This is a genomic window from Burkholderia sp. MSMB1589WGS, from assembly GCF_001636105.1.
GTDB lineage: Bacteria > Pseudomonadota > Gammaproteobacteria > Burkholderiales > Burkholderiaceae > Burkholderia > Burkholderia humptydooensis.
The window spans coordinates 170883-286225 of the sequence record NZ_LNJT01000007.1 but is presented as its reverse complement, the minus strand read 5'-3'; the positions used below and the strand labels follow the sequence as shown (position 1 = coordinate 286225).

The window sequence follows — 115343 nt, the reverse complement described above, 5'->3', positions numbered from 1 at the left end:
GAGGGTTCAAACCCAGATGAAGCATCGACGCCATCCAGGATGACCGCGCGGCGCGCGCAAATGTTCCGGACAATTTGACGATTTTATGTAGGGGCGGATACGCAAAGCCTGCGATGCGCGCTCAGCGCGCGTTTGCGCGCGACAAAGCGCGCGGCGCGCAATCTTCGGCCATCCGTAGAGCGGGCGACGCGCGCAGCGCATCGACGCCCGCGTCGAGCATCGCTTCGGCGTCGCGCCAGCGATCTCCGCGCAGCCGCGTCGTCCAGATCATCGAGCCGAAGATGCCTTCGAGCAGCGACAGCAGATAGACGCCCGCCAGATGCACGTCGAGCGACGCGTCGAGTTCGCCCGCGGCGACCGCGCGGCGCAGCAGCGCCTTCGCGATGCGCAGCGTCTGCAATTCGTAGAGCGTGCGCCGGCGCATCAGCGGCGCGTTTTCCTCGCTCTGCTCACATTTCATGTAGAGGATCTCGAGCACGCGCTGCATCGAGCCGGGCTCGCCGCATTGGTGCAGATAGTGCGACGCGGCGAGCCGCAGCGTCGCGAGCGTGGGCCGCTCGTCGGACAGATCGAAGCCCTCGGCCGCGCGCGAGAACGCGCGATCGCACACCGCGACGCACACCTCGATCTTGCCGTTGAAGTGCCCGTAGACCGCGCCGCGCGACATGCCGGCCGCCTCCGCGATGTCCGCCATCGCGGTCTGGCCGACGCCCTTTTCCAGCAGCACGAGCTCGGCGGCGTCGAGGATCCGGTTCTTCGTGTTCAGCGATTCTTCGCGCGTCTTGCGGGCCATGTGGGTGTTGCTCCCTTTCGAATGTTTGTCGCTTTCTTACGACAATATGTCGGGCGACACTATTTAATCAATCGTGACTGATTATAATCGATCGCCCCGACCGGCCCCAAATTCGTCCCGGTCGAGCGACTTGCGAGGAAAAAATGAAATACGAATGGGCACGCGTGCGCCGCTTGTCGGCGGCGCTCGCGGTCGCGGCGTTCGTCGCGGCCGGCTGCGGCAAGCACGAAAGCGAGCACGACGCCGCCGCGCCGCGCGAGGCGAGCGTCGTCACGGTGAAGAAGACATCGGTGCCGCTGTCGGTTGAATTGCCGGGCCGGCTCGATGCCTACCGGCAGGCCGAGGTGCGCGCGCGGGTCGCGGGCATCGTGACCGCGCGCATCTACGAGGAAGGGCAGGAAGTCAAGCGCGGCGCGGTGCTGTTCAGGATCGATCCCGCGCCGTTCAAGGCGGCGCGCGATGCGGCCGCGGGCGCGCTCGAGAAGGCGCAGGCCGCGTATCTCGCGGCGCTCGACAAGCGCCACCGCTACGACGAACTCGTGCGCGACCGCGCGGTCAGCGAGCGCGACCACACCGAGGCGCTCGCCGACGAGCGGCAGGCGAAGGCGGCCGCCGCGTCGGCGCGCGCGGAGCTCGCGCGCGCGCAACTGCAGCTCGACTACGCAACCGTCACGTCGCCGATCGACGGCCGCGCGCGCCGCGCGCTCGTGACGGAAGGCGCGCTCGTCGGCCAGGATCAGGCGACGCCGCTCACGACCGTCGAGCAGCTCGATCCGATCTACGTGAACTTCTCGCAGCCCGCCGCCGAGGTGGAATCGCTGCGGCGCGCGGTGAAGAGCGGACGCGCGGCGGGCATCGCGCAGCAGGATATCGAGGTGACGCTCGTGCGTCCGGACGGCAGCACATACGCGCGCAAGGGCAAGCTGCTGTTCGCGGATCTCGCGGTCGATCCGTCGACCGACACGGTCGCGATGCGCGCGCTCTTTCCGAATCCGGAGCGCGAGCTGCTGCCGGGCGCGTACGTGCGGATCGCGCTCGATCGCGCGATCGCGCGCGACGCGATCCTCGTGCCGCGCGACGCGCTCCTGCGCACGGCCGACAGCGCGACCGTCAAGGTTGTCGGCCAGAACGGCAAGATACGCGACGTGACGGTCGAGGCCGCGCAGATGAAAGGCCGCGACTGGATCGTCACGCGCGGGCTCGCGGGCGGCGAGCGTGTCGTCGTCGACGACGCCGCGCAATTCGAAGCGGGCGCGACCGTGAAGGCGGTCGAGCGCGGCGGCGCCGCGCAACCGGCCTCCGGTTCCGCCGTGGCCGCCGCGCCCGACAAGCGCCAAACCTGACAAGCACAATTCGATCATGGCTCGTTTCTTCATCGATCGCCCCGTGTTCGCGTGGGTGATCTCTTTATTCATCATGCTGGGCGGCATCTTCGCGATCCGCGCGTTGCCCGTCGCGCAGTATCCGGACATCGCGCCGCCCGTCGTCAGCCTCTACGCGACGTATCCGGGCGCGTCCGCGCAGGTCGTCGAGGAATCGGTCACGGCCGTGATCGAGCGCGAGATGAACGGCGTGCCCGGCCTGCTGTATACGTCGGCGACGAGCAGCGCCGGCCAGGCGTCGCTGTCGCTCACGTTCAAGCAGGGCGTGAGCGCCGATCTCGCGGCCGTCGACGTGCAGAACCGCCTGAAGACCGTCGAGGCGCGGCTGCCCGAGCCCGTGCGGCGCGACGGCATCTCGATCGAGAAGGCGGCCGACAACGCGCAGATCATCGTGTCGCTCACGTCGGAGGACGGGCGGCTGTCGGGCGTGGAGCTCGGCGAATACGCGTCGGCGAACGTGCTGCAGGCGCTGCGGCGCGTCGAGGGCGTCGGCAAGGTGCAGTTCTGGGGCGCCGAGTATGCGATGCGGATCTGGCCGGACCCCGTCAAGATGGCGGCGCTCGGCCTGACGGCGTCCGACATCGCGTCGGCCGTGCGCGCGCACAACGCGCGCGTGACGATCGGCGACGTCGGCCGCAGCGCGGTGCCCGACAGCGCGCCGATCGCGGCGACCGTGCTCGCGGACGCGCCGCTCACGACGCCCGACGCGTTCGGCGCGATCGCGCTGCGCTCGCGCGCCGACGGCTCGACGCTCTTTTTGCGCGACGTCGCGAGAATCGAATTCGGCGGCAACGACTACAACTACCCGTCGCTCGTGAACGGCAAGACGGCGACCGGCATGGGCATCAAGCTCGCGCCCGGCTCCAACGCGGTCGCGACCGAGAAGCGCGTGCGCGCGACGATGGACGAGCTCGCGAAGTTCTTCCCACCGGGCGTGAAATACCAGATTCCGTACGAGACGGCGTCGTTCGTGCGCGTATCGATGAGCAAGGTCGTGACGACGCTCGTCGAGGCGGGCGTGCTCGTGTTCGCGGTGATGTTCCTCTTCATGCAGAACTTCCGCGCGACGCTGATTCCGACGCTCGTCGTGCCCGTGGCTCTCCTCGGCACGTTCGGCGCGATGCTCGCCGCGGGCTTCTCGATCAACGTGCTGACGATGTTCGGGATGGTGCTCGCGATCGGCATCCTCGTCGACGATGCGATCGTCGTCGTCGAGAACGTCGAGCGGCTGATGGTCGAGGAGAAGCTGCCGCCGTACGAGGCCACCGTGAAGGCGATGAAGCAGATCAGCGGCGCGATCGTCGGGATCACCGTCGTGCTCACGTCGGTGTTCGTGCCGATGGCGTTCTTCGGCGGCGCGGTCGGCAACATCTACCGGCAGTTCGCGTTCGCGCTCGCGGTGTCGATCGGCTTCTCGGCGTTCCTCGCACTGTCGCTCACGCCGGCGCTCTGCGCGACGCTGCTCAGGCCCGTCGCCGACGACCATCACGAGAAGGACGGCTTCTTCGGCTGGTTCAACCGCTTCGTCGCGCGCTCGACGCAGCGCTACACGCGGCGCGTCGGGCGGGTGCTCGCGCGCCCGCTGCGCTGGCTCGCCGTCTACGGCGCGCTGACGGCCGCCGCCGCGCTGCTGATCACGAAGCTGCCGGCCGCGTTCCTGCCCGACGAGGATCAGGGCAACTTCATGGTGATGGTGATCCGCCCGCAGGGCACGCCGCTCGCCGAGACGATGCAGAGCGTGCGGCGCGTGGAGGAATACGTGCGCACGCATTCGCCGAGCGCGTACACGTTCGCGCTCGGCGGCTACAACCTGTACGGCGAGGGGCCGAACGGGGGGATGATCTTCGTCACGATGAAGGACTGGAAGGCGCGCAAGCAGGCGCAGGATCAGGTGCAGGCGATCATCGCGGGGATCAACGCGCGTTTCGCGGGCACGCCGAACACGATGGTGTTCGCAATCAACATGCCGGCGCTGCCCGACCTCGGCTTGACGGGCGGCTTCGACTTCCGGCTGCAGGACCGCGGCGGGCTCGGCTACGGCGCGTTCGTCGCCGCGCGCGAGAAGCTGCTCGCCGACGGGCGCAAGGACCCCGTCCTCACCGATCTGATGTTCGCCGGCACGCAGGACGCGCCGCAACTGAAGCTCGACATCGATCGCGCGAAGGCGTCGGCGCTCGGCGTGCCGATGGAGGAGATCAACGCGACGCTCGCGGTGATGTTCGGCTCCGACTACATCGGCGATTTCATGCACGGCTCGCAGGTGCGCCGCGTGATCGTGCAGGCGGACGGGCTGCACCGGCTCGATCCGGGCGACGTGACGAAGCTGCGGGTGCGCAACGCGAAGGGCGAGATGGTGCCGCTCTCCGCGTTCGCGACGCTGCACTGGACGATGGGCCCGCCGCAGTTGACGCGCTACAACGGCTTCCCGTCGTTCACGATCAACGGCGCGGCGTCGGCCGGGCACAGCAGCGGCGAGGCGATGGCCGCGATCGAGCGGATCGCGTCTGCGCTGCCCGCGGGCATCGGCTACGCGTGGTCGGGCCAGTCGTACGAGGAGCGGCTCTCGGGCGCGCAGGCGCCGATGCTGTTCGCGCTGTCGGTGCTCGTCGTGTTTCTCGCGCTCGCGGCGCTGTACGAGAGCTGGTCGATTCCGTTCGCGGTGATGCTCGTCGTGCCGCTCGGCGTGATCGGCGCGGTGGCGGGCGTCACGCTGCGCGGGATGCCGAACGACATCTATTTCAAGGTGGGACTGATCGCGACGATCGGGCTGTCCGCGAAGAACGCGATCCTGATCGTCGAGGTCGCGAAGGATCTGGTCGCGCAGGGCATGTCGCTCGCCGATGCGGCGCTCGAGGCGGCGCGCCTGCGGCTGCGGCCGATCGTGATGACGTCGCTCGCGTTCGGCGTCGGCGTGCTGCCGCTCGCGTTCGCGACGGGCGCCGCGTCCGGCGCGCAGATCGCGATCGGCACGGGCGTGCTTGGCGGCGTGATCAGCGCGACGCTGTTCGCGATCTTCCTCGTCCCGCTCTTTTTCGTGTGCGTCGGCCGCGTGTTCGACGTCGTTCCGCGCCGCCGCGGCGGCGCGCACGCGGCACTGGAGATCAAGTGAAAGCGATGATGAAACCCCTGGCCCGGCGGCGCGGGCCGCGCGCATGGCCGGTCGCGCTCGCGGCGGCGCTCGTCGCGGGCTGCACGCTCGCGCCGCGCTACGAGCGGCCGGCCGCGCCCGTGCCGGTGAGCTATCCGTTGGCGGCGAGCGCGCCGCACGGAGCGAGCGCCGTGCGCCCGGCGGCGGTGGACGGCGGCTCGCGCGATGCCGCGAACGCGTCCGGCGGCGCGCACCAGGTGCGCGAGGCGTCCGAGGCGCACGACGTGCGCCTCGACGACTGGCGTGCGTACTTCACCGATCCGGCGCTGCGCGCGCTGATCGACGCGGCGCTCATGAACAATCGCGACCTGCGGATCGCGACGCTGCGCATCCAGGAAGCGCGCGGCCTTTACGGCGTCGCGCGCGCGGACCGGCTGCCGTCGATCGACGGCAGTCTCGGCTACGAGCGCACGCGGCTTTACGACCCGGTGCTGCGCGAGAGCGCGACGAGCTCGCTCTATCGCGCGAGCGTCGGCTTGAGCGCGTTCGAGATCGACCTGTTCGGCCGCGTGAAGAGCCTGTCGGACGCGGCGCTCGCCGAATACTTCGCGACCGCCGAAGCGCAGCGCGCGGCGCGCCTCAGCCTGATTGCCGAAGTCGCGTCCGCGTATGTGACCGAGCGCGCGCTCGTCGATCAAGTGAAGCTCGCGGAACGCACGCTCGCCGCGCGCGACGCGACTTACGCGCTCACGCAGCGCCGTTACGCGGCCGGCACGAGCACGGCGATCGAGCTGCGCACGGCCGAGATGCTCGTCGCGGCCGCGCGCGCGTCGAAGGCGGCGCTCGAGCGCGAGCACACGCAGGCCGCGAGCGCGCTGAAGCTGCTCGCGGGCGACTTCTCGGCGGCGCTGCCCGCCGATGCGCCCGCGCTCGACGAGCTCGCGGTCGCGCGGGTGTCGCCGGGGCTGTCGTCGGATCTGCTGGAGCAGCGGCCGGACATCCGGCAGGCCGAGCAGCGGCTCGTCGCGGCGAACGCGAACATCGGCGCCGCGCGCGCGGCATTCTTCCCGCGCATCGCGCTCACGACCGACGTCGGCGCGGTCAGCGACGCATTCTCGGGGCTCTTCTCGGCCGGCTCGAGCGTGTGGACGTTCGCGCCGCGGCTCACGCTGCCGATTTTCGCGGGCGGGCGCAATCGCGCGAATCTCGAGCTTGCCGACGCGCGCAAGCATATCGCGGTCGCCGAATACGAGAAGACGATTCAGACGGCGTTCCGCGAAGTCGCCGACGCGCTCGTCGCGCGCGATCAGATCGACGCGCAGCTCGCCGCGCAGCAGGCGGTCTACGGCGCGGACGCCGAGCGGCTGCGGCTCGCGGAGCGGCGCTACGGCAGCGGCGTCGCGAGCTATCTCGAACTGCTCGACGCGCAGCGCAGCACGTTCGAGTCCGGGCAGGAGCTGATTCGCCTGAAGCAGTTGCGGCTCACGAATGCGATCGCGCTGTATCGCGCGCTCGGCGGCGGCTGGTCGCGCGCCGCGTGCGGCGGCGAAGACGCGTGTGCGTGAACGCGTCGACGCGCGTGTTCATCGACGGCGATCGCCTGCCGGTCGTCCTGGTTCGCATGAAATGACGAAGCGGTCAGCCGGCGCCGCCGGATCGCGCGGACGGCCGCGCGTCATGCCTTCGCGTCGGCGTGCTCGGGCTGGCGGCGCCAGAACGTCCGGTATTCGTCGCACGTATCGATGAGGCGCCGGTGCGGGCCCGCCGCGACGAGCCGGCCTCCGGACAGGAACAGCACCTGGTCGGCCGCCTCGACGTTCGCGATCCGGTGGGTGATCAGCACGAGCGTCGTCCGCTTGCCGAGGCGCTCGCGCAGCATCGCGATGCCGAGCGTGTCGCTGTGCGGGTCGAGCCCCGACGTCGTTTCGTCGAGGACGATCGCGGGAACGTCGACGCCCATCAGCCGGACGAGCTCGACCTTCTGCACCTGGCCGCCCGACAGGCGCGCGCCGCCTTCGCCGACGTCGCCGTCGAGATCGACGCGCCGGCCGTCCTTGTGGAACGCGAGGCGCTCGAGCAGCCGGGTCGCGTCGACGTCGGTGAGCGTCGACGGGTGGTAGCGGACGTTTTCCCGCAGCGAGCGGTTCAGGAGCGCGACGTCCTGCGGGACGTACAGCGCGAAGCGGCGGCGCGCGTCGTCGCCGACGCTGTACAGGTCGACGCCGTCATACGCGACGGCGCCGTCGTCGGGCGGCAGCAGCCCGGCGACGATCTTCGCGAGCGTGGACTTGCCCGAGCCGTTGTGCCCGACGATCGCCGTGTAGCTGCCCGCCGGCAGATCGAACGACATCGGCTCGATCGAGAAGCGCCCCGCCCGGGCAAACGCGAGCCGGCGCACCGCGATGTGCGCGGCCGAGCCGCCCGGGTGCGCAAGCGCGCGCGCGCCGTCGCCGCCGTCGCCGCCCGCGCGCGGCGCGATCGCGAGCGCTTCGCGCACGTTCGCGAGCGCTGCGCCCGCCTGGCGAAGCACGAATCCGTACGCGCCGAGCGGCAGCGCGAACTGCAGCACGTACGTCTGCAGCAGCATGAAATCGCCGAGCGTGATCCGGTGGGCGGCGATGTCGCGCACGCACAGCACGAACATCGCCGCCATGCCGAGCGCGATGATGCCGTACTGACAGGCGGCCGCGCGCGTGAGCAGCCACGACCGGCGCCAGTCGACATCGAGGCGCGCGACGGCGCGCGTCGCGACGTAGTCGATTTCCTGCGGCACCGCGCCGTTGTAGACGACGCGCGGCGCATTCGCCAGCACGTCGCCGAGCGCGGCCGACAGCGCGCCCGCCGCCTCGTTCGTCGCCGCCGCGCTGTTCTCGTACTGCTCGGCCGACAAGTGAGAAAACACGAAGTAGGCGGCCAGCACGGCAAACAGGATCGCCGCGTACCGGAGCGGCACGAGCAGCGCGATCAGCACGATCGCGACGACGAGCTGGATCGCCACGGGCGCGATCTTCCACAGCACGCCTTCGATGATCACCTGCAGGCTGTACGGCAGGCGCTCGAGAAGGCCCTGCACGTAGCCGCTGTCGCACGACGCGCGGCTCGCGAGCGCCGGCAGTTGCGCATGCAGCGCGCGGCGCAGCAGCGTATTCGACGTGGCGTGGACGATCTTGCCGGTGTACGCGAGCAGCGCGACCGACGAGACCGCGGACGCGGACCAGAGCACGGCGAACAGCACGACATCGACGGAAGCCTTCGCCGCGTCGAACTGCGCGCGCGACATCTCGTCGACCGCGAGCTTCAGCGCAACCGGGCCGAGCAGCATGAAGGCCGATGTCAGCGCCTCGATCAGCACGCCGGCGACGATCAGCTTTCTCGCCTTCGTTTCCTTGTCGACCATCAGGCGGACGACGTCCGCCAACGAGCGTAGCGCAGCAAGCTTCATGTCGATTCGCGATCGGGCCGGCAAGCCGGCGTTTCGAATGGGGAGGGCCCGGTTCCGGCGCGCGGTGGGACCGGATGCGGCCGCACGCGCGCCGTCGGGAGGGCGGCGAGACGGTTCGTCAGCATACCGCGGCGCGCCGGTTCGTCACGAAATTCTGCCAGGACGCGCAAAAAATCTCCACGCATCCGACGAGCGCGAGACTGATCGCGGCCGCGTTCTGTCCGACGCGCACCGCCTTGAGCGCGCGCTCGAGCTCGGCTTCGTCGAGCTTGCCGCTTCGCATCAGCACGCCGTCGCGGATCAGCTCGCGGAATGCGTCGTAGTGCGACACGATGCCCTTCACGAAGCCGATGCCGAACGATCCCTTGGTCCTGCGCCACAGCACGTCGACGGGGGTGTGCGCCGACGCGATCTCGCGCAGCACGATCCGGTCGTTGCGGTGATCGAAGCTGTCGTAGCTGCGCAGGCCGAACGTCGCCTCGACGACCGGTTGCGCGAGATACGGATTGAGCCGGCGCGTGTACGCGGCGTCGGTGACGGGCGTCATGATCGACACGAACCGGTCGAGCACCGAGATCGACTCGTCGAGCGGCGCGCGCCGGCGCGGGATCTCGGCCGCCGCGCGCGGCGCGTGCGACGCGAACAGCCCGGACAGCGCCCGCTCCGACGCCGACGTGTCCTGTCCGAACAGCCGCCTTCTCAGCGCGATCTTCGCCGCCATCAGCAGGATGCGCGGAATCGAATCGTTGTGAAGCACCGCGAGCTTTTCCGCCGTGCGCAGCGCGAACGACCATCCCTTGGCGCGAAGCGCGTCGAGCACCGCGTTCGCGTCGGGCACCGCCTTGAACAGCAGATCGCCGCCCTGGCCCTCGAGCAGCACCGACGACGGACCGATCGCGTTCGACACCGCCCGGTCGATGCCGAGAAACAGCATGTCCTGGCTCAGCGCGGCGGGCGGAGTCTGCACGATCCGCTCGGAGAACGGCAAATGGCGATCGATGTCGATGCAGATGAGCGCCGCGCCGATCGAATCGGCGACGCGCGTCGCCATGTCCCGCTCGTAGCAGTCGGGCGACGACGTGGAGAACAGATGGACGGCGGCGAGCGGCGCGTTCGCGCCGAGTGCCTTGCGCAGGAAGATCGCGCCTGCGGACGAATCGACGCCGCCCGACAGCGCGGCGCACACGCTCGGGTGGCTGCGCGCGATGCTCGAATAGACGTCGTCGAGCGCCGCCGCGCACGATGCGCGGATGTCGTCCGCGGCCGGCGCGCGCGGCAGCCACGCGCGCTCGATCGCGCATCGTCCGTCGGCGTCGACGACAAGCGCGCATCCGGGCGGCACGACGCGGATCGACGCGAACGGCGTTTCGTCGAGCGGACCGAACTGCGTGCACGCGAATTCGATCAGGTAATCGAGGTTCCAGTCGATCGGCCCGCGATCGAGCAGGTTCGCCGCCTGCGGATCGACGTCGACGCGCCCGTGCTCGCCCGTCCGGTAATAGAGCCGGACCGAATGCAGCGGATCGGGCATGAACAGGCGGCGGCCGGTCGCCGCCTCGTCGAGCACGAGAAGGTACGCGCCCCAGACGGAGCGTGTGACGGCGTCGCGCGCGTCCGGCAACGTGCGCGCGCGCGCGAGCGAGCGCACGAGGCTCGAGTGCGCGTCGCGCAGGTACGCGCGGCCGGGGCCGTCGGCTTCGAGCAGCGTCACGCCGATCGGCCGGTCGGGGCCGGCCGCGCAGGACAGCCATTCGCGATACCCGTGCGCGTTCGTCCAAGCGCGCCGTTCAAGCCGCCAGCCCGAACGGGGCGGCGCGTTCGTCATGTCGAGGCGTCCGATAGATTTCGCCATAGCTCTTTTTCAGCTCCGGTTCGTCGCCGCACACGCGCCCGTCGACCTCGACCCATGCATGGGCGACGAACGGCATCGGCCTCACGCCGATCACCAGTTGAGCGGGCACGTTCTCCCGTCTCAGGTGTGTGGCGAGCGCGAACGACATTTGCAGGCACGTGATGCGAATGGGCGACCAGATCGACGCGCGCAGATAGCGCTCGATCGTGCGAGACGGGGCGTCGCCGGCACGCGCGCCTTGCCCGGCGCGTGCATCGAGCCGATCGAGCAACGAGAGCGCGTGAAAGCCGCGGATCTTGAGCGACACCGCGCTTCGCACGATGCGCCAGAACGGCAGCCACTCGAAGCCGGACGCGCTTCGCTCGCCGAGCGTGCGGCTTCCCCAGACGCCCGAATCGAACGTGTCGAACGCCCACCCGCGGTAATCGGCAATGCGGCCCGGGGCGGACGCCGGCGATTCGGCGGCGACGATCCGGTCGGATATCAACGGCTTCAATGCATGCGGCGCATCGATCGGCTTGAAATCCAGATAATGGTCGGCAAAAGCCTTCGCGCATGCCTCGTCATAAAGAAAATAACGCGACCGTTGCATATCGAGCGCGACGATCGCCTGATCGAATACTGCAATATGGCAATGGTTGGCTGGTGTCATGACTATTTATTCTGGTGGGGCAAAATGCCCCACCAGCTTCATGAAGCGCTACTCAGTCGGGCACGAGGCGCGACTTAATTGAACCCGAAACGCGAAATCACGCGGGCATCCGGGGTTTGGAAACCCGGGGTGCCGTGCGTCGAGGAAACCGCGTCCAGGCTGACGCCGTTGGAGCCGTGGATCGTCGAACGAAGCAGCTTCGCCAAAAGTCGAACCATTTTAATCTCCTAAAAAATATCGAGTGAGCCAACCGCCTTTCATGATAGTAAGGTAGCCGGCGTTAGGTTTATAGCATCGTCCGGAAAGAAATTCAATCGGAATATTCTTTTCTCGCCGTGGGTAATTTTATATCCCGGCATTACGGAATTTATCTTGAATGAACGATTTATCTTTATCGAAAAAGTGAAATCGTGATTTGTCGGCTTGAATCATGAATTTGGAAGCGGAATAAATCCCGCATTGCCCGCATCGGGTTCCGCGGATCGCGCCGCCGGATGCGCGCAGGACCTGCTGCTTCGCACCAAATTTGACGCATCCGGCCTCCGCATTCGTCCGGATTCAAAAAAATACCAGCCCGGTGTCTGATTTTTAGTGGCCGGCCGGATGGCCGGCGACTATCGTTCGCACTACACAAAACGAACGGCGGAGCGCGTTGTCGAGCGCCCCGCCGCATCGAAGGAGCGGCGCGCGCGCCGTGGTCTGGAGAACAGGAGGAGCGTGTGCAGCCCGATCTCGAAGTCGTCGACGTGCGCCGTGGCGAGTCGTTCAAGGCGTGGTCGCATGGCTACCCGTACCGCACCGTGCGGTGGCACTTCCATCCGGAGTTCGAAGTGCATCTGATCGTCGAGACGACGGGCCAGATGTTCGTCGGCGATTACGTCGGCGGCTTCGGCCCCGGCAACCTCGTGTTGATGGGACCGAACCTGCCGCACAACTGGGTGAGCGACGTGCCGGAAGGCAAGACGATCGCCGAGCGCAATCTCGTCGTGCAGTTCGACCAGGCGTTCGTGTCGCGCTGCGCGGACAGCTTCACCGAATGGCGGCACATCGAGGGGCTTCTCGCCGACGCGCGCCGCGGCGTGCAGTTCGGCGCGCGCACGAGCGAGGCGATCCGGCCGCTCTTCGCCGAGCTGATCCACGCACGCGGGCTGCGCCGCATCGTGCTGTTCCTGTCGATGCTGCAGATCCTCGTCGACGCGACCGACCGCGAGCTGCTCGCGAGCCCCGCGTATGAAGCCGATGCGTCGACCTTCGCGTCGACCCGCATCAACCACGTGCTTGCGTACATCGGCAAGAACCTCGCGAACGAATTGCGCGAGACCGATCTCGCGCGGCTCGCCGGGCAGAGCGTGAGCGCGTTCTCGCATTACTTCCGCCGGCACACCGGCTTGCCGTTCGTCCAGTACGTGAACCGGATGCGGATCAATCTCGCGTGCCAGTTGCTGATGGACGGCGACGCGAGCATCACCGACATCTGCTTCAGGAGCGGCTTCAACAATCTGTCGAACTTCAATCGCCAGTTCCTCGCGGTGAAGGGCATGTCGCCGTCGCGCTTTCGCCGCTATCAGGCGCTGAACGACGCGAGCCGCGATGCGTCGGAGGCGGCCGCGAAGCGCGGCGCGGGCATCGCCGGCGCGCCGGCGATCGTGCCCGCCGCGCAGGCGCGCGGCAAGGTTCGGCCGCCCCCCGAAATCCTGCTGTCCGGCTGAAGCCGGCCCGCGTTCCCGAGCAACCCAGCCCAAAACGCGTCGCCCCGCGCGCCGCTCTCGCGGCGCGCGGGGCGCGCTCATACCTAGAAAACGGAGACAACCATGATGGACACCGCTTTGTCGACGCCGGCTTCCGGCAACCGGGCCGCCCGCGCGCTGCGCGCCGCGGCGCTTTCGATCGCGCTCGGCGCCGCAGGCATCGCGCATGCGGCGCCGCTGAAGATCGGCATGACGTTCCAGGAGCTGAACAACCCGTACTTCGTGACGATGCAAAAGGCGCTCAACGAAGCGGCCGCGTCGATCGGCGCGCAGGTGATCGTCACCGACGCGCATCACGACGTCAGCAAGCAGGTGAGCGACGTCGAGGACATGCTGCAGAAGAAGATCGACATCCTGCTCGTGAATCCGACCGATTCGACGGGCATCCAGTCGGCCGTGGTGTCGGCGAAGAAGGCGGGCGCGGTCGTCGTCGCGGTGGACGCGAACGCGAACGGCCCGGTCGATGCGTTCGTCGGCTCGAAGAATTTCGACGCGGGCGCGATGTCGTGCGACTACCTCGCGAAGGCGATCGGCGGCAGCGGCGAAGTCGCGATCCTCGACGGCATTGCCGTCGTGCCGATTCTCGAGCGCGTGCGCGGCTGCCGCGCGGCGCTCGCGAAATTCCCGAACGTGAAGATCGTCGACGTGCAGAACGGCAAGCAGGAGCGCGCGAGCGCGCTCACCGTCACAGAGAACATGATCCAGGCGCATCCGTTGCTCAAGGGCGTCTTCAGCGTCAACGACGGCGGCTCGATGGGCGCGCTGTCCGCGATCGAGGCGTCGGGCAAGGACATCCGGCTCACGAGCGTCGACGGCGCGCCGGAGGCGATCGCCGCGATGCAGAAGCCGAACTCGAAGTTCATCGAAACGTCCGCGCAGTTCCCGCGCGACCAGATTCGCCTCGCGATCGGCATCGGGCTCGCGAAGAAGTGGGGCGCCAATGTGCCGAAGGCGATTCCGGTCGACGTGAAGCTGATCGACAAGAACAACGCGAAGACCTTCAGTTGGTGAGCCGGCGCGGCCACGAGGCCGACGGCATGAACGAGGCGGGCGACGCGCGCCGGGCCGCGATGGAGGCGGTGGCGGGCGCGGCGCGCGCGAGCGAGGAAGCAATGGACACGATACTGGCGCTCACCGGCATCACGAAGCGGTTTCCGGGCGTCGTCGCGCTGCAAGGGATCGATCTGCGCGTCGCGCGCGGCGAGATTCACGCGCTGCTCGGCGAGAACGGCGCGGGCAAGTCGACGCTGATGAAGATTCTCTGCGGCATCCATCAGCCCGACGAAGGCACGATCACGATCGACGGCGAGCCGCGGCGCTTCGCGAACTATCACGAAGCGATCGCGGCGGGCGTCGGCATCGTGTTTCAGGAGTTCAGCCTGATTCCGGACCTGAACGCGGTCGACAACCTGTTCCTCGGCCGCGAGTGGCGCGGCCGGCTCGGGCTGCGCGAGCGCGCGCGGATGCGCCGCGCCGCGGCGGACATCTTCGCGCGGCTTCGCGTGGCGATCGATCTGGCGGCGCCGGTGCGCGAGCTGTCGGTCGCGCAGCAGCAGTTCGTCGAGATCGGCAAGGCGCTGTCGCTCGACGCGCGGGTCCTGATCCTCGACGAGCCGACCGCGACGCTCACGCCCGCCGAGGCCGCGCACCTGTTCGGCGTGATGCGCGAGTTGAAGCGCCAGGGCGTCGCGATGATCTTCATCTCGCACCATCTCGACGAGATCTTCGAGGTGTGCGACCGGATCACCGTGCTGCGCGACGGGCAGTACGTCGGCGCGACCGACGTCGCGCGCACCGACGTCGGCGCGCTCGTCGAGATGATGGTGGGCCGGCGCATCGAGAACAGCTTTCCGCCGAAGCCGCGTCTCGCGCCCGATGCCGCGCCCGTGCTCGAAGTGGACGCGCTGCAGGTGCGCGAGAACGGGCCCGTGAACCGCTTCACGCTGCGCGAAGGCGAGATTCTCGGCTTCGCGGGCCTCGTCGGCTCCGGGCGCACGTCGAGCGCGCTCGCGCTGATCGGCGCGAAGCCCGCGCGCGTGCGGCGCATGCGCGTGCGCGGCCGCGCGGTGCGCTTCGCCGACCCCGCCGACGCGCTCGCCGCGGGCATCGGCCTCCTGCCGGAGAGCCGCAAGACGGAAGGGCTCATCACCGGGTTCTCGATCCGGCACAACGTCGCGATCAACAATCTCGGCAAGCACCGCAGCCTGCGCTGGCTCGTCGACGCGGCGGCCGAGACGCACACGACGCTCGAGCTGATGCGGCGGCTCGGCGTGAAGGCGCCGACGCCGCAGACGCGCGTCGACACGCTGTCGGGCGGCAACCAGCAGAAGGTCGTCATCGCGCGCTGGCTCAATCACCACACGCGGATCCTGATCTTCGACGAGCCGACGCGCGGCATCGACATCGGCGCGAAGGCGGAGATCTACCAATTGATGCGCGAGCTGACCGCGCGCGGCTATTCGATCGTGCTGATCTCGAGCGAGCTGCCGGAGATCGTCGGCATGTGCGACCGCGTCGCGGTGTTCCGGCAGGGGCGCATTGAGGCGGTGCTCGACGGCGACGCGATCGAGCCGAACACGGTGATGACTTATGCGACTTCAGACGTACGCGGAGCGAATCATGAACATGCATGACCGGACGGCGACGCCGTCGTCTTCCTCTCCCGCGCCCGCCGCCGCTGGCGCGCCGTTGCCCGTCGGCGCGCGCGCGCGGCACGCGTTCGCCGCGCTCAGGCGCACGACGACGTTCTATCCGCTCGTCGGGCTCGTCGCCGTGTGCGTTGCGATGATGTTCGCGAGCGACAGCTTCCTGAGCGCGGCGAACCTCGAGAACGTGCTGCGGCAGGTATCGATCAACGCGATCATCGGCGTCGGGATGACCTGCGTGATCCTGACGGGCGGCATCGACCTGTCGGTCGGCTCGGTGATGGCGCTGTCCGGCACGCTGACGGCGGGGCTTCTCGTCGCGGGCGCGAACGGCGCGGCGGCGCTTGCCGCGGGCGTCGGCGTCGGGGTCGCGCTCGGCGCGGCGAACGGCCTGTTCGTCGCGTTCGCCGGGATGCCGCCCATCATCGTCACGCTCGCGACGATGGGCATCGCGCGCGGCCTCGCGCTCATCTATACGGGCGGCTATCCGATCGACGGGCTGCCCGACTGGATCCGCTTCTTCGGCAGCGGCAAGGTGCTCGGCGTGCAGATGCCCGTGCTGACGATGCTCGCGGTCTACGCGCTCGCCTGGCTGATGCTCGAGCGCATGCCGTTCGGCCGCTACGTGTACGCGATCGGCGGCAACGAGCACGCGACGCGGCTCTCGGGCGTGCGCGTCTCGCGCGTGAAGCTCGCCGTCTACACGTTCGCGGGGCTCACGTCGGCGCTCGCCGCGATCGTGCTGACGGGCCGCCTGATGAGCGGGCAGCCGAACGCGGGCGTCGGCTTCGAGCTCGACGCGATCGCCGCCGTCGTGATGGGCGGCACGTCGATCGCGGGCGGCCGCGGCTCGATCGTCGGCACGCTCGTCGGCGCGCTGCTGCTCGGCGTGCTGAACAACGGCCTGAACATGATCGGCGTGAATCCCTACGTGCAGAACGTGATCAAGGGGGCAATCATCCTGCTCGCGATCTACATCGGCCGCGAGCGGCGCAAGTGAGCTGCGCGGCGCATGCGACGCCGATATGCGCGGCGTGTGTCGCGTGCGTCGGGCACTTCGGGCACATCGTGCCTATCGCGCACGCCGCGCACGGCGTCGCGGCGAGCGGCCGCACGGCCGGCATTCCACTTCTTCGAACCCAGCCAGGCAAACCGAAACCATGACGAATCGAAACGACGAAACGCAGCAGATGACGGCAGTCGTCTGCCACGCCCCCGAGGACTACCGCGTCGAGCGCGTCGCGAAGCCGCGCGCGAACGCGCGCGAGCTCGTGATCCGCATCGGCGCGTGCGGGATCTGCGCGAGCGACTGCAAGTGCCATTCCGGCGCGAAGATGTTCTGGGGGGGGCCGAGCCCGTGGGTCAAGGCGCCCGTGATTCCCGGCCACGAGTTCTTCGGCCATGTCGAGGAGCTGGGCGAGGGCGCGGCCGAGCACTTCGGCGTCGCGCTCGGCGATCGCGTGATCGCCGAGCAGATCGTGCCGTGCGGCAAGTGCCGCTACTGCAGGTCGGGCCAGTACTGGATGTGCGAGGTGCACAACATCTTCGGCTTTCAGCGCGAGGTCGCCGACGGCGGGATGGCCGAGTACATGCGCATTCCGCCCACCGCGATCGTCCACCGGATTCCGCTCGGCATCTCGCTCGAGGACGCGGCGATCATCGAGCCGCTCGCGTGCGCGATCCACACGGTCAATCGCGGCGACATCCAGCTCGACGACGTCGTCGTGATCGCGGGCGCGGGGCCGCTCGGCCTGATGATGACGCAGGTCGCGAAGCTGAAGACGCCGAAGCGGCTCGTCGTGATCGATCTCGTCGAGGAACGGCTCGCGCTCGCGCGCGAGTACGGCGCCGACGTGACGATCGACCCGACGCGCGAGGACGCGCCCGCGATCGTCCGGGCGCTGACGGGGGGCTACGGCTGCGACGTCTACATCGAGACGACCGGCGCGCCGGCGGGCGTCACGCAGGGGATGGACCTGATCCGCAAGCTCGGCCGCTTCGTCGAGTTCTCGGTGTTCGGCAAGGACACGACGCTCGACTGGTCGATCATCGGCGACCGCAAGGAGCTCGACGTGCGCGGCGCGCATCTCGGCCCGTATTGCTATCCAGTCGCGATCGATCTGCTCGCGCGCGGGCTCGTCACGTCGAAAGGCATCGTCACGCACGGCTTCTCGCTCGAGGAGTGGGACGAGGCGATCCAGGTCGCGAACTCGCTCGACTCGATCAAGGTGCTGATGAAGCCGCGCGGCTGACCGCGCGCCGCTCACCGAATCGCGGAGGCGACATGGAATGCGTGATTGGTGTCGACATCGGCACCCAGAGCACGAAGGCGGTTCTCGCCGGCATCGACGGCGCGATCGTCGCGCAGCACGCGGTGGCGTACCGGCCGGACACGCCAAAGCCGCTGTGGGCCGAGCAGTGGCCGCACGTGTGGTTCGACGCGGTGCGCGAATGCATCGCGCGCGTCGCGGCCGACGCGCGCGCGGCCGGCATCGGCGCGGCGTCGATCGGGGCGCTGTGCGTGAGCAGCCTGTACGGCGGCTCGGGGATTCCGGTCGATCGCGAGATGCGGCCGCTGCATCCGTGCCTCATCTGGATGGACCGGCGCGCGACCGACGAAGTCGACTGGGTGCGCGCGCACGTCGACGTCGCGCGGCTTCGCGCGATCACGGGCAACGGCGTCGACAGCTACTACGGCTACACGAAGATGCTGTGGCTGCGCGAGAAGCGCCCCGACGTGTGGGCGAACATCCGCTATTTCGTGCCGCCGAACGCGTATGTCGCGTATCGGCTGACGGGCGAGCTCGCGGTCGATCACAGCGCGGCGGGCAACATCGGCGGCGTCTACGATCTGAGCCGCCGCGACTGGTCCGACGAAGCGCTCGACATGCTCGGCATCCCGGCGACGATGATGCCCGAGCGGCTCGTCGATTCGGATGCGGTGGTGGGCGGGCTCCTCCCGCAATGGGCGGACGCGCTCGGCCTTGCGGCGGGCACGCCTGTCGTCGCGGGCGGCGTGGACGCGGCCGTCGCGACGTTCGCGGCGGGCGCGGCGCGCCGCGGCCAGCACGTCGCGATGATCGGCACGAGCATGTGCTGGGGCTACATCGCGGAGACGACCGACGCGCGGCACGGGCTCGTCAGCATGCCGCACGTGTTCGACGGCCGGCGCGACCTGTACGTGTTCGGCGGCGCGCTCACGGCGGGCGCGTCGGTAACGTGGTTCCGCGAGCAGTTCTGCCACGCGGAGCTCGAGGCCGCGCGCGCGAGCCCGGGCGGCGACGCGCACCGCCTGCTCGAAGCCGCCGCCGCGCAGGTGAGCGCGGGCAGCGACGGCGTGCTGTTCCTGCCGTACCTGATGGGCGAGCGCAGCCCCGTGTGGGACCCGAAGGCGAGCGGCGCGTTCGTCGGCCTGTCGCTGTATCACACGCGCGCGCATCTGTATCGCGCGGTGCTCGAAGGGCTCGCGTACGCGCTCAGGCACAACATCGCGGCGGGCGCGGCCGGCGCGCGCGCGCTCGACGACCGGCTCGTCGTGGTCGGCGGCGCCGCGCATTCGGATCTGTGGATGCAGAGCATCGCCGACATCACCGGCTACCCGGTGTGGACGATCGCCGAGGATGTCGAGGCGGCGATGGGCGCGGCGCTGCTCGCCGCGCTCGGCGCGGGGCTTGTGTCGCGCGAGGCCGCGCGGCGCGGCTGGGTCACGCTCGCCGAGCGCGCGCGCCCCGACGCGCGGCACGCGGCGCTGCACGACGCGCGCTTTGCGCTGTACGCCGGGCTCTATCCGGCGCTCCAACCCTTCATGCACGGATTGCAGACATCATGAGCGTCGCTTTCGATTTCAACGGCCGGTCGTTCCTCGTGACGGGCGCCTCGAGCGGGATCGGTCGCGCCACGGCCGTCGCGCTGCGCGGCTGCGGCGCGCGCGTCGTCGCGGCCGCGCGCAACGTGCGCGAGCTCGCGCGGCTTGCCGGCGAGACGGGCTGCGAGCCGCTCGAACTCGACGTCGGCGACGACGCATCGGTGAGCGCGGCGTTCTCCGGCGAGCGGATGCGCGGCGCGTTCGACGGGCTCGTCAACTGCGCGGGCGTGACGAGCCTCGCCGCGGCGACCGACACGACGGCCGCCGAGTTCGACCGCGTGATGGCCGTCAACGCGCGCGGCGCGATGCTGGTCGCGCGGCACGTCGCGCGCGCGATGATCGGCGCGGGGCGGGGCGGCAGCATCGTCAACGTGTCGAGCCAGGCGGCGCTCGTCGCGCTGCCGTCGCATCTCGCGTATTGCGCGTCGAAGGCCGCGCTCGACGCGATGACGCGCGTGCAGTGCGTCGAGCTCGGGCCGCACGGGATCCGCGTGAACAGCGTCAATCCGACCGTCACGCTCACGCCGATGGCCGAGCGCGCGTGGAGCGACCCGCAGGCGAGCGGGCCGATGCTCGCGGCGATTCCGCTCGGGCGCTTCGCGCGCGTCGCGGATGTCGTCGCGCCGATCCTGTTCCTGTTGAGCGACGCGGCCGCGATGGTGAGCGGCGTCGCGCTGCCCGTCGACGGCGGCTACACCGCGCGATAGCGCGCACGCGGTTCGCGGGCGTCGCGCTCGGGCCTCGGGCGCGCTCACGGCACGCCGTGGCCGCACCGGAGATCGCGAGCCGGCGATCGCGCTCGCCGCCCGCCCGCTCGCCCGCTCGCTCGCGTCACGCCCGCAAGAGGCGCGCGAGCGCGGCGCGGGGCACCGTGAGCGGCGGCGGCCCGAGCGTCACGTCGGGCGCGGCGATCGCCATCGACGTCTGCGCGAACGCGACGACATCGAAGCCTTGCGCATACGCGGCGTCGGCCGCCCGCGCGAGCCGCGCGCGATAGCCGGCCGCGTCGCCCGCATGGAATCGCGCCCACGCATCCGGAACGATCCGCACCTCCAGACGCGCGCCCGTCGCGCGCGCTTCCTCTTCGAACAACGCGCGGGTCGGCCGCTCGCTGCTCGGCGCCGCGCACAGCACGGCGATCCGCGCGCCGGCGTGCGCGCACGCACGGGCGAGCGCCGCGTCCGCGCGCACGACCGGCTTCGGTGGCGCGGCGAGCGCGTCGACGCTCGGCCCGAGCGTCGAGCACGTGAGGATCACCGCGTCGGCATCGCGCGCGAGCGCGACGAGCGCCGCGCGGGTTTGCTCGACGATCGGCTCGGGCAGCGCGAAAGCGGTGGCGCCGGCGGCCGCGGCCGCGCGCTCGGCGGCGGCGAGCAGGTCGGCACGCACGCCGTGCGCGAGCGAACCGGGGGCGAAACCGAGCGCGGCGGCGGCCTGTTCGAAGAGCGGCACGTTGCTGTCGGCGGTGTGCAGGCAGGCGATGACGGGCATCGGTCGAATGGCGATCAAAAGGTATTCAAAAAGGGCATTCGAAGGTCGCCGGAGCGGGGCGAACGCGGGATCGTACCGCCATCGTTGCGCCCCCGGCAACGATGGGCGAACGGGGGGTGAACGAAGCGCCGCCGAAGTGCCGCAAAACGGCAAATCCCGCGAGATGATTTGGGTATCAATAAATCATATTGAGAACGATTCGCGTTTACGTTAAATTGCCTGCCATTGGGCAAACATCTGGAGAATGCATGGCGGAAGCGCTCGCCCGGCCGGCGCCGGCAAAACCGTTACCGATCCTCGATCCGAACGCGGCGTTTGCGCCCGGCCCGCGCGCGCCGTCGCGCGCCGCGGCGCGCACGTCCGCGCACGGCGTGCTCGTCGACGTGCTGGTCGCGAACCGGCCGATGCTCGTCAAGCTCGCGCGCGGCTTCGTCGGCTGCGCGAGCCGCGCCGAGGACGTCGTGCACGACGTGTTCGTCAAGCTCGTCGATTTCCCGAACCAGGACGCGATCCGGCAGCCCGTCGCGTACGTGACGCGGATGGTCCGCAACGCGTCGATCGACGCGTGCCGCCGCCAGACGCTCGAGAACGCCTATCACGCGGACGAGGACGACGGCCTCGACGTGCCGTCGAACGAGCTGTCACCGGAAGCGGCGCTCGCCGTGCGCGACACGCTGCGCCATGTGTACGACGCGCTCGCGCAACTGCCCGCGCGCAGCCGCGCCGCGTTCGAGATGGTGCGGCTGCGCGAGGAGACGCTGCAGAGCGCCGCGCGCGCGCTGAACGTGTCGCAGACGCTCGTGCATTTCATGGTCCGCGACGCCGAGCGGCACTGCGCCGCGTGCGTCGACGCGTCCGAGCGCGGGCTCGCGTGCCCGGCGTTTTGCGGCGGCCGCGCGCGGCCGGTAAAAAAATGCGTGCGCGATTCGTCTATCGAGTAGACGCCCACGCGGCGCGCCCGGCGCGCCGTCCCTCGAACCTTTCCAGCGAGCTTTCACGATCATGACGCAAGCCCAGCAACCCGCGAGCGCGCCCGCCGAGGCCGACGACGTCGTCTACGCGGTCGTCGTCAACGACGAAGAGCAGTACTCGATCTGGCCGACGTTCCGCGCGCTGCCGGCCGGCTGGCGCGAAGCCGGCGTGCGCGGCCCGAAGGCCGACTGCCTCGCGCACATCGAGGCCGTGTGGACCGACATGCGCCCCGCGAGCCTGCGCCGCCATCTGGACGCGGCGAACGCGTCGTGATCAGGCGCGCGCCCCGTTCGCATCGTTCGTATCGCCAGAGCAAGAGGATTTCCGGATGACCCAGCTTTCGATGCCGGCCGCGGCGGCCCGCCCGACGCTCGGCGATCTGCGCGTCGAGCCCGGCCTGCCGACCGTCGTGTCGCCGCGCGCGGGCGCGGACATCGCGCTCCACGACGCCGCGCCGCTGTTGCGCGAGATCGCGAACGACGTCCTCGAGCGTGCGGGCGGCGTACTTTTCACCGGCTTTCGCGTCGCGTCGATCGAGACGTTCCAGCGCTTCGCCGCCGATTTCGGCGATCCGCTGATCGGCTACGAGTTCGCGTCGACGCCGCGCAGCCAGGTCGAGGGCGCCGTCTACACGTCGACCGAATACCCGCCGCACCGCTCGATCCCGCTGCACAACGAGCAGTCGTACACGCGCGAATGGCCGCTGCGGATCTGGTTCCACTGCGCGCTCGCCGCGCGCACGGGCGGCGCGACGCCGATTGCCGACAGCCGCGCCGTTTATCGCGCGCTCGATCCGGCGCTCGTCGCGCGCTTCGCCGAGCGCGAGCTGCTGTACGTGCGCAATTTCGGGCAGGGGCTCGATCTGCCGTGGCAGCAGGCGTTCGGCGCCGACGATCCGCGCGAAGTGGAGCGCATCTGCGCGGCGCGCGGGATCGACTGCGAATGGCGCGAGAGCGATGACGGCGAGCCGCTCTTGCGCACGCGCGAGCGCTGCCAGGCGGTGGCGCGCCATCCGCGCACGGGCGAGCTCGTATGGTTCAACCAGGCGAACCTCTTTCACCTGTCGGCGCTCGACGAGGACATGCAGGAGGCGCTCATCGACGCGGTCGGCATCGAGAACGTGCCGCGCAACGTTTATTACGGCGACGGCGCGCCGCTCGAGCCGGACGCGCTCGCCGAGATCCGCGCGGTGCTCGACGGCCAGCGGATCGTGTTCCCGTGGCGGACGGGCGACGTGCTGATGCTCGACAACATGCTGAGCGCGCACGCGCGCGATCCGTTCGAGGGGCCGCGCAAGGTGGTGGTGGCGATGGCGCGAAGCCACCGCGAAAGGAACGGCGCTTAGCGGATTAGGCGGATGACGAAACGATGAACAATAAAGCGGTGCCGGCGCTCGCGGCGCGCGCGTTGAGCGTCGGCTACCGGGATCACCGGGTGCTCGACGGCCTTGATCTGTCGATCGCGGCGGGGCGCGTGAGCGCGCTGTGCGGCCCGAACGGCTGCGGCAAGAGCACGCTGCTGCGCACGCTCGCGGGGCTGCAGCCCGCGCTGTCGGGCACGGTCGAAGTCAACGGCGCGCCGCTCGGTTTGTACCGGCGGCGCGCGCTCGCGCGCACGCTGACGATGCTCGCGCAGTTCAACCAGATTCCCGCGGGGCTCACGGTGCGCGAGCTCGTCGCGTACGGCCGCTACGCGCACGGCGGCTGGCTGCGCGGGCTGTCGCGCGCGGACCGCGACGCGATCGACGAGGCGCTCGCGGCGACGGGCCTCGAGCGCGACGCGGCGCGTGATGTCGCCGCGCTGTCGGGCGGCGAGCGGCAGCGCGCGTGGATCGCGATGGCGCTCGCGCAGCAGGCGCCCATCGTGCTGCTCGACGAGCCGACCACCTATCTCGACATCCATCACCAGCTCGACATCCTGCGCGAGCTGCGGCGGCTCAATCGCGAGCGCGGCCTCACGATCGTCTGGGTGCTGCACGACCTCAACCAGGCGGCCGCGTACAGCGACGAGATCGTGCTGATGCGCGCGGGGCGGATCGTCGCGCAGGGCACGCCCGATGCGATGCTCGAGCCGCATCACCTGCAGGCCGCGTTCGGCGTGACGATGCTCAAGACCGCGCATCCGCTCACGGGCGCGCCGATGTGCGTGCCGGCATACGAGGGCGTGCTCGATGCCGATCCGGCGGACGCGCGCGGCGCGTCATGTGCGTCCGGTACGTCCGACGCGGTATGCGGCGCGTCCGGCGAGCGCCGCGCCGGCGCCCGCACGCAACGGGATCTCGCCGCATGACGACGCTCGCGGTTCGCAAGCGGCTGCGCCGCGCCGCGCGCGCGCCGGACACGCCGCCGGCGTCGCGAGCCTCGCGCTCGCCGGCGTCCGGGCGCGTCGGCGCGATTGCCGGCGCGCTCGTCGCGCTCGTCGTCGTCACGGCCGCGATGCGGCTCGCGCCCGAGCTGCGCGCGTGGCTCGCCGCGCCGGCAGGCAGCGACGCCGCGCAGCTCGCGCACGTCATGCTGTTCGATCTCGCCGCGCCGCGCGCCGCGGCGGCGCTCGTCGCGGGCGGCTGCCTCGCCGTCGCGGGCGCGCTGTTCCAGTCGCTCACGCGCAATCCGCTCGCCGCGCCTGATCTGCTCGGCATCACGGGCGGCGCGCAGCTCGGCCTGATCGCCGCGATGCTCGTGCCGGCGCTCGCCGGTCAGGCGTCGGTGCCGCTGCTGTTCGCCTGCGGGCTCGCCGCGGCCGCCTGCGTGTCGGCCGCCGCGGGCGGCTGGCGCGCGACGCCGCTGCGCCTCATTCTCGCGGGCAGCGTCTGCATGCTGCTGTTCTCGGCGGTCACGACGCTGTTGCTCGCGTTCTTCGAGGAGACGGTGGTCGGCGCATCGCTGTGGGCGAGCGGCAGCCTGTATCAGCCGGGCGCGGCCGGGCTGCGCGACGCGCTGCTGTGGCTCGTCGCGCCGCTCGCCGCGCTGCCGCTCGTGATCCGGCCGCTCGATCCGCTCGCGCTCGGCGACGACGCGGCGGCCGCGGCCGGCGTGCGCGTCGACGCGACGCGGCTCGCGGCCACCGTCGTCGCGGTCGGCTTCGCGAGCGTCGCGGTCAGCATCGCGGGGCCGCTGTCGTACATCGGCCTGATCGCGCCGAACCTGATCCGGCCGATGCGCGGCGCGAGGGCGTCGAGGCTCGGCGCGCTCGTGCCGCTCGCCGCGCTCGCGGGCGGCGCGCTCGTGCTCGTCACCGACAGCGCGGTGCTCGCGCTCGGCCTCGATGCGACGCTGTCGACGGGCGTCGCGATCGCGTTCGTCGGCACGCCGCTGATGCTCGCGATGATCCGGCGCGGCGCGGCGTGGTCGGGCGCGGCGCAGCAGGCGGCGGCGCACGCGCAGCCGGGCATGCGCGGCTGCGCGCGCGTCGTCCGCGCGCTCGCCGCGCTGCCGTGGCCCGCCGTCGCGGCGCTGCTGTTGTCGGCCGCCGCCGTGCTGCTCGCGCTCGGCGTGTCGTTCGGCCCGGTGTGGATCGGCCCCGGACGCTGGCTCGCGGCGCTCGCGCAGCGCGACGACGTCGCGCGGATGGTGCTCGACCTGCGCGCGCCGCGGCTCCTGTGCGCGTTGCTCGCGGGCGCGCTGCTCGGCGCGTCCGGCGTGCTGATGCAGGGCATCGTGCGCAATCCGCTCGCCGGGCCCGAGGTGCTCGGCGTCACGCAGGGCGCGGGGCTCGCGACGCTTGCCACGCTCGTCGCATGGCCGCTCGCCGCGCACGGCGCGCTCGTCGCCGCGTCGCTCGCGGGCGGCGGCGCGACGCTTGCGCTCACGCTCGCGCTCAATCACCGGCATCGCTATGCGCCGCTCGCCGTCGCGCTGACGGGCATCGTGATCGGCACGCTGTGGACGACGCTCGCGCAATGGCTGATCACGCAGGAGAGCGTGCAGCCCGCGCGCTTCGTCGTCTGGCTCGTCGGCGGCACGTACGGGCGCAGTTGGGGCGAGGTCGTCGCGCTGCTGCCGTGGTGCGCGCTCGCGGCGCCGGCGCTCGTGCTGCTCGCGAAGCCGCTCGATCTGCTCGCGCTCGGCGACGATCAGGCGGCCGCGCTCGGCCTGCCGATCGCCGCGCTGCGCCCGCTCGTGCTGACGATCGCGACGCTCGCCGCATGCGCGGCGGTCGCGGCGGTCGGCCCGGTCGGCTTCATCGGGCTGATGGCGCCGCATCTCGCGGCGATGCTCGGCGCGCGCGCGCACGCGACGCGCCTGTGGGTGGCCGCCGCGTGCGGCGCGCTGGTGCTCGCCGCGGCGGACGTCGTCGCGCGCACGCTGCTCGCGCCGCGCGAGATTCCGGCGGGCGTGCTGACCGCGCTGATCGGCGCGCCGTACCTGCTCGCGCTGCTGATCGCCGAAGCGCGGCGCGAGCGGCGCGGCGGCCGATGAGCGCGAGCCTGCGCGCGACGCGCTTTTCGACGTTCGCGCCGGCCGCGATCGCGCATTATCTCGAGCACGTGTGGCTCGGCGCACCCGACGCGCGCGACGAGCCCGCGCTCGCGGCCGACGGCGGCGAGGCGCCGGACCTGATCCCGGCCGCGGCGCTCGCGCTCAGGCGCGATGCGCTCGTCGACGCGATGGCCGCGCTGTACGGCGGCGATCCGTGCACGCATGCGCGCGCGCTCTTGTCGCAATGGAGCAAGCACTACTTCAATCTGGCCGCGTCGGCGGGCTTCGCGGCCGCGCTGCTGCTCGGCCGGCCGCTCGACATGACGCCGTCGCGCATGCGCGTCGCGCTGCGCGCCGGGATGCCGGTCGCGCTGATCTTCGAGGCCGACGCGCTGCGGCCCGCGCAAGCCGAGCCGGCGTCGCGCTATGCGGCACTCGTCGACCATCTGCGGGCGACGATCGATGCGCTCGCCGCGCTCGCGAAGCTGTCGCCGCGCGTGCTGTGGGCGAACGCGGGCAACCTGCTCGACTACCTGTTCGAGCAATGCGCGGATGCGCCGCGCGCGGCGGCCGACGCCGCATGGCTGTTCGGCCCCGTCGACGCGCGCGGCGAAGCGAATCCGCTGCGGCTGCCGGTGCGCCGCGTGAAGCCGTGCTCGGCGCGGCTGCCCGATCCGTTCCGCGCGCGCCGCGTGTGCTGCCTGCGCAATGAAATTCCTGGGGAAGACCAACTGTGTGGAAGCTGTCCGCTATTGTTGACGATGTGCGACGAAGCGCTCGCGAAGCAGGACGCCGCGCATTGACGGCGCGAGTGGGGCAAGGGCGATGCGCGGCGGGGCGACTGTCCGTTGCGCGGGCGATCGTGTCTGCGGCGGCTGCGCAGGTGGCGCTGGCCGCGTGCGTCGCGCACGCGGCGCCGCTCGCGCAGGCGGGCGAGCCGCCCGGCGTCTGCCGGCCGCTCGCCGCCGATCCGACCGTGTCGCAGTTCAGCCGAGGGCTGCCCGCGCGGCCGATGCGCATCGTCGTGCTCGAATTCATGTTCGCCGAGGATCTCGTCGCGCTCGGCATCACGCCGGCCGGCATGGCCGATCCCGCGTACTACCCGGTCTGGATCGGCTACGAGGACGCGCGGCTCGCGCATGTGCAGGACGTCGGCACGCGGCAGGAGCCGAGCCTCGAGGCGATCGCGGCCGCGAAGCCGGACCTGATCCTCGGCGTCGGGCTGCGGCATGCGCCCGTCTTCGGCGCGCTGTCGCGGATCGCGCCAACCGTGCTGTTCAAGTACAGCCCGAACTACGTCGAGGACGGCCGGCAGGTCACGCAGTACGACTGGGCGCGCGCGATCCTGCGCACGATCGGCTGCCTGACGGGGCGCGAGCGCGACGCGCGCGCGGTTCAGGCGCGCGTCGACGCGGGGCTCGCGCGCGACGCGGGGCGGATCGCGGCGGCGGGGCGCGCCGGCGAGCGCGTTGCGTGGCTGCAGGAACTGGGCTTGCCGGATCGCTACTGGGCGTTCACGGGCAACAGCGCGCCGGCGGGCATCGCGCGCGCGCTCGGCCTCGAGCCTTGGCCGGGCGAGCCGACGCGCGAAGGCACCGCATACGTGACGTCGGAGGATCTGCTGAAGCAGCCGGGTCTCGCGGTGCTGTTCGTCAGCGCAACCGGGCCGGGCGTGCCGCTCGACGCGAAGCTCGATTCGAGAATCTGGCGGTTCGTGCCGGCGCGCAAGGCGGGCAGGGTCGCGCTCGTCGAGCGGAACATCTGGGGGTTCGGCGGGCCGATGTCGGCGTTGAGGCTCGCCGACGAGATGACGGAGCGGGTGCTGGCGTTGCCGAAGCCGGGGGCGGACGCGCCGCCGCGGTGACGCAGGCCGGCCGCGCCGCCGCCGATCGCCGCCGATCGCCCTTGGATTGTCCCCCGCGTTCGCCCGATGCGCCGCGCTATCGCTCCCGCGGCATCGTTGCGGGCCGAAGGTACGCGAACATGTGCGAGACGCAGTCCGGCTTGCCCAGTGCGACGCCGTGATTGCGCAGAATCGCATAGGCGGCGATCGCGTGAAAGTAGAACTGCGGCAGCGCCCAATCGCGGACGTATTGCTCGCCCGTCATGCCGAACACCGCGCCGTCGGGCAGTTCGAGCGCGATCGGCCGTTCGGCGCCTTCGTCGAGCGCGTGCGGTGCGAGCGCGCCGAGCGGCGGCGAGCCGTTTCGACAGCAAATCACCCGGTTCGCCGCGCCGATCACGCCGCGCGCCGCGCCATCACCCCTCGGTCCCGTTCGCGAGCGCCGCGCGCCGCGCGCCGTGCGTTTCGCTGACGATCTTCCCGTTATCGAGCTTCAGCACCCGGTCCGCGATCGGGAAGTAGCGGTCGTCGTGGCTGATCACGATCACCGTCTTGCCGCGCGCGCGCAGCTCCGGCAGCAGTTGCTCGTAGAACACCGCCTTGAACGCCGGGTCCTGGTCGGCCGCCCATTCGTCGAACAGATAGAGCGGCCGGTCCTCGAGATACGCGACGACGAGCGCGAGCCGCTTGCGCTGCCCGGTCGACAGCGCGCGCGTCGAGAACGCGCCGTCGACGACCTGCACCTTGTGGTCGAGCGAGAGCTTCGCGACGAGCGCGTTCGCGCGCGCGTCGGCCTGCGCGCGCGCCGCGTCGCTCGGGTCGACGATGCCGAGCAGCGCGTCGAACAGATGGAAATCGTTGAACACCGCCGAGAAGCGCTCGCGGTACGCGGCGCGCTCGGCGAGGCCGACCGGCTTGCCGTCGAGCTCGATCGTGCCGCCTTCGGGCTCGTACAGGCCCGTCAGCACCTTCGCGAGCGTCGTCTTGCCGCTGCCGTTGCCGCCGACGATGAACACGAGCTCGCCCGGCTTGAGCGTCAGGTCGATCGGCCCGACGCGGAACATCCGCTCGTCACGCTCGTGGAAATACGAATGCGTGACGCCGCGCAGCGCGAGCGTGTCGAACGGCACGTGCGACGCGGTCTCGTCGGGCGGCGGCGCGGTGCGCAGCGCGCCGAACTGCGCCATCAGCTTCTCGATCCGTTCGAGCGATACGCGCGCCGCGTTCAGCGTCGGCACGTTGTTGAGCAGGCCGTCGAGCGGCAGCAGCATGAACAGGAACACGACGACGTAGCCGGACGCCGCGGGCCCGTCGCCGCGCACGCCGAGCGCGGGCCAGAACGCCGCGACGCCCAGGAACACATAGAACAGGAACACGATCCAGCCCACGCCGATCGCGTACGCGCTGAACGCGCGGCGGCGATGGTCACGCACCTCGGCGATCGCCGCGCCGAGCTGCCCGTCGACGAACTGGCGCGAGCGCGCCTGATGCAGCTTCAACTCCTTCGCGCCCGAAAAGAGCGCGCCGAGATAGCCGAACAGCCTGTCCTGCGAGCGGCCCGCATCCTCGAGCCAGGCGATCGCGCGCTTGTCGCCCGCGTGATAGCCGAGCGAGCCGACGAGGATCGCCGCGACCGCGAGCAGGCACACGGGCCACGACAGCCACGCCAGATAGCCGAGGCAGCCGAACACGATCGAGCCGTGCATCACGAGATTGGGCAGCGCGAAGAACAGCATCGACACGTTGGTCGCGTCGTCGGTCAGCACCGACTGGACCGGCGCCGCGCCGATCCGCTCGACGTCCTGCAGCTCGGCCGCCGCGACGCGCCGCGCGACGTGCTCGCGCAACTGCGCCATCGTGTCTTGCGACAGCCGCGCGAACAGCACGCCGGTGACGATCCGGGTGACGAGCGCGATCACCGCGCACAGGCCGAAGCGCCATGCGAGCGACGCGTCGGCGGCTTGCGGCTCGGAGAGCGCGCGGCTCAGCGTCGCGACGAGCAGCACGCTCGACGCGCCGTTCATCACGCATGCGGCGAGCGCGATCGCGAACGCGCCGCGGGAGCGCTTGAGCAGCGCGACTATCAGGCGCCGCGCGTGCTTCACGGCGGAGCGGGAATCGGTCGAGGGCGGGGCGTCGAGACGCCCGGTGGCATCGGTCATCGGCGGAGCACGGGTCAGTGAAGGAAACGAATCGGCGCTTCGGCGGCGAAGCGAACGGCAAGGCGCGGGGCGCGCCTCTTCTGTCTGCTAGACGAATGGGCGCGCCGAATCTTTACCCGTGCTTCATTCGCGCGGTGCTTGCGCCGGTGCTTGTGCTTGACCCGCGCCGCGCATCTGCGCGTCGCCGGCGTCGCGCTGCGCTGCGCGACACGCCGTTCGTCGACGAAGGTAAAAACAGCCCGGTAAAAAATTTCGCGCGCGATTCGTCTCACTGTTGAAGCGGCCCGCTTGCGGCCGGCGACTTGAACGAAACGGCCGAGGCGGCCGGAATCAACGGACTTCACGCCCTATGACGAGCTTTCCGACTGCGCTGCATCATCGAATCCACGCGCTCGCGCGACTCGACCCCGACGCGCCCGCGCTCGCGTCGTTCACGCCCGACACCGTGCGCCTGTCGCGCGGCGAACTCGACGACCGCGCCGCGCGCCTGGCCGCGCAACTGCGCGCGGCGGGCGTGGCGGCGGAGGTGCCGGTCGGCGTGTGCGTCGCGCGCGCGTGCGACCTGTTCGTCGCGCTTTTCGCCGTGATGAAGGCGGGCGGCGTGTTCGTCGCGCTCGATCCGCGCCATCCGGCCGCGCGGCTCGACTGGGTCGCGCGCGACGCGGGGCTCGCGCACGGGATCGTCGATGCGTCGGCCGACGCCGCGATGCGCGCGCGCTTCGCGCAGTGCTTCGACGTCGCGAGCGTCGCGGCGGCGGACCCGGCCGCGCCGCGCGAGCACGGCGCGGCGGTGCATCCGCGCGCGGCCGCGTACATGATCTACACGTCCGGCTCGACGGGCACGCCGAAGGCGGTCGTCGTCGAGCACGGCCCGCTCGCCGCGCACGGCGACGCGCTCGCCGAGTCGCTGCCGATCGGGCCCGGCGATCGCGTGCTGCATTTCGCGTCGGTGAACTTCGACGTCGCGATCGAGGCGTGGCTCGTGCCGCTCGCGGTCGGCGGCAGCGTCGTGATCAGCGATCCGCCGCCGTTTCCGCCCGACGCCGCGCATGCGCTGATTTCGCGCGAGCGCGTGACGAACACGACGCTGCCGCCCGCGTACCTGCGCGAGTTCGCGGCCGTGTGCGCGCGCGAAGGCGTGCCGCCGTCGCTGCGCGTGCTGCTGTTCGGCGGCGAGGCGATGTCGCAGGACGCGTTCGACGAGATTCGCCGCGTGCTCCCGGCGATCCGCCTCGTCAACGGCTACGGGCCGACCGAAACCGTGATCTCGCCGATGCTCTGGCCGGTCGATCCGGGCACGGCGCCCGCGCTGGACGACGGCAACGGCTACGCGTCGTTGCCGATCGGCTGGCCGATCGGCTGGCGCGCCGCGCGCGTCGAGCATGCCGACGGCACGGTCGCGCGCGGCGACGCGGGCGAGCTGCTGCTCGGCGGCGCGTGCCTCGCGCGCGGCTATCACGGCCGCCCCGCGCTGACGGCCGAGCGCTTCCTGCCCGATCCGGCGGGCGAGCCCGGCGCGCGGATCTACCGGACGGGCGACCTCGCGCGCGAGCGCGCGGACGGCGCGTTCGACTATCTCGGCCGGATCGACGATCAGGTGCAGGTGCGCGGCGTGCGCGTCGAGCCGGGCGAGATCGCCGCGTGCCTGCTCACGCATCCGGGCGTGCGCGACGCGGGCGTGCTCGCCGAGACGGCGGGCGGGCGCACGCAACTGATCGCATGCGTCGCGCTCGCGGCGGCGCAGCGCGAAACGTCGGCCGGCGATGCGCGTTCCGATGCGCGGCCGGACGACGACGCGCTGCGCGCGCACGTCGCCGCGCATCTGCCGGCCGCGTGGCTGCCGCATCGGTTCGTGCGCTTCGACACGCTGCCGTACACGCTGAACGGCAAGCTCGACCGCGCCGCGCTGCGCGACGCGGTTGCGGCGCAGCCGGCCGGGGCCGCCGCGGACTTCGACGCGCCGCGCACCGACACCGAGCGCCGCGTCGCCGCGCTGTGGCAGCGGTTGCTGCACGACCCGGCGCCGATCGGCCGCGTCGACCGCTTCTTCGTGCGCGGCGGCGATTCGCTCGCCGCGATGCAACTGCAGGCGGCGATCCGGCTCGACTGGCGCGTCAACCTGCGGCTCGACGCGATTTTCGACGACGCGCCGCTCGCCGAGCTCGCCGCGCGCATCGATGCGGCCGAGCGCGAAGAGCAGCGGCCGGCCGCGATCGGGACGCCTGCGACGCGCGCGATCACGGCCGATGCAATCGACGCGGGCAACGTGGACAAGGTGGGCGGAGCGGACGAGGCGGGCGAGGCAATCGAAACGGCCGGCGCGTTCGAGCGTCCCGCCTCGTTCGAGCAGCAGCGCTTCTGGGTGCTCGCGCGCACGCAGGACGCGGGCGCCGCGTATCACGTGTCGTTCCACTGGGACGTCGACGGCGCACTCGACCCCGGCACGCTGCAGCGCGCGCTCGACACGCTGATTGCGCGTCACGAGGCATGGCGCACGACGCTCGTCGAGAACGACGACGGCGTCGTCGTGCAGCGCATTCACGCGGCGCTGCCGGTGCGGATCGCGGCCGTCGACCTGCGCGGCGAGGCCGGCGGGTCGCGCGCCGCGCGCCTGGCCGAGTTGACCGAGCGCCACGCGAGCGCGCCATTCGACCTGTCCGACGGCCCGCTCGTGCGCGCGCTGCTCGTCACGCTCGCCGACGGCGCGCAGCGCTTCCTGCTGACGACGCACCACGCGGTCAGCGACGGCTGGAGTTCGCGCTGTGCGTTCGCCGAGCTGACGGCCGCGTACGCGGCGCTCGCCGAGGGCCGGGCGCCCGAGCTGCCGGCGCTGCCGATCCAGTACGCCGACTACGCGCAATGGCAGCGCGACGCGCTCGACGCGAACGAGACGGCGCGCCAGCTCGCGTACTGGCGCGCCGCGCTCGCGAACGCGCCCGGGCCGCTCGCGCTGCCGCTCGACCGGCCGCGCGCGGCCGAGCGGGACTATCGCGGCGGCCGGCTCGCGCGGCGTCTTTCGCCTGCCGCGTCGGACGCGGTGCGCGATGCCGCGCGGCGGCTGCATGCGTCGCCGTTCACCGTGCTGCTCGCCGCGTTCGACGCGTGGCTCTTTCGCCTGACGGGCGAGCGCGATCTCGCCGTCGCCGCGCCGATCGCGCAGCGCGCGCGGCCGGAAACCGCGCCGCTCGTCGGCCTGTTCCTCAACACGCTCGCGCTGCGCGCGCGCGTGTCGCCCGCGCAGTCGTTCGAATCGCTCGTCGCTTCGGTGCGCGACGCCGCGTTCGGCGCGTTCGCGCATCAGGACGTGCCGTTCGACAAGGTGGTCGACGCGGTGAAGCCGCCCGTGCGGCGCGGCGACGAGTGGCTGCGCGTGAAGTTCGCGCAGCAGTTCGATCTGGCGCTCTCGGCGACGCTGCCGGGCGCGACCGTGCGGATGGCGCCGGGGCTCGATCCGGCCGCGCGCTTCGATTACGCGCTCGATTTCACCGACGATGCGCGCGGCATCGAATTCGTCGCCGCGTATGCACAGGACGGGATCGACGAGGCGACCGCGCAGGCGTGGCTCGACAGCTTCGCGGCGCTCGTCGAGGACGCGGTGCGCGATCCGCGCCGCACGATCGCCGAGCTCGCGGTCGCGCAGGGCGGCGCGCCGCGCGCGCTGCTCGCGGGCCGGCCGCTCGCGACCGCGCCCGACGTGCTGGCGCTCTTCGCGCGCGAGGCGGCCGAGCATCCGCATCGGATCGCGCTCGCGGACGCCGACACGCAGCTCACGTTCGCCGAGCTCGACGACGCGTCGAACCGCGTCGCGCTCGCGCTGCGGCGCGACGGCGCGCGCGTGAAAGCGTCCGGCGTGGCGACGCCCGGCATGGAGACGCCCGTCGCGATCTGCATCGAGCGTTCGGCGCGCTTCGTCGTCGCGTTCGTCGGCGTGCTGAAGTCGGGCGCGTATGCGGTGCCGCTCGATCCGGCGTCGCCGCGCGAGCGGATCGCCGCGGCGCTCGCCGCGTGCGGCGCGCGCCGGATGCTCGCGGCGGGCGATCCCGGCGCGCTCGGCGATTTCGACGGCGTGGCCGTGCAGGACGTCGACGCCTGCGCGCACGACGCGTCGCTCGCGCACGCCGCCGCGCCACGCGTGCCGCCGCAGCCCGAGCAGGCCGCGTATCTGATTTTCACGTCGGGCTCGACGGGTGCGCCGAAGGGCGTCGTCGTGTCGCACCGCTCGCTCGCCGATTACGTCGCCGGGATGCTCGACGAGCTCGCGTTCGCGCCGGACGCATCGATGGCGATGGTGTCGACGGTCGCAGCCGACCTCGGCCACACGACGCTGTTCGGCGCGCTGTGCTCGGGCCGCACGCTGCATCTGCTGCCCGCGCACGCGGCGTTCGATCCGGACCGCTTTGCGCAAGAAATGGCGGCGCGCGAGGTCGGCGTGCTGAAGATCGTGCCGAGCCATCTGCACGCGCTGCTCGACGCGCAGCGCGCGGCCGACGTGCTGCCCGCGCACGCGCTCGTCACGGGCGGCGAGGCGCTGCCGTGGTCGCTCGTCGAGCGGATCGCCGCGCTCAAGCCCGGCTGCCGCGTGATCAATCACTACGGGCCGACCGAGGCGACCGTCGGCGCGCTCGTGTGCGACACGTCCGCGCCCGCGCAGGCCGACTTGCGCGCGGGTGTGACGAGCGCGAGCGAAGCGGGCGGCGCGCCGGCGCGCGGCGTGCCGCTCGGCCGCCCGCTGCCGAACGCGCACGCGTGCGTGCTCGACGCGTACGGCGCGAGCGTGCCCGTCGGCGCGATCGGCGAGCTGTATCTGGGCGGGCCGGGCGTCGCGCGCGGCTACCTGGGCCGCGCGGCGGCGACCGCCGAGCGTTTCGTCCCGCATCCGCACGAGGCGCGCGCGCGCGTCTACCGGACGGGCGACCGCGTGCGGCTGCGCGCGGACGGCCGGCTCGATTTCCTCGGCCGACTCGACGATCAGGTGAAGATCCGCGGCTACCGCGTCGAGCCGGGCGAGGTGAGCGCCGCGCTGCGCGCGCTGCCGGGTGTCGCGCAAGGAGAGACGCTCGCGGTCGGGCACGAAGGACGGCTGCGCCTCGTCGCGTTCGCGACGCCCGCTGCCGGCGCGCGGATGTCGGGCGACGCGCTGCGCGATGCGCTCGCCGCGCGCCTGCCCGACTACATGGTGCCCGCCGCGCTCGTCGTGCTCGATGCGCTGCCCGTGACCGCGAACGGCAAGATCGATCGCGCGGCGCTGCGCGCGCTCGCCGAGACACCCGCGCCCGCGCCCGCCGCCGACGAGGACGCGCCGCAAGGCCCCGTCGAAGAGACGCTCGCGGCCGTCTGGCGCGACGTGCTGAAGGCGACGCGCATCGGCCGTCACGACAACTTCTTCGAGCTAGGCGGCGATTCGATCCTCGTGTTGCAGGTGATCGCGCGCTCGCGCAAGCGCGGCGTCAGGTTCACGCCGAAGCAGTTGTTCGACGGCCCGACGCTCGCCGAGCTCGCGCGCGTCGCGGCGGCGATCGAGGCCGCGGCGCCGAGGGAGGGCGCGGCCGCCGCCGCTGCGCGACCGGCGTCAGCCGCGCGACCGGACGAAGCGCGGCTCACGCCCGCGCAGCGGCGTTTCTTCGATCTTGACATCCCGCGCCGCGGCCACTGGAACCAGTCGATCGAGCTCGACGTTTCCGGCGTGTTCGATTTCGACGCATTCGCGCGCGCGTTCGACGCGCTGCTGACCCACCACCCCGTGTTCCGCGAGCGCTTCGCGCAAACGGGGGAAAACGGCGCATGGCAGATGTGCGCCGCGCCGCGCGCGTTCGACACGCTGCCGCTCGCGGCCGCCGCCGTGCGCGACGAGGCGGATGCGCTCGCGCAGTTCGACGCGCTGCAAGCCGCGCTCGACCTGACGCGCGGCCCGCTCGCGTGCGCGTTCGCGGCGGCGCTGCCGGCGGGCGCGACGAAGCTCTATCTGGCGATTCATCACGCGATCGTCGACGGCGTGTCATGGCGCGTGCTGCTCGACGATCTCGACGCCGCGTATCGCGCCGCGTGCGAGCGCCGCGCGGTGCGGCTCGGGCCGACGGGCGCGAGCGCGTCCGAATGGGCGGCACGTCTTGCGCGCGCGGCCCGCGATCCGGCCGGGCCATTCGCGGGCGAGCTGCCGTACTGGGCCGCGCTCGCCGCGCCGCACGACGATCTGCGGCTCGACCGTCCCGACGCGGCGGCGATCAACGCGGACGCCGACGTCGTGATCCAGACGCTCGACGCGTCGCTCACGCGCGACGTGCTGACCGACGCGAACGCCGCGTACCGCACGCACGCGGTCGAGCTGCTGATCGCGGCGCTCGTCGCCGCGCTCGGCCGCCACACGGGCGCGGCGGCGTGCCGGCTCGAGCTCGAGGGGCATGGCCGCGAGGCGCTCTTCGACGACATCGACGCGAGCCGCACGCTCGGCTGGCTGACGAGTCACTATCCGGTCGCGTTCGCGGTGGAGCCGACGCCCGCAGCGACACTCGCCGGCGTGAAGGACGCGCTGCGCGCGGTGCCGAACAAGGGGCTCGGCTTCGGCGTGCTGCGCCATGACGGCGACGACGCGACGCGCGCCGCGCTCGCGCAGGTCGCGCGTCCGCGCGTGACGTTCAACTACCTTGGCCAGTTCGATGCGCCGCGCGACGCCGCGCTCGTGCCGCGTTTCGGCGGCGCGGGCCGCGAGCGCGACCCGGCGGGGCCGCTCGGCAACGCGCTCGCGATTCACGTGTATGTCGACGAGAACGACGGCCGCGCGCTGAAAGTGCACTGGGTGTACGGCGCGACGCAGTTCGACCGCGCGACGATCGACGCGCTCGCCGCGCAGTTCGACGCCGCGCTGCGCACGCTCGCCGCCGCGTGCCGCGCGCGCGTAGCCGAGCGCGGCGCGGGCGCGACGCCCGGCGACTATCCGCTCGCGCGCGCGGCCGGCCTCACGCAGGCGGCGCTCGATCGGCTGCCGTTCGACGCGCGCGCGATCGACGACATTTATCCGCTGTCGCCGATGCAGCAGGGCATCCTGTTCCATTCGCTGTTCGCGCCGGAGCGCGCGACGTACGTGAACCAACTCGTCGCGACGCTCGTCGAGCCCGACGTCGAGCGGCTGCGCGCCGCGTTCGACGCGGCTGTCCCGCGCCACGACATCCTGCGCACCGGCTTCGCCGCGCACGAGGCGGCGCCGATGCAGATCGTCCACCGCCATGCGCGGATGCCGGTCGAGATCATCGACTGGCGCGGCGCGCACGCGTCGGCCGGGGAGCGCGACGCGGCGCTCGATGCGTGGCTCGCCGGCGACCGCGCGCGCGGCTTCGATCTCACAGCGCCGCCGCTGATGCGCGTGACGCTGATCCGCACGGGCGAGACCGACTGGCGGCTCGTCTGGACCCGTCACCATCTGCTGCTCGACGGCTGGAGCACCGCGCGCCTCTTCGCGGACGTGCTGCGCGACTACATCGAGCCGCCGCGCGCGAATCCGTTCGCCGCGCCGGCGCGCACGCGCTACCGCGATTTCATCGCGTGGCTCGCGCGGCGCGATGCCGACGCGGACCGCGCGTTCTGGCTCGAACGCGTCGCGCGGCTCGACGAGCCGACGCGCGTCGCCGAGCGCGAGCACGGCGCGATCGGCGCATCCGTCGCGGCACCGGACAGCGTACCGGGAGAAGTACCGGGAGAAGTACCGGGCGACGCATCGAGCGACGCATCGGACGACAGCGCGGCCGCGCGCGAGACGGCCGGCCGCGCGAACTGGCGCGCGACGCTGCCCGCCGCGGACACCGCGCGCCTCGCCGAGGCGGCGCGCCGGATGAAAGTGACCGTCAACACGATCGTGCAGGGCGCGTGGGCGCTTGCGCTGCAGCGAATGACGCATCGCACGGCGGTCGCATTCGGCGCGACGGTCGCGGGGCGCCCGGACGCGCTGCCCGACGTCGACACGGTGCTCGGTCTCTTCATCAATACGCTGCCGGTGATCGCCGCGCCGCTGCCGCAGCTCGCCGCGCGCGACTGGCTCGCGAGCCTGCAGCGCGACAACGCGGCGGCGCTCGAGCACGCGCACACGCCGCTCTACGAGATCCAGCAGTGGGCGGGCCTGGGCGGTGCGCTGTTCGACACGCTCGTCGTGTTCGAGAACTATCCGGTCGACGAAGCGTGGCAGGGGCGCGATGCGCGCGCGCTGCAAAAGCGCGACCTGCGCAACATCGAGGCGACCGATTTCGCGGTGACGCTCGTGATCGAAGCGGGCGACACGCTCGCGATCGACTACGGCTACGATCCCGCGCGAATCGGGCAGGCGCGCGTCGAGGCGCTGCACCGCGCGTTCGCCGCGTGCATCGCGGGCCTCGTCGGCGATCCCGACGCGCCGCTCGGCGCGATCTCGTGCGCGGGCGCCGACGATCTCGCGCTGATCGCGCGCAGCAACGCGACCGATGTCGACTGGCCCGCCGCGCAGCGCGCACCGCTTTTCGCGCAATTCGAGGCGGCCGCGCGCGCGCGGCCCGACGCGATCGCGCTTGAAATTGCCGATGCCGCCGGCGGCGGCACGGTCGCGCAGATGCGCTACGGCGAACTCGATGCGAAGGCCGGGCGCGTCGCGGCGGCGCTCGTCGCGTGCGGCGTGCGGCCCGATTCGGTCGTCGCGCTGTGCGTCGAGCGCTCGTTCGACATGGTCGTCGCGCTCGTCGGCGCGATGAAGGCGCGCGCCGCGTATCTGCCCGTCGATCCCGACTATCCGGCCGAGCGGGTCGCGTACCTGCTCGGCGACGCGAAGCCGCCCGTCGTGATCACGCAGGCGCATCTGCGCGCGCGCGTCGGCGCGGCGCTGGCGGGCGCGGATGCCGTCGTCGTCACCGTCGACGAATTGCTCGAACGCGCGCCGGCCGCTCGTCCGGGCAAAATCGCAACCGCAACCGCAACCGCAACCGAAAACGGAGCCGACCGCATCGCGGCGGCGGCCGACGTCGCGCCGGACCAGCTCGCGTACCTGATCTACACGTCCGGCTCGACCGGCCAGCCGAAGGGCGCGGGCAACACGCACGGCGCGCTCGCGAACCGGATCGCGTGGATGCAGCGCGCGTACCGCCTCACGCCCGGCGACGTCGTGCTGCACAAGACGCCGTTCGGCTTCGACGTGTCGGTGTGGGAGTTCGTGTGGCCGCTCGCCGTCGGCGCGACGCTCGCGATCGCGGCGCCCGGCGATCACCGCGATCCGGCGCGCCTCGTCGCCGCGATCGACGCGCATCGCGTGACGACGCTGCACTTCGTGCCGTCGATGCTCGCCGCGTTCGTCGCGTATCTCGACGATTTCGGCGCGGCTGCGCGCTGCGCGAGCGTGCGCACGATCGTCGCGAGCGGCGAGGCGCTCGCGCCCGAGCTGGTCGCGCGCGTGGCCGCGCTGCTGCCGCACGCGCGGTTCGACAACCTGTACGGCCCGACCGAGGCGGCGATCGACGTGTCGCACTGGCGCTGCACGGCCGACGACGCCGCGGCCGCCGCGGTGCCGATCGGCCGGCCGATCGCGAACGTGCGGTTGCACGTGCTCGACGCCGCGCTGCACGCGGTGCCCGTCGGCGCGACGGGCGAGCTGTATCTCGGCGGCGCCGGGCTCGCGCGCGGCTACCTCGGCCGCGCGGCGCTGACGGCCGAGCGCTTCGTGCCCGATCCGTTCGCACCCGGCGCGCGCCTGTACCGCACGGGCGACCTCGCGCGGCGGCGCGCCGACGGCGCGCTCGACTATCTCGGCCGGATCGACACGCAGGTGAAGCTGCGCGGCCAGCGCATCGAGCTGGGCGAGATCGAGGCGCTGCTGCGCGCGGCGCACGGCGTGCGCGACGCGGTCGTGATCGTGCGGGACGAGCGGCTCGTCGGCTACGTCGCGTGCGCGGCGCCCGCCGAATTTGACGCGGCCGCGCAGATCGAGCGGCTGCGCGCGCAACTGCCCGCGTACATGGTGCCCGCGCAGCTCGTCGCGCTCGAGGCGCTGCCCGTCACGCCGAACGGCAAGTGTGACCGCCGCGCGCTGCCGGCGCCCGTGTTCGACGCGCGCGTCATCGACGCGCCGCGAACCGACACCGAGCGCGCGCTCGCGGCGATCTGGCAGCGCGTGCTGAAGCTGCCCGACATCGGCCGCGACGACGATTTCTTCACGCTCGGCGGCCATTCGCTGCTCGCCGCGCAGGCGAACGCGCAGGCGAATCTGCAGTGGTCGCTCACGCTGCCGCTGCGCACGATCTTCGACGAACGCACGCTCGCGCGCTGCGCGGCGGCGATCGACCGCGCGCACGAAGCCGGCCGCGACCACGACGCCGCGAGCGCGATCGACGCGCTGCTCGGCGAGTTCGAAGCCCAGTAAGGCGCCCAATCAAGAGCACAGGAACCCGCATGAAGGAGCCCGCATGACCTCCCCCGATCTGCTGTCGCTCGCCGCGCGCTTCGCGCGGCTGCCCGACACGCAGCGCAAGCAGTTCCTCGCGAAGCTCGGCGACGCGGGGATCGATTTCCGGATGCTGCCGATCCCGCCGCGCGAGGACCGCGCGGCGAGCGTGCCGGCGTCGTTCGCGCAGACGCGCCTCTGGCTGCACGCGCGCCTGCTCGGCGAATCGGCCGCGTACCACATCACCGAGCGGCTGCGCCTCGACGGCGCGCTCGACGCGAACGCGCTGCGGCTGTCGTGCGACGCGCTGATCGCGCGCCACGAGGCGCTGCGCACGACGTTCGCCGAAGGCGCCGACGGCGTGCTGCAGACGGTGCACGCGCCGATGCGCTGCCCGTGGCGATTCACCGATCTCGCCGGCGCGAGCGCCGCGGCGCGCGACGCGCGCGCGGCGGCCGTCGCCGAGCGCGACGAGGCCGAGCCGTTCGATCTCGCGCACGGCCCGCTCGTGCGCGCGCATCTGATCCGGTTCGATGCGGCCACGCACTGGCTCGTGCTGACGACGCACCACATCGTGTCGGACGGCTGGTCGGCCGACGTGATGCTCGCCGAGCTGTCGTCGTTCTACCGGTCGTACACGACGGGCGACGCGGTGTCGCTCGCGCCGCTGCCGGTGCAGTACGCGGACTACGCGCTCTGGCAGCGCCGCTGGCTCGACGCGGGCGAGGGCGAGCGGCAGCTCGCGCACTGGCGCGCGACGCTCGACGCGAGCCGCGACGTGCTGCTGCTGCCGGGCGCCGCGACGCGGCCCGCGCGGCGCGGCGCGAGCGGCGCGCGCCATGCGTTCGACGTGCCCGCCGCGCTCGCGCAACGCACGCGTGCGCTCGCGCAGACGCGCCGCGCGACGCCGTTCGCGGTGCTGCTCGCCGCGCTCGCGACGCTGCTCGCGCGCGCGAGCGGCGAGCCCGAGATCCGGATCGGCGTGCCGTCGGCGAATCGCGAGCGCGGCGAGACCGTCGGGCTGATCGGCTTTTTCGTCAACACGCTGACGCTCGCGGCGAAAACGCCCGCGGCGCTCGCGTTCGACACGCTCGTCGACGCGACGCAGCGCGGCCTGATCGATGCGCAATCGCACCAGGACGTGCCGTTCGATCAGGTGGTCGACGCGCTCGGCGTCGCGCGCAGCGCGAGCCACCATCCGCTCTTTCAGGTGATGGCGGCTTACGGCGCGCGGCGCGTGCTGCCGTCGTTCGCCGACGTGCGCGCGACCGAGCTGCCGTCGGGCATGCCTTATGCGAAATTCGATCTCGCGCTCAGCTTCGACGAGCGCGACGACGGCGGGCTCGACGCGCGCTTCGTCTATGCGACCGACATTTTCGACGCCGACGCGATCGAGCGTTTCGCCGCGCGCTACGTCGAACTGCTCGCGCACGCGCTCGACGCGCCCGGCGCGGCGCTCGGCGACCTGCAATGGCTGCCTGAGGCTGAGCGCCGTCAGCTCGCCGCGTGGAACGGGCAGACGCATGATTTCATCGATTTCTCGGGTCACGAGGCGCGCCGGGCAGCGCCGGAGCGCGGCGTCGGCGCGAGGCTCGGCGAGCCATTCGGCGAGCCATTCGTCTCGGTCCACGACCGGATCGCCGCGCATGCGCGCCGCTGCCCGGACGCGCGCGGCGTTGCCGACGTCGAGCGCGCGCTCACGCGCGGCGAGGTCGACGCGCGCGCGGCGCGGCTCGCGAAGCGCCTCGTCGCGGCGGGCGTGCGCGCGGAGATGCGCGTGGGCGTCGCGCTGTCGCGCTCCGTCGATCTGCTCGTCGGGCTGATCGCCGCGCTCAAGTCGGGCGGCGCGTTTGTGCCGCTCGATCCGAGCCACCCGCGCGAGCGCCTCGCGCAGATGCTCGACGACGCGCAGATCGCGCACGTGATCACCGAGCGCGGCAGCGTCGACGCGCTGCCGCTCGCGGGCGCGACGCGCGCGTGGCTCGTCGACGATGCGATCGCCGACTCGGAGATCGACGGCGTCGCGCTGCCCGACGTCTCGCCGCATCAGGCCGCATACGTGATCTACACGTCGGGCTCGACCGGCAAGCCGAAGGGCGTCGTCGTCGATCACGGCGCGTTCGCGCGCCATTGCGAGGCGATCGCCGCGCGCTACGGCGTGACCGGGCGCGACGTGTTCATGCTGTTCCAGTCGGTCAATTTCGACGGCGCGCACGAAGGCTGGTTCTCGCAGTACCTGTCGGGCGCGGCCGTCGCGGTGACGGCCGACACGCTGTGGCCGCCCGCGCGTACCTGCGAGCTGATCGCGCGCGAGGGCGTGACGATGACTTACGTGCCGCCCGGCTGCGCGACGCAGCTCGCCGAATGGGCGCTCGAGCACGGCGCGCCGCCGTCGCTACGCTCGATCACGGTGGGCGGCGAGGCGACGTCGCGCGAGGCGTTCGCGCTGATGCGCCGCGCGTTTCCTAACGCGCGCGTCGTCAACGGCTACGGGCCGACCGAAACGGTGATCACGCCGATGCTGTGGATGTTCGCGCCGGGCGACGATCCGGCCAGGCTCGCGGACGCCGCGTATTTGCCGATCGGCACGCTCGTCGGCGCGCGCACCGCGCACGTGCTCGACGCGCGCCTGAATCCGCTGCCTGTCGGCGTGATCGGCGAGCTGTATCTGGGCGGCGAGGGCATCGGGCTCGCGCGCGGCTATCTGGGGCGCGCCGCGCTCACGGCCGAGCGCTTCGTGCCCGATCCGTACGGCGCGCCCGGCGCGCGGCTGTACCGCACGGGCGACCTCGTGCGCCGCCGCACGGACGGCGTGTTCGACTTCATCGGCCGCATCGACCATCAGGTGAAGCTGCGCGGGTTGCGGATCGAACTGGGCGAGATCGAGGCGCAGCTCGCCGCGCACGACGACGTGCGCGAGGCGGTGGCGGTGGTGTTCGGCAAGGGCGCGCAGGCGCGGCTCGTCGCGTTCGTCGAGCTGACGGGCGACGCGCGCGAGCGCGCGCGGCGCGCCGACGCGGCCGGGCTCGACGCGCATCTGCGCCGCACGCTGCCCGACTACATGGTGCCCGCGCACATCGTCGTGCTCGACGCGCTGCCGCGCAACGCGAACAGCAAGGTCGACCGCGCGGCGCTGCCCGAGCCCGCGCACGTCGCGCGCGCCTACGAGGCGCCCGAGGGCGACATCGAGACGGCGCTCGCGGAGATCTGGCGCGAAGTGCTCGGGCTCGAGCGGGTCGGCCGCGCCGATCATTTCTTCGAGCTGGGCGGCCATTCGCTCGCGGCGGTGCGCGTCGCGACGCGCGTCGCCGAGCGGCTCGCGCGCGACGTGCCGGTGCGCGCGCTGTTCGAGGCGCCGATTCTCGCGCCGTATGCGCAGTGCGTGGCCGCCGCCGCGCAGGCGCACGCGCCGCACGGCGCGCCCGGCGCGAGCATCGCAGCGCATGCGCCCGACGCCGACGGCGTGCTGCCGCTGTCCGCCGCGCAGCGCGGCCTGTGGTTCCTGTGGCGCGCGCAGCCGGACAGCGCCGCGTACAACATTCCGGTTGCGCTGCGGCTGCGCGGCGCGCTCGACATCGATGCGCTCGCCGATGCGTTCGCGCGCGCGGCCGCCCGGCATCCGGCGCTGCGCACGCGGATCGTCGCGCGGGCGGACGGCGCGCCGGGGCAGCGGATCGTGCCGGCGCGGCGCGTCGATTTGCCGATCGTCGACCTGCGCGCCGATTCGCGCGCCGCGGACGACGACGCGCGGCTCGCCGCCGCCGTCGCGCTGACCGACGACGACGCGCTCGCGCCGTTCGATCTTGCCGCCGATGCGCCGCTGTGGCGCGCGCGCGTGGTCCGGCTCGGCGCGCACGATCACGTGTTGTCGCTCGTCATCCATCACATCGTGTCGGACGGGCAATCGATCGATCTGTGGCTCGACGAGGTTCGCGCGGCATACGTCGCGCGGCGCGCGGGCGAATGGACGCCGGCGGCGCCGGATGCGCGGGCCGGGACGCGGGCGGATCGGCATCCGGATTCGCGCGACGCCCTGGTGCTGCCCGCCGCCGCGCCGCGCGCGCGCCTCGCGTTCTGGCGCGAGGCGCTCGCCGGCGTGCCGTCGCACGCGCTGCCGCCGCCGCGCACGGGCCGCGCGGCGGCGCCGCGCTGGGACGCGGGCCGTCTCGCGTTCGCGCTCGACGGCGCGCTCGTGCGCCGCGCGCGCACGATGGCGCTCGCCGCGCACGCGACGCTGCCGATGCTGCTGCACGCGGCGCTGAACGCGGCGTTCTACCGCGCGACGGGCTCGACCGATCAGCCGGTCGGCGTGCTCGCGTCGACGCGCGAGCTGACGGGCGACGCGGCCGAGCGCGCGCTCGGGCTCTTCATCAACGCGGTCGTCGTGCGCACGCGGCTGTCGGGCGCCGATACGCCGGCCACGCTCGTCGCCGCCGTGCGCGACGCGGCGCTCGCCGCGTATGCGCACGCGGACGCGCCGTTCTGCGACGTCGTCGCCGCGCTGCGCGCGCCGCGCGCGGTCAACGGCAATCCGCTGTTCCAGGTGATGTTCAACTACCTGCGGCCGGCGGGCGCCGCCGCGCGCGACTGGGCGGGGCTTGCGGTCGACGAATTCAACGACGTCCGGCACCGCGTCGTGTTCGAGCTGGAGCTCGACATCGTCGAGCATCCGGACGGCCGCGTGACGGGCGCGTTCTCGTATGCGACCGAGCGCGTCGACGGCGCATTCGTCGCCGCGCTCGCGGCCGACTATCTGGACGTCGTGCGCGGCTTCGTCGACGCGCCCGCGCGCGCGCTCGGCGCGTGCGCCGCGCGCTTTCCGCTCGATATGCACGATATGCACGATGGGCGCGCCGCGCGGTCGCCGTCGTCGCACGCGGCAAGCGAGGCCGAGGCCGAGCGCCGCGCGCACGCGCTCGCCGACGTGTGGCGCGCGGCGCTCGGCCTCGCCGCGCCCGCGCCGCACGACGACCTGTTCGAAGCGGGCGCGACATCGTTCGACGTCGTGCGCTTCGTCGACGCGGCGCGCGCGGCCGGCTTCGCGCTCGCAATCGCCGACGTGTTCGCCGCGCCGAGCCTCGCGGCGCTCGCCGAGCGCGCCGCGCACGCGGCGGGCCAGCCGGCCACGGAGGCGCGCGATGCCGATTGAGCGCCGCCCGCCGTATTCGCCGCGCCGGGAGCGGATCTGCCGCATCGGCGATGCGCTCGATCCGCATTGCGTTTTTGTCCGGCCGGCGCCGTCCGCGCGCCGGCCACACCGTTAAGGGAATCAGAGACATGCAGAGAGATACCGTATTCGACCTGATCGGCGTCGGCTTCGGACCGTCGAACCTCGCGCTCGCCGTGCGCCTCGCTGAAGCGGGCGACGCGGCCGCGTTCACGCATTGCTACGTCGAGCGCCAGCCGGCATTCGGCTGGCACCGCGGGATGCTGCTCGACGACTGCCGGATGCAGATCTCCTTCCTGAAGGATCTCGTCACGCTGCGCGATCCGAAGAGCCGCTTCACGTTCATCAACTACCTGTACGAGCACGGGCGCCTGAGCGAATTCGTCAACCTGAAGAACTTCTACCCGACGCGCGTCGAGTTCAACGATTACCTGAGCTGGGTCGCGAGCGCGTTCGGCGAGCGCGTCCACTACGGCGAGACGGTGACGGCGATCGAGCCCGTCGCGGCACCGGGCGCGCCCGGCGAGATCGACGCGCTGCGCGTGTTCTCGAAGGACGCCGACGGGCGCGAGCGGCACCGCGTCGCGCGCGCGCTGTCGATTGGCGTCGGCGGCGCGCCGAGCGTGCCGGACGCGTTCGCCGCGCTCGGGCCGGCGTGCGTCGCCCATTCGTCGAACTACCTGACGTCGATCGACCGCTTGGTCGGCGCGCCGGACGCCCGTGCGCCGAACGCCCACGTGAAAAAACGCGTCGCGGTGATCGGCGCGGGCCAAAGCGCGGCCGAGGTGTTCGTCGATCTCGCGCGGCGCTTCCCGCACGTCGACGCGAGCCTCGTGATCCGCTCGGGCGCGCTCAAGCCCGCGGACGACAGCCCGTTCGTCAACGAGATCTTCAATCCGGCGTTCACCGACGTCGTCTACGCACAGCCGGCGAGCGGCCGGCGCTCGCTCATCGAGCGCTTTCGCGACACGAACTACGCGGTGGTGGACCGGCCGCTCATCGAGCAGATCTACGAAATGCTCTATCTGCAGCGCGTGCCCGGCGCGTCGGACGGCGCGCCGCGCCACCGGCTGCTCGCGAACACCGCGATCGAATCGGCCGCGCGCACGGCGGATGGACAAGTCGAGCTCGCGTTGCGCGACCGCCTGACGGGCGACGCGCGCGCCGAGCGCTTCGACGCGCTCGTGCTCGCGACCGGCTATCGCCGCGACACGCATCTGCCGCTCCTCGACGCTCTCGCGCCGCATCTGGGCGACGCGCTCGCGGCGGGCGACGTCGCGCGCGACTACCGGCTCGCGACGCCCGCGCACTTCAAGCCGCGGATCTATCTGCAAGGCTGCTGCGAGGACAGCCACGGGCTGTCCGACACGCTGCTGTCGGTGCTCGCGCGCCGCGCGGACGAAATCGCCGCGTCGCTCGCCGACGGGGGCGACGCGGCCGAACACGACACAGCCGACCGGCGCGAAGACCGCGCGCGGCCACGACATGACAACAACGGGGTGAGCGACGGCCGGCTGGCCATCGCTCTTTGATGAAGGGGGCGGCCTCGCGGCCGCTTTGCAACTTGGAGCAAAGGAAGATGGAGTGGGCAACCAGCACGCGCGTGCGTGCGATCGCAGCCGCGGCAGGCGTGGCGTTCTACGCGGCGGCGGCGAGTCATGCGCAGGCACAGGCGACGCAGCCAGGAGGAGACCTGCGGCAGCCGGGCAGTCAGGTGAACGGGGGCACCGCGGCGGGCGGCACGTTGCCCGCGATCTCGGTGTCGGGGCAGACGGAGCGCGACGCGGCCGTCGGCCTCGTCGCGCGGCGCAGCACGACGGGCACGAAAACCGATACGCCGATCATCGAGATCCCGCAGACGATCAACATCGTCACCGCGCAGCAGATCGAGGCGACGGGCGCGACCGATATCAATCAGGCGTTCCGCTACATCCCGGGCTTCTCGAGCTACGGGTCGGACAACCGCTCGGACTGGTACGCGGCGCTGCGCGGCTTCACGCCGACCGTGTTCGTCGACGGGCTGCAGGTGCCGAACACGCTGAACCTGTCGAGCTGGCGCGTCGATCCGTACATGATCGACAGCATCGCCGTGCTGCGCGGCCCGACGTCGGTGCTGTACGGGCAGGGCGACCCCGGCGCGATCGTCGACGTGCAGAGCAAGCTCGCGAACGGCGAGCGCATCCGCGAGGTCGGCGTGCAGATCGGCAACTACGCGCGCAAGCAACTGATGTTCGACGTCGGCGACACGATCGACAAGGACGGCACGCTGTCGTACCGGATCGTCGGCGTGGGCCGCGACGGCAATGCGCAGACGGGGCCGCTCGCCGACCAGCGCGTGTCGTTCGCGCCGTCGCTCAAGTGGCAGCCGAACGCGGACACGTCGCTCACGCTCGCCGCGACGTACCTGCAGGACTGGGGCGACACGTCGACCAACTTCCTGCCGTCGCGCGGCACCGTGCTGCCGAATCCGAACGGCACGATCTCGAACGACCTGTACACGGCCGATGCGAATTTCGACCATTACCGCAAGAAGCAGTGGTCGCTCGGCTATCAGTTCGAGCACAGGCTGAACCCGGTATGGACGTTCCGGCAGAACGTGCGCTGGATGCACCTGTCGCTCGACGACGCGTCCGTGTACGGCGGCGGCCTCGACGACGCGGACCCGACGATGGCGACGATGACGCGCTACGCGGGCCTCTTCCAGTTCAACTACAGCCGCTTCGACGTCGACAACCAGGCGCAGGCGAAATTCGCGACGGGGCCGTTGAGCCACACGCTGCTGTTCGGCTTCGACTACAACCGGCAGACGACGACCGACAGCGAATGGCTCGCGAAGGGGCCGAGCCTGAATCTGTACCGGCCGGTCTACGCGCCGATTCCGGCCGACATCTTCAGCGGGCCGAACGCGTACCCGCGCACCGACACGAAGACGACGCTCAACGCGTTCGGCCTGTACGTGCAGGACCAGATCAAGTGGCAGCGCTGGGTGCTGACGCTCGGCGGCCGGCAGGACTGGACGCGCACGTCGCAGGACGACATCGCGAACTCGGCGAGCTTCAGGCAGAACGACCACGCGTTCAGCGGGCGCGTCGGCCTCACGTATCTCGGCGACTACGGCCTCGCGCCGTATCTCAGCTATTCGACGTCGTTCAATCCGCAGATCGGCCTGAAGCTCGCGGGCGGCGGGCTCGCGACGCCGACCAAGGGCCGCCAGATCGAGGCCGGCCTGCGCTGGCAGCCGCCGGCCAGGAACCTGATGCTGAACGCGGCCGTCTACCAGATCAACCAGACGAACGTCGCGATGAGCAATCCGAACGATTCGACGAGCAGCACGTTCGTGCAGGTCGGCGAGGTGCGCTCGCGCGGGATCGAGCTGAGCGCGGTGGGCAACCTGTCGCGCGAGCTGTCGGTGATCGCCGCCTACGTCTACCAGGACGTGAAGAACGTGCAGGCGAACGACGACACGCTGAACAAGTGGCCCGTCGACGTGCCGCGCCCGCGCCAGATCGCATCGCTGTGGGCCGACTGGACGTGGCGCAACGGGCCGCTCACGGGCTTCGGCGTCGGCGCGGGCGTGCGCTACATGAGCGCGTCGGCGGGCGCGGCCGACAACTCGCTGACGGTGCCGAGCTACACGCTGTTCGATGCGGCGCTGCACTACGAGCTGCGCAACTGGCGCTTCGCGCTCAACGCGACGAACCTGTTCAACCGCCGCTACGTGGCCGGCTGCCAGTCGGATTCGGTGTGCCTGTACGGCAACCAGCGCACCGTGATCGCGACGGCGAAATACAACTGGTAAGCGCGTTTCATCATCCCAAGGGCGGCGCGGCGGCGCGCCGCCCGAACGAGAGGACAACACTGCGATGGCAAGGAAGAAGCTCGTCTACATCTGGTCGCTGAGAAACGCCGCCGCCGACAGGGCGGGGCAGCAGATCGACTACAAGGGCGGCACGCGCTACATGAAGTCGGTGCTCGAATCGCTCGTCGACGCATTGAACGACACCGAGCTCGGCGACGCGTACTCGCTCGAGCGCGTGATCTACGACGACGATGCGGGTTCGCCGCTCGACCGCGAGAAGCTCGCCGAATACGGCTTTGCGCACGAGCCCGGCAAGCGCTGGTTCTATCCGCCGGAGCTGCGCGTGCAGGGCCGGCTCGTGAACGATCTGCTGCTCGCGATTCCGTCCGGATACCGGCGCGAGCCGCTCGGCTCGCCCGCGCGGCCGGCGGGCAAGCACGCGTTCGAAGCGCGCCTGCGCGAGACGCTCGACGCTCTCGGCGCCGATCTCGTCGTGCTCGACGGGCTGCTCGTGATCCTCGACGAGCTCGTGCGGCCGGGCGCGCCGTATTGCCGGCGGGTCGTCAACATCCATCCGGGCATCACGCGCGCGGAATCGCCATACGAGCGGCGCGGCGCGTATGCGACGCTCGACGCGCTGTTCGGTGCGCGCGGGCAGAAGGTCGTCGACTGGACGACAAAGCGGACCGTGCCGGTCGAGCCGCTGCGGATGACGGGCGCGTCGTTCCATTACGTCGACAACGGCGTCGATTCCGGCGAGGTGATCCACGACGTGCTGAACACCGAGATCGACCCGGACGACACGATCCTGGAGCTGCGCTGGAACAACTTCAACCGCAGCCTGTTTCCGGCGCTGCATGAGGGGCTCGCGATGATGGCGGGGCTCGACGCGCGCGTGGCGTGAGCGCGCGCGGGCGCGCCGCGGATGCGGCGCGCCCGCCTCGCGAGAATCCGTTCGGACGATACCGCGACGAGCGAGCGGATGACGGGTCAGGCGACGTTGACCGTCGGGTCCCACTTGACGTATCCGGCGAGCACCTGCTTTTCGCCGCTGTCGTCGAGCGTAAACAGCGCAGCCCACACGTAGAAGTTCTTGGCCTCTCCTTGCTGGGCCACCTTGGCGTCGCAACTGGAAAACGCCACCGGTCCGGTCGTGAACGGATAGCCGTCGGGCGGGGTCGGCTGCGCCGCGTTCTGGAGCTTGATCACGTTCACGTGGGACGGATCGAGTTGCGGATCGCCGCCCGTCAGCCTGTAGATGAAAGCGGCGTATTCGGAATTGCCGCTCGTGCTCGTGCAGTAGAACGACAGCGTGTCGGCGACATGGGCGTTGAGCGTGATGTTGCCGGGATCGTTGCCGACGCTCCAGCCGCGCGGGTCGTCCGACGACATGTAGATATACTTGTGGCCGATCGGCGTTGCCGTGTCCGGCGTTTGCCCCAGATTTTTCTCTTGCGCCCTGACCTCGTCGATGATCGCGGCGACGTCCATCACCGTCATGACGTTGATCGTGATGTGGCTCGACGCGCTCGCGCTGTCGATTCTCGAATTGACCGTGACCATGATCTACCTCGTTCTGATGTGAAATATCCGTTTTTTTGTCGAGCATTGCGTAGCGCGATCCGCGATCGCGATCCGGGCGAATGCCGCCCCGTGCCCGCTGTCGCCGGCGATGAGCGCCGACGATATGACCATGCTAGGAAGGCGCGAAGCAATGCGCCATTACACGGAATTACACCCGCATCTTCGAGGCGATCGCGCGACGGCTACAGCGCGTCGAGCGCGAACAGCGCCGCCGCCGCGCGCGGATTCGACGGCCAGTACGCGTGCAGATACGTCGCGACGATCGGCCCGTGCCGATAGACCGCTTCGCCCGCCGCGCCGTCGTCGGGCCGCGTCGCGCCGTGCCTCGGCGCAAGCGGCGTCGAAAACCGCGAGTAGTGGAACGTGTGCCCCGTCAGCACGCCGAAACGGGTCGCGAGCGTTTGCATGCCCAAGGCTGCGAAACGGCGCTGCATCGTCGCATGCCCCGGCACGAGGCCGAGCATCGGCGTCGTCACGCCGTCGGCGTCGGTGAGCGTTTCGCTCAGGTACAGCATCCCGCCGCATTCGGCGACGACCGGCTTGCCCGCCGCGACGTGCGCGGCGATCGAGCGCGCGGCCGTCGCGTTCGCCGCGAGCCGCGCCGCATGCAGCTCCGGATAGCCGCCCGGCAGGTAGAGCGCGTCGGAACCGTCGGGCACCGGCTCGTCGGCGAGCGGCGAGAAGAACGCGAGCCCGGCGCCGAGCGCTTCCAGTTGGTCGAGGTTCGCCGGATAGATGAACGAGAACGCCGCGTCGCGCGCGATCGCGATCCGCTTGCCGGCGAGGCTTGGCCCGGCGTCGGCGGCGCGGGCCGATGCGAAAGACGCGCCGCTGCCGTCTGCCGCGCGACTCGTCGCCGCATTCGCATCGCCGTCGAACGCGAACTCGACGACGGGCGGCAGCTCGGCGAGCGCCGTGTGCGCGATCGCGTCGGCCGCGCGGTCGAGCCGCGCGTCAAGATCGGCGACGTCGTCCGGCTGATGCAGCCCGAGGTGCCGCTCCGGCAGCGCGATCTGCGCATCGCGCGGCAGATGGCCGAGCCAGCGGATCGATTCGGGCAGCGCACTGCGCAGCAACTGCGCGTGGCGCCCGGAGCCGACGCGGTTCGCGAGCACCCCGTGAAACGGCACGCCGGGCCGGAAATGCGCAAGCCCGAACGCGAGCGCGGCGAACGTCTGCGCCATCGATTGCGCGGCGATCACCGCGGCGACGGGCACGCCGAACGCCTGCGCGAGATCGGCGCTCGACGGCGTGCCGTCGAAGAGCCCCATCGCGCCTTCGATCAGGATCACGTCCGCTTCGGCCGCGGCGCGCGCAAGCAGTGCGCGGCAGCCGCGCTCGCCGACCATCCCGAGATCGAGCGAATAGACGCTCGCGCCGCTCGCGCGCGCGAGCAGCATCGGATCGAGAAAATCCGGGCCGGTCTTGAACACGCGCACGCGCCGGCCGAGCCGCCGGTGATGGCGCGCGAGCGCCGCCGTCACCGATGTCTTGCCCTGGCCGGACGCGGCGGCGGCAACGAAGAGCGCGGGGCAGGCGGGCATCGCGTCAGAACTCCACGCCGCGCTGCGCCTTCACGCCTTGCTCCTTGTACGGATGCTTGACGAGCCGCATCTCGGTGACGAGGTCGGCCGCGTCGACGAGCGCGTCGGGCGCATGCCGGCCCGTCACGACGACGTGCAGCGCCGGATCGCGCGCGGCGAGCGTCGCGAGCACTTCGTCGAGCGGCAGGTAGTCGTACTTGAGCACCGTGTTCAATTCGTCGAGGATCACCATCCGGTAATCGCCGCTTTCGATCATCCGGCGCGCCTCGTCCCAGCCGCGGCGCGCGGTCGCGATGTCGGCGTCGCGGTTCTGCGTGTTCCACGTGTAGCCGTCGCCCATCGTGACGAAATCGCATTGCGCGTGCGCGCCGAGGAAATCGCGCTCGGACGTGTGCAGCGCGCCCTTGATGAACTGCACGACGCCCGTACGCATCCCGTGGCCGAGCATCCGCACGGCCATCCCGAACGCGGCCGTGCTCTTGCCCTTGCCGTTGCCGGTGTGGACGATCAAAAGCCCCTTCTCGACGGTCGCGGCGGCCTGTTTCTTCTCGTGGCCCGCGCGGCGGCGCTCGGTCATGCGTTGATGCGATTCGGAATCGGTTTTCATCGACTGGAGTCCTGTGAGTCGTTGGGTTCGGGGATCGGCGCGCGTCACAGCGGGCCGGCGAGCGCGACCGTCACGCCGTCGAGCGCGAGCTTGCGCACGATGAGCGCGCCGTTCGGCGCGGCGAGCAGCGCGCACGGCTCGCAAACGCCGTCGATGCCGAAGCGCGCGCGCACGGCCGCGGACGGCGGGGCGCTCGCCGCGAGCGACGCGTCGCGGCCGAGGTGCGCAACGTGCGCAAAGTGGGCGAGACGGGCGAGGTGCGCGGCGATCTCGTCGCGCGAGAACGCGGCGAGCGGCCAGCCGTGGCGCGCGCAGCATGCGACGAGGCCGGGCTCGCGCGCTTTCGCGTCGAGCGTCGCGACGACGCCGACATCGGCGAGCGACGCCTCCGGCAAACGGGCGAGCGCCGCGCGGATCGCCGCCTCGATCGCGTCGGCGGGCCGCCCCGCGCGGCAGCCGATGCCGAGCGCGACGCGCATCATCGGACGGCCGCGCGCGCATCGCGCTCGCGCGGGTTCCGGTGGCGTGAATCGGATCGGATCATGCGGTCTCGGCGATCGACGGCCGGCTTGCCGGCCGGGTGTCGGATCGCATGGGTTGCGTGGATGGCGCGCCCGCTTCCGTCCCCGCGGAACCGGGCGTTCGGCGAGCGCGGCTCGCCCCGTGCGTCGGCCGGTATCCGGGCCGAGCGCTTGCCATCCCGCCGCCTTTCCGTCCGTGAAGACAGTGGCGCGTGGGCGGGATGCGCGACGCGCGGCGGGCACCGAACGCGCGCATACGATAGCACAGCGCCGGCAGGGCGGCCCGCCGCACGATCGCGGCGGCGCCTTTTGTTCTCCTTTTTGTTTGCTCTTTTGTCGGCGCTTTTGTCCGCCTTGACGCACCGCGCCCGCACGGCCTACACTCGCTCGCGTTTCGGTGCTCGCGTGCGGCTTCTGTCGCACGCAGTCAAACGGGAAACAGGGAGCGTCGCCGCGTCGCGGCTCGCCAACCTGTGCTGCCCCCGCAACGGTAAGCGAAGGCATCGCGCAAGCGGTGCGACGCCGGCTTCTCCGCGTGCCTGACGGCATGCGCGACCAACCACTGGACGCATCGCGTCCGGGAAGGTGAAGCGGCGTTTTCGTCAGCCCGGATACCGGCCGAGACACGGGGCCCGTTCGCCGGTCGTGCGCATGCGCGGCCGCGGCGGCGAGCGGCCCCGAGGTTCAGCGCCGCGGGGATGCGGCGTATCGTCCACGGCTGCATCGCGCCGCTTGACGCGGCTTGCCTGCTTCATCCCCGTCCGCCGCCGCGCGCTTCGGCGCGCGCCGCGCATGTCGCGAACGCGACGCCGCAGACGCATACCGGCGCGCGGGCGATCGACGCAAGGAAGGAGCGGGGAGCGCGCGCATCGCGCGCGATGCCGCGCGTGTTGGCATTCATCGTGTTTGTCGACCGTTCGCAAAGGGAGCGCCATGCTCAAATCGTTTCTCCGTCTCTTCAACGACAGCCCCGTCGAGTTGCGCAGCAAGATCGTCGGAATCTACGCGATGCTGATCGCGTTCAACGTCGGCGCGTGGGTCTGGGCGTTCGCCGCATTCCACGGCCAGCCGGTGCTGCTCGGCACCGCGCTCCTCGCGTACACGTTCGGGCTGCGCCACGCGGTCGACGCCGACCACATCGCCGCGATCGACAACGTCACGCGCAAGCTGATGCACGAGAAAAAGAACCCGCTCGGCGCGGGGCTCTTCTTCTCGCTCGGGCATTCGAGCGTCGTGCTGCTGATGACGGTCGCCGTCGCGCTGACGGCCGCGACGCTCGCCGAGCGCTTCGAAGGAATGAAGGCGTGGGGCGGCACGATCGGCACGAGCGTATCGGCATTCTTCCTGCTCGTGCTCGCGTTCGCGAACCTGCTGATCCTGATCTCGGTGTACCGCACGTTTCGCGCGGTGCGGCGCGGCGAGCCGCTCGTCGAGCAGGATCTCGACCTCCTGCTCAACCAGCGCGGCTTCTTCGCGCGGATCTTCCGGCCGCTGTTCGCGATCGTGTCGCGTAGCTGGCACCTGTATCCGATCGGCTTCCTGTTCGGCCTCGGCTTCGACACCGCGACCGAGATCGCGCTCTTCGGCATCTCGGCGACGCAGGCGCACGGCGGGCTGTCGTTCTGGTCGGTGATGGCGCTGCCCGTGCTCTTCACCGCGGGCATGACGCTCGTCGACACGACGGACGGCATCATGATGATGGGCGCGTACCGCTGGGCGTTCGTGCGGCCAATCCGCAAGATCTACTACAACATGACGATCACGTTCGTGTCGGTGCTCGTCGCGGTCGTGATCGGCGGCATCGAGGCGCTCGCCCTCATCGGCGGCAAGCTCGCGCTCAAGGGCGGCCTGTGGGACTTCGCAGCGATGGCGGCCGAGCACTTCGGCGTTCTCGGCTACGTCGTGATCGGCCTGTTCGCTGCGAGCTGGATCGTCTCCGCGCTCGTCTACCGGATCAAGCGCTACGACGACATCGACGTGACGATCTCCGCATGAGATCCGCGCGTGAAATTGCCTCGTGAGCCGCGCGCGTTCGCGCACCGCCCCGACACTGACCCGATACCGACCAACGGAACCACCATGCAGATGCGCAAAATCCCCGTGACGATCGTCACGGGCTTTCTCGGCAGCGGCAAGACGACGCTCTTGCGCCACATCCTCCAGCACGCGGGCGGCCAACGGATCGTCGTGATCGTCAACGAGTTCGGCGAGCTCGGCATCGACGGCGAGATCCTGAAGGGCTGCGGCATCGGCTGCGACGAAACCGGCCGCGAAGCCGACGGCCGCCTCTACGAGCTCGCGAACGGGTGCCTGTGCTGCACCGTGCAGGAGGAGTTCTATCCGGTGATGGAAAAGCTCGTCGAGCGCCGCGCGGACATCGATCACGTACTGATCGAGACGTCCGGCCTCGCGCTGCCGAAGCCGCTCGTGCAGGCGTTCAACTGGCCGTCGATCAGGAACGGCTTCACGGTCGACGCGGTGCTGACCGTGGTCGACGCGCCCGCCGCCGCGCTCGGCCTGTTCGCCGAGAACCCGGTCGCCGTCGACGCGCAGCGCCGCGCCGATCCGAACCTCGATCACGAATCGCCGCTGCACGAGCTGTTCGCCGATCAGTTGTCGTGCGCCGATCTCGTGATCGTCAACAAGACCGATCTGCTCGACGACGCGGCGCTCGCGGCCGTCGAGACGACGATCCGCGACGAAGTTCCGCCGCAGGTGAAGCTCGTGCGCGCGCAGCGCGGCGAGCTCGATCTCGCGACGCTGCTCGGGCTGAACGCCGCGTCCGAGGAGACGATCCATCTGCGGCACGACCACCACGGCTCGGCCGACGATCCCGATCATCACCACGACGAATTCGATTCGGTCGTCGTCGAGGCGCGCGTGAGCTCGCGCGAGGCGGTGCTCGACGCGCTCGCGGCGCTCGTCGAGGCGCACACGATTTATCGCGTGAAGGGCTTCGCCGCGCTGCCGGGCACGCCGATGCGGCTCGTCGTGCAGGGCGTCGGCCGGCGCTTCGACAGCTATTTCGACCGCCGCTGGCGCGACGGCGAAGCGGATGCGAGCCGCTTCGTGCTGATCGGCGAGGATCTCGACGCGGCCGCGCTGCAGCGCGCGTTCGACGCGGCGCTCGCCGCGCGCGGGCAGGCCGCGTGACGCGGCGGCGGGCGAAGCGCGGCGCAGCCGGGCGCGATTGAAGCGGGAGTAGAGCGATGCATCTGTTGCGTACCACGCCGGGCGGTTTCGTCGACGATACGGCGGGCGTCGTCCGGATCGACCAGCGGCCGGCCGACATCGTGATCCTGAGCTCGGCCGACACCACGCTGTCGCTGCTCGCGAGCGTCGTGCCGACGCTCGGCGACGGCTTTCCGAGCGTGCGGCTCGCGAACGTGACGTTCCTCAGGCAACCGGCGTCGGTCGATTTCTACGTCGACGACGTGCTGCGGCATGCGCGCGTCGTCGTGATCGACCATCTCGGCGGCGAGACGTACTGGCCGTACGGGATCGAGCAGGCGGTCGCGCTCGCGGACCGCGCCGGGCAAAAGCTCGCGATGTTCTCGGGCGACCTGCAGGAAGATCCGAACCTGATCGCGAAGAGCACCGTCGCGCCCGGGCTGTGTCGGTTGTGGTGGCGCTATCTGCGCGAGGGCGGGCCGGCGAACGCGCAAGCGCTGTTGCGCAGCATCGCGCATCACGCGCTCGGCGTGGGCGGCGAGCCCGAGCCGCCGCGCCCATTGCCCGCCGCCGCGCTCTATCACCCGGCGCTCGCGAGCCCGAGCCTCGACGACTGGCGCGCACGCTGGCGCGAGCATGCGCCGGTGGTCGCGATCCTGTTCTACAAGGCGCACTGGCAGGCCGCGAACACCGCGGTATTCGACGCGCTCGCCGACGCGCTCGCGCGCGCCGGCCTGAATCCGCTGCCGATCGCGGTAACGTCGCTCAAGGACGCGATGAGCCGCGCGGTCGTCGACGCACTGTGCGCGGAAGCGAACGTGTCGCTCGTGCTGAACACGACCGCGTTCGCCGCGGGCGCGCTCGACGCCGCCGAGCCCGAGGCGCTGGCGGGCGATGCGCCCGTGCTGCAGGTGATCCTGTCGGGCGGCAACCGCGACGCGTGGCTTGCCGATCCGCACGGGCTGAACGCGCGCGACATCGCGATGCACGTCGCGCTGCCCGAGGTCGACGGCCGGATCGTCACGCGCGCGGTGAGCTTCAAGGGGCTTGCGTACCGTTGCCCGCACACCGAGGTCGACGTCGTGCGCTACCAGCCGGACGACGAGCGGATCGCGTTCGTCGCCGAGCTGAGCCGCCGCTGGTGCCGGCTGCGCACGCTCGAGAACGCCCGCAAGCGCGTCGCGCTCGTGCTCGCGAACTATCCGGCGAGCGAAGGGCGGATCGGCAACGGCGTCGGGCTCGACACGCCGGCGTCCGCGCTCGCGGTGCTCGCGATGCTGCGCGACGAAGGCTATCGGATCGACGCGCTCCCGGGCGACGGCGACGCGCTGCTCGCACGGATCACCGAGGGCGTGACGAACGATCCGTCGACGCGCGCGTTGCGCCCGGCGTTCCAGAGCTATCCGCTCGACGATTACCTGCGCCGCTTCGCGCAGTTGCCGGCCGCGGTGCGCGATGCGCTCGACGCGCGCTGGGGGCCGCCCGAAGCGGACCCGACGCTGCGGCAGCGGCGCTTTCCGATCGCCGGCTGGCGCGCGGGCCACGTGTTCGTCGGCGTGCAGCCGTCGCGTTCGCACGGCAACGACGATTACGCGAACTACCACGACGCCGATCTCGTGCCGCCGCACGCGTATCTCGCGTTCTACTTCTGGCTGCGCGACGCGTTTTGCATCGACGCGGTCGTCCACGTCGGCAAGCACGGCAATCTCGAATGGCTGCCGGGCAAGAGCGTCGCGCTGTCCGATGCGTGCTGGCCGGATCTGATCCTCGGGCCGATGCCGCATCTGTATCCGTTCATCGTCAACGATCCGGGCGAGGGCAGCCAGGCGAAGCGGCGCGCGCAGGCGGTGATCGTCGATCACCTGATGCCGCCGCTCACGCGCGCGGAGAACTACGGGCCGCTGCAGGATCTCGAGCGGCAGGTCGACGAATACTACGACGCGCTGATGGTCGACGCGCGCCGTGCGAAGGTGCTGCGCGAGACGATTCTCGCGACCATCGTCGAGCACAAGCTGCACGAGGAATTGAGCATCGCGCCGCCTGCCGGGCGCGACGCGGAGGATGCGCTGCTCACGCGCGTCGACGCGTGGCTCTGCGAGCTGAAGGAGGCGCAGATCCGCGACGGGCTGCACACGTTCGGCAGCTCGCCGCGCGGCCGGCAGCGGCGCGACACGCTCGCGGCGCTCGCGCGCTTTCCGTCGGGCGACGGGCGCGGCGAGCACGCGGGGCTGATCGGCGCGCTCGCGCACGATCTCGCGCTCGGCGAATCGTTCGATCCGCTCGCGTCCGACTGGGCCGCGCCGTGGACGGGGCCGCGGCCCGCCGCGCTGTGCGCGGTCGGCGACGAGCCGTGGCGGCACGCGGGCGACACGCGCGAGCGGCTCGAAGGGCTCGCGAGCCGGTTGATCGAGCGGATCAGCGCGGACGGCCGCGATGCGCACGGGCGTGGCGGCAAAGCGTTGCTTTGCGCGCATGCGTCGAGCGCCGCGCACGACCACGCCACCGAAAGCCTCATCGGCCCAAGCGACGCGTCACGCGACGCCGGGACGCCGAACGACGCGCCGCGCCCGAGCACAGCGGACTTCGCGGATCCCGCCTACGTCGCCGCGCACTGGCCGCGCACGCACGCGGTGCTCGAACGCATCGCGCGCGACGTGCTGCCGCGCCTCGACGCATGCGGCGACGAGGAACTGCGTCAACTGCGACGCGGCCTCGAAGGCCGCTTCGTGCCGCCGGGGCCGAGCGGCTCGCCGTCGCGCGGCCGGCCGGACGTGCTGCCGACGGGCCGCAACTTCTACTCGGTCGACACGCGCGCGGTGCCGACGCAGGCCGCGTGGACGATCGGCCTCAAATCGGCGCAGCAACTGATCGAGCGCCACCTGCAGGAGCACGGCGACTACCCGCGCGCGGTCGGCCTGTCGGTGTGGGGCACGGCGACGATGCGCACGGGCGGCGACGACGTCGCGCAGGCGCTCGCGCTCCTCGGCGTGCGGCCGAAGTGGGCGCCCGGCAGCCATCGCGTGACCGATTTCGAGATCCTGCCGATCGAGATCTTCGACCGGCCGCGCATCGACGTGACGCTGCGCGTGTCGGGCTTCTTTCGCGACGCGTTCGCGAACGTGATGCACCTGTTCGATGCGGCCGTGCAGGCGGTCGCCGAGCTTGATGAGCCCGAGCACCTGAATCCGGTGCGCGCGCGCGTGCGGCGCGAGGCCGACGCGCTCGTCGCGCGCGGCATGCCCGCCGACGAGGCGCGCCGGCGCGCCGGCTGGCGCGTGTTCGGCGCGCGCCCGGGCGGATACGGCGCGGGCTTGCAGGCGCTGATCGACGGCCGCCGCTGGCAGACCGACGCCGATCTCGCGCACGCGTACCGGAACTGGGGCGGCTACGCGTACGCGCAGAACAGCGCCGGCGAAGCCGCGCACGACGCGTTCGGCGCGCGCCTCGCGATGATCGACGCCGTCGTGCAGAACCAGGACAACCGCGAGCACGATCTCCTCGATTCGAACGACTACTACCAGTTCCAGGGCGGGATGGCGGCCGCGGTGCGCCACGCGTCGGGCCGGCAGCCGGGGCTCTATCACGGCGACCACAGCAATCCGGCCGCGCCGCGGATCAACACGCTGCGCGAGGAGATCGCGCGCGTGATCCGCTCGCGGGTCGTCAATCCGAAGTGGATCGACGGCGTGAAGCGGCACGGCTACAAGGGCGCGGCCGAGATCGCCGCGACCGTCGATTACCTGTACGGGTACGACGCGACCGCCCGCGTCGTCGCCGATCACCAGTACGCGCTCGTCGCCGACGCGTACCTGCACGACGCCGACACGCGCGCGTTCCTCGAGCGCTACAATCCGCACGCGCTGCACGGGATCTGCGAGCGGCTCGTCGAGGCGATGCAGCGCGGCCTGTGGCAGGCGCCGGGCGCGCACCGCGACGCGATCGAAGGCTATTTGCTCGCGAGCGAGCAGTGGCTCGAAGGCGGGCGGCGGTGAGCGGCGGGGCGATCGACGGCTGGGGTGTCGCGCGCGGCGCGAACGGCATGAACGACGTTGCAAGCGCGGCGCGCGTCGCGAAACGCGCGGTCGAGCCGACCGTCGCGCCCGGCATATCCGATGCATCCGGCGCAACCGTCACCATCACGGGAACTCAGGTGAACCAAACGAACGAAGCCGGCGCGGCTGCGGCCGCCGCCTCCGACGACCGCGCACTGCCGGCCGTCTATCCGTTTTCCGCGCTGATCGGCCAGGCTGCGCTGCAGCAGGCGCTGCTGCTCGTCGCCGTCGATCCGGGGCTGGGCGGCGTGCTCGTCAGCGGCCCGCGCGGCACCGCGAAGTCGACCGCCGCGCGCGCGCTCGCCGAGCTGCTGCCCGAAGGGCGCTTCGTCACGCTGCCGCTGTCGGCGACCGACGAGCAGGTCACGGGCTCGCTCGACCTCGCGAGCGCGCTCGCCGACAATGCGGTGCGCTTCTCGCCCGGCCTCATCGCGCGCGCGCATCTCGGCGTGCTGTACGTCGACGAGATCAATCTGCTGCCGGACGCGCTCGTCGACGCGCTGCTCGACGCGGCCGCGAGCGGCGTCAACACGGTCGAGCGCGACGGCGTCTCGCACAGCCACGCGGCGCGCTTCGCGCTCGTCGGCACGATGAACCCGGAAGAGGGCGAGCTGCGGCCGCAACTGCTCGATCGCTTCGGGCTGATGGTCGAGCTCGCGAACTGCTACGACGCGGCGACGCGGCAGCGGATCGTCAAGGCGCGGCTCGCGTTCGATCTCGATCCGCACGGCTTTCGCGCGCAGTACCGCGACGCGCAGGCGGCGCTCGCCGCGAAAATCCGTGCGGCGCGTGCAGCGCTGCCGGCGCTTGCGTTCGACGACGCCGCGCACGCGCGCGTCGCCGAGCTGTGCATCGACGCGGCCGTCGACGGCCTGCGCGGCGACCTCGTGATGCTGCGCGCCGCGCGGGCGCTCGCGGCGCTCGACGGGGCGGCGAGCGTCGATGTGGCGCACGTCGGGCGCGTCGCCGCCGACGTGCTGCGCCATCGGCGCACGCGGCCCGAGTCTCGGTCTGAATCGAAGCCCGAAGCGGCGACGGACGCCGCCGAGCGCGAAACCGCGACCGATCCGGCGCATCGCGATGCGCCGCCGCGCGATGCAGGCGGCGCGCGGCCGGCCGACGCGGCCGGATCGGCGCGTGAGCGGGGGCCCGCGCCGTCCGATGCGGACCGACAAGCGGCGGGCGAGCGCCGCGCAGCCGCCGACGACAGCGACTGGGGCTATCTGTCGCCCGAGCCGGTGGGCATCGCGTCCGTCAAAGGCGTGATCCCGCTGCCGCTAAAAAAACGCTGAGCCATCGGACGGATGCCGCCGCTGTCGCCGCGCACGCGCCGGACAGCGGGCTTCGATGGCTCGAACGAGGCATGCGCCGCGACGATGCGCGAGGCCGCCCCGGCACGCGCATCGCATGGCGCGCGACGCTCGCGGCGAAGCGTGGCGAGGCGCTGCGCGCCGACCATCTGCGCTATCGGCCGCAAGCCGGCTCGCCGGGCGCGCTGCATTGCTTCGTGCTCGACTGCTCGGCGTCGATGCTGACGGCCGAGCGGCTTGCGCGGGCGAAGGGGCTCGTCGTCGCGCTGTTCGATTCGCTCGCGCGCGAGCGCGCCGACGCGGCGCTCGTCTGCTTCGGCGGCGGCTCGGCCGACGTGCGCTTCGGGCCGGCCGTGCCGCGCTGGTGGAACGAGCGCTGGCTCGCGCCCGTCGGCGGCGGCGGCGGCACGCCGCTCGCGCAGGGCATCGGCGTTGCGACGCGGCTGCTCGCGCGCGCCGCGCGCCGCCGCCCGCGGCAGCAGCGCTGGCTGTGGCTGCTGTCGGACGGGCGAACGGCCGAATCGCCGGCGCGGCCGGCGCTCGCCGACCGGGTCGTCATCGTCGACTTCGACGACGCTGCCGTGAGGCTCGGCCGCTGCGAGCGGCTCGCGCAGGCGTGGGGCGCGACGTTCGTCGCGCCTCACGCGCTCGCGCGCGGGAGCGTGTGACGGGCCGGCGCGACGGCGGGACTCGGCTGCCCATTGCACGCGCCGCGCGCCGATCGCCATCTCGATATGCGATCATCGACGCACTGTCCCCGATCCATCCCATCCCACGGAGCCTCAGCATGCTCGACGACCCGCCGACGATCGAAATCGAAACCGGCCCCCATCCCGCATTCGCGGTGATCCTGATGCACGGCCTCGGCGCCGACGCGAACGACTTCGTGCCGCTCGTTCCCGAGCTGCGGATCGCGAACGGCCCGGCCGTGCGCTTCGTGTTCCCGAACGCGCCCGAGATCGCAGTCACCGCGAACAACGGCTATGTGATGCGCGCGTGGTACGACATCCTGTCGTTCGAAGGCGTGAACCGGCAAGTCGACGAAGCGGGGATCGACGCGTCGTGCGCGACCGTGCGGCGCCTGATCGCAGAGCAGAACCGCCACGGCATCCCGACGTCGCGGATCTTCGTCGCGGGCTTCTCGCAGGGCGGCGCGATGACGTACTCGGCGGGCCTCACGCATCCGGATGCGCTCGCGGGCCTGATCGTGCTGTCGGGCTACGTGCCGTCGCCGCGCTTCATCGACGAGCGGCTCGCCGACGCGAATCGCACGACGCCGATCTTCGCCGCGCACGGCACCGACGACGACATCCTGCCGATCCGTCTCGGCGAGGTCGCCCGCGATTTCGCGCGCGAGAAGGGCGCAAGCGTCGACTGGCACGCGTACCCGATGCCGCATTCGGTGTGCATCGAGGAACTCGACGCGCTGCGCCAGTGGCTGCACGCGCGGATCGCGGCGCTTCAGACGGCATGATCACGCCCGTTCGGGGCCGCCGCCCGCGCGTAAGTGCGCTTGCGCGATGCCCTCGAACGCGTGCGCCGCGGACGGCGTGCGCGTCGCGTATGTCACGCACGCATCAAGGATGCGAATAGAAGCTATCGCTCCGCACGCTGCGCGCGCGGCGGTGCGTCCGATGATGCTTGCTCCGGTGCACGGGATGCCGATGCGGTTTCGCCTGACGCGTGCGCGCCTGCGCGGACGCGGAAGCCGGCTGTGACGTGACGCCCGTCGGCGTCGTGCCGCCTTCGTCGAAATGGTAGGTCTGCTTTTGAGCCTGCGCGACGGATGCGACGAGTGCGACAGCCAGCGCGAGGCAGGGGAGGGTGACGCGTGACAGGAAGCGTTTCATGGCGGCTCCGGAAGGATCGATGCGCTCAGGATACTGCAGCCGCGCGGCGTTGCTCCATCGTCCGATCGTCATATTGCAGCCGCACCGACATCCGATCCGCCGGCGCGGCCCGCATCGCGATCCACGCGGGAGATGCCCGCCCGCGGCCGGTCCCGCCGCGACAGCCGGCTACTGCGCGCCGGCGCGCGGCCCGGCCGGCGCGCTCACGCTCTCGCCCACGGCCCGCCCGCGGTCGGCACGTCGCCCTGCGTCCACCATTTCGCGCAATACTTCGCGCCCTGATACATCACGCACGCGCCGCCCGGATACGCGGCCGTCGACGACCACGCCGGCACGTTGCCGCCGACGGGCTTCCACACCGCCGCCTGCCCCGGAATGTCGCCCTGCGTCCACCATTGCGCCTGGTAGGTCGTGCCCTGGTACGTGACCGTCGCGCCCGCCGTGTAGACCTGCGTCGCCGACCACGGCGCGCCCGGCTGCGGCGTGCCGCCGCCGTCCGAGCCGCCGCCGTAGTTCGGGTCCTGCGTGACGCCCGAGCCCCAGTGGCCGCCCAGTTGCTTGAAGACCGACGAGAACGCATACGGCTGCTGCGCGACGCCCGAGCAGATCGGCGACGCGTATTGCGAGCCGCCGTCGCACGCCTTGTCGCGCGTGATCGACCAGATGCCGACGACGCCGTAGCCGTTGTTCGCAGCCGTCGTCTGCACGCTCTGCGCGTTCGCGAGCGTGAAGACCTCGCCCGCCACGTCGTTGACGCCGATCATCGGCGTCACGCCGACGAGCTGCTTGAGCTGCGCGTCGGTCTGCGGCTTGCCCACCGACTTGTAGGCGGTGTCGAGCTGCGAGTAGAGGCCCTGCGCGGCGCTGATCGCGGCCGCGCCCATGTCGATGCCGGACGGGCCGTAATCCATCGTCATGATGTTCACCGCGTCGAGCGTCACGCTGTTCGCGAGCGCCGCGTTCAGCACGTTCAGGCCGTCCTGCACGAGGCCCGTGGGCATCGCCGGCAGCGTCAGCGTCACGTGCAGCGGCTTGCCTTTCGCCGCGTAGTCGGCCTGCAGTTGCGCGACCGCCTGGAAGTTGCGCGCGACGGCGGCCGAATCCTGCTGCGACGCGCCTTCGATGTCGAAATCGACGTGCGTGAGGCTGTACGTGTCGATCACGGTCTGGTACGCGCCCTTCAGCGCGGCGACGCTCGCGCACGCCTGCATCAGCGGCTGGCCGGCCGCGCCGCCGAACGACACCGCGACGTCGCCGCCTTTCGCGCGATAGGCCGCGACCGATGTCGCGATCTTGTCGAGCAGATCGCCCGTCGCGCCGTTGCCGATCGGCTGCACGCCGCCCCATGACGGCACGCACTGGTTGCCGCCCGACACGACGAACGCGAGCATGAATTGCTGGATGCCTTGCTGCACGCCGATCTGGTCGACGAGCGGCGTCGGATAGAGCGTCACGTCGACGTAGGGCGCGTAGACGCCCGCCGCCTGCGACGCGCCCGCCGCCGCGAACAGACAGCCCGCCGCGATCGCGCGCGGGACGATGCGGGACAACATGCTGAAGTTCATTGTTCTCTCCATGTTGATGGGTGGATATGCTGGCCTGCATATCGCCGTCGCGTCGCCGCGCTCGATGGGCGGTCGGCGCTTCGGCTTGCACATCATGGAGGAATCCACCGCATGATGGAATCGTTAGTCATTCTTTTTATTATTCGGATTCAAGGTTTGACGGACGCCTTGATTTGCTATCCGAAACGATTGGGCGTATTGGATTCACGGGTGAGATCGCGGTGCGTGCCGGGCGTCGCTGCGCCGCGGCGTCAGCGATACCAGCGCGGCGTGTACACCCAGTCGCGCGCGCCGTCGCGCACGATGCGCCGCGTCGTCGACGAGCCGACGATCACCATCGTGCGCATGTCGACCTGCTGCGCGGACAGCGCGGCGAGCGTCGTCGTCGCGAGCGTCGCGCCGGGGCGGCCGATGTCGCGGCCGAGCACGACGACCGTGTCCGGCGCGCGATGCCGGCGCACGATGTCGAGCGCGCGATCGAACTGCACGGGCCGCGCGCGCGACACCGGGTTGTAGAACGCGAGCGCGAAATCGGCGGCCGCCGCGTGGTCGATGCGCTTTTCGATGATCGCCCACGGCTTCAGGTTGTCCGACAGCGAGATGAGGCAGAAGTCGTGGCCGAGCGGCGCGCCGGCTTCGGCCGCCGTCGCGAGCGCGGCCGACACGCCGGGCACGACGTCGAGCTCGACGGCCGCCCAGCGCGCGTCGCCGGCGCCGTCGAGCGCTTCGAGCACGGCCGCCGCCATCGCGAATACGCCGGGGTCGCCCGACGATACGACCGCGACGCGCCGGCCCTGCGCGGCGAGCTCGAACGCGTGGCGCGCGCGCTGCAGTTCCTCGCGGTTGTCGGAGACGTGCAGTTGCTGGTCCGCGCGGAACGGGCCCGCCATGTTCACGTAGGTCGCGTAGCCGACGATGTCGGTCGCGTCGGCGAGCGCCGCGCGCGCGGCGGGCGTCATCAAGTCCGCGCGGCCGGGGCCGAGGCCGAGCACCGTCAGGCGGCCGCGCGCCGCGCCGAGCGCATCGGCGTCGACGGGCGCGCCGGCGATGGCGATCGCGATGTGGCGCGGCGTCGGCGACGGCCCCGCATCGGCGCGGCGCGCGAGCGTGGCGGGCAGCGCGGCATCGAGCACGCCCGAGGCGTCGTGCGCGTTCGTCTCGATGAAACGCAACGGCACGCGCAGCGCGCGCGCCGCATCGGTCAGCGCGCGATCGGCGATGCGTCGCGCCGGCGCGACGACGGCCGCGAGCGCGAGCGTCGCGAGATCGTGCGCGGCGAGCGTCGCGACGATGCGCGCGGCGAGCGGCGGCAAGCCGGGCGATGCGGCGTTCGCGTTCGCAGGGGTGCGTGCGATTGCATCGTGATCCGAAGCGTTGCTCGCAACGTCGCCGATGCCGTTGGCGTCGCCATCGCCATCGCCATCGCCATCGCCGTCACCGAGCGCGACGACGACGCTGCGCGGATGAATCAGCAATTCGCGCGCGTCGCCGCGCGACGCATGCGGCGTGACGCGGATCGCGTGCGGCGCGTGCGCGTCGCGCGGCAGCGCGACGTCGTCGAGCCACCGTGCGTCGCCTTCGATGCGCGTGCTTTCGCCCGCGAGCAGATCGGACACGAAGCGCTTGCCCGCGTCGAGATCGGCGAGCGCGTAGCCTTCGGGCGGATTCAGCATGCACGCGCCGAAGCGCAGCTCGCCGCTCGTCGTGATCGCGGCGGCGACGCCGAGCGCGTCGGCGATCTCGCGCGCGAGCACGTTCGCGCCCGCGAGGCCGCCCAACAGCGGCACGACCGCGCTGCCGTCCTCGGCCACGGCGAGCACGGGCGGCTCCGCGCCCTTGTCGGCGAGACACGGCGCGACGCAGCGGATCGCGATGCCGGCCGCGAACAGCGCGACGATCGGCGCGCCGCGCGCATACAGCTCGCGCAGGTGCGCGCCGAGCTCGGAAAACGCCACGTCGGCGTCGGCGCGCCCCGCGAGCGCGTGCACCTGCGCGCCGTCGAATCGCGCCTGGAGCCGGCGCGCGGTCGCGAGCGCGCCCGGCCCGAGTATCACGATCGCGGGCGCGATGGTCATCCTTGCCATTTTTCCCCCGGCACGACGAGCAGCGAAAAATACGGCGACGCCATCGGATCGACGTCCGCGAGCGGCACGATCCGCTGCGCGGCCATCGTCGCGCGCTCGACGTACAGCGCGCGCCGCGCGAGCCCGAGCTCGTCGAGCACGCGGCGCACCTTGTCGAAGTTGCGCCCGAGCTTCATCACGACGGCCGCGTCGGCCCGCGCGAGACGCTCGCGCAATTCGTCCTCGGGCAGCACGCCGGAGAGCACCGAGAGGCTCTGGTTCCGGTAGACGAGCGGCACGCCGAGCACCGCCGCGCCGCCCAGCATCGAGCACACGCCCGGCACGACCTGGGCGTCGTAGCGCGGCGCGAGCCGGTCGTGCAGGTACATGTACGAGCCGTAGAAGAACGGATCGCCTTCGCAGATCACCGCGACGTCGCGGCCCGCGTCGAGGTGCGCGGCGACGAGCGCGGCCGCCGTGTCGTAGAAATCGGCGATCACGGTTTCGTAGCACAGGGGCGGCGGCAGTGCCTCGGTCGTCACCGGGTAGACGAGCGGCAGGTGCGTCTGCGCGTCGCCCAGGTGCGCCTCGACGATGCTGAACGCGTTGCCTTTCTTGCCCTTCGCGACGAAGTACGCGACGACGGGCGCGGCCTGCAGCATCCGCAGCGCCTTGATCGTCAGCAGCTCGGGGTCGCCCGGCCCGACGCCGAGCCCGTAGAGGCGCCCAGTCCTGCGCGTCATTCGGCCTCCGAAGCGAGCGCGTTGACGGCGGCGGCGACCATCGCGCTGCCGCCGCGGCGGCCCGCGACCGCGACGAACGGCACGCCGCGGCTGTCGGCCGCGAGGAGCGCCTTCGATTCGGCCGCGCCGACGAAGCCGACCGGAAAGCCGAGGATGAGGGCGGGGCGGGGCGCGCCCGCGTCGATCATGTCGAGCAGATGGAAGAGCGCGGTCGGCGCGTTGCCGATCGCGACGACGCTGCCCGCGAGATGCGCGCGCCACAGTTCGAGCGCGGCCGCCGAGCGCGTGTTGCCGATCTCGCGCGCGAGCCGCGGCACGTCCGGATCGCCGAGCGTGCAGATTACCGGGTTGTTCGCGGGCAGCCGCGCGCGCGTGACTCCTTCGGCGACCATCCGCGCGTCGCAGAGGATCGGCGCGCCGGCCGCGAGCGCCGCGCGGCCCGCTTCGCCCGCGCCTTCGGAAAACCGCAGGTCGCGGACGACGTCGACCATGCCGCACGCGTGGATCACGCGCACCGCGAGTTTTTCGAGGTCGGGCGGCACGCCCGTCAGATCGGCTTCCGCGCGGATCGTCGCGAACGATTCGCGATAGATCGCGCCGCCGTCGCGAAGGTAGTCAAGCATCGAGGTCATCCTGAGTGGGCCGTGCGCCGCGCGCGAGCGCGGCGGCGGCCTGGTCGATCGTCAATTGGCGCGCGACGGCGCGGCCGAAGCCCGTCGCGCCGTCGCGCCGATAGAGGTCGTAGCGGCCCGCCGCGCTCGCGACGAGCGTGTGCGCGGCCGCATGCGGCAACGCGCACGAGCGCGCGCAGCCCGTGACGTGCACGTCGACGGGGGCGGCGAGGCGCGCGGCGAGCGCGAGCGCGTCGGCTTTCGTGTCGGCGGGCGCGCGCGCGCAGCCTGCCGAGCCCGCGCACGCGACGACGTGCGCGAGCGGAGCGGCCGCGTCGCACACGAAGCCGAGCGCGGCGAGGCGCGCGAGCGCGTCGGGCGCGGCCGCGCGCGCGACGGCGGGCAGCATCACGCCTTGCCACGGCGTGATGCGCAGCGTGCCGTCGCCGTGCGTGTCGGCAAGCGCCGCGAGCGCCGCGAGCGCGTTCGCGTCGAGCCGGCCGAGCGGCGGCTGCGCGCCGACGACGCAGCGCGCCGGGTCCCGTTCGGGCTGGATGCCGAAACGCAGCGCCGTGTCGACGCGCGCGCGCCGCCAGCCGGCGAGATCCGCGCGGCGCCGCAGCGCGAACGGCGGCTTCGATTCGGACAGCTTCGATTCGGCATGCGAAAGGAACGCGTCGGGCGCGCACGTCGCGAGCAGGTCGCGCATGCGCGTCGCGCCCGGCGGCGCGAGCTCGACGAAGCTCGTCACGAGCGCGCGCACGCACTCGACCGCGTGCGCCGGCGCGATGGCCGCGAGCGCGCCGGTAAACGTTGCGCCCGGTGCGACGCGCTCGCCGTCGACGGGCGGGCAGCCGGCGAGCCCGACCGCGAGCAGCGTGTCCCCGCGCGCGTCGCGCAGCGCGGACAGCCAGATGTCGTGCGGGTGGTCGAGCGCGGCGAGCCGTTCGCCGCCATCGAGCAGCACCGAGAATTTCGGCGACAGCGCGGCGCAGCGCGGCTCGGTCTGCAGCATCGCGAGGAGGCGGGCGGCGAGCGCGGCGCTGTCGACGAGCGCATCGGGGTCGCGCCCGGCCGTCGGGCTCAGCATCACGTTGCGCACGTCGTCGCGCGCGGCGACGCATGTGTCGGGCGACGCCGCGGGCAGGCCGTCCGTCAGCGGCCCGAGCCCCGCGTCGATCAGCGCGCGGCTCACGCAAGCCTCGCTGCCGGCCCGCACGCCGCGCAATTGCAGGTTCGCGCGATTGGTCGCCTCGATCACGCCCGAGCCGAACGCGCGCGCGACGGCCGCCACCGCGCGCGCCTGCGCGGCGGCAAGCGCGCCGCCCGGCAGCTTGATCCGGCACAGGCCGCCGTCGCGCGCGGCGACGATGCGCACGAGTCCCGGACACGCGCTCGCGGCGCGCGCGGCGTCGGATGAAAAAACAGCGGTGCAAGGATTCAACAGCGCTCCGGATCAAGCGTCGCGCGGCGGCCCGAGGCGGCCGTTCCCGCGCGGCAAGCGCGCGAGCGGCGGGCTACGGCATCGGTACACCCCGCCCGATGAAGGCTGGCACGAACGAAACGTCCCGGCAGGTCTCCTGGCTGGCAGGTCGTCATCCGCAGCGGGCCTTCCCGGCGGCCGCGAAAAGGGCGGCCTGGCCAGTGGCGTGGATCGGATGCGGACTCGCTGCTCACAGTTGCGGGGGCAGCCGCAGCGGCGCGGCGCGCCCTGCGTTCCCTCTTGGGCCCCGTGGGGCGCCGGTCGACGGACGCTGTATTATGCCTTTTTTCGCGACGCCCGAGCGCGCGATGCGCGAGGCGGACGACGCTTTCAGGATCGACAGGAACACGATGGAGCACGACGGATGAGCGCGTGGCTGACGGTGGTGGGCATCGGCGACGACGGATACGCGGGGCTCGGCAGGCCGGCGCGGCGCGCGCTCGCCGACGCGGCGGTGGTGATGGGCGGCGAGCGGCATCTCGCGATGCTGCCGGCGCGGCACGGCGCCGAGCGCGCGCCGTGGCCGAAGCCGTTCGATCTCGCGCCGCTCTTCGCGCGGGCTCCGGCGCGCGTGTGCGTGCTTGCGAGCGGCGATCCGATGCTGTTCGGCGTCGGCGCGACGCTCGCGCGCACGCTCGCGCCGCACGAGTGGCGCGTGCTGCCCGCGCCGTCGTCGCTGTCGCTCGCGGCCGCGCGCACCGGCTGGGCGCTGCAGGATGTCGACACGGTGTCGCTCGTCGGCCGGCCGCTCGCGTCTTTGCATCGGCATCTGTATCCGGGCCGGCGGCTGTTCGTGCTGAGCGCGGACGGCGCGACGCCCGCCGCGATTGCCGGCGCGCTCGCCGCGCGCGGCTTCGGGCCGAGCGCGATGACGGTGTTCGAGCATCTCGGCGGCCCGCTCGAACGGCGCATCGATGCGCGCGCCGACGCGTGGGGCGATGCGCGGGCGGCCGCGCTCAACGTCGTCGCGATCGAATGCCGCGCGTGCGGCGCCGCGCCGCGCCTGGCGCTCACGCCCGGCTTGCCGGACGACGCGTACCGCCACGACGGCCAACTGACGAAGCGCGATCTGCGCGCGCTCGCGCTCACGCGGCTCGCGCCCGCGCCGGGCGAATTGCTGTGGGACGTCGGCGCGGGCTCCGGGTCGATCGGCATCGAATGGATGCGCGCGCATCCGAGCTGCCGGACGATCGCGATCGAAGCGCATCCGGACCGGCAGCGCTTCATCGAGCACAACCGCGACGCGCTCGGCGTGCCGGCGCTCGAACTCGTCGCCGGCCGCGCGCCCGACGCGCTCGCGGGCCTTGCCGCCCCAGACGCGGTGTTCGTCGGCGGCGGCGTGAGCCGCGACGGCGTGCTCGACGCGTGCTGGGCGGGCCTGAAGCCGGGCGGCCGCTTCGTCGCGCATGCGGTGACGCTGCAGGGCGAGGCGGCGCTCGTCGCATGGCGCGAGCGGCATGGCGGCACGCTCACGCGCGTGTCGGTCGCGCACGCGCAGCCGCTCGGCGGCTTCGACGCCTGGCGGCAGGCGCTGCCCGTCACGCTGTACGACGCGCGCAAGCCGCGCGGCGCGCAGCCGGAGCACGGATGATGCGCGACGAAACCCCCGAGCAGCCGCGGCCGCTGCGCTTCGGCTACACGACGGGCAGTTGCGCGACCGCGACGTCGCTCGCGGCCGCGCGCCTGCTGCTGACGGGCCGCGCGAGCGACATGGCCGACATCGTGCTGCCGAAGGGGCAGCACGTCGCGATGCGTCTCGCGTTCTGCCGCGCGACGGACGCCGGCGGCGCGGAGGCGGGCACGATCAAGGACGCGGGCGACGACCCGGACGTGACGCACGGCGCGCTCGTGTTCGCGCGCGTGCGGCTCGTTCACGAGCCGGGCGTGCGCTTTCGCGCGGGGCCGGGCGTCGGCACGGTCACGCGCGCGGGGCTCGCGATTCCCGTCGGCGAACCCGCGATCAACCCGGTGCCGCGCCGGATGATGAGCGAGCATCTCGCGGCGCTCGCGGCCGAGCACGGCTATGCGGGCGGCTTCGACGTCGCGATCGGCGTCGAGAACGGCGAGGCGCTCGCGCAGAAGACGATGAATCCGCGCCTCGGCATCGTCGGCGGATTGTCGATCCTCGGCACGACGGGCATCGTGCGGCCGTTCTCGTGCTCCGCGTATATCGCGTCGATTCACCAGGGCATCGACGTCGCGCGCGCGAACGGCGTCACGCACATCGCCGCGTGCACGGGCAATGCGAGCGAGGACGCGGTGCGCGCGCGCTACGGCCTGCCCGACATCGCACTGATCGAGATGGGCGACTTCGCGGGCGCGGTGCTCAAGTACCTGCGCCGCGCGAGCGTCGCGCGGCTCACGCTGTGCGGCGGCTTCGGCAAGCTGAGCAAGCTCGCGGCGGGCCATCTCGATCTGCACAGCCGCCATTCGAGCATCGACTTGCCGCTGCTTGCCCAATGGGCGGGCGAAGCGGGCGCGAGCGCGGTGCTGCAGCACGAGATCCGCGCGGCGAACACGAGCCAGCAGGCGTTGGCGCTCGCGCTCGCGCATCACGTGCCGCTCGGCGACGTCGTCTGCGCGCACGCGCGCCGCGTCGCGCGCGACATCGTGCCGGACGAGGTCGACGTCGAGGCGCTCGCGATCGACCGCGAGGGCCGCATCGTCGGCGTCGCGCGATGAGCGCGCGCCGCGTGTTGCTGCTCGGCGGCACGGGCGACGCGTTGCGCGTCGCGCGCACGCTCGCGCCGCACGACGTGTACAGCCTCGCCGGCCTCGGCAAGGTGCCCGACGATCTCGCGTGCGACGTGCGGGTCGGCGGCTTCGGCGGCGCCGACGGGCTCGCGCGCCATCTGCGCGAGCACGCGGTCGCGCTCGTTATCGACGCGACCCATCCGTTCGCCGCGCGGATCAGCGCGAACGCGGCCGCCGCGTGCCGCGCGGCGGGCGTGCCGTATTGGGCGCTGCGCCGCGCGCCGTGGCGGCCGCGGCCGGGCGACGACTGGCGCGGCGTCGCGGACTGGGCGGGCGTTCTCGCCGCGATCGCGCCGTTCGCGCGGCCGCTTTTCACGCTCGGGCGCGAGCCGCTCGCGCATCTCGACGACATTGCGCCGCATCAGCACTGGCTCGTGCGCTGCCTCGACGCGCACGCAGGCAACGCGCGCGCGCACGTGCTCGCCGCGCGCGGGCCGTTCTCGGTCGAAGGCGAGCGCGCGCTCTTCGCGACGGCCGCAATCGACGTCGTCGTCAGCAAGAATAGCGGCGGCGCGGCGACGGAGGCGAAGCTCGACGTCGCGCGCGAGCGGCGCTTGCCGGTCGTGATGGTCGAGCGGCCGGCGCTGCCGGATGCGGATCGCGAATTCGGCGATATCGCGGCGCTCGTCGACGCGCTGCGCGCGTTTCGTGCGGTTCGTCCGTTTCGCGCCTTTCGCACGCCGTGACGGGCCGCGCGCGAGCGCGCGTCGGCGCATCCTCGAATCGAATCATCGAACGAATGACGGAGTATTTTGAATGACGGTGTACTTCATCGGCGCGGGTCCGGGCGACCCCGAGCTGATCACGGTGAGGGGCCAGCGCCTCGTGCGCAGTTGCCCGGTGATCCTGTACGCGGGCTCGCTCGTGCCGGCCGCGGTGCTCGACGGGCATCGCGCCGAACTCGTCGTGAACACGGCGGAGCTCGATCTCGACGCGATCGTCGCGCTGCTCGCGCAGGCGCACGGAAAAGGGCAGGACGTCGCGCGCGTGCATTCCGGCGATCCTTCGCTGTACGGCGCGATCGGCGAGCAGATCCGCCGGCTCGCCGCGCTCGGGATTCCTTACGAGATCGTGCCGGGCGTGACAGCGACGGCCGCGTGCGCGGCGGCGCTCGGCGTCGAGCTGACGCTGCCGGGCGTCGCGCAGACCGTGATCCTCACGCGCTACGCGGGCAAGACGGCGATGCCCGAAGGCGAATCGCTCGCGAGCCTCGCCGCGCACCGCGCGACGCTCGCGATCCATCTCGGCGTGCGGCATCTCGCGCGGATCGTCGACGACGTGCTGCCGCACTACGGCGCCGATTGCCCGATCGCCGTGATCTACCGAGCGAGCTGGCCGGACGAGGCGCGCGTGACGGGCACGCTCGCCGATATCGTCGGCAAGGTCGCGGGCGCGCGGATCGAGCGCACCGCGCTGATCCTGATCGGGCGCGTGCTCGACGCCGAGGGCTTCGACGAATCGACGCTCTACGCGAAGGCGTGAAGGCGTGAAGGCGTGAAGGCCGGGGCGCGTGGCGCGGATGCGCGGTCGGATCGTCAATACGGCTTCGCCGCGGGCATCACGACGTGGGCCGGCTCGCTCTCGTTCCAAAGACGATCGAGCGCCGTGACCGCGTAGCGGTAGCCGCGATCCGCGCGCGCGGTGATGTCGACGAATTCGGTTCCCCGAACCGTCGCGAGCAGATGGCGTGCATCGTGGTTGCCGCACATGTCCTGCCGCCCAAGCTCGTGACGATAGACCGCGTATGACGCCGTCGCCTTCGAGCGCGGCTTCCATCGCAGCCGCACGCCGTCGGGCGGGCGTTGCGCGCGCAGGTCCTTCACGGGCGGCGGCGCCGCTCCGTCGAGCGCGGGCATCGCCGGCACGAGCGCCGGCCGCGAATACCAGGTGCGATTGACGAGCGTCGTCGCGCCGAGCCGGTCCGCGCGCACGTCCTTCGCGGAGAAGTAGACGTCGCCCTTCACCTCGGGCGCCGTGCGATTGAACGCCAGGTGGTTGCTCAACTCGGCCGGATCGGACCAGCCCGGCGATTGATTCGACGTGCCGACCTTGTACGCCGCCTGCCCGATATACAGGTGCACGTCGCGGCCGCGCGCCTCGTTCGCCCACCACGACACGACCTTGTCATAGTCGGCGGGCGCGAAGCCGCGCGCCCAGTACGCCTGCGGCACGACGTAGTCGATCCAGCGCTCGCGCAGCCAGCGGCGCGTGTCCGCGTACAGATCGTCGTAGGTCTGCACCGAAGCCGACGTCTGCGAGCCCTGCGGATCGGTGGCCGCGTTGCGCCAGACCGCGAACGGCGAGATCCCGAACTTCACCCACGGCTTCGCGGCCTTGATGCGCCGCGCGAGCGACTCGACGAGACGATCGACGTTGTCGCGCCGCCAGTCGGCGTGCGTCGCGAAGCCCGCGCCGTATTGCGCGTATGCCGACGCATCGTCGAACGCCGCGCCCGCGACCGGGTACGGATAGAAGTAATCGTCGAGATGCACGGCGTCGATGTCGTAGCGGCCGACCGCGTCCATGATCGCATCGACGACGAACGCGCGCGCGGCCGGCACGCCCGGGTTGTAATACAGCTTGCCGCCGTAGCGGACGATCCAGTCCGGATGCAGGCGCGCCGGATGCGTGGCGGCGAGCGCGTCGACCCGGTCGTCCATCGCGACGCGATACGGATTGAACCACGCGTGCAGTTCGAGATTGCGCCGATGCGCCTCGGCGACGGCGAACGCGAGCGGATCGTAGCCCGGGTCGCCGCCTTGCGTGCCCGTCAGATACTTCGACCACGGCTCGAACGGCGACGGCCAGAAGGCGTCCGCGGTCGGTCGAACCTGCAGGATCACCGCGTTGCGGTTCATCCGCACCGCGTCGTCGAGCCACGCGCCCAGCTCGGCCTGCTGGTCCGCGACCGATAGGCCTGGGCGCGACGGCCAGTCGATGTTGGTCACCGATGCGATCCACGTGCCGCGGAACTGGCGCTTGGGCATCGTCTCGTCCGGTCGGCACGCGACTTCAGGCTCGGGCGCGGCGTCCGGCGCAGCGGCGCACGCGCCGGCCGACAGCACGAGCGCGGCTGTGGCGAGGTGACGGAATCGAGTCGACAGCATGGGCAGGTCCTTGAGCCGGATCAGCGCGTTGAGACGAGGAGATCCAGTAGGGACCGTCACGCCCGGAGCGAGTTCCGGAGCTGGCGGGACGGGGGCCGTTCACGCGCCGCTTCGCGCGGCGGCGAGCCGCGGCGGCGCGAAGCGTGCGGCCATCGCGGCCATCACGACGCACACCGCGGCCATGAAGCCCCAGGCCGGCGACAGATCGGCGACGTTCTGCCGGATCACGCCGGCGACGAACGGAAACAGGCCCGCGATCAGATAGCCGATGCCCTGGACGAAGCCGGTGAGCGCGCCGGCTTCGGCCGCGCTCGTCGCGTGGTCGAGCGTGACGATCAGCGACAGCGGAAACAGCGCGCCGATCCCGAGGCCGAGCAGCAGCGACGCGGGCAGCGCGGAGCCGAGCGGCGCGGCGATCAGCGCGATCAGGCCGACGAACAGCGACGCGATCGCCGCGAAGAGCGCGGGGCGGCGGTCCGGCAGCCGGTCGATGAACGCCGACACGGCGAGCCCCGCGACGACCTCGGCGAGCGTCACGCCGCCGAGCAGGCCGCCCGCCGCTTCGGGCGACCAGCCGAGCGACATGTAATAGGGCGGCAGCCACGCGAGCACGAGCGTATAGGCGCCCGTGCCGAGGCCGAAGAACGCAGCGAGCAGCCAGGCACGCGCGCCGTGCGTGCGGCGCGCGGCGGGGCGCGCTCGCGCGTCGCGGGCTGTCGCGCGGGTCGCGAGCGGCCACAGCAGCGCGGCCGCGACGGCGGGCAGCGCCCAGCCGGCGAGCGCGGAGGTCCATCCGATCGCGTGCGCGGCGAACGGCGTCGCGACGCTCGCGAATACAGCGCCGCCCATGATCGACGTCGAATAGAAGCCCATCACGCTGCCCGCGCGCGCGGCGAATTCGGCCTTGATGAACCCGGGCAACAGCGCCTGCACGGCCGCGATGCCGAGCCCCGCGCACAGCGCGGACGCGAGCAGCGCGGCGGGCGCGCTCGCCGCGCCGCGCGCCGCGCACGCGAGCCCGATCAGCGCGACGCCGAGCCAGACGCCCGCGCGCACGCCGGCGCGGCGCGCGAGCCACGGCGCGGCGAGCGCGCCCGCGCCCATCAGCAGGACCGGCACGGTGGTCAGCAGGCTCGCGGCGCTGTCGGACAAGCCGCTCGCGCGCTGGATCGTGTCGAGAAGCGGCCCGACCGATGCGAGCGCCGGCCGCAGGTTGAGGCCGACTAGTATGATGGCGGCGAGCCGCCATGCGGGAGAAAGGAGTCTGTGCATGAGCGCGGATGCGGCGCGCGTCCGGACGGTTGCCGGGCGTGCGCGTTGCGTATAATTGTCTCGACATCAAGATAGATTCGACTTGTCTCTACGTCAAGATAACTTGGACGAACAGGAGGGTTAATGGATCGCGCAGCCCATGCGATCGAGCAATGGCGCCGCGAGCGCCCGGATCTCGATCCGGCGTCGATGATCGTGCTCGGGCGGCTGCAGGAGGCGGCGCTCGTCATCGCGCGCGACAGGCTCAATCCGCTTTTCGCGCGCTACGGCCTGCAGCCGGGCGAATTCGACGTGCTCGCGACGCTGCGGCGCAGCGGCGCGCCTTACGCGCTGACGCCGACGGCGCTCTACGACGCGGCGATGATTTCGTCGGGCAGCATGACGAACCGGATCGATCGGCTCGAGAAGGCGGGGTGGGTCTTGCGGCGTCCGAACCCGGCGGACGGGCGCGGCACGCTCGTCGCGTTGACGCGCGCGGGGCTCGCGCTGATCGACGACGCCGTCGTCGCGCACGTCGACAATCAGCGGCGCGTGCTGTCCGCGCTCAGCGCCGCGGAACAGCGTCAGCTCGCGAAGCTGCTCGACAAGCTGTTGCAAGGGCAGGCGCAGGGCTGAAGCGCCGGGCCCGTGCCGCGACGATCGCGCGCCGGCGGCGCGTGTTTGACGGGACGCGCTCCCCGGATCGACAGCTCGATACCCGCCATGCGATCCGGGGAGCCGCTTCGCCGATGACTTCGGGATGCCGAACATCATCGCCGCCGCTCGTCCTGCCAACGACCTCATCGATTCGGTTGCAATTCCGAAGGGATCGTCTGCGCATCGAATGCTTGCGCGCTGCCCGGATCGACCGGCTGATACTCGAAGCTCGGCGCGGGGAGGGGCTTCGCCGCCGGATTCGGGATGCCGGACATCATCGCGGTGGCTTGCGCCTTCAACGACATCATCAGTCCGATGACAGCATTGAAGCGGTCGCCTGGGGTTTGTCCGTTGAACAGCGCATGCAATGTCTTCAGCAGGCTCGTATAGGTGTAGTTGAAGTTGTTGCAGGCACGCCGCTGCGCGGATCCGGAAGGATAGTCGGCGACCTTCGGGTTGCCCGGCACGTCATAGACGCCGCTCGGATCGAAGACGATGGAATCGCCTGAATACGAATAGCCGGACTGGTCTTTCACGAGCTTTCGCCCCTTCTTGATTTGCATGAGGCGGTAGTAATGCGCGTAGCGGTAACGCCCGACCACCTCGATCGGCGATTTCGACGTGCCTTCTCCTTCTTCGACGATCGTGCGGATTGCCTGCTGCGCGGTTGCGACGTTGGTGACGATGACGGCGTCCGGCATCAGAGCGGGGCCGATCTGATTGCGGGGCGGGTTGATGAATGCCTTGTCGCCGACTTCGCCGATCATGTTCGAGATGAGGCTGTAGAACTGGCCGATCGTCAATCCCCGCGCGGCGTCGATTTCGAGGAGCGCCGATGTCGGGTAGACCAGCGGGTCCTCGGGTTCCTCGATCTGAAGGAACGCGTCGAGCTGCTGCATCGAGAACGGTTGCAAGGAAACCGTCAAATCGTCCTGGATGCCTCCCGGCAAATGGCCCGGATACTTCTGGATGAAATCGGGCTTGTCGATGACGGGCGTGCCGCCGAGTGCGTTCAGCACGTTCGCGGCGAGTGTCATGTGCAGCATTTCCTCCACCACGACCGAGAAGATGATGTCGGCGATGGCGTCGTTTTTCTTCTGATCGAGCGAGTACATCGCATACAGGTAGAGCGGAATCGTCGCATGCTCGAATTCGATCGCTTGCTGCAGGTAGAGCTGTAGCGGAACGACGGCTGACGGGCCGGTAATCGTTCCTTTCGGCAACACGGGTTTGAGGTGGATCATGTCGGCTCTCCGAGGAATGGGTCGTCGCTTTCGCGGATGCTCAGCGCACGAGACGGCGCGCGCTCGCGGATGCCTTGCCGCCTGCCGTCATACCCCGTGCGGCGGCAGGGGTTGCCGGCGCGGCGAGCGTCCGCGCGGACTCGATGGTTTCCGGGGCGCTCCCGTATACCGGATCGCCGAGGAACTGGAGAATCGCCCGACGTTTGGCGGGCGAGAGGTCTCGCGTGACCGGCATCGAATTCGGATCGCTGTCGCGAAGGCCAAATGCGAGCTTCAGCAGCGCGGCGTTGGCGACGACCTGTTCGTAGCTGCCCATGTCGAGAAAGCGCGCCATGACCGGATAGAGATTGGCGTATTGCTGGAAGATGGGCTTGAGCGAGAGCCAGTCGACGGGGGCCTTGTGATCGAAACCGCTCCACAGCAGGATGCTGATGAAATTCCACGGGTTCATCGGGCCGGTGTACTGGTTCGTGTCGACGAAGCCGGGACGAATGCCGTATATCTGACCGTCGATTCCGTAATCCTGACCGTTGTTGAATTTGCGCGGCGTGCCGGGATCGCTCATTTGAAGCGTCAGGGTAGCGATGCCTTTCTCGTTGGTCTTGAGCGTGCCGTTAAAGCCGTAGTAGAGCGGCGTGGGCTTTTCCCTGTCATCGACGTAGGCTACAGCGAAAAGCGGCGTAGCAACGGGCGGGACATCGAATGGATTGACGATATTTGCCGGTTGCAGTTGGCTGGAATCGGGCACGATGCTGATCATTGCTTGGCTCAACCGCTTGCCCCATTGCGTCGCATAGATCGGAATCTGCACGCTGTCGCCGGGGCTGCAACGATAGACGAACGTATCGGCGCGCACGAACGTGCCGCTATTCCATTCGCTGATCAGGACGTTTGAGCCCACGCTTAGCGTAAGAGGAACGTTCAGACTCGCCGGCGTTACGTGGCCCGGCAACTTGATTTGCACGACGCCTGCTGTTTCGGCGTACCACGTGTCGCTCGTATAGCCGCCATTGCCTTGCGAGGAAATCGTTCCTAGGCTCGTCGAGCCGGCCCTCAGCTCCAGATTACCCAGGTCGTTCATCGGACCGCCCGGCTTGGCAGTGGTGATTGCATTCCCCAGATCAAGGAGAATCGTGCTCGAGGCGGCATCGACGCATGCCGCGAAGAAGTTGATCCCGCCCGTTGGCTTGAAGAACTGGCCGCCGGGCGCAGACTCTGCCATGAACTGTCTGCCGATGACCATATGCATCGGCTCGTCCGCGCTCGAAGGCCCGATCGTGCCGGCGATTCGCCCGCACATGAATTGATCGGACGTGTTGTCGCCATTGAAGCCGTCGACGTTGAATTTGATGGACAGCCGATCGCCGCTTTCCTTGAGCTGGGTCAGAAACGGCGAACGAGAGACGTCGGCCCATTTGAGGTTGGTCAGGACGGACTGATACATCGCGCCGGCGATTTCATCCTGACCAAAACCGTCGCCGGTCACGCGGTCCCAGATGTCGATGAACGGCGCCGGCTCGAAATCGCCGCGCAGCAGCGTGTTGCCCTGGCCGTCGGTGATCCGAACCTGCAAACCCCAGATTTCCGATACCAGTTGCTGTTCCGTATCGAGATCGACAAGCTTGGCGGCCACTCGGCCATCGGAATCGGCGATCATATACGCCAAGATCGGATCGCTTGAAGGAACCGCGCCGGACGGAAGCCAGGCCGACGTCACCTTGCAGTCGAGCAGCCGCCAGGACGCATCGCCCGTCGGATTGAACCAGCCGTTATCTGGAAAGCCATTCGGCGAAGACTGCAACAATTGATAATTCGGCTTGAACGCTGCGTTGTCGAAATGCCCGGGATCGTTATTGACCGTCGAAACATTCGCCTGAAACCTGCCCGAGAAATGCAGCCGCAATGGATTGAGGTAACTCATGAATTTCTCCTCGCAAGAGTAAAGCGCCGTCGTGACGGCGAGTTCAGAACGGCTTGACCAGTCCGATCGCATTGCCTTCCGGGTCCTTCACCATCGCAAACGTGTATCCATCGACGCTGGTCGGGCCGAGCAAAGAACTGCCGCCGTTCTCGACCACGCGGCCGATGGCGTCTTGCAGATCGGCTACACGCAGATAGAAGTTCGTCCCGGCGTTCGAGCCGGCCTGACCGGAAGCGGCTTGGCCGATGCCGCCGAGCAGCGCCACACGCTGCCTCGGAAACCGGATATAGGCAAAGTCGTTCGAGCCGCTGTTGTACCGCCACCCGAACACGTCGCTGTAGAACTGTTTGAGATTCGCCTGATCGCGGGCCATGATTTCGAACATCACGCTCGGATGAACATTGATCGTGTCGTCTTCCTGCATCGCATCGGTGACGGCTTCGGCGCTTCGCACGAATCCGGCGCGCGTTTGCAGGAAATCCACGAACGTAAACGGCTTGCCGTTCGACGCGACGAACAGTTCGCCATGCCGTTCGACGAAAGCGGTGAACACCGGCCCGTCGACATGCCGCAGAAATGCATCGGCGCTGCGATACGTCTCGAAGAACAGTACCGAGCGCGGTTCGGCGGGCGGCAGGGATTGCAGGCGGCCTTCGCCGCGGTATGGCGCGTGAACCAGATAGGTCAGCGTGTCCGATTCGTTCAGCTCGACATCATGTGCGAGCTGACGCAACGCGGCGTCGGCGGCCTCCTCGCAGCCGGGTCGAATGAACCAGCGGGAAGTAAGACTGACAAGTTGAGTGGAAGACAGACTCATGGCATTCCTCGGATCATCTCGATCGTTTTTCGTTACCGGCACGATTTCTCGGGGCGATCCGGACCGCCGTGCCGGCGGCGGCCTGGAACGTTTTCGCAGCCGTTCGCTTCGCGTCGCCGGCGTGTCAGTCACCGCGGTAGCGGCGCTGTCCGATGCGCGTCAGCGCCGAGCCGGCGGCGCCCGCGATCATCCATGCGGGATCGGCGAGCGCGGCGAGGATGACGCCGTCGAGCATCGGCATGGCGGCGATCATCCACGGGATCGCGGACCACGCATCGCGCGGCCTGCTGGTGCGGCTTTCGAACCGGGAGACGAGCGTCAATGCCGACACGTAGGCTGCCTGCGCGAGCGCCGCCCATGCGACCTCCGCCGGCACCGTATCCGTCAGCGCGAGCGCGGTGACGATATAAACGAGCAGGCGCGCGCCGGCCATGACGATCACCGCCGACGGATGACGCTTGTGAAAACGGTCGTAGATCCAGATGACCAGCAACAGCGCGATGCCGGCCGCGAATCCCGCGCGATGCGGCGCGAGCAACAGGAAAAGGAGCGCGGCGGCGAACAGGCCCAGTATGAGCGCGCGCGCCGCGCCAAGTGCGATGCGCCCCGCCGGAATCGTTCGAAATGGCTGGTGCACGCGGTCATGATCGACGTCGCAGACATCGTTGAGCGCCATGCCGCCGCAGTAGAAGCACGACATCGCGAAAGCGAGCAACGGCACGAGCGCGATGGCCTGTGCGCGATCCGGCAGACCGCTCAGCACGGCCGCCGTCAAGACGTTCATCCAGACCGTCGGCAGGTTGCTCACGCGGCATAGCGCCAACGCCGCATTCACGCGGTCATTGAAAGAGAGTGTGTTCATGGAATGAAAACGTGGTCGAGCAGCAGCGAGCAGACGTCCGTTGCCGCGAGCTTGTCGTGCCGGACGAGGCGGCGCTCGGAGCTCATCAGGATCGGCGAGTCTGCGCCGTCGCGCGTCCGGATGCCGTGGGAGCCGCGCACCAGCGACGCATCGAGCGGGATCACGTCCATCGTGTAGCGCATGCCGAGCGCTTTGCGTGCGAGCGCGGTCGCGACCGCCAGCCTGGGAAACCGGATGCCGGGATCGATGAACAGTTCGGCCGGGTCGTAGCCGGGCTTGTTGTGAATATCGACCGTGCGCGCATAGTCGGGCGCCGATTTGTCGTCGTGCCAGAAGTAGTAGGTGAACCAGCTATCGGGTTCGGCGAGCAACACGAGCTCGCCCGAACGCGGATGCGCGAGGCCATGATGGCGCTTGCCGGTTTCGTCGAGCACCTCGCCGATTCCGGGCAGCGTCTCGCATAGTCGTCCGACCGCGGCGAGATCGCGCGCATCGCGAACGTAGACGTGCGCAATCTGGTGATCGGCGACGGCGAACGCCCGCGAGGCGCCGGTGTCGAGATAGTCCTGGCCGAGATCGCGCTTGATCGCGACGAAGCCGGCGTCGCGCAATGCGCGATTGATGTGCACGGGCCGCGTGACGGGCATCACGCCGTATTCCGAGAGCACCACGACGCGCACGCCGCGCTGACGCAACTGGGCTATCAGGCCGCCGCACACGGCGTCGATCTCGCGCAGATCGGCGCAGATGTCGGCTTGTGGGCCGACGCGCTGGAGGCAGTAGTCGAGGTGCGGAAGGTAGACGAGATTCAGCGTCGGCCTGAACTGCGCCTCGACTGCGAGCGCTGCATCCGCGATCCACCGGCTCGATCGTATCGAGGTGCTCGGCCCCCAGAAGTGATAGAGCGGAAATGGGCCGAGCCGCTCGCGCAACGATTCGCGCAACGCGGCCGGCTGCGCGTAGAAATCCGGCAGCTTCAAGCCGTCGGCGCGATAGAGGGGCCGCGGCGTCAGCGTGACGTCGGCGTCGGTGGCCATCGCATACCACCAGAACGTGTTGGCGCACGTGAACGATGAATCGCGCTCGCGCGCGAGGTGCCAGATGCGCGGCGCCTGCACCAGCCGGTTGCTTTGCCGCCATAGCAGCACCTGATCGAGCTCGCGGAAATACCAGCCGTTGCCGACGATGCCGTGTTCGGCCGGCAGCTTGCCGGTCAGATAGGTCGTCTGCGCCGAGCACGTGAGCGCGGGCATCGTCGCATCGATGGCGACGATCTCGCCGCCGAATGCCGACAGATGCGGCGTATGCGGGCCGAGCAGGTTCTTCGTGAGCCCGACGACGTTAATGACGGCCGTGCGCTGCATCGAGCGTCTCCTTGACCCAGCTCAGCTCTCGTGCGACCGAGCGGCCGACGGAATCGAAACGCAACGCCTGCGGCAGGACGCCGAAGCTATAGGTTTCGACTTCGAGCGGCGTCGCGGGAGCAAGCTGCGGCAGACAGGCTTCGAGGAAGAAACGCGTCGTGTCGACGTCGTCGAGCGCGGCGAGAAACACCGGGACATGAAAATGCACTCGGCATTCGTCGACGGGCTCTCCACGTTCGAGCCATCGTGCGAGATCGGGCAGGTCGGCAAAGCGCAGCATCGCGCCATCGGGGCGGCGCGCCACGGCCTGGTGGAGATAGGTCGATTCATCGAACCGCAAGAGGTTGGCGATCCGCGGCCCCCGGGCTCGCAGCGCCGACGAAACCTGCACTTTGGCCACCGGGATGCCGGCGTTTGCGAGCCGCGCGAGACAGTCGCGCGGCGCTTCGAATTCGACCGCCTGATGGCAGCAATCGAAACAGAGGCCGACGTGTTCGCGAAGGGGCGCCGGGAAGGCCATGCGCTCGAAGAATTCGATGACGTCGTCGATTCGTTCGAGCACGCAGTGCGGCTCCGGCTCGAGCGCAAGGCGAATCAACGGCCCGCCGCGTTCGCGCGCACGGGCGAGATGCGCGAGCACCTCGATCAGTCGTGCCCTGACCAGCGGCCAGTGCTCGGCGGCGAAGCCGTGGCGGAAAGCGATCGGCACCGTGGAAATCGAAGTCTCGCGATCGCTCGGCGTCCATTGCGCGAGGATGTCGGCCAAGCGCATCGTATAAGCGGCCCGCCGCGGATCGCGCCAATCGGGCAGATAGACGGTCTCCTTGACTCGCGTGCCGTGAAACGAGCCGTACGGAAAACCGTTGAGCGTCAGCACATGGCAGTCGTGCTCGTCACACCAGTCGGCGAACAAGCGGATTTGCGCGTCATCCAGTTCGGAAGCGGCTTGCGCAGACAGGCGCAAGCCAAGTGGAAAACTGGATTCGGGCGAACAGACGCGCTTCACGTCCAACGCATGGCTTTCGAGATTGCGCAGCACGTCGCGCCAGGCGTCGCCGGGATGGATGTTCGTGCAGTACGTGAGCGGAAACGCGCCGTTCACGTCGACACCTCCTGCGCCGGATTCGCCGCCCGCACAAGTTGCCGCGACGCGCGCAGTTCGGTCACGCAAACGCGCATCGCCGCCACATCGATGCGGTCCACCTCGATGCCTTCCCCGATGCCGTTGAGCAGCGTGACGCACAAGCGGCCGCCGAGATGCTCGCGGAAATCGCCGAGCGCCTGCTCGACATCGAGCGCGTCGAGGGCGGCGTCGTCGAGTGCGAAGCCGATATCTCGCAATGTCGTGAGAACGATGTCCGCGGCGGCATCGTCAATGAGCCCGATTCGCCGCGAATAGAGCGTGTCGAGCGCGATGCCGATCGCGACCGCTTCGCCATGCAGCAGACGATGATTCGAGCGCTCTTCGAGCTTGTGCGCCGACCAGTGGCCGAAATCGAGCGGGCGCGCACTGCCGCGTTCGAACGGATCGCCGGAGTCGCGAATCTGCGCGAGATGGAGTTCCGCGCAGCGCACGATCATCGGTTCGATCGCATGCGCGGCGAGCGCGGCCAGATCGAAACGCCGCCGATGGATCTGCCGGAAAAACGCCTCGTCGCGGATCAGCGCGACCTTGACCGTTTCGGCGATTCCCGCGCGCCGAACGGCAGCGGGCGCGCTCGCGAGCAAGTCGAAATCGTTGACGACGGCAAAGGGTGGAGCGAACGTGCCGATGAAATTCTTGCGGCCGCGCCAGTTGACTGCGTTCTTGACGCCGACGCCCGCATCGTTCTGAGCCAGCACCGTCGACGGCATGCGGATCAGCCGAATGCCCCGATGCGCCGTCGCGCACGCGTACCCGACCGCATCGAGAACGGCGCCGCCGCCGATCGCCACGACGTAGCTATGGCGGCATAGCTGAAACTCGTGCACGAGGTCATGGATCGCTTCGACTTCCCGCACCCCGTGCTTCGCCGCTTCCCCGCCGCGCACGATGACGGGCGTGCTGACGAGCTCGAACTGATCCGCATGCGCGCGCGCGTATCGCAGAATCTGCTCGACGGGGTCCGCACGCGTTTGCGCCACGCCTGAATCGACCACGAACAATACGCGCGATTCCGAGCCGGCCGCCGACGTCCGCAGCAGTTCCGCCAGCAGCGGATTGCCCGGCCAAAGCGCTCGCCGCGTGAAGCATACGGAGTAGCTGTAGCGAACGTCGAATGTTTGATCGATACGATGCTCGAGCATGGAGGTTCCCGGGTGAAATGTCGCCGAAAAAGGCGGAAGCCCCGATCGGCCGTCGGATGCGCGGCGCGTCAGTTCGGAACGGGTTCGTCGACGCGGGGCGCCTGCCCGCGTAGTACCGAGTTGTCGGAAAACAGTTGCCGCTGGTCGAGGCGCGGCGTGCGGGCGAGTTCGGCGACGTCGATCTGCCGTGATTGCGCGTAGGCCTCGAGCGCGTTGCGCCACGTAACGGCCTCGACGTCGGCCATCGCGATGCCCTGCTCGAGCATCAGTCGCGCCGTCTTCGGCACCGCGAGCGGATCGCTTACGCCCCAGTCCGCCGAGCTGTCGACGATGATGCGTTCGGTTCCGTATCGCCGGACGATTTCCACCATGCGCGCCGAGCTCATCTTCGTGTTCGGGTAGATCGTGAATGCGGCCCAGGCGCCGGCATCGAGCACGTCGTGGACGGTTTCCTCGTTGTTGTGATCGACGACGAGTTTTGCCATCGGCACGCCGTGCTCGCGCGCGACTTCTATCGAGCGCCGTGTCCCGCGCTTCTTGTCGCGATGGGGGGTGTGCACCATGACCACCATGTCGTGCTCGCGCGCAAAATCAAGCTGCGCGCGATAAGCGAAATCTTCCGCCTCCGTGATCTCGTCGTAGCCGATCTCGCCAATCGCGACGACGCCTTCTTTCAGCGCGAACTGCGGGATCAATTCGAGAACCTCGCGCGCGAGCGCTTCGTTGTTCGCTTCCTTCGAATTCAATCCGATCGCGCAGTAGTGGGCGATGCCGAACTGCGCGCAACGAAAGCGCTCCCATCCGACGAGGCTCGAAAAATAATCAATGAAGCTTCCGGCGTTGGTGCGCGGCTGACCCAACCAGAATGCCGGCTCGATGATCGCGCGAATGCCCGCGGCAGCCATCGCCTGCAAGTCGTCGGTCGTGCGCGAGGTCATATGGATGTGGGGATCGAAGAATCTCACGGGAAATCCTCATTTGCGTGGGCTAGAGAAGGTGAAGCGCGCGCGCGTCGAAACCGTACTCGCGGGCCTGCACGATGAATGCGCGATGCTCGTCTTCCGCCGCGCGTATCCACGGGTCCGCTCTCGTCAGCGCGCCGGCCCGGGCGAGCGCGAGCAATGCGCCGCGCCTGCCTCGCCGGTTTTCGCTCCGGAGTTCCTTTCGAAGCATGTCGAGCCCGCGCGCGCCGGCGTGGGCGCCGAGGCAATGCCACAACTGCGGCGGCACGTCGCGGCCCGCGCTACGGCGTTCGTCCGCCAGATCGAGCGCCATGCGCGCGAGTTCGGGCGACAACCGCGCATCGAGGGAGTCGATGCGCGAAAGCGGCGCGTCGATGAAGACGGCCTTGATGACGAGCTGGCGCCACGACGGGTCGTCGAAGTGCGTGGCCGGATAGGGCGAGTCGCAGGCCACCGCTTCGAACACCGTGCGCATGTTGGTGCGGCAGCCTTCCTCGGCGCGCCGGACGAAGCGTTCTCCGCGCGGCAACAGCGGCAGTGCGCGATAGAGCGCGCATGATTCGCCGTGGTCGGCGAAGCGGAAGCAGTATTCGAACAGGGCAGGGAAGCTGTCTTCAACGAGCTCGGCCGAGGAGAGCAGCAAAACGATGCGGATTGTTTCGAGCAGGCTCCAATGCGCGGGATTGCAGTGTGGAAGATCGGCCTTCAGCACACGCATCTCGTCGCTGTCGAGATCGAGTGCGATGCTCGCGCGAACGTGCCGGCTGGCAAATGCAAGCAAGTGGGCAACGCGCTGCGCAGATGCGCCGCGTTTGATCTCGTTCGAGGCCGCCATCGAGAAGTCGTATGCCTCCCGACTCAGGCGCGACTCTAGAAATCGTGAAATAGAGCGGGCGGCATCGAAGTGTATTGGGGAATTCATGCTCGACTCATTGGAAATAGACCAGTTTCGAATTTCCAATGAAGAGTCTAGGGCAATTTCTTTTTGAAGCCATGCTATCAGAACTGGTAGGTATGCGGCCCCAAATTTCAAGAAATTCTTGACGACGTAATCTCATGTAATTGCAAATCGAGCGTGCATCGTATATTTCGCCGGGTCGGCCATTTTTGAAAATAAATTGAACTCGGAAGGCATGTATTCGAAGCGTCTCAAGCGCGGATGTCTTGCGCCACGGAATGGCGGCAGTTGCCATGATTTTCTCCATTTATAAATTCATCTGGAATTTTTTTTGAGAAAATAAAAATGAAATATATGCGCGGCGTCAGGCGAAGGGGCTCCGGTCGAATCTAAACTTGAGAATCGGGAAGGATAATCCATGACCCATCACCGCCCATAATGAAAAGCGCCTCCTCCAATGACGAGGCGCAATTCGATATCGACATACCTTCGGGTAGCCGATTGAGCGACGCGCGCCCCTTCGCGCGCCGCACCGCCCCCCATCCCCACTCGGAACCCGTCGCTGGCAATGCGGCCGCCGCGTCGTCACGGATGCAAAAAAGTCTTGCGGCAATTTTGATTGCCATATACTTGCATCGTGCAAGTACCTGATCAGGAGCCGCCCGCATGCCTGCCGCACCGTCCGCCCCTCGCGCGCCGAAGTCGTCCGGATCGCAGAAGCCCGCCGCGCCGCTGCGGCTCGGCAACTGGCTCCCGTATCGGCTGTTCGTCGTCGCCGCGCAGGTCGCACGCCCGCTCGAGGCCTTCTATTCCGAGCGCTTCGGCCTCACGCAGGCCGCATGGCGCATCCTCGCGGTGATCGCCGAGCGCACCGGCGCGAACGCGACCGAGATCGGCCTCGCATGCGCGCTCGATCCGTTCACCGTGAGCCGCGGCATCGGCCAGCTCGTCACGCTCGGCTTCGCACGGCGCACGGCCGCGAAGAACGACCGGCGCTTCGCGTCGGTCACGATCACCGCGAAAGGCCGCGCCGCGTTCGACGAGATCGCGGCGCTCGGCATCGCGATCGAGCGAAATCTGCTCGCGACGTTGTCGGACGACGAAACGCACGTGCTCGACGCCGCGCTGCGCAAGCTCGAGAACGCGAGCGCGCGGATTGAGGCCGGCGACTGGCGCGCGCTCGTCGGGCAACGCGCGCGATGACCGCGCTGCTCTTCGGCCTGACCGCGCTGCTGTGGGGCGGCGGCGCGCTCGCGACCGCGATGCAGGCGGGCGCGACGCCCGTGCTCTGGTCGGTGTCGATGCGCATGGCGCTCGCGGGTGTGCTGCTGCTCGGCTACGGACGGTGGAAGGGCCACGCGCTCGCGATTCCGCGTGAGGATCGCGTATTCGTCGCGCTACAGGGCGCGCTCTTTTTCGCGTTCGCATTCATCACGTTCTACGAAGCGACGCGGCGCATTCCGAGCGGACTCGCCGCGCTCGTGCTGTCGACATCGTCGCTGTTCGCCGCGCTGATCGGCCGCGCGCTGCTCGGCACGCCGCTCACGCGCGCGCTGCTGTGGGGCGCCGCGTGCGGGATCGCGGGCGTGGGCATCATCGTCGGCCCGTCGCTCGGCGCGGTGCGCGCCGATTCCGCATCCGGCTTCGCGTGGGCGCTTGTGGCCGCGGTCGCGACCGCGGCGGGCACCGTCGTCGGCGCACGCAACCAGCGCGCGGGGCTGCCAACCGTCGCGATCCTCGGCTGGGGCGCGCTCGTCGGCTCGGCGACGAGCGCCGCCTGGGCCGCCGCGCAGCACGTGCCGTTCGTCGCCGACTGGTCGGCGCGCTATGTCGGCAGTCTGCTGTATCTCGCGATCGGCGCGTCGTGCGTGACGTTCATGCTGTACTTCGACCTCGTGCGACGCCTCGGCCCCGGCAAGGCCGCCTATACGCTCGCCGCGGTGCCGATCGTCGCGCTCGGGCTGTCCGCGCTGTTCGAAGGGCTGCATCTCGATGCGCGGATCCTCGCCGGCGCGGCGGCCGTGCTCGCCGGCAACGTGCTCGTGCTGCGCGGTTGAGCGGAGCGCGCGACATCCGCCGGCGCCGTGTCAAGCGAGCCGCTGCGTGACCATCACCGTCATCGGCCACATCAGCGCGTAACCGGTGCGCGTCGTGCTCACGCTCAGGAACGCCTCGGCCGCCGCGAGACAATCGTCGTCCGAGTACGCGTCGGTCGCGGAGAAAAGCAGCCTCAGGAAATGGCCGATCGACTTGCGGCTGTCGAATTCCCACGGCACCGTCACGTCGTGGAAACGCGGCTCTGCCCAGCCCGTCAGCGCGCACAGCGTCCTCGCGAAATCCTCGGACAGGAACGCGACCTCGTGTCCCGTCGAGCAGCTCTTCGCGATGAAGCCGTCGAAGTAGCGCGCGAGCGGCGTGCCCGCGAAGATGTCGTAGATCACGAAGCGCGCGCGAGGCCGCGCATGGCGCGCGCTCGCGGCGAATGCGGCGGTCTTGTCGGGCACGTGGTGGATCGCGCCGCGGCTCCAGATCGCGTCGAAATCGCGCGTGTCGAGATCGAGCGCGTCGGCGGCCTGCTGAACGACACGGATGTTCGAATCGGGCATGCCGCGCAGCGCGTCGAGTTGCTCGATCGACGGATCGGTCACGACGAGGCGCCCGGACGGGCCGATCGCGGCCGCGATCGCGCGGCTGAAGTAGCCGCTGCCGCCGCCGATTTCGAGAATCGTCTCGCCCGGCGACGGCCGCAGGAAACGATGCATGCATGCGATGTCCTGCAGCCACGCGTCGGGGTAGAGCGACAGCGCGTCCTTGTAGTGCGTCGCGCGATTGCCCGCGAATTCGATGACGTCCATCATGGGAGATCTCCAGGCTGCCGGGCGTCTCCGGGTCCGCGGCCGCCGTGCGTTCGGGATTGTTTTTCGAATGGGCGTTGGTCGTGCGTGTGCGCTTGCGCGTGGTGCGGGCGGGGCCCGCGCATGCGTGGACGAGGCGAGCTGGTCTCCTCGCGCCGTCCCGGCTGCATTCGTTCGGCTCGTTCGTCACGACGACGTCTGTGTCCGGGCCGTTCTGCGGCGCGCTCCGGCCCGCATCGCCCGGCGCCGGACGTCGTCGTGCGCACGCGCGGCCGTTGCGTCCCGCCTCAGTCGGGCACCGGCACGAGCGCGCCGCGCTGCACGCGGTAAACCGTCACCGCGCCGTTCACGTTGTCGCCCTGCGGATTGAAGCGGATGCTGCCGATCACGCCGTCGTAGCGGGTCTTCGCGAGCGCGCCGAGATAGACGGCCGGATCGGTCGAATTCGCGCGGCGCATCGCGTCGGCGAGCAGCATCACCGCGTCGTAGCCGTACGGTGCGAATACGATCACCTTGCCGTAGCGGGCCTCGAAACGCCGCTCGAACGCCGCGTAGCCCGCCATCCTCGTGCGCGGGTCGCCCGCCTGCGTGCAGAACTGGCCTTCGTTCGCGCCCGACGACAGCGCCGTCCACTGCCCGGTGCACACGCCGTCGCCGCCGACGAACGCCGCGTCGATCCCGAGCGCCTTCATCTGCCGCACCATCGGCCCCGCCTGCGCATCGGCGCCGCCGTAGACGATCACGGCCGCATGCTCGCCTTTCACGCGCGTGAGAATCGACGCGAAATTGACCGCGGTGTCCGTCGTGTAGTCGCGCGTGATTCGCGTGACGCCGTTCGCGCGCAGCGTCTTCTCCGCCTGATCGATGAGGCCCTGGCCATACGCGCCGCGATCGTCGATCAGCGCGATCGGCCCGCCTTTCGCGAGCTTGGCGGCGAGCGCGGCGAGCGACGCGCCTTGCTGGCTGTCGGTCGCCATCAGCCGGAACGCCGTCTTGTAGCCTTGCTGCGTATACGCGGGATTGGTCGCGGCGGGCGCGATCTGCGCAATGCCGGCCGCCGCGTAGACCTTCGCCGCGACGATCGTCGGCCCCGAGTTCAGATCGCCGACGACGCCCGCGACGCGCGCGTCGACGAGGCGCTGCGCGACCTGCACGGCCTGCCGCGGATCGCCCTGATCGTCTTCGACGACGAGCTCGAACTTCACGGGCTTGCCGCCGATCGCCGGCGGCGCGCGGTTCAGATCGTCGACGGCGAGCTGCGCGCCGTTCTGCACATCCTTGCCCAGATGGGCGACGGGCCCCGTCAGCGGCATCGCGACGCCGATCCGGACGACCGATTGCGCATGCGCGTCGAACACGACGGCAGCCAGCAGCGACAGACACCCTATGCGAACGTTCATGTCGACCCTCGCTCGAAAAAAACGTCACGGTTTTCGATCCGCCGGGCGGCCGCGAAAAGATCCGTCGATTCGGATGCCAAATCGTTTTACGCATGAATCGACGGCAGCGGGCACGCCCGGCCGGAAGCTCGCCGCGCTCTCAGGTTCTCGTTATGTTCCGCGCGCGGTGCGGCGACGCCGCGCGCGAAGCCAGGCCCCCGGAATGGGCGGCAAAGCCGGCGCTCAAGGCTCGTCGAGCAGACGCCGCCAGCCGACGATCGCGATGCGCTCGCTCTCGCGCCCGATCTTCAGCAGCGCGGCGTCGAGCATCGCGCGCTCGCCGGGCGTCAGCACGTCCAGCATCCGTTGCTCCGCCGCGAGGCCCACGGCGGCGATCTCGTCGAATGCATCGCGGCCGGCGGGCGTCGCCACGACGCACGCGTAGCGACGGTCGTTGCGCGCCGCGTCGCGCCGGGCGAAGCCGACCGCGACGAGCTGCGCGATCCCTCGGCTGACGGACACCGAATCCATGCCGAGCGCCGCGCCGATCTGCCGCGCGTTCGCGCCGGGCCGATCGACGATCGTCGCGAGAATCCGCCATGCTTGCTGGCTGATCCCGTAGCGCGGCCCATAGAATTCGGCGAGCAGGCGCGCGACGTGCTGCGCGGGCAGGAACAACTGATACGGAAGCCATTCGTCGAGCCGCAGCGCCGCCCCCGACTGTTTGCCGATTGGTTGCATTTTGAAAATATTCGAGCCAAAAAAAACGGCGGATGCCGGTCCCGTATTCGAGTCGCCGCCGTTGCTGTTACCGCTTTATTGCGTGCGTCGCGTCCTCTCGTACCGCGTGCGCATGCAAGGAGCGGACCAGGGCCGGCGCGATCGTTGGCCGACGCGGCTTCCCGGGCGAATGGCCGCGAAATGGCCACGCAATGCCCTGAAACGGCGTCGCGCTTTATGCACCACTCGGGGAATGATCCGCACCAAGGTGCATCCGGCATGTCGTGAATGGAGGCATGCGACGCGCGAGCGCGCGGCGGCCGGACATCGGGATTTCGGCGGAAAAATCGACGGGCAAGGAACGCCCGGACGGGACGCGCGCGGCTCCGCATGCGCGATGCAACGAAGCCGCGACGAAGCCGCGATAAGAGGTGAGACGAAGCGGAACGAAGCGCTTACGGTCGCGCCGGAACGTTCAACCCGCGCGCCACCGCCGGCCGCGCGACGAATGCGCCGAGCACGCGCGCGACGTTCGGATAGCGGTCGAATTCGACGAGCTCGCGCGCTTCATAGAATCCGATCAGGTTGCGCACCCACGGGAAAGTCGCGATATCGGCGATCGTATAGGCGTCGCCCATGATCCACCGGCGATCCGCGAGGCGGCCGTCGAGCACGCCGAGCAGGCGCTTCGCCTCGCCGACGTAGCGGTCGCGCGGCCGCTTGTCCTCGTACTCGCGGCCCGCGAACTTGTGGAAGAAGCCGAGCTGGCCGAACATCGGCCCGATGCCGCCCATCTGGAACATCAGCCACTGGATCGTCTCGTAGCGGCGCGCGGGATCGGCCGGAATGAACTGGCCCGTCTTGTCGGCGAGGTACAGCAGGATCGCGCCCGATTCGAACAGCGCGAGCGGCTTGCCGCCCGGGCCGTGCGGATCGATGATCGCCGGGATCTTGTTGTTCGGGTTCAGCGACAGGAACTCGGGCGACATCTGGTCGTTCGTGTCGAAGCGCACGACGTGCGCCTCGTACGGCAGCCCCGTTTCCTCGAGCAGGATCGACACCTTGACGCCGTTCGGCGTCGGCAGCGAATAGAGCTGGATGCGGTCCGGATGCTGTGCGGGCCATTTCTTCGTGATCGGGAACTCGGAAAGATCGGACATGGATGGACTCGGTCGATGAATCGATGATGAACGCGCGACGCGCCCCCGGGCAAGCCGGGGCGGGCGGCGCGGTCCGCACAATGTAGCCGATCCCGCGCATTGTTGCTGGCGGCGGCGCGAGATGACGAAATCGTGACATCGCGCGAACGCTTTCGTCAGGCGTGGCGAACCTGGTCGCGCCAGCGCGCATGCAAAGTGCGCAGCGCAATGGCGCCGCAATGGAGCCTGCCAGCCGTCAGCGCCGCCCGTCGGCCGCCGCGTGCTCGCGCAGCACCGCGATGAACGCGCGCAGCTTCGGTGGCACGTGCTTGCGGTTCGCGTAGTAGAGCCACATCGGCGGCAGCGTCCGGCATGCGCCCGGCAGCACCTCGCGCAGCGTGCCGCGGCGCAGGTCGCCCGCGATCCGCTCGCGCATGAACACGAACGCGATGCCCGCGCCCGCGCGCGCGGCGTCGATCACCGCGCCCGTATCCGTGCTGACGAAGCGGCCGGCGACGTCGAGATCGACGTCGCGGCGGCCGTCGCGCAGCGGCCATTTGTGCAGGCGGCCGCTCTTCGGGAAGCGAAAGCGGATGCACATGTGCCGCGCGAGGTCGGCGACCTTCGCCGGCGTGCCGTGTTGCGCGAGATAGCCGGGCGTCGCGACGAGCGCGCACGTGAGCGCGGGCGCGATCCTCACGCCGACCATCCCGGGCTGCAGCCGGTCGGCGAGGCGTATCCCGGCGTCGAGCCGCTCCTTGACGATATCGACGAGATGATCCTCGTAGCGGATCTCGACGCTCACCTTCGGATAGCGGCGGAAGAATTCGGCGAGCACGTCGGCCGTCACGACCGATTTCGCGAGGTGCAGCGCGCTGATCCGCAACAGGCCCTCGGGTTCGTCGCGCGCGTCGTTCAGCGCGTCGCGCGCCTCGACGACCTGCCGGTACGGCTGCGCGGTCGCGTCGCAATAGCGCTGGCCGGCCTCCGTCAGGCTCACGCCGCGCGTGCTGCGGCTGAAGAGTTTCACTTTCAGCTCGCTTTCGAGCTGCCCGATCGCGAGGCTCACAGCAGCGGGCGTGAGGCCGAGCGCCGCCGCCGCGCGCGTGAAATTGCCGTGCGTGACGACGCTCATGAAAACGTGGAGGCCGCCGAGCGGATCGCGTCGCAGAGTCATTAGAAAAACTTGATACGTTTGTGAGCGGAATACCAATTCTCTCAGATACCGCCGATCTCTACACTGGCTCGCAGTCGAACCGCACAAGGAGCCGCCGATGTCCGCCGAACTCACGCTTCAACACGCGCAGCGCATCGTCGAAGCTGGCGTCGCCCGCGCCGCGCGCCGGAACGGGGCGGGCGTCGCCGTCGCGATCGCCGTCGTCGATGCGGGCGCGCATCTCGTCGCGTTCGCGCGGATGGACGGCGCGTTCATCGGCGCGATCGACCTCGCGACGCGCAAGGCCGGCACGGCTGCGCGCTTCCGGACGCCGAGCGCGTCGCTCGGCGCGCTGTCGGCCGCCGACGGGCCGATCCGCACGATCGAACACAGCAACGGCGGGCTCGTCACGTTCGGCGGCGGCCTGCCGCTCGTCGGCGCGCACGGGCGTTGCGCCGGCGCGGTCGGCGTGTCGGGCGGCGCGGTCGACGACGATGTCGCGATCGCGCAGGCGTGCGTCGACGCTTTCGCCACTCTTCTGGACACAGCACAAGGAGCAAGGACATGACTGACAAACGCATTCTGGTGACGGGCGCAGGCTCGGGATTCGGCCGAGAGGTCGCGCTGCGGCTCGCCGCGAGGGGCCATCACGTGATCGCGGGCGTGCAGATCGTCCCGCAGATCACCGAGCTGAACGCCGAGGCCGCGCGGCGCGGCGTCGCGCTCGACGCCGTGAAGCTCGACGTGACGTCCGCGCGCGACCGCGCGCAGGCCGAGCGCTGGGAGATCGACGTGCTGCTGAACAACGCGGGCGCGGGCGAGGCGGGCGCGCTCGTCGATCTGCCACTCGACATCGTTCGCGAGCTGTTCGAGATCAACGTGTTCGGCCCGCTCGCGCTGACGCAGCAGGTCGCGCACGGGATGATCGCGCGCGGGCGCGGCAGGATCGTGTTCGTGTCGTCGATCGCGGGGCTCGTCACCGGCGCGTATACGGGGGCGTATTGCGCGTCGAAGCACGCGGTCGAAGCGATTGCCGAGGCGATGCACGCGGAGCTCGACGCGCACGGCATCCAGATCGCCGTCGTCAATCCGGGGCCGTACAGCACGGGCTTCAACGACCGGATGATGGAGACGCCGCGCCGCTGGCTCGACCCGGCGCGCGCCGCGGCGACGCCCGAGAGGCTGACGTTCCCGTTCGAGCAATACGATCCGCTGGAGATGATCGAGAAGATGGTCGACGTGACCGAGGGCGACGGCGGGCTGTTCCGCAACCTGCTGCCCGCCGCCGTCGAGCAGTTCGTGCGCGACGAGCAGGCGCGGGCGTGGACGCGCCGCCAGAACGAGCGGCGCGGCGCGTGAGCGCACGACGCCGTGTGCATCGCGACTGCGGCGGCTGCGGCGACGATCATCGCGCCGCCAACGCGGTTCGGCGGCTCACGGCTGCGCAGCGGACAGCCCGCCGCGGCCGCCGTTCCATGTCACCGCGCGGTTACTGCGGCTTCCGGTAGCGAATCCCGTCGACCTTCGTGCTGACCCGCGTGCCGGCGCGGCCCTCGGCGATCGCGACGATGTCGGCGAGCGAGCCGATCACCGCATCGTGCCCGGTTTGCCGCGCGAACTCGATCGCCGCCTGCACCTTCGGCCCCATCGAGCCGGCCGCGAAGCCGAGCCGCTCGAGTTCGTCCGGATGCGCGGCTTCGATCAGCGCTTGGGTCGGCTTGCCCCAGTCGATGTACGCGCCGTCGACGTCGGTCGCGATCACGAGCAGGTCCGCATGCAATTCGCGCGCGAGCAGCGACGCGCACAGATCCTTGTCGATCACCGCCTCGACGCCCGATAGCTTGCCGCTTGCATCGTAGCGCGTCGGAATGCCGCCGCCGCCCGCGCAGATCACGATCGTGCCCTTCTCGAGCAGCCACTTGACCGGCCGGATCTCGAAAATGCGCCGCGGCCGCGGGCTCGGCACGACGCGGCGGAACTTGTCGCCGTCGGGCGCGATGTGCCAGCCTTTTTCCCGCGCGAGCCGCTCGGCCTCGCCGCGCGAGTAGACGGGGCCGATCGGCTTCGTCGGATGCTCGAACGCGGGATCGGCCGGATCGACCTCGACTTGCGTGAGCAGCGTCGCGAACGGCGCGTCGGGCGGCAGCAGGTTGCCCATTTCCTGCTCGATCAGATAGCCGATCATCCCTTCCGTCTGCGCGCCGAGCACGTCGAGCGGGTAGGGCGCGACTTCGGCGTATGCCGCGCCCTGCAACGCGAGCAGGCCGACCTGCGGCCCGTTGCCGTGCGCGATCACGAGCTCGTTGCCGGGCGCGATCTGCGCGATCTGCGCGACCGCGATCTTCACGTTCTCGCGCTGCTGGGCTTCGGTCATCGGCTGATTGCGCTGCAAGAGCGCATTGCCGCCCAATGCGATGACGATACGCATCATGTTTCTCCTTGTTGTGCCAACGGTGCGGACGGCGCGGCCTCGCGCGCCATCCGGTTCGATTGCGCGCCGGGCCGTCAGATGCTGCCGAGCGTCGACACGAGGACCGCCTTGATCGTGTGCATGCGGTTTTCCGCCTGCTCGAACGCGATGCAGCGCGGCGACTCGAACACTTCGTCGGTGACTTCGATGCCGTCCTTCAGGTGCGGATAGCGCTCGGCGATCTGCTTGCCGACCTTCGTTTCGCAGTTGTGGAACGAAGGCAGGCAGTGCATGAAGCGCGTGCGCGGATTGCCCGTCGATTCGATCAGCTTGCGGTTCACCTGATACGGCAGCAGCGCGTTGATCCGCTCGTCCCACGCCTCGACGGGCTCGCCCATCGACACCCACACGTCGGTGTGAATGAAATCGACGCCCTTGACCGCTTCGTATGGATCTTCGGTCAACGTGAGCCGCGCGCCGCTTTCAGCCGCGAACGCCTCGCACTGCGCGATGAAACCGGCGGCAGGCCAGAGCGACTTCGGCGCGCCGATGCGCACGTCCATTCCGAGCTTCGCGCCGATCAGAAGCAGCGAATTGCCCATGTTGTTGCGCGCATCGCCGAGATACGCGTAGCTGATGTCGTGCAGCGGCTTGTCGCTGTGCTCGCGCATCGTCATCACGTCGGCGAGCATCTGCGTCGGGTGGTATTCGTCGGTGAGCCCGTTGAAGACGGGCACGCCCGCGTGATGCGCGAGCTCCTCGACGATCTCCTGGCTGAAGCCGCGGTACTCGATCGCGTCGTACATCCGGCCCAGCACGCGCGCCGTGTCCTTCATGCTTTCCTTGTGGCCGATCTGCGACGACGAAGGATCGATGTACGTGACGTTCGCGCCCTGGTCATACGCGGCGACCTCGAACGCGCAGCGCGTGCGGGTGGACGTCTTTTCGAAGATGAGCGCGATGTTCTTGCGCAGCAGGCGCGGCTGCTCGGTGCCGCTGTACTTCGCGCGCTTCAGGTCGCGCGCGAGGTCGAGCAGATAGCGCAGCTCGCGTGCGCTGTGATGGATCAGGCTCAGCAGATTGCGATTGTGCAGGTTGAAGCTCATCTCGTTTCTCCGTAGGTTGGTCGGGGCGGGCGGCGCATGCGCGCGCGCCGCGACGCTTGCGTCAGTAGTCGACGGGGTCGCGCAGGACCGGGCAGGTCATGCAGTGGCCGCCGCCTCGGCCGCGGCCGAGCTCGCTCGATCCGATCGTGATCACCTCGACGCCCGCCTTGCGCAGCAGCGTGTTCGTGTACGTGTTGCGGTCGTAGCCGACGACGACGCCCGGCTCGATGCAGACCATGTTGTTGCCGTCGTCCCATTGCTCGCGCTCGGCGGCGAAATCGTTGCCGCCCGTCTCGACGACGCGCAGCGACTTCAGGCCGAGCGCCTGCGCGACGACGTCGATGAACGGCTTGTCCTCGCGCTCGATGTCGATGCCGTAATGCGCGTCGCTGCCGGGGCGCAGCGAGAACGGCACGATCCGGTTCACGACTTCGGGGAAGATCGTCACGAGATCGCGGTCGCAGAAGCTGAACACGGTGTCGAGGTGCATCGACGCGCGCGAGTTCGGCAGCCCGGCGACGATCACGCGCTCGGCCGCGCCCTTGGCGAACAGCGACTGCGCGAGCTGGCCGACCGCCTGGCGCGACGTGCGCTCGCCCATCCCGACGAGCACGACGCCGCGGCCGATCGGCATCACGTCGCCGCCTTCGAGCGTCGCCATGCCGTGATCCCGATCGGGGTCGCCGTACCAGACGTCGAACTTCGCATCGGCGAACGCCGGATGGAATTTGTAGACCGCGGCGACGAGGAGCGTCTCCTGCCGGCGCGCGGGCCAGTGCATCGGATTGAGCGTGACGCCGCCATAGATCCAGCACGACGTGTCGCGCGTGAACATCATGTTCGGCAGCGGCGGCAGCACGAACGACGACTTGCCGAGATAGTCGCGGAACAGCGTGAGCACCTTCGAGCGCTCGGCGCCCGGAATGTCGCTCGCCGCGACGCCGCCGATCAGGAACTCGGCGAGCGCGCGTGGCTCGAGGCTCTCGAGCCACGCGCGCACTTCGTCGACGAGGCCGATGCCGACGTTGTCCGGCGTGATCTTGCGATCGAGAATCCACTTGAGCGCGACCGGGTTCTGCACGGTCTCGGTCAGCAGGTTGTGCATCTCGAGCACCTCGGTGCCGCGCTCGCGCATCTTCGACATGAAATCGAAGTGGTCGCGCTTCGCCTGGTTCACCCACATCACGTCGTCAAACAGCAGCTCGTCGCAGTTGCTCGGCGTGAGGCGCTGGTGCGCGAGGCCCGGCGAGCAGACGAGCACCTTGCGCAGCTTGCCGACTTCGGAATGGACACCGACTTGAGGAGTGGCTTGGGACATGTTGATTACCTCTTCGATCAAAGTGTGATGAGCCCGCGGTGGAGCGCGTAGGCCGCGGCGAGTGCGGCGGCAGCCGCCGCCGCGAAGATCAGCTTTTCGGCGGCGGTGAAAACCGGCTTGCCGAGCTCGCGCTTCGCCTTCGCGAAGAAGAGCGCGCCCGGCGCATAGAGAAGGGCGGACAGCAGCAGGTACTTGACGCCGCCCGCGTACAGCAGCCACACCGCGTAGAGCACGGCGAGCGCGGCGACGAAAAGGTCCTTGCGGCGCGCGCGCGCGTCGCCCTCGTAGGTCTCGCCGCGCACGGCGATGAGGAGCGCGTAGGCGGCCGACCAGAAGTACGGGATCAGGATCATCGACGTCGCGAGATAGATCAGCGACAGATAGGTGCTCTGCGAAAACAGCGTGATCAGCAGGAACACCTGGACCATCGCGTTCGTGAGCCAGAGCGCGTTCGCCGGCACGTGATTCGCGTTCTCCTTGCGCAGGAACGCGGGCATCGTGTGGTCCTTCGCGGCAGAAAACATGATTTCCGCGCAGAGCAGCACCCACGACAGCAGCGCGCCGGCGAGCGACACGACGAGGCCAACGCTGATGAGCACCGCGCCCCAGTGGCCGACGACGTGCTCGAGCACGGCCGCCATCGACGGGTTCTGCAGCTTCGCGAGCTGCGGCTGCGTCATGAGGCCGAGCGACAGCACGTTCACGAGCACGAGCACGAGCAGCACGCCGACGAAGCCGATCACGGTCGCGCGGCCGACGTCGCTGCGCTTTTCGGCGCGCGCCGAGAAGATGCTCGCACCCTCGATGCCGATGAACACCCAGACGGTCACGAGCATCATGTTGCGGACCTGGTTCATCACCGAGCCGAGCGACGGATTCGCGCGGCCCCAGATATCGGTGCGGAACACGTCGAGCTTGAACGCGAAGAAGCAGATCAGGATGAAGACGGCGAGCGGGACGATCTTCGCGACGGTCGTGACGAGATTGACGAACGCCGCCTGCCGGATTCCGCGCAGCACGAGGAAGTGCACGGCCCATAGCAGCACCGATGCGCCCGCGATCGCGGCGGGCGTGTTGCCTTCGCCGAACACCGGGAAGAAATAGCCGAGCGTCGAGAACAGCAGCACGAAGTAGCCGACGTTGCCGAGCCATGCGCTGATCCAGTAGCCCCACGCGGACGAGAAGCCCATGTAGTCGCCGAAGCCTGCCTGCGCATACGCGTAGACGCCGCCGTCGAGCTGCGGCTTGCGGTTCGCGAGCGTCTGGAACACGAACGCGAGCGTGAGCATGCCGACCGCGGTGATCGCCCAGCCGATCAGGATCGCGCCCGCTTCGGCGGTGGCCGCCATGTTCTGCGGCAGCGAGAAAATGCCGCCGCCGATCATCGATCCGACCACGAGCGCGGTGAGCGCGCCGAGCCGCAGCCTGTTCGTCACGGATTGCGCCGCGACGTCTCGTTCTTGTGTCACTTCAGCCATGATGTTTCCTCGCAATCGCGTTCGCGCAAAAACGCGGCGCGCACGCGGCCATCGCGCGTCCGCCGGGGGCGGGGGAGCACGGCGGTTGCCGCTTGCGCGCGGTCCGGCGGAACGCGCGTCGTTTGAATTGGGTCGATGCGTGCCCGTTCGGGCGTTATCGGCGGAGCGTCGTCATGGGCGTGCTCCTTGCCGCTTGTGTCCGGGCTTCGCGTTGACGCCGCACCTCGGCTGCGTCGCTGCGGTCCCAGAATGAAAAGAGCCAGACGCCGATCCGGCGCCGCTTCCAGTACATGCCGTGCAGCCGGCGGCGGATTTCCGCGAGCGCGCTCCAACTGGCGCCGTCGATGTCGATCAGCGCGCCCGGCCTCGGGCCCGACTCTCCGATGAATTGAATATCGGTAAATGTCTTCCCGGTGTATTTGAATAGAAAAGCCTGCAGCTCTTCTCGCGTGACCCCCGGTTGAATATTTTCAATGCAGATTCTCATCGTGCTTTCCTGCTTTTCCGTTCGACCTTGCTCACGAGCGCTTTTGGCGCCGCATTTCCGCACGCGACCGAATCAGGCCTTGAATCCCGCTTCTCGTGTGCAAAACGAGCCGATCGAACGCGTTCCAAATCCGTCAAATTCGGCATTTGAATTCGCTTTCGTCGATTCAATTCTTCCCGATGGCTTACTGATTGGAAACAATTTAAACGGCACTTCATGTCATGGATCAAAAAACGCCGGAAGGCGGCCGGAAGGCGGTCGGAGCATGTGCAAACGGTGCTAGGATCGGTGTGCATGTCGCTGTCGTACACGCACGCGGCGAGCACGTTTCAACGGCACGGATCGGCATTCGTCGGACAGGTAGGTGCCTGTCGCGATGACCTCGTTCGATACGATTCCATCTTGCTGAAATCGCTGCAGGCCGCGCGTGCCGAAGCCGACACGGGCGGGCTGCGCTGCGATGCGACAAAAGCGACGCCGGGCGACACTCGCGGCGCGTGCGGCCGGGCTACGCGCCGCCTTCGCGCCGCGCCGCGCCCGCCGGCGCGAGCCATCGGCCGAGCGCGCCGAGCGCGTCGTAGATCAGCACCGCGAGCAGCGCGACGACGAGGCCGCCTTGCAGCACAAACGCGGTGTTCGCCGTCTGCAGCCCCGCGATGATTACGTCGCCGAGTCCCTTCGCTGCGACGGTCGAGCCGATCGTCGCCGTGCCGAGATTGATGACGACCGCAAGCCGGATGCCGTTCAGGATCACCGGAAACGCAAGCGGCAGCTCGATCCACGCGAGCCGCTGCAGCCCGCTCATCCCCATCCCGCGCGCGGCGTCCACGGCGTCGGCGGGCACGTCCTGCAGCCCCGCGATCGTGCTTTCGAAGATCGGCAGCAGTCCGTACAGGATCAGCGCGATCAGCACGGGCTTCACGCCGAAGCCGATCGCCGGCACCGCGAGCGCGAGCACCGCGACGGGCGGAAAGGTCTGCCCGATGTGCACGACGCTGCGCGCCACGGGCAGGAACTCCGCGCCCGCGCGCCGCGTGACGAAGATCCCCGCCGCGAGCGCGACGATCGCGCCCGCCGCGCTCGCCGCCGCGACGATCGCGAGATGCGACAGCGTCAGGTCGAGGAGGCTCGCGCGCCGGTAGATCGCGGGCGCGCCGTTGTCGGCGAACGGCGCGAAAAGGGGCTCGAGCCAGCCGGGCCGCGCGAGCATCACGGCGAGCGCCGCCAGCGCGGCGATGCGCGCAAGCGTGACGCCCGCGCGCCGGCTCGCTGCGCCAAGCGCGCCCGGCGCGCCCGTATTGCGCGCGGCGCTCGCGGCTTTCATCGCGCGCCTCATTCCGGCCGCTTCGCCTGCGCGACGATCGCATCGAGCGTGATGCGCGTCGTCACCGCGCCGTCGGCGCTCGATACGGGCAGCATGCTCACGCCGCGCCACAGCAGCTCGGAGATCGCGTCGCGCAGCGTGAGCGCGCCCGGGATCGGCTCGCCGGGCGCGGCGCCCGGCTCGGCGAGCGCGGCGACGCGCGTGAGCGCGAGCAGGCGCAGCGGCCGGTCGAGGCCCGCGACGAGCCGCTCGACGACGCCCGGCTGCGGCCGGCCGAGAATCTCGGCGGGCGGGCCCGCCTGCAGGATGCGCCCCGCGTCCATCACCGCGATCTGGTCGCCGAGCCGCAGCGCCTCGTCGATATCGTGCGTGACGATCACGATCGTGATCTTGAGCCTGCGCTGCAGCGCGACGAGATCGTCCTGCGCCTTGCCGCGGATGATCGGGTCGAGCGCGCCGAACGGCTCGTCCATCAGCAGGATCGCGGGCTCGGCCGCGAGCGCGCGCGCGACGCCGACGCGCTGCTGCTGGCCACCCGACAACTGGTGCGGCAGCTTGCGCGCGTATGTGCCGTAGTCGAGCTCGAACAGCTCGAGCAGCTCGCGCACGCGCGCGTCGATGCGCGTCGCGCGCCAGCCGAGCAGGCGCGGCACGGTCGCGATGTTGCGCGCGACCGTCCAGTGCGGAAAGAGGCCGTGCCCCTGGATCACGTAGCCGATCCCGCGCCGCAGCGTCTCGGCGGGCACGCTCGCGGTGTCGACGCCGTCGACGCGAATCGTCCCGCTCGTCGGCGCGATCAGCCGGTTGATCATCCGCAGCAGCGTCGACTTGCCGCTGCCCGACGCGCCGACGAGCGCCGTCACCGTGCCGCGCGCGACGGCGAGCGACACGTCGTCGACCGCGGCGAGATCGCCGAACAGCCGGCTCACGCGTTCGATCTCGATCATCGGCGCGCTCCTTTCGCGAGGTCGGTCGCGGCCTCGAACAGCACGGCGGTGACGAGCGCGAGCGCGATCGTCGGCAGCGCGCCGAGCAGCACGAGATCGGTGGCGGACTGGCCGATCCCCTGGAAGATGAACGTGCCGAAGCCGCCGCCGCCGATCAGCGCGGCGACGGCCGCCAGGCCGATGTTCTGCACGAGCACGATGCGCACGCCGGAGAGCACGACGGGCAGCGCGAGCGGCAGCTCGATCGCGACGAGCCGCTCGCGGCCCGTCATCCCCATCGCGAGCGCCGCCTCGACGACAGTGGCCGGCACCTGCGCGAAGCCGACGACGACGCTCGACACGATCGGCAGCAGCGCATACAGGAAGAGGGCGATCAGCGCGGGCGCGACGCCGATGCCGCTCACGCCGAGGCGGGCGGCGAGCGGCACGCGCGCAGCGAGAATCGCGAGCGGCGCCATCAGCAGGCCGTACAGCGCGATGCTCGGAATCGTCTGCACGACGTTCAAGAGCGGCAGCAGCGCGCCGCGCAGCGCGGCGAATCGCGTGCAGCCGATGCCGAGCGGCACGCCGAGCGCGACGGCCGCCGCCACCGAGCCGGCGACGAGCGCGAGGTGGCGGATCGCCTCGCTGCGGAACGTGTCGGCGCGCACCGCGTATTCCTGCATCACCGACAGCCCGTCCCAGAAGCCGCCGTGGATGAACGCGGCGAGCGCCCCGAGCGCCGCGGCGAGCGCGACGAGGCGCATCGCCGGGGTGGGCGCGATCCGGGCGAGCGCGTCGGCGATCAGCACCGCGAACGCGAACAGCAGCAGCCAGGCGCCCGCCGCGGGCGACACGCGCGCGAGCGGCGTGTCCGGCGTGACGAGATGCGCGGGCGCCGCGCCGAGCGCCACGCACAGCACGAGCACCAGCACGACGCCGACGGCGGCGCGCGCGGCCGCGCGGCTGCGCGCGAGCGCGAAGAGCGCGCCTGCCGCCCACAGCGCGTCGAGCGCGTAAGCGTGGAGCGCCGGAAACACCGCGCCGAGCGAGAGTTCCGAGCCCGCCGCGATCCGGTTCGCGCGCAGCGTGACGAAAGGCTGGACGAACGCCGCGTACGCGACGAGCGCGGCGATCAGCGCGCCGACCTTGTCGACGCGCGCGGCCCATCCGGGAATCGCGCGCGGACGCGGCGCGGGAGCGGGGGCGCCGGCCCCGCCCGCCGTGCGCGCCGTCATTTGACGAAGCCCTTCGCTTTCAGATAGCTCGCCGCGACGCTCGCGGCCGGCTCGCCGTTGATCTGGATCCGCGCGTTGAGCGTCTGCAGCGTCTTCAGATCGAGGCTCGCGAACACGGGCTTCAGATAATCGGCGATCTGCGGATGCGCGTTGAGCACCGCCTCGCGGATGATCGGCGCGGGCGCGTAGACGGGCTGCACGTGCTTGTCGTCGTCGAGCACCGCGAGCCCCGTGGCCGCGATGCCGCCGTCGGTGCCGTAGACCATCGCGGCGTTCACGCCGTCCGTCTGCTGCGCGGCGGCCTTGATCGTCGCGGCGGTGTCGCCGCCCGACAGCACGAGCATCTGCTCCGGCTTCAGCTTGAAGCCATACGCCTTCTCGAACGACGGCAGCGCGGACGCGCTGTTGACGAACTCGGCCGACGCGGCGAGCTTCACCTTGCCGCCCGCGCCGACCCACTTGCCGAAATCGCTGAACGTCTTCAGATGCTGCGTTTGCGCGATCGAATTGAGCACCGCGACGCCCCACGTGTTGTTCGCGGGCGCGGGCGCGAGCCAGACGATCCGGTTCGCCGCGTAATCGAGCTGCTTCGCGAGCGCGTAGCCTTGCGCGGCGTTCTTCCACGCGGGATCGTCGGCCTTGTTGAAGAAGAATGCGGCGTTGCCCGTGTATTCCGGATAGATGTCGATTTGGCCCGTCGTCAGCGCCCGGCGGACGATCGGCGTCGCGCCGAGCCCGATCTTGTCGACGACGGCGATGCCGTGCGCCTTCAGCACCTGCGCGATCACGTTGCCGAGCAGGTTGCCTTCGGTGTCGATCTTCGACGCGACGGTGACCGCGCCGGCGGCGCGCGCGCCGGGCGCGGCGGCGCAGAGGGAAACGGCGAGCGCGGCGGCGGCGGCGGCCGCGCGCACGGAACGGCTGAAACGGGGGACTCTCATCGGGGCTGGCACTCCTGTCGGACAGCGGATGAACGGATGCGACGGCGTGCGCCGGCCCGGGCGGCGGGACTCGGCCGTGGGCGAAGCGGGGGGCCGATCGCAGGCGGCAGGGGTTCAAGGTACTTGAGCGGGCGCGCTTTGGCAAACAAGGGCGCGTTCACGCGCGGGCCGGATCATCGCGAACCATCGTTTTGGACTGCGCATTTCCGTATCGCGGCGATACAATGCGACGGACGGCGCCGCGCGTGGAACGGATATTGCGCCGCCCGTCGCCTCGAATCGTCTTGAGCCGCTTTCCCGCCGATTGCCGTCTACGTCAAGGAGCGTCCATCGTGAGCAGCGATCCCAACACGGCGCCTCCGTCCGCGCCGCAAAACATCTACGACGACGCATCGTTCTTCGAAGGCTACCAAACGCTTCGACAGGGCGACACCGGCCTGAACGGCGCACTCGAATTTCCCGCGATGAAACGTCTGCTGCCGAACCTGGCGGGCCTGCACGTGCTCGACCTCGGCTGCGGCTTCGGCGATTTCGCCCGCTATGCGCGCGCGCGCGGCGCGGCGACGGTGACGGCCGTCGACGTGTCGTCGCGGATGCTCGACGAGGCGCGCGCGCGCACCGACGACGGCGCGATCACCTATCTGCAGCGGTCGATCGAGACCTATCACGCGGCGACGCGCGCGTTCGATCTCGTCGTGTCGTCGCTCGCGCTGCACTACGTCGAAGATTACCCGGGCGTCGTCGCGCGGATCTACGACGCGCTGCGCTCGAACGGCCGCTTCGTGTTCTCGGTCGAGCATCCGATCTGCACCGCGTATCCGCACGGCTGGGTGCGCGACGAAGACGGCCACAAGCAGCACTGGCCCGTCGACCGCTACCGGCAGGAAGGGCGGCGCGACACGCGCTGGTTCGTCGACGGCGTCGTCAAATACCACCGGACGGTCGAGACCTACGTGAACACGCTGCTGAAGGCGGGCTTCACGCTCACGCACCTCGGCGAGCCGGCGCCGATTCCCGACGCGCTCGCGGTGCGGCCGGACCTCGAGGCGGAGTGCCGGCGCCCGCCGATGCTGTTCCTCGCGGCGATCCGGGCGGGGAGCTGAGCGGCGGCCGCGCGCGCCGGCGCATTGGCCCGCCGACGGCGGCCGATCGGCCGTGGCCGGCGTCACGTTCTTCGCGCATACGATCCGCCTCCATCCCATCAATCCCATCCATGCCTCCGACCGAATCCGAATCTTCGTCCGCCCGCGCGCCGGCGCTCTTCGAAATCGACGACCTGTGCGCGATCGCGCTCGGCGCCGACGATATTCCCGCGATCCAGGCGTTCTTCGAGCGCAACCCCGAGTATTTCGTCGACACGACGGGCAAGCCGCCCGCACCGGACGAAGCGGCCGTCGAGTACGCGGGCATGCCGCCTGCCGACCGGGGTTGCACGGCCAAATGGACGATCGGCTTTCGGCCTTCCGCGCCGGCCGGCTGCAATGCGCCGACGCCTTCGTCGTCCGTTTCGTCCGGCGCGCACGCGCCGCTCGCCGCGTTCGCGACGCTTTTCGCCGACATGTTCGCGCCGGGCATCTGGCACGTCGATCTGTTCATCGTCGAGACCGTGCGGCACGGGCAGGGTGTCGCGCGATGCATTTATGCGGCGCTCGAGGCGTGGATGCGGGCGCGAGGGGCGCGCTGGCTGAGGCTCGGCGTGGTCAGCGGCGCGCCGCGCGCGGAGCGCTTCTGGGCGCGCGCAGGCTACGCCGACGTGCGCACCGTCGAGAACGTTCCGATGAAAGACGCGGTGCGCACGGTGCGCGTAATGGTCAAGCCGCTCGACGGCGGCGACGTGCGCGCGTATCTCGATCTCGTCGCGCGCGATCGCCCGACGCGGCCTGATCCGGACTGATGCGGACTGATGCGGACTGCGCCGAGATCGTCGGCCGAATCGACGTGACCGGCGGGCTTCCGCGCGCGCCGTCTCATTCCCGCGATCGGCGCGCCGGCCCTGCAAGCCCTTCGCCGGCGCCGGCCGGCAGTGCGGCGAACATCGGCAGCGACGCGAGCACGACGAGCGCGATCGCCACGAACGCGCACGCGAAATCCGCCTGGCTCGCCCGGCCGCGCCCGCCGATCAGCATCGCCAGATGCAGCGCGCCCGCCGCGACGGCGACGCCCGCCGCCCGCATCAGTTGCTGCGCGGCTCCCTGGAACGATGTCGCGGCCGACAGGCGCTCGCCCGGCACGTCGGAGAACACGAGCGCGCCCAGCGACGCGAAGCTGAGCGAGCGCGACAGCCCGCCGATCAGCAATAGCGCGAAGACGGCCGCGTCCGGCCAGGCGGCCGACAGCGTCGCGCACGCGACGAGCACGGCCGCGAACGACACGCTGCCCGCGATCAGCACCGTGCGCATCGACGCGCGATGCAGCGCCGCATGCGTCATCGGCCGTATCACGAGCGAGCCGAGCGCGCTCGCAAGCGTGATGACGCCGCTTTTCGACGCGCTCGCGCCGAAGCCGACCTGCAACGTCAGCGGCACGAGAAACGGCAGCGCGCCGGCCCCCGCGCGAAACAGGCTACCCGCGATCGTCGCCGCATGAAACGTCGGAATCGCGAGCAGCGACAGATCGACGGCCGGACGCTCGACGCGCCGGCAATGGCGGATCGCGAGCCAGCCGAGCACGACGCCCGCGCCGATGCCGAGCGCCGGCGTGCCGGCCGGCAGCACGCCGCGGCCCGCTGTCTCGACGCCGAGCATCAGCGAGGCGAGCGCCGCGCCCACGAGCAGCATGCCGGCCAGGTCGGGCGGCGCGCGCCGCTCGCCCGCCGACGCGGGGATGAGACGCGCGGCGAGCCCGGCGCCCGCGACGCCCACCGGCACGTTGATCCAGAACACCGCGCGCCACGACAGCGCATCGGTCAGGAAGCCGCCGAGCGGCGGCCCGAGCAGCGGGCCGACGAGCGCGGGCATCGTGAGCCAGGTGGTCGCCGCGAGCATCTCGTCGCGCGACACGCCGCGATAGAGGATCAGGCGGCCGACGGGCACCATCAGCGCGCCGCCCGCGCCTTGCAGGATGCGCGCGGCGATCAGCGCCGCGAGCCCGTTCGCCGCCGCGCACATCACCGACGCCGCGGTGAAGATCGCGATCGCCGCGATGAACACGCGCTTCGCGCCGAAGCGGTCCGCGATCCAGCCGCTCACCGGGATGAACACGGTCAGCGCGACGAGATACGACGTGATCGCGCTGCTCAGGAACACGACGTTCACGCCGAGGTCGCGCGCCATGCTCGGCAGCGCGGTCGCGACGACCGTGCTGTCGACGTTCTGCATGAAGAGCGCGCTCGCGACGACGGCCGCGGTCACGCGGAAGTTGCCGGCGCGCATCAGGATTCGGCCCGCATGACGAATCGGCGGAGAAATCGGCGACGAAATCGGCGACGAAACGGCGGGCGGCCCAGGGCGGCGCTCACGACGCGCGCTCGCGCGCGGCGGTTTCGCCGCGCGTCGCCCCGGCGGCATGCGCATGCGCGCCGTCGCGCTCGCCTTCGCCGCGCCAGTCGACGGCGAACGCATAACGCGCGAGCCGCTCGGCGAGCGCGCCGTGCGCCCCGCGCACGGCGATCTGCGCGACGAGCCCGCGCCGCGCGTCCTGCACGACGTCGACCCACTCGAGCGCGACCTGCGCGTCGCACGCGCACGCGGCCACGACATCCGCGATTTCCAGCCGCTGCAGCTCGGGCTTGAAGATCTTGCCGACCGCGGTCGTCGGCACCGCGTCGAGTATCCGCACGTGCTTCGGCACCGCCGCGCGCTCGGGGATCGCGCCCGCGGCGAACGCGAGCAGCGCGGCTTCGTCAGCGCTCGCGCCCGCCTTCAACTGCACGTACGCGACGGGCAACTCGCCCGCGTGCGCGTCCGGGCGGCCGATCGCCGCCGCGAGCGCGACGGCCGGGTGGGCGGCGAGCGCGTCCTCGATGATCCGCGGATCGATGTTGTGCCCGCCGCGAATGATCAGCTCCTTCTTGCGGCCGACGAGCCAGAAATAGCCGTCGGCGTCGCGGCGGCCGAGGTCGCCCGTGTTCAGCCACCGCTCGCCCGCGATGTCGATCCACAATCCGCGCTCGTGCGCCGGATCGAGGTAGCCGCGAAACACGTTCGGCCCCGCGAGCGCGATCAGCCCGACCTCGTCGACGAGCGCGTCGCGCACGTAGCGCCCGGTGTCGTCGACGATCACCGCGCGCATGCGCTGATAAGGCAGGCGCAGGCCGATCGAGCCGATGCGCCGCTCGCCGTCGAGCGGATTCAGCGACGCGATGCATGCGCTCTCGGTGAGCCCGTAGCCCTCGACGATCTTCACACCGGTCGTGCGCTCGAAGCCGCGAGCGAGCTCGACGGGCATCGGCGCCGCGCCGCACGCTGCGTATTCGATCGAGCGGATGTCGTGCCGGCCGACGGGCTGCTGCAACAGCGCCGCGAAAAGCGTCGGCACGCCGGAAAACGCGTTGATCCTGTAAGCCTCGACGATCGCCCAGAAGCGCGCGATCACGTGCTTGCCGCGATAGCCCTGCGGCGTGCCGAGCACGACGTGATGGCCGCGCAACCACGCCATCAGGCCCGTCACGAGCTGGCCGTTCACGTGAAAGAGCGGCAGCCCGCAGAAGATGGTGCGCGCGTCCTCGCCGTCGCGCGCCTGCGTCTCGCTCGCCGCCCACACGTCGAACACCTCGCAGCCGTGCGTGCGCACCGCGATCTTCGGGCGGCCCGTCGTGCCGCCCGTGCAGAAGTACGACGACGGCTCGTCGGGCCCGATCGTGCGCGGCCGGATCAGCCGGTCGCCCGGCTGCCGCCGCATCTCGGCGTGCAGATTGACGATCCGGACCCGCTCGCCGCGCAGGCGCGCCTTCTCGCGGCGCTCGACCCACGCGAGCGCCGCGCGCTTGGCGAGCGGCACATAGGGCCGCAGATCGACCCACATGACCGTCTCGACGGTCGGCATCGCGCTCAGATGCGGCGCGAGCTTCGGCCAGATGTCGACGCCCGGCGTCGGCGCGACGCAGATCAACACCTTCGCGCGCGCCGCGTCGACGAGCTCGGCGATCTGCGCGCCGTCGAGGAGCGGATTGATCGCCATCGCGATGCCTGCCGCCTCGCCGCCCCAGATCGCGAAATGCGTGTCGGGCAGGTTCGGCAGCACGAACGCGGCGACGTCGCCCGCGCCCACGCCGACGCTCGCGAGCACGTTCGCCGTCCTGACGATGTCGGCGCGCAGCTCGGCGAAGGTCCACGTGTGCGACCGGTCGAGCCGGTCGGCGTCGAGAAAGAAGGTGAGGGCGGGCGCGTCGGGCGTCTTCGCCGCGCGCTCGTCGAAGATCTGCAGCGTGTTGGCGGGCAGCGCGCGCGCGTGCAGCGGAACGCGCTCGATCTGCTCGATGTCATGGATGTCGCGAACCGCCATGCATGAACTCCTGTCGGACTGTGAAAGCCGTGTGTCGGATGCGAACCGCCGCCGCGCCTTGCAGCCGGTAGGCAAGGTGCGGCGGCGGTTCGTTCGGGCGGCGCCGGGACGCAATGGCGCGAATGCGACGAGAGTGTAACGTGCCGCGCGCGGGATCGCCGGCCATCGGCACCCGCTCCTGCGTTGCGTCGCAGCGCGGCGAGGACGTGGCGCCGGAACGCGCCTTCGCCCCGGGCGTTCGCCACGTGCGGCCGGATTCGTCCGAATAGAGCCCCGGTTGCGCAGACGCGGCGGTCATAGACGGATTCAATTTGCATCGACGCTTTTGACGACATTCAATAGGCACCCCACCCCAAGCTGTTTTTGTCCGTCTTTCCTCCTTGCGGAGCGCAAACATGGTTCAGAACCGCGTCAACGTCAACGAGATCGTCCAGGCAATCGCTTCCGAAACCCATACGCCCGCCGACGCGGTGTCGCGGCTTTACGAAGAAACGCTCGCCGAATACAGTGAAGGCGCACGGGTGCGGGATTATCTGACCGTGCTCGTCGCGAAGCGGGTGAGGGAGACACTGCGCAATCGAACGCATTGATCGCGTGCGCCGCGCCGCCTCGCGTGGTGACACGCGATCGTCATCGAATACGGCGAAGCGGTTCGCCGAACGTTTCGCTGGAAACGCGACCCGGCGCTGCTTTCGGCGATGAAAGCTGCGGCCTTCGTCGGGCGGTGTACGCTCCGACGCGATTGCCCTTGTTTTCCCGATGTTTTCCTCGTCAATATCGAAACGCTGCTCAAGCATTCGGCGTGGCGGCCGTTACCACGTGGTAATGCGCCGCACGGCGTTCCGCACGCCACGCCGACGTTCTGACGGCGGCGCGCGCCCCACACGAGGAGGACAGCGCAATGAATGCAATTCTGAAAGCGCCGCACGCGGCGCGCATGGGCGGACAGGACACGGCACGCGATGCGCAGGAGTTCGTCACGTTCCGGCTCGGCACCGAGGAATATGGAATCGACATCCTGCGCGTGCAGGAAATCCGGTCGTACGAAGAGCCGACGCACATCGCGAACGCGCCGGCGTTCATCAAGGGCGTGATCAACCTGCGCGGCGCGATCGTGCCGATCATCGACCTGCGCCTGAAGTTCGCGCTCGATTCCGCCGAGTACAACACGTCGACGGTGGTGATCGTGCTGAACGTCGCGGCGCGCACGGTGGGCGTCGTCGTCGACGCGGTGAGCGACGTGCTCGAACTCGCGGCCGCCGACCGGCGGCCGGCGCCCGAATTCGGCGCGGCGATCGACACCGGCTTCATCACGGATCTCGGATCGATCGCGGGCGAAGACGGCGACCGGATGCTGATTCTGCTCGACATCGAGCGGCTGATTGCGTCGGCCGACATCGGGCGAGTCGGCTGAGCGGGCGTTGCCGCGTTACCGCGGAGCAGGGCGATTGCGGGCAGCGCCGGCGATGTCGACGCCGCCCGTCGTGCCTGGGCGATCGCTTCAGGCCGCTTCCCGCGAATCCGCCGCGGCGGCGGCCGAACGCATCGCGCCGGACCGCGGCCGGATCGCGCCGACCGGCACGCCCGTCACCGCCATCGCGATGCCGGCGAGCCGCGTCCCGCCGAGCGGCTCCCCGAACGCCGCAACCGCGAACAGCACCGCCGACGCCGACGCGACGGCCGTGAACAATGCGGCCTCGGTGCCGCTCGTGCGCGCCGAGCCGGCGTACCAGCACAGATAGCAGAGCACGGTCGGCACGAGCGCGTAGTACGCGATCGAGGTGCTCGAATGCGGCGCGCACGTCGGAGAACGGATAGAGCGAGTCGACGACCGGTTTGATCGCGTGCCGATCGATTGCGCGGGCGAGCGCTTCGAACGACTGCCGGCTGCCTACCGAGACACCGTGAATCGACGCGCGCGTCAGCATCAGCGGAATCGCATCGATGCGCACCTTCGGGCTTCCCAGAAAGCCGACCTGGACGATATGACCATGATCCGCGACCGCGCCGATCGAATGCATCACATTGTCGCCGCCGATGAGCTCGACGATGACGTTCGCACTTCGGCCAGTGGTGGGCGCGAGGACGGCATCCTCCCATTGTCAATGCCTCGGCTTGCGCGGACGGATCGCCAAACGCGTCGACGAATATTGTGCAGCCGTAGCGTTGCGCGAGCTCGGCAACGTCCGGCGGCGCGGCATACGGTACTGCGCTGAGGGGGGCGGGAGGCACGCCGCACGCAAATCTTTAGCGTACGACGACCGGGCCGTGCGCCCAATATCCCGTACGGACCGTGACGACGGGACTCGCGACCACCGGCCGCACGGGCGTGACGTACGCGGGCGTCACCACGACAGCCGGCGGCGGGACGACGACGGGCGGTGGCGCGATCACGGCCGGCACGGCGTAGACGGGCACCGCGGGCGCCGCCGCGACGACCGGCGCAGTAACCGGCACTGTGATGCCGACGGCGACACCGGCGAATGAGGAG

At 70.5% G+C, this 115343-nt stretch carries 89 protein-coding genes, 3 pseudogenes and 2 riboswitches (1 of these 94 only partly in view); of the genes and pseudogenes, 42 read left to right on the top strand and 50 right to left on the bottom strand.

All coding sequences use genetic code 11. The features are described 5' to 3' along the window. Positions 1 to 121: 121 nt before the first annotated feature. Positions 122 to 793, bottom strand: a complete 672-nt coding sequence (locus WT16_RS09215) for a TetR family transcriptional regulator (RefSeq protein ID WP_063533196.1) — start codon at positions 791 to 793, stop codon at positions 122 to 124. Between the two features lie 143 nt (positions 794 to 936). Here WT16_RS09215 and WT16_RS09210 point away from each other — a divergent pair, with 143 nt between their 5' ends. From WT16_RS09210 to WT16_RS09200, 3 genes are read left to right on the top strand one after another with little or no spacing between them, the layout of a single operon-like run. Beyond that, positions 937 to 2136: a MexX/AxyX family multidrug efflux RND transporter periplasmic adaptor subunit gene (locus tag WT16_RS09210; protein ID WP_063533195.1), complete on the top strand. Its 1200-nt coding sequence runs from the start codon at positions 937 to 939 to the stop codon at positions 2134 to 2136. A gap of 16 nt (positions 2137 to 2152) precedes the next feature. After that, positions 2153 to 5284: a multidrug efflux RND transporter permease subunit gene (locus WT16_RS09205; protein WP_063533194.1), complete on the top strand. Its 3132-nt coding sequence runs from the start codon at positions 2153 to 2155 to the stop codon at positions 5282 to 5284. 5 nt (positions 5285 to 5289) lie between these two features. Then, on the top strand, positions 5290 to 6828 hold the full coding sequence (locus WT16_RS09200; protein WP_063533823.1) for an efflux transporter outer membrane subunit: 1539 nt from the start codon (positions 5290 to 5292) through the stop codon (positions 6826 to 6828). Positions 6829 to 6938: 110 nt separating this feature from the next. Here the strand turns inward: WT16_RS09200 and WT16_RS09195 are convergent, their stop codons facing one another. The 4 genes from WT16_RS09195 to capA all read right to left on the bottom strand — a co-directional run bounded on the left by WT16_RS09195 (position 6939) and on the right by capA (position 11427). Beyond that, positions 6939 to 8705 (bottom strand): ABC transporter ATP-binding protein, encoded by a 1767-nt coding sequence (locus WT16_RS09195; protein WP_063533193.1) that lies wholly within the window; start codon positions 8703 to 8705, stop codon positions 6939 to 6941. 118 nt (positions 8706 to 8823) lie between these two features. After that, entirely contained in the window at positions 8824 to 10557 is a 1734-nt protein-coding gene (locus WT16_RS09190; RefSeq protein WP_156521424.1) for a lasso peptide isopeptide bond-forming cyclase, read from the bottom strand. Next, positions 10493 to 11209, bottom strand: coding sequence for a lasso peptide biosynthesis B2 protein (locus WT16_RS09185; protein WP_063533192.1), 717 nt, complete (start codon positions 11207 to 11209; stop codon positions 10493 to 10495). Before WT16_RS09185 ends, WT16_RS09190 begins: the two co-directional genes overlap by 65 nt. Positions 11210 to 11283: 74 nt before the next feature. Beyond that, the gene (gene capA / locus WT16_RS33600) at positions 11284 to 11427 is read right to left on the bottom strand and encodes a capistruin family lasso peptide (RefSeq protein ID WP_009905508.1); all 144 of its coding nucleotides are present in this window, start codon (positions 11425 to 11427) and stop codon (positions 11284 to 11286) included. A 501-nt stretch (positions 11428 to 11928) separates the two neighbouring features. Between capA and WT16_RS09180 the strand changes: the two genes are divergently transcribed. The 7 genes from WT16_RS09180 to WT16_RS09150 all read left to right on the top strand — a co-directional run bounded on the left by WT16_RS09180 (position 11929) and on the right by WT16_RS09150 (position 20174). Next, entirely contained in the window at positions 11929 to 12918 is a 990-nt protein-coding gene (locus tag WT16_RS09180; RefSeq protein WP_063533191.1) for an AraC family transcriptional regulator, read from the top strand. 102 nt (positions 12919 to 13020) lie between these two features. Further along, positions 13021 to 13968, top strand: a complete 948-nt coding sequence (locus tag WT16_RS09175) for a substrate-binding domain-containing protein (protein ID WP_015602202.1) — start codon at positions 13021 to 13023, stop codon at positions 13966 to 13968. A gap of 59 nt (positions 13969 to 14027) precedes the next feature. Beyond that, positions 14028 to 15590: a sugar ABC transporter ATP-binding protein gene (locus tag WT16_RS09170; RefSeq protein ID WP_231892075.1), complete on the top strand. Its 1563-nt coding sequence runs from the start codon at positions 14028 to 14030 to the stop codon at positions 15588 to 15590. Then, entirely contained in the window at positions 15583 to 16602 is a 1020-nt protein-coding gene (locus WT16_RS09165; RefSeq protein WP_063533189.1) for an ABC transporter permease, read from the top strand. Before WT16_RS09170 ends, WT16_RS09165 begins: the two co-directional genes overlap by 8 nt. 160 nt (positions 16603 to 16762) lie before the next feature. Continuing rightward, entirely contained in the window at positions 16763 to 17854 is a 1092-nt protein-coding gene (locus WT16_RS09160; RefSeq protein WP_063533188.1) for an alcohol dehydrogenase catalytic domain-containing protein, read from the top strand. 32 nt (positions 17855 to 17886) lie between these two features. Next, positions 17887 to 19431, top strand: coding sequence for an FGGY-family carbohydrate kinase (locus tag WT16_RS09155; RefSeq protein WP_059934277.1), 1545 nt, complete (start codon positions 17887 to 17889; stop codon positions 19429 to 19431). Beyond that, positions 19428 to 20174 carry an SDR family oxidoreductase gene (locus WT16_RS09150; protein WP_006026671.1) on the top strand — a complete coding sequence of 249 codons (747 nt, stop codon included), beginning with the start codon at positions 19428 to 19430 and terminating at the stop codon, positions 20172 to 20174. The genes WT16_RS09155 and WT16_RS09150 overlap by 4 nt, the downstream gene beginning before the upstream one ends. Positions 20175 to 20298: 124 nt before the next feature. Here the strand turns inward: WT16_RS09150 and WT16_RS09145 are convergent, their stop codons facing one another. Further along, positions 20299 to 20958, bottom strand: a complete 660-nt coding sequence (locus tag WT16_RS09145) for an aspartate/glutamate racemase family protein (RefSeq protein ID WP_063533187.1) — start codon at positions 20956 to 20958, stop codon at positions 20299 to 20301. Between the two features lie 248 nt (positions 20959 to 21206). Between WT16_RS09145 and WT16_RS09140 the strand changes: the two genes are divergently transcribed. The 7 genes from WT16_RS09140 to WT16_RS09110 all read left to right on the top strand — a co-directional run bounded on the left by WT16_RS09140 (position 21207) and on the right by WT16_RS09110 (position 28212). Continuing rightward, entirely contained in the window at positions 21207 to 21899 is a 693-nt protein-coding gene (locus WT16_RS09140) for an RNA polymerase factor sigma-70 (protein ID WP_063533186.1), read from the top strand. Positions 21900 to 21960: 61 nt separating this feature from the next. Beyond that, on the top strand, positions 21961 to 22203 hold the full coding sequence (locus WT16_RS09135; RefSeq protein ID WP_006026674.1) for an MbtH family NRPS accessory protein: 243 nt from the start codon (positions 21961 to 21963) through the stop codon (positions 22201 to 22203). Positions 22204 to 22258: 55 nt separating this feature from the next. Further along, a complete protein-coding gene (locus WT16_RS09130; protein WP_063533185.1) occupies positions 22259 to 23275 on the top strand; it encodes a TauD/TfdA family dioxygenase in 1017 nt (338 codons plus the stop codon). Positions 23276 to 23298: 23 nt separating this feature from the next. Then, a complete protein-coding gene (locus tag WT16_RS09125; protein WP_063533184.1) occupies positions 23299 to 24219 on the top strand; it encodes an ABC transporter ATP-binding protein in 921 nt (306 codons plus the stop codon). Beyond that, positions 24216 to 26348: a Fe(3+)-hydroxamate ABC transporter permease FhuB gene (fhuB, locus tag WT16_RS09120; RefSeq protein WP_063533183.1), complete on the top strand. Its 2133-nt coding sequence runs from the start codon at positions 24216 to 24218 to the stop codon at positions 26346 to 26348. The genes WT16_RS09125 and fhuB overlap by 4 nt, the downstream gene beginning before the upstream one ends. After that, the gene (fhuF, locus tag WT16_RS09115) at positions 26345 to 27151 is read left to right on the top strand and encodes a siderophore-iron reductase FhuF (RefSeq protein WP_063533182.1); all 807 of its coding nucleotides are present in this window, start codon (positions 26345 to 26347) and stop codon (positions 27149 to 27151) included. Before fhuB ends, fhuF begins: the two co-directional genes overlap by 4 nt. Beyond that, the gene (locus WT16_RS09110) at positions 27148 to 28212 is read left to right on the top strand and encodes an iron-siderophore ABC transporter substrate-binding protein (protein WP_309294828.1); all 1065 of its coding nucleotides are present in this window, start codon (positions 27148 to 27150) and stop codon (positions 28210 to 28212) included. Before fhuF ends, WT16_RS09110 begins: the two co-directional genes overlap by 4 nt. Positions 28213 to 28288: 76 nt before the next feature. Here the strand turns inward: WT16_RS09110 and WT16_RS09105 are convergent. The 3 genes and pseudogenes from WT16_RS09105 to WT16_RS33595 all read right to left on the bottom strand — a co-directional run. Continuing rightward, positions 28289 to 28531: pseudogene (locus WT16_RS09105) on the bottom strand (DUF1993 family protein); the annotation flags it as partial. A 76-nt stretch (positions 28532 to 28607) separates the two neighbouring features. Next, positions 28608 to 30296: a cyclic peptide export ABC transporter gene (locus WT16_RS09100; protein ID WP_015600484.1), complete on the bottom strand. Its 1689-nt coding sequence runs from the start codon at positions 30294 to 30296 to the stop codon at positions 28608 to 28610. 71 nt (positions 30297 to 30367) lie between these two features. After that, positions 30368 to 30697, bottom strand: a complete 330-nt coding sequence (locus WT16_RS33595; RefSeq protein WP_138110448.1) for a hypothetical protein — start codon at positions 30695 to 30697, stop codon at positions 30368 to 30370. 5 nt (positions 30698 to 30702) lie between these two features. Between WT16_RS33595 and WT16_RS09095 the strand changes: the two genes are divergently transcribed. From WT16_RS09095 to WT16_RS09075, 5 genes are all read left to right on the top strand, one after another. Continuing rightward, entirely contained in the window at positions 30703 to 40719 is a 10017-nt protein-coding gene (locus WT16_RS09095) for a non-ribosomal peptide synthetase (protein WP_063533181.1), read from the top strand. 43 nt (positions 40720 to 40762) lie between these two features. Then, entirely contained in the window at positions 40763 to 45889 is a 5127-nt protein-coding gene (locus tag WT16_RS09090) for a non-ribosomal peptide synthetase (RefSeq protein WP_063533180.1), read from the top strand. Positions 45890 to 46017: 128 nt separating this feature from the next. After that, positions 46018 to 47439: a lysine N(6)-hydroxylase/L-ornithine N(5)-oxygenase family protein gene (locus WT16_RS09085; RefSeq protein ID WP_015600746.1), complete on the top strand. Its 1422-nt coding sequence runs from the start codon at positions 46018 to 46020 to the stop codon at positions 47437 to 47439. Between the two features lie 47 nt (positions 47440 to 47486). Next, positions 47487 to 49706, top strand: coding sequence for a TonB-dependent siderophore receptor (locus WT16_RS09080; RefSeq protein ID WP_059934296.1), 2220 nt, complete (start codon positions 47487 to 47489; stop codon positions 49704 to 49706). A 64-nt stretch (positions 49707 to 49770) separates the two neighbouring features. Continuing rightward, entirely contained in the window at positions 49771 to 50610 is an 840-nt protein-coding gene (locus WT16_RS09075) for a formyltransferase family protein (RefSeq protein ID WP_009912369.1), read from the top strand. A gap of 86 nt (positions 50611 to 50696) precedes the next feature. Here WT16_RS09075 and WT16_RS09070 read toward each other — a convergent pair whose 3' ends face one another. The 4 genes from WT16_RS09070 to WT16_RS09055 form a co-directional block, all read right to left on the bottom strand. Further along, positions 50697 to 51269, bottom strand: a complete 573-nt coding sequence (locus WT16_RS09070; RefSeq protein ID WP_043282594.1) for an inclusion body family protein — start codon at positions 51267 to 51269, stop codon at positions 50697 to 50699. A 203-nt stretch (positions 51270 to 51472) separates the two neighbouring features. Continuing rightward, positions 51473 to 52834: a cobyrinate a,c-diamide synthase gene (locus tag WT16_RS09065; RefSeq protein WP_063533179.1), complete on the bottom strand. Its 1362-nt coding sequence runs from the start codon at positions 52832 to 52834 to the stop codon at positions 51473 to 51475. 4 nt (positions 52835 to 52838) lie between these two features. Then, positions 52839 to 53441 carry a cob(I)yrinic acid a,c-diamide adenosyltransferase gene (gene cobO / locus WT16_RS09060; protein WP_006026690.1) on the bottom strand — a complete coding sequence of 201 codons (603 nt, stop codon included), beginning with the start codon at positions 53439 to 53441 and terminating at the stop codon, positions 52839 to 52841. Between the two features lie 44 nt (positions 53442 to 53485). Then, a complete protein-coding gene (locus WT16_RS09055; protein WP_006026691.1) occupies positions 53486 to 53923 on the bottom strand; it encodes a cobalamin biosynthesis protein in 438 nt (145 codons plus the stop codon). 417 nt (positions 53924 to 54340) lie between these two features. Beyond that, a riboswitch (cobalamin riboswitch) is annotated at positions 54341 to 54600 on the top strand. Between the two features lie 295 nt (positions 54601 to 54895). On the opposite strand from WT16_RS09055, the gene WT16_RS09050 reads away from it, so the two are divergent. The 6 genes from WT16_RS09050 to WT16_RS09025 all read left to right on the top strand — a co-directional run bounded on the left by WT16_RS09050 (position 54896) and on the right by WT16_RS09025 (position 63969). Beyond that, positions 54896 to 55957 carry a HoxN/HupN/NixA family nickel/cobalt transporter gene (locus WT16_RS09050; RefSeq protein ID WP_006026693.1) on the top strand — a complete coding sequence of 354 codons (1062 nt, stop codon included), beginning with the start codon at positions 54896 to 54898 and terminating at the stop codon, positions 55955 to 55957. Positions 55958 to 56041: 84 nt separating this feature from the next. Beyond that, positions 56042 to 57115, top strand: a complete 1074-nt coding sequence (gene cobW / locus WT16_RS09045; RefSeq protein ID WP_059934302.1) for a cobalamin biosynthesis protein CobW — start codon at positions 56042 to 56044, stop codon at positions 57113 to 57115. A 56-nt stretch (positions 57116 to 57171) separates the two neighbouring features. Next, complete coding sequence (gene cobN / locus WT16_RS09040) at positions 57172 to 61125, top strand: cobaltochelatase subunit CobN (RefSeq protein WP_063533178.1); 3954 nt, start codon at positions 57172 to 57174, stop codon at positions 61123 to 61125. Positions 61126 to 61283: 158 nt separating this feature from the next. Next, entirely contained in the window at positions 61284 to 62477 is a 1194-nt protein-coding gene (locus tag WT16_RS09035; RefSeq protein WP_063533821.1) for an ATP-binding protein, read from the top strand. 71 nt (positions 62478 to 62548) lie between these two features. Continuing rightward, complete coding sequence (locus WT16_RS09030) at positions 62549 to 63163, top strand: VWA domain-containing protein (RefSeq protein WP_006026697.1); 615 nt, start codon at positions 62549 to 62551, stop codon at positions 63161 to 63163. A gap of 119 nt (positions 63164 to 63282) precedes the next feature. Then, positions 63283 to 63969, top strand: coding sequence for an alpha/beta hydrolase (locus WT16_RS09025; protein WP_063533177.1), 687 nt, complete (start codon positions 63283 to 63285; stop codon positions 63967 to 63969). 103 nt (positions 63970 to 64072) lie between these two features. On the opposite strand, the gene WT16_RS09020 is transcribed toward WT16_RS09025, so the two are convergent. Continuing rightward, positions 64073 to 64345 (bottom strand): hypothetical protein, encoded by a 273-nt coding sequence (locus WT16_RS09020; protein WP_015601520.1) that lies wholly within the window; start codon positions 64343 to 64345, stop codon positions 64073 to 64075. A 203-nt stretch (positions 64346 to 64548) separates the two neighbouring features. Further along, positions 64549 to 65910 (bottom strand): T2SS-translocated chitinase, encoded by a 1362-nt coding sequence (locus WT16_RS09015; protein ID WP_009912343.1) that lies wholly within the window; start codon positions 65908 to 65910, stop codon positions 64549 to 64551. On the opposite strand from WT16_RS09015, the gene WT16_RS35370 reads away from it, so the two are divergent. Next, positions 65897 to 66025, top strand: coding sequence for a hypothetical protein (locus tag WT16_RS35370; protein WP_009912341.1), 129 nt, complete (start codon positions 65897 to 65899; stop codon positions 66023 to 66025). The genes WT16_RS09015 and WT16_RS35370 overlap by 14 nt on opposite strands. Positions 66026 to 66161: 136 nt before the next feature. Here WT16_RS35370 and cobJ read toward each other — a convergent pair whose 3' ends face one another. The 4 genes from cobJ to cobG are packed head-to-tail and all read right to left on the bottom strand — an operon-like array spanning position 66162 to position 70771. Beyond that, the gene (gene cobJ / locus WT16_RS09010) at positions 66162 to 67985 is read right to left on the bottom strand and encodes a precorrin-3B C(17)-methyltransferase (RefSeq protein ID WP_063533176.1); all 1824 of its coding nucleotides are present in this window, start codon (positions 67983 to 67985) and stop codon (positions 66162 to 66164) included. Beyond that, positions 67982 to 68716, bottom strand: coding sequence for a precorrin-2 C(20)-methyltransferase (locus tag WT16_RS09005; RefSeq protein WP_015601722.1), 735 nt, complete (start codon positions 68714 to 68716; stop codon positions 67982 to 67984). The genes cobJ and WT16_RS09005 overlap by 4 nt, the downstream gene beginning before the upstream one ends. Further along, positions 68713 to 69339 carry a precorrin-8X methylmutase gene (locus WT16_RS09000; RefSeq protein WP_063533175.1) on the bottom strand — a complete coding sequence of 209 codons (627 nt, stop codon included), beginning with the start codon at positions 69337 to 69339 and terminating at the stop codon, positions 68713 to 68715. Before WT16_RS09000 ends, WT16_RS09005 begins: the two co-directional genes overlap by 4 nt. Next, the gene (gene cobG / locus WT16_RS08995) at positions 69332 to 70771 is read right to left on the bottom strand and encodes a precorrin-3B synthase (RefSeq protein ID WP_063533174.1); all 1440 of its coding nucleotides are present in this window, start codon (positions 70769 to 70771) and stop codon (positions 69332 to 69334) included. The genes WT16_RS09000 and cobG overlap by 8 nt, the downstream gene beginning before the upstream one ends. A gap of 108 nt (positions 70772 to 70879) precedes the next feature. Beyond that, positions 70880 to 71087, bottom strand: a riboswitch (cobalamin riboswitch). 87 nt (positions 71088 to 71174) lie between these two features. On the opposite strand from cobG, the gene WT16_RS08990 reads away from it, so the two are divergent. The 4 genes from WT16_RS08990 (at position 71175) to cobM (ending at position 75046) form a co-directional block, all read left to right on the top strand. Further along, positions 71175 to 72401, top strand: coding sequence for a bifunctional cobalt-precorrin-7 (C(5))-methyltransferase/cobalt-precorrin-6B (C(15))-methyltransferase (locus WT16_RS08990; protein WP_063533173.1), 1227 nt, complete (start codon positions 71175 to 71177; stop codon positions 72399 to 72401). Beyond that, positions 72398 to 73492: a cobalt-precorrin-5B (C(1))-methyltransferase gene (locus WT16_RS08985; RefSeq protein ID WP_063533172.1), complete on the top strand. Its 1095-nt coding sequence runs from the start codon at positions 72398 to 72400 to the stop codon at positions 73490 to 73492. The genes WT16_RS08990 and WT16_RS08985 overlap by 4 nt, the downstream gene beginning before the upstream one ends. Beyond that, positions 73489 to 74250, top strand: a complete 762-nt coding sequence (locus WT16_RS08980) for a cobalt-precorrin-6A reductase (RefSeq protein ID WP_063533171.1) — start codon at positions 73489 to 73491, stop codon at positions 74248 to 74250. Before WT16_RS08985 ends, WT16_RS08980 begins: the two co-directional genes overlap by 4 nt. A gap of 70 nt (positions 74251 to 74320) precedes the next feature. Further along, positions 74321 to 75046, top strand: a complete 726-nt coding sequence (gene cobM, locus WT16_RS08975; RefSeq protein WP_063533170.1) for a precorrin-4 C(11)-methyltransferase — start codon at positions 74321 to 74323, stop codon at positions 75044 to 75046. Positions 75047 to 75099: 53 nt separating this feature from the next. Here cobM and WT16_RS08970 read toward each other — a convergent pair whose 3' ends face one another. Both WT16_RS08970 and WT16_RS08965 read right to left on the bottom strand, forming a co-directional pair. Continuing rightward, a complete protein-coding gene (locus WT16_RS08970; protein WP_063533169.1) occupies positions 75100 to 76671 on the bottom strand; it encodes a family 10 glycosylhydrolase in 1572 nt (523 codons plus the stop codon). Positions 76672 to 76770: 99 nt separating this feature from the next. Continuing rightward, positions 76771 to 77943, bottom strand: coding sequence for an MFS transporter (locus tag WT16_RS08965; protein WP_063533168.1), 1173 nt, complete (start codon positions 77941 to 77943; stop codon positions 76771 to 76773). A 123-nt stretch (positions 77944 to 78066) separates the two neighbouring features. On the opposite strand from WT16_RS08965, the gene WT16_RS08960 reads away from it, so the two are divergent. Next, positions 78067 to 78558 carry a MarR family transcriptional regulator gene (locus WT16_RS08960; protein WP_015601453.1) on the top strand — a complete coding sequence of 164 codons (492 nt, stop codon included), beginning with the start codon at positions 78067 to 78069 and terminating at the stop codon, positions 78556 to 78558. A gap of 164 nt (positions 78559 to 78722) precedes the next feature. Here the strand turns inward: WT16_RS08960 and WT16_RS08955 are convergent, their stop codons facing one another. From WT16_RS08955 to WT16_RS34355, 10 genes are all read right to left on the bottom strand, one after another. After that, a complete protein-coding gene (locus WT16_RS08955) occupies positions 78723 to 79823 on the bottom strand; it encodes a ferritin-like protein (RefSeq protein WP_156521423.1) in 1101 nt (366 codons plus the stop codon). A gap of 40 nt (positions 79824 to 79863) precedes the next feature. Next, positions 79864 to 81744 carry a hypothetical protein gene (locus tag WT16_RS08950; RefSeq protein ID WP_156521422.1) on the bottom strand — a complete coding sequence of 627 codons (1881 nt, stop codon included), beginning with the start codon at positions 81742 to 81744 and terminating at the stop codon, positions 79864 to 79866. Positions 81745 to 81787: 43 nt separating this feature from the next. Next, a complete protein-coding gene (locus tag WT16_RS30655) occupies positions 81788 to 82561 on the bottom strand; it encodes a VOC family protein (RefSeq protein WP_082874763.1) in 774 nt (257 codons plus the stop codon). A gap of 124 nt (positions 82562 to 82685) precedes the next feature. Then, complete coding sequence (locus WT16_RS08940) at positions 82686 to 83423, bottom strand: UbiA family prenyltransferase (protein WP_063533166.1); 738 nt, start codon at positions 83421 to 83423, stop codon at positions 82686 to 82688. After that, positions 83420 to 84787 carry a nucleotide pyrophosphatase/phosphodiesterase family protein gene (locus tag WT16_RS08935; protein ID WP_063533165.1) on the bottom strand — a complete coding sequence of 456 codons (1368 nt, stop codon included), beginning with the start codon at positions 84785 to 84787 and terminating at the stop codon, positions 83420 to 83422. The genes WT16_RS08940 and WT16_RS08935 overlap by 4 nt, the downstream gene beginning before the upstream one ends. Continuing rightward, positions 84765 to 85889, bottom strand: coding sequence for a metabolite traffic protein EboE (eboE, locus tag WT16_RS08930; protein WP_063533164.1), 1125 nt, complete (start codon positions 85887 to 85889; stop codon positions 84765 to 84767). Before eboE ends, WT16_RS08935 begins: the two co-directional genes overlap by 23 nt. Continuing rightward, positions 85886 to 87073, bottom strand: a complete 1188-nt coding sequence (locus WT16_RS08925) for a 3-dehydroquinate synthase (protein WP_063533163.1) — start codon at positions 87071 to 87073, stop codon at positions 85886 to 85888. Before WT16_RS08925 ends, eboE begins: the two co-directional genes overlap by 4 nt. Before the next feature lie 68 nt (positions 87074 to 87141). After that, positions 87142 to 88038 carry a TatD family hydrolase gene (locus WT16_RS08920; protein WP_082874762.1) on the bottom strand — a complete coding sequence of 299 codons (897 nt, stop codon included), beginning with the start codon at positions 88036 to 88038 and terminating at the stop codon, positions 87142 to 87144. Positions 88039 to 88060: 22 nt separating this feature from the next. Beyond that, positions 88061 to 88957, bottom strand: a complete 897-nt coding sequence (locus WT16_RS08915; protein ID WP_156521421.1) for an EboA domain-containing protein — start codon at positions 88955 to 88957, stop codon at positions 88061 to 88063. Positions 88958 to 88964: 7 nt separating this feature from the next. Continuing rightward, positions 88965 to 89228: a hypothetical protein gene (locus WT16_RS34355; protein ID WP_197486462.1), complete on the bottom strand. Its 264-nt coding sequence runs from the start codon at positions 89226 to 89228 to the stop codon at positions 88965 to 88967. Positions 89229 to 89599: 371 nt separating this feature from the next. Here WT16_RS34355 and WT16_RS08910 point away from each other — a divergent pair, with 371 nt between their 5' ends. Beyond that, on the top strand, positions 89600 to 90136 hold the full coding sequence (locus WT16_RS08910; protein WP_063533160.1) for a MarR family transcriptional regulator: 537 nt from the start codon (positions 89600 to 89602) through the stop codon (positions 90134 to 90136). Continuing rightward, complete coding sequence (locus tag WT16_RS08905; RefSeq protein ID WP_063533159.1) at positions 90133 to 90990, top strand: DMT family transporter; 858 nt, start codon at positions 90133 to 90135, stop codon at positions 90988 to 90990. The genes WT16_RS08910 and WT16_RS08905 overlap by 4 nt, the downstream gene beginning before the upstream one ends. Before the next feature lie 30 nt (positions 90991 to 91020). Here the strand turns inward: WT16_RS08905 and WT16_RS08900 are convergent, their stop codons facing one another. The 5 genes from WT16_RS08900 to WT16_RS08880 form a co-directional block, all read right to left on the bottom strand. Further along, positions 91021 to 91791 (bottom strand): class I SAM-dependent methyltransferase, encoded by a 771-nt coding sequence (locus tag WT16_RS08900; RefSeq protein WP_063533158.1) that lies wholly within the window; start codon positions 91789 to 91791, stop codon positions 91021 to 91023. A gap of 284 nt (positions 91792 to 92075) precedes the next feature. Beyond that, the gene (locus tag WT16_RS08895; RefSeq protein WP_015600934.1) at positions 92076 to 93188 is read right to left on the bottom strand and encodes a branched-chain amino acid ABC transporter substrate-binding protein; all 1113 of its coding nucleotides are present in this window, start codon (positions 93186 to 93188) and stop codon (positions 92076 to 92078) included. A 222-nt stretch (positions 93189 to 93410) separates the two neighbouring features. Next, positions 93411 to 93908 (bottom strand): MarR family winged helix-turn-helix transcriptional regulator, encoded by a 498-nt coding sequence (locus tag WT16_RS08890; RefSeq protein WP_006026720.1) that lies wholly within the window; start codon positions 93906 to 93908, stop codon positions 93411 to 93413. 434 nt (positions 93909 to 94342) lie between these two features. Continuing rightward, positions 94343 to 95047 (bottom strand): glutathione S-transferase N-terminal domain-containing protein, encoded by a 705-nt coding sequence (locus tag WT16_RS08885; protein WP_015602209.1) that lies wholly within the window; start codon positions 95045 to 95047, stop codon positions 94343 to 94345. 235 nt (positions 95048 to 95282) lie between these two features. After that, a complete protein-coding gene (locus WT16_RS08880) occupies positions 95283 to 96203 on the bottom strand; it encodes a LysR family transcriptional regulator (RefSeq protein ID WP_063533157.1) in 921 nt (306 codons plus the stop codon). A 97-nt stretch (positions 96204 to 96300) separates the two neighbouring features. Between WT16_RS08880 and WT16_RS08875 the strand changes: the two genes are divergently transcribed. Beyond that, complete coding sequence (locus tag WT16_RS08875; protein ID WP_015602224.1) at positions 96301 to 96750, top strand: heme-binding protein; 450 nt, start codon at positions 96301 to 96303, stop codon at positions 96748 to 96750. Beyond that, positions 96747 to 97541: an SDR family oxidoreductase gene (locus WT16_RS08870; RefSeq protein WP_063533156.1), complete on the top strand. Its 795-nt coding sequence runs from the start codon at positions 96747 to 96749 to the stop codon at positions 97539 to 97541. The genes WT16_RS08875 and WT16_RS08870 overlap by 4 nt, the downstream gene beginning before the upstream one ends. Positions 97542 to 97671: 130 nt before the next feature. Here the strand turns inward: WT16_RS08870 and arcC are convergent, their stop codons facing one another. The 9 genes from arcC to WT16_RS08825 all read right to left on the bottom strand — a co-directional run bounded on the left by arcC (position 97672) and on the right by WT16_RS08825 (position 107410). Beyond that, positions 97672 to 98610, bottom strand: coding sequence for a carbamate kinase (arcC, locus tag WT16_RS08865; RefSeq protein ID WP_043282675.1), 939 nt, complete (start codon positions 98608 to 98610; stop codon positions 97672 to 97674). A 77-nt stretch (positions 98611 to 98687) separates the two neighbouring features. Then, positions 98688 to 99698: an ornithine carbamoyltransferase gene (locus tag WT16_RS08860; RefSeq protein ID WP_015602278.1), complete on the bottom strand. Its 1011-nt coding sequence runs from the start codon at positions 99696 to 99698 to the stop codon at positions 98688 to 98690. A 61-nt stretch (positions 99699 to 99759) separates the two neighbouring features. Beyond that, positions 99760 to 101016, bottom strand: a complete 1257-nt coding sequence (arcA, locus tag WT16_RS08855) for an arginine deiminase (protein ID WP_063533155.1) — start codon at positions 101014 to 101016, stop codon at positions 99760 to 99762. Positions 101017 to 101033: 17 nt separating this feature from the next. Next, the gene (arcD, locus tag WT16_RS08850) at positions 101034 to 102494 is read right to left on the bottom strand and encodes an arginine-ornithine antiporter (protein ID WP_015601023.1); all 1461 of its coding nucleotides are present in this window, start codon (positions 102492 to 102494) and stop codon (positions 101034 to 101036) included. A gap of 154 nt (positions 102495 to 102648) precedes the next feature. Continuing rightward, positions 102649 to 102981, bottom strand: coding sequence for a hypothetical protein (locus WT16_RS08845; RefSeq protein WP_009912310.1), 333 nt, complete (start codon positions 102979 to 102981; stop codon positions 102649 to 102651). A gap of 508 nt (positions 102982 to 103489) precedes the next feature. Next, positions 103490 to 104317 (bottom strand): ABC transporter permease, encoded by an 828-nt coding sequence (locus WT16_RS08840; RefSeq protein WP_059934345.1) that lies wholly within the window; start codon positions 104315 to 104317, stop codon positions 103490 to 103492. Continuing rightward, complete coding sequence (locus WT16_RS08835; RefSeq protein WP_063533154.1) at positions 104314 to 105252, bottom strand: ABC transporter ATP-binding protein; 939 nt, start codon at positions 105250 to 105252, stop codon at positions 104314 to 104316. The genes WT16_RS08840 and WT16_RS08835 overlap by 4 nt, the downstream gene beginning before the upstream one ends. Further along, on the bottom strand, positions 105249 to 106469 hold the full coding sequence (locus tag WT16_RS08830) for an ABC transporter permease (protein ID WP_063533153.1): 1221 nt from the start codon (positions 106467 to 106469) through the stop codon (positions 105249 to 105251). The genes WT16_RS08835 and WT16_RS08830 overlap by 4 nt, the downstream gene beginning before the upstream one ends. Continuing rightward, entirely contained in the window at positions 106466 to 107410 is a 945-nt protein-coding gene (locus WT16_RS08825; RefSeq protein WP_075644831.1) for an ABC transporter substrate-binding protein, read from the bottom strand. The genes WT16_RS08830 and WT16_RS08825 overlap by 4 nt, the downstream gene beginning before the upstream one ends. Before the next feature lie 332 nt (positions 107411 to 107742). On the opposite strand from WT16_RS08825, the gene WT16_RS08820 reads away from it, so the two are divergent. Together WT16_RS08820 and WT16_RS08815 are read left to right on the top strand one after the other, a co-directional pair. Then, on the top strand, positions 107743 to 108513 hold the full coding sequence (locus WT16_RS08820) for a class I SAM-dependent methyltransferase (protein WP_015600503.1): 771 nt from the start codon (positions 107743 to 107745) through the stop codon (positions 108511 to 108513). A gap of 110 nt (positions 108514 to 108623) precedes the next feature. After that, positions 108624 to 109304 (top strand): GNAT family N-acetyltransferase, encoded by a 681-nt coding sequence (locus tag WT16_RS08815; protein WP_063533152.1) that lies wholly within the window; start codon positions 108624 to 108626, stop codon positions 109302 to 109304. Positions 109305 to 109377: 73 nt separating this feature from the next. Here WT16_RS08815 and WT16_RS08810 read toward each other — a convergent pair whose 3' ends face one another. Together WT16_RS08810 and WT16_RS08805 are read right to left on the bottom strand one after the other, a co-directional pair. After that, positions 109378 to 110781 (bottom strand): MFS transporter, encoded by a 1404-nt coding sequence (locus tag WT16_RS08810; protein ID WP_063533818.1) that lies wholly within the window; start codon positions 110779 to 110781, stop codon positions 109378 to 109380. 82 nt (positions 110782 to 110863) lie between these two features. Further along, positions 110864 to 112852 carry an acyl-CoA synthetase gene (locus WT16_RS08805; protein WP_063533151.1) on the bottom strand — a complete coding sequence of 663 codons (1989 nt, stop codon included), beginning with the start codon at positions 112850 to 112852 and terminating at the stop codon, positions 110864 to 110866. A gap of 395 nt (positions 112853 to 113247) precedes the next feature. On the opposite strand from WT16_RS08805, the gene WT16_RS08800 reads away from it, so the two are divergent. After that, positions 113248 to 113442, top strand: coding sequence for a DUF3562 domain-containing protein (locus tag WT16_RS08800; RefSeq protein ID WP_063533150.1), 195 nt, complete (start codon positions 113248 to 113250; stop codon positions 113440 to 113442). Between the two features lie 311 nt (positions 113443 to 113753). Next, on the top strand, positions 113754 to 114266 hold the full coding sequence (locus WT16_RS08795) for a chemotaxis protein CheW (protein WP_059934355.1): 513 nt from the start codon (positions 113754 to 113756) through the stop codon (positions 114264 to 114266). A gap of 87 nt (positions 114267 to 114353) precedes the next feature. On the opposite strand, the pseudogene WT16_RS08790 reads toward WT16_RS08795, so the two are convergent. From WT16_RS08790 to WT16_RS08785, 3 genes and pseudogenes are all read right to left on the bottom strand, one after another. After that, a pseudogene (locus WT16_RS08790) lies at positions 114354 to 114632 on the bottom strand (DMT family transporter); the annotation flags it as partial. A gap of 55 nt (positions 114633 to 114687) precedes the next feature. Then, positions 114688 to 114939 (bottom strand): annotated as a pseudogene (locus tag WT16_RS34840) (zinc-binding dehydrogenase); the annotation flags it as partial. A 160-nt stretch (positions 114940 to 115099) separates the two neighbouring features. Beyond that, positions 115100 to 115343, bottom strand: partial view of a hypothetical protein gene (locus tag WT16_RS08785; protein ID WP_006026740.1) — the 3' portion only. The gene runs 59 nt beyond the window's last position; 244 of the gene's 303 nt are visible here — the last part of the coding sequence; its start codon lies beyond the right edge, outside the window — the gene reads right to left on this strand; its stop codon occupies positions 115100 to 115102.

What these genes read in the sequence shown, in the direction of transcription:
- WT16_RS09215 (WP_063533196.1), bottom strand. Translation starts at nt 793, where the DNA reads ATGGCCCGCAAGACGCGCGAAGAATCGCTGAACACGAAGAACCGGATC.
- WT16_RS09210 (WP_063533195.1), top strand. Translation starts at nt 937, where the DNA reads ATGAAATACGAATGGGCACGCGTGCGCCGCTTGTCGGCGGCGCTCGCG.
- WT16_RS09205 (WP_063533194.1), top strand. Translation starts at nt 2,153, where the DNA reads ATGGCTCGTTTCTTCATCGATCGCCCCGTGTTCGCGTGGGTGATCTCT.
- WT16_RS09200 (WP_063533823.1), top strand. Translation starts at nt 5,290, where the DNA reads ATGATGAAACCCCTGGCCCGGCGGCGCGGGCCGCGCGCATGGCCGGTC.
- WT16_RS09195 (WP_063533193.1), bottom strand. Translation starts at nt 8,705, where the DNA reads ATGAAGCTTGCTGCGCTACGCTCGTTGGCGGACGTCGTCCGCCTGATG.
- WT16_RS09190 (WP_156521424.1), bottom strand. Translation starts at nt 10,557, where the DNA reads ATGGCGAAATCTATCGGACGCCTCGACATGACGAACGCGCCGCCCCGT.
- WT16_RS09185 (WP_063533192.1), bottom strand. Translation starts at nt 11,209, where the DNA reads ATGACACCAGCCAACCATTGCCATATTGCAGTATTCGATCAGGCGATC.
- capA (WP_009905508.1), bottom strand. Translation starts at nt 11,427, where the DNA reads ATGGTTCGACTTTTGGCGAAGCTGCTTCGTTCGACGATCCACGGCTCC.
- WT16_RS09175 (WP_015602202.1), top strand. Translation starts at nt 13,021, where the DNA reads ATGATGGACACCGCTTTGTCGACGCCGGCTTCCGGCAACCGGGCCGCC.
- WT16_RS09170 (WP_231892075.1), top strand. Translation starts at nt 14,028, where the DNA reads ATGGAGGCGGTGGCGGGCGCGGCGCGCGCGAGCGAGGAAGCAATGGAC.
- WT16_RS09165 (WP_063533189.1), top strand. Translation starts at nt 15,583, where the DNA reads ATGCATGACCGGACGGCGACGCCGTCGTCTTCCTCTCCCGCGCCCGCC.
- WT16_RS09160 (WP_063533188.1), top strand. Translation starts at nt 16,763, where the DNA reads ATGACGAATCGAAACGACGAAACGCAGCAGATGACGGCAGTCGTCTGC.
- WT16_RS09155 (WP_059934277.1), top strand. Translation starts at nt 17,887, where the DNA reads ATGGAATGCGTGATTGGTGTCGACATCGGCACCCAGAGCACGAAGGCG.
- WT16_RS09150 (WP_006026671.1), top strand. Translation starts at nt 19,428, where the DNA reads ATGAGCGTCGCTTTCGATTTCAACGGCCGGTCGTTCCTCGTGACGGGC.
- WT16_RS09145 (WP_063533187.1), bottom strand. Translation starts at nt 20,958, where the DNA reads ATGCCCGTCATCGCCTGCCTGCACACCGCCGACAGCAACGTGCCGCTC.
- WT16_RS09140 (WP_063533186.1), top strand. Translation starts at nt 21,207, where the DNA reads ATGGCGGAAGCGCTCGCCCGGCCGGCGCCGGCAAAACCGTTACCGATC.
- WT16_RS09135 (WP_006026674.1), top strand. Translation starts at nt 21,961, where the DNA reads ATGACGCAAGCCCAGCAACCCGCGAGCGCGCCCGCCGAGGCCGACGAC.
- WT16_RS09130 (WP_063533185.1), top strand. Translation starts at nt 22,259, where the DNA reads ATGACCCAGCTTTCGATGCCGGCCGCGGCGGCCCGCCCGACGCTCGGC.
- WT16_RS09125 (WP_063533184.1), top strand. Translation starts at nt 23,299, where the DNA reads ATGAACAATAAAGCGGTGCCGGCGCTCGCGGCGCGCGCGTTGAGCGTC.
- fhuB (WP_063533183.1), top strand. Translation starts at nt 24,216, where the DNA reads ATGACGACGCTCGCGGTTCGCAAGCGGCTGCGCCGCGCCGCGCGCGCG.
- fhuF (WP_063533182.1), top strand. Translation starts at nt 26,345, where the DNA reads ATGAGCGCGAGCCTGCGCGCGACGCGCTTTTCGACGTTCGCGCCGGCC.
- WT16_RS09095 (WP_063533181.1), top strand. Translation starts at nt 30,703, where the DNA reads ATGACGAGCTTTCCGACTGCGCTGCATCATCGAATCCACGCGCTCGCG.
- WT16_RS09090 (WP_063533180.1), top strand. Translation starts at nt 40,763, where the DNA reads ATGACCTCCCCCGATCTGCTGTCGCTCGCCGCGCGCTTCGCGCGGCTG.
- WT16_RS09085 (WP_015600746.1), top strand. Translation starts at nt 46,018, where the DNA reads ATGCAGAGAGATACCGTATTCGACCTGATCGGCGTCGGCTTCGGACCG.
- WT16_RS09080 (WP_059934296.1), top strand. Translation starts at nt 47,487, where the DNA reads ATGGAGTGGGCAACCAGCACGCGCGTGCGTGCGATCGCAGCCGCGGCA.
- WT16_RS09075 (WP_009912369.1), top strand. Translation starts at nt 49,771, where the DNA reads ATGGCAAGGAAGAAGCTCGTCTACATCTGGTCGCTGAGAAACGCCGCC.
- WT16_RS09070 (WP_043282594.1), bottom strand. Translation starts at nt 51,269, where the DNA reads ATGGTCACGGTCAATTCGAGAATCGACAGCGCGAGCGCGTCGAGCCAC.
- WT16_RS09065 (WP_063533179.1), bottom strand. Translation starts at nt 52,834, where the DNA reads ATGCCCGCCTGCCCCGCGCTCTTCGTTGCCGCCGCCGCGTCCGGCCAG.
- cobO (WP_006026690.1), bottom strand. Translation starts at nt 53,441, where the DNA reads ATGAAAACCGATTCCGAATCGCATCAACGCATGACCGAGCGCCGCCGC.
- WT16_RS09055 (WP_006026691.1), bottom strand. Translation starts at nt 53,923, where the DNA reads ATGATGCGCGTCGCGCTCGGCATCGGCTGCCGCGCGGGGCGGCCCGCC.
- WT16_RS09050 (WP_006026693.1), top strand. Translation starts at nt 54,896, where the DNA reads ATGCTCAAATCGTTTCTCCGTCTCTTCAACGACAGCCCCGTCGAGTTG.
- cobW (WP_059934302.1), top strand. Translation starts at nt 56,042, where the DNA reads ATGCAGATGCGCAAAATCCCCGTGACGATCGTCACGGGCTTTCTCGGC.
- cobN (WP_063533178.1), top strand. Translation starts at nt 57,172, where the DNA reads ATGCATCTGTTGCGTACCACGCCGGGCGGTTTCGTCGACGATACGGCG.
- WT16_RS09030 (WP_006026697.1), top strand. Translation starts at nt 62,549, where the DNA reads ATGCGCCGCGACGATGCGCGAGGCCGCCCCGGCACGCGCATCGCATGG.
- WT16_RS09025 (WP_063533177.1), top strand. Translation starts at nt 63,283, where the DNA reads ATGCTCGACGACCCGCCGACGATCGAAATCGAAACCGGCCCCCATCCC.
- WT16_RS09020 (WP_015601520.1), bottom strand. Translation starts at nt 64,345, where the DNA reads ATGAAACGCTTCCTGTCACGCGTCACCCTCCCCTGCCTCGCGCTGGCT.
- WT16_RS35370 (WP_009912341.1), top strand. Translation starts at nt 65,897, where the DNA reads ATGCTGAAGTTCATTGTTCTCTCCATGTTGATGGGTGGATATGCTGGC.
- WT16_RS09015 (WP_009912343.1), bottom strand. Translation starts at nt 65,910, where the DNA reads ATGAACTTCAGCATGTTGTCCCGCATCGTCCCGCGCGCGATCGCGGCG.
- cobJ (WP_063533176.1), bottom strand. Translation starts at nt 67,985, where the DNA reads ATGACCATCGCGCCCGCGATCGTGATACTCGGGCCGGGCGCGCTCGCG.
- WT16_RS09005 (WP_015601722.1), bottom strand. Translation starts at nt 68,716, where the DNA reads ATGACGCGCAGGACTGGGCGCCTCTACGGGCTCGGCGTCGGGCCGGGC.
- WT16_RS09000 (WP_063533175.1), bottom strand. Translation starts at nt 69,339, where the DNA reads ATGCTTGACTACCTTCGCGACGGCGGCGCGATCTATCGCGAATCGTTC.
- WT16_RS08990 (WP_063533173.1), top strand. Translation starts at nt 71,175, where the DNA reads ATGAGCGCGTGGCTGACGGTGGTGGGCATCGGCGACGACGGATACGCG.
- WT16_RS08985 (WP_063533172.1), top strand. Translation starts at nt 72,398, where the DNA reads ATGATGCGCGACGAAACCCCCGAGCAGCCGCGGCCGCTGCGCTTCGGC.
- WT16_RS08980 (WP_063533171.1), top strand. Translation starts at nt 73,489, where the DNA reads ATGAGCGCGCGCCGCGTGTTGCTGCTCGGCGGCACGGGCGACGCGTTG.
- cobM (WP_063533170.1), top strand. Translation starts at nt 74,321, where the DNA reads ATGACGGTGTACTTCATCGGCGCGGGTCCGGGCGACCCCGAGCTGATC.
- WT16_RS08970 (WP_063533169.1), bottom strand. Translation starts at nt 76,671, where the DNA reads ATGCTGTCGACTCGATTCCGTCACCTCGCCACAGCCGCGCTCGTGCTG.
- WT16_RS08965 (WP_063533168.1), bottom strand. Translation starts at nt 77,943, where the DNA reads ATGCACAGACTCCTTTCTCCCGCATGGCGGCTCGCCGCCATCATACTA.
- WT16_RS08960 (WP_015601453.1), top strand. Translation starts at nt 78,067, where the DNA reads ATGGATCGCGCAGCCCATGCGATCGAGCAATGGCGCCGCGAGCGCCCG.
- WT16_RS08955 (WP_156521423.1), bottom strand. Translation starts at nt 79,823, where the DNA reads ATGATCCACCTCAAACCCGTGTTGCCGAAAGGAACGATTACCGGCCCG.
- WT16_RS08950 (WP_156521422.1), bottom strand. Translation starts at nt 81,744, where the DNA reads ATGAGTTACCTCAATCCATTGCGGCTGCATTTCTCGGGCAGGTTTCAG.
- WT16_RS30655 (WP_082874763.1), bottom strand. Translation starts at nt 82,561, where the DNA reads ATGAGTCTGTCTTCCACTCAACTTGTCAGTCTTACTTCCCGCTGGTTC.
- WT16_RS08940 (WP_063533166.1), bottom strand. Translation starts at nt 83,423, where the DNA reads ATGAACACACTCTCTTTCAATGACCGCGTGAATGCGGCGTTGGCGCTA.
- WT16_RS08935 (WP_063533165.1), bottom strand. Translation starts at nt 84,787, where the DNA reads ATGCAGCGCACGGCCGTCATTAACGTCGTCGGGCTCACGAAGAACCTG.
- WT16_RS08925 (WP_063533163.1), bottom strand. Translation starts at nt 87,073, where the DNA reads ATGCTCGAGCATCGTATCGATCAAACATTCGACGTTCGCTACAGCTAC.
- WT16_RS08915 (WP_156521421.1), bottom strand. Translation starts at nt 88,957, where the DNA reads ATGAATTCCCCAATACACTTCGATGCCGCCCGCTCTATTTCACGATTT.
- WT16_RS34355 (WP_197486462.1), bottom strand. Translation starts at nt 89,228, where the DNA reads ATGGCAACTGCCGCCATTCCGTGGCGCAAGACATCCGCGCTTGAGACG.
- WT16_RS08910 (WP_063533160.1), top strand. Translation starts at nt 89,600, where the DNA reads ATGCCTGCCGCACCGTCCGCCCCTCGCGCGCCGAAGTCGTCCGGATCG.
- WT16_RS08905 (WP_063533159.1), top strand. Translation starts at nt 90,133, where the DNA reads ATGACCGCGCTGCTCTTCGGCCTGACCGCGCTGCTGTGGGGCGGCGGC.
- WT16_RS08900 (WP_063533158.1), bottom strand. Translation starts at nt 91,791, where the DNA reads ATGATGGACGTCATCGAATTCGCGGGCAATCGCGCGACGCACTACAAG.
- WT16_RS08895 (WP_015600934.1), bottom strand. Translation starts at nt 93,188, where the DNA reads ATGAACGTTCGCATAGGGTGTCTGTCGCTGCTGGCTGCCGTCGTGTTC.
- WT16_RS08890 (WP_006026720.1), bottom strand. Translation starts at nt 93,908, where the DNA reads ATGCAACCAATCGGCAAACAGTCGGGGGCGGCGCTGCGGCTCGACGAA.
- WT16_RS08885 (WP_015602209.1), bottom strand. Translation starts at nt 95,047, where the DNA reads ATGTCCGATCTTTCCGAGTTCCCGATCACGAAGAAATGGCCCGCACAG.
- WT16_RS08880 (WP_063533157.1), bottom strand. Translation starts at nt 96,203, where the DNA reads ATGACTCTGCGACGCGATCCGCTCGGCGGCCTCCACGTTTTCATGAGC.
- WT16_RS08875 (WP_015602224.1), top strand. Translation starts at nt 96,301, where the DNA reads ATGTCCGCCGAACTCACGCTTCAACACGCGCAGCGCATCGTCGAAGCT.
- WT16_RS08870 (WP_063533156.1), top strand. Translation starts at nt 96,747, where the DNA reads ATGACTGACAAACGCATTCTGGTGACGGGCGCAGGCTCGGGATTCGGC.
- arcC (WP_043282675.1), bottom strand. Translation starts at nt 98,610, where the DNA reads ATGCGTATCGTCATCGCATTGGGCGGCAATGCGCTCTTGCAGCGCAAT.
- WT16_RS08860 (WP_015602278.1), bottom strand. Translation starts at nt 99,698, where the DNA reads ATGAGCTTCAACCTGCACAATCGCAATCTGCTGAGCCTGATCCATCAC.
- arcA (WP_063533155.1), bottom strand. Translation starts at nt 101,016, where the DNA reads ATGTCCCAAGCCACTCCTCAAGTCGGTGTCCATTCCGAAGTCGGCAAG.
- arcD (WP_015601023.1), bottom strand. Translation starts at nt 102,494, where the DNA reads ATGGCTGAAGTGACACAAGAACGAGACGTCGCGGCGCAATCCGTGACG.
- WT16_RS08845 (WP_009912310.1), bottom strand. Translation starts at nt 102,981, where the DNA reads ATGAGAATCTGCATTGAAAATATTCAACCGGGGGTCACGCGAGAAGAG.
- WT16_RS08840 (WP_059934345.1), bottom strand. Translation starts at nt 104,317, where the DNA reads ATGAGGCGCGCGATGAAAGCCGCGAGCGCCGCGCGCAATACGGGCGCG.
- WT16_RS08835 (WP_063533154.1), bottom strand. Translation starts at nt 105,252, where the DNA reads ATGATCGAGATCGAACGCGTGAGCCGGCTGTTCGGCGATCTCGCCGCG.
- WT16_RS08830 (WP_063533153.1), bottom strand. Translation starts at nt 106,469, where the DNA reads ATGACGGCGCGCACGGCGGGCGGGGCCGGCGCCCCCGCTCCCGCGCCG.
- WT16_RS08825 (WP_075644831.1), bottom strand. Translation starts at nt 107,410, where the DNA reads ATGAGAGTCCCCCGTTTCAGCCGTTCCGTGCGCGCGGCCGCCGCCGCC.
- WT16_RS08815 (WP_063533152.1), top strand. Translation starts at nt 108,624, where the DNA reads ATGCCTCCGACCGAATCCGAATCTTCGTCCGCCCGCGCGCCGGCGCTC.
- WT16_RS08810 (WP_063533818.1), bottom strand. Translation starts at nt 110,781, where the DNA reads ATGCGCGCCGGCAACTTCCGCGTGACCGCGGCCGTCGTCGCGAGCGCG.
- WT16_RS08805 (WP_063533151.1), bottom strand. Translation starts at nt 112,852, where the DNA reads ATGGCGGTTCGCGACATCCATGACATCGAGCAGATCGAGCGCGTTCCG.
- WT16_RS08800 (WP_063533150.1), top strand. Translation starts at nt 113,248, where the DNA reads ATGGTTCAGAACCGCGTCAACGTCAACGAGATCGTCCAGGCAATCGCT.
- WT16_RS08795 (WP_059934355.1), top strand. Translation starts at nt 113,754, where the DNA reads ATGAATGCAATTCTGAAAGCGCCGCACGCGGCGCGCATGGGCGGACAG.